The organism is Micromonospora noduli (assembly GCF_003264365.1).
Classification (GTDB): domain Bacteria; phylum Actinomycetota; class Actinomycetes; order Mycobacteriales; family Micromonosporaceae; genus Micromonospora; species Micromonospora noduli.
Map to the genome: position 1 here is coordinate 55,962 of NZ_PYAK01000011.1, position 113,117 is coordinate 169,078.

Below are 113,117 nucleotides of genomic sequence, written 5' to 3' on the forward strand. Positions count from 1 at the left end.
GGCGGTGGCGGCGTGCCGTTCGCCGATGCCGGCCAGCACCGGGCGCAGCAGGCCCTCCCAGGTGGCGACGACCCCGCTGGCGGCCAGGGCGTGCGCGATCGTCTCGCTGATCGCCGCCGCGTCCAGTCGCATGGCGGCCCGGGCCAAGCCACGGGCCGCCGGGCCGGCACGGCCGACCGGGATGGAGCCCCCGCCGTCACGGCCGGTCGCGTGGATCCGGGCGGGGGCGACGGTGCCGCTGCCGTTGGGCATCGGCTCCGGTGCCTGGCGGGCCCAGCGGGCCGCCTCGGCGGGGCTCACCCCCTCGGCGGTGAGCCGTCGCATGATCTCGAGACGGGCCAGATCGCTGGCTGTGTACCGGCGGTGGTGACCGGGGATGTGTTCGCTGGGCCCGAGCCCGTAGCGCTGGTGCCAGGTGCGGAGGGTCGTCACCGCGACCCCCAACCGACGTGCGACAGCGCCCGCGCTCAGCGCCTCATCGACCACCCGACCGCTCCGCCGTGTCATCCGCCGGCGATCCGGGCGGCGTCATGGCCGGGCCGGTTGCGCCCGACCGGGACTCCGCGGGGCGTAGCAGCCGGTTCACCACCCCGCCCAGCCAGGGCGCGTACGACCGGGGGTCGAGCTTCAACTCGGTCTCCAGCGCGGCGGGGTCGGCCCATCGCAGCTCGGCGACCTCGTCCGGGTCGGGCAGTAGCGGAGCGCCGGGCAGGAACTCGCCTCGCAGTACGTGGTCGTACTCGAACTCGACCCGACCGGTCGCCGGGTCCTCTGCGTAGTAGACGTAGATGCCGACCTCGGTCAGCTCGACCGGGCCCGCGCCCAACTCCTCGCTCAGCCGTCGGTTGGCCGCCTCGGCGAGCGACTCGCCGGGCTGGGGGTGGCCGCAGCAGGAGTTGGCCCAGCGCAGCGGGAACCGGGTCTTGACGCCGGCTCGGCGCTGGAGCAGCACCTGGCCGTCCGGGTCCACCAGCAACACCGAGAAGGCCCGGTGCAGCTGCCCGGGTGGTTGGTGCGCGGCCGCGACGGTCGTCTCGCCGTGGGCCGTGCCGGTCTCGTCGACGAGCTCGACGAGGTGCTTCTCACGACTGCTCATCGGCCTTCCCCGGTGATCCGGCCGGCGGCGAGCTTGCCGGAGATGAGCACCATCGGTACGCCGACGCCGGGTTGGGTCCCGGAGCCGACGAAGACCACGTTCGGCAGGTCGCGGTGCAGGTTGGACGGACGGAACGGCCCGGTCTGGAAGAGGGTGTGCGCGGCGGCGAACGGGGTGCCGGCGGCCATCCCCTGCTCCTCCCACTCGGCGGGGGTGATCGCCCGGAGCACCTCGACCCCGGCGCCGAAGCCGACGTAGCCGCGCTCCTCCAGGGTGCCGATCAGCTGGTCGGTGTAGCGCTGGGTCAGGTCGCCGCGCCACTCGAACGGCGCCCGGTGCAGGTTGGGCACCGGGGCGAGCACGTAGTAGGTGTGTCGGTCCGGCGGGGCCACCGCCGGGTCGGTCCGACTCGGGTTGGTCACCAGCAGCGACGGATCGGTCATCAGCTCACCCCGTCGGATGACCTCATCGAAGGTGCCCTTCCACGCGCGTCCGAAATGGATGTTGTGATGGGCGATCTTCGCATAGGCCTGCCGGGAGCCGACGTGCAGAACGACGCAGGACGGTGAGTAGGTGAGCCGACGCTGCGGCGCGGCGGGGAGCAGGTCCCGGTAGGCGACCGGCAGGTCGGGGTTGAGCACCACCACGTCCGCCGGCACCAGGTCGCCGTCGGCGGTGAGTACGCCGGTGGCGCGGCCGTTCACCGTCTCCACCCGGGTCACAGTGGTGTCGTACCGGATCTGCACGCCGTGCTTCTCGGCCGCGCCGGCCATCGCCCTGGAGACCGCGTGGATGCCGCCGCGTGGGAAGTAGACCCCGGCCACCGAGTCGAGGTACGCGATGACCGCGTAGATGGCCAGCGCGTCGTGCGGCGCGAGGCCGGCGTACATCGCCTGGAAGGAGAAGATCCGCTGGGTACGCGGGTCCCGGAAGAACTGGTTGATCTTCGTCTGGAGGCGCCGGAATGCCCCGCCGCTGAGCAGCTTGAGCAGGTTGCCGGTGATCAGGTCGGTCGGCGCGTCCAGGTTGCGCTCGATGAAGTCGGTGCGCTCCAACCGCCACAGCTCTCGCGCGTACTCGACGAACCGCAGGTAGCCGTCGGCCTCCCGGGGCCCGCAGACCCGGGAGATCTCGGCCGCCATCCGGGTGGTGTCGGTGAGCACGTCGAGGGTCGAGCCGTCCGGGTAGTACGCCCGGTAGGCGGGGTCGAGCGGGGTCAGGTCCAGCCAGTCGTGCAGCTCCTCGCCGACCGCGCCGAGCGCCTCGGCGATCAGGTCGGGCATGGTGAGCACTGTCGGGCCGGTGTCGAACTCGTAGCCGTCCACGCCGAGGCGCCCGGCCCGCCCGCCGGGCACCGGCTCGCGCTCCAGCACTGTCACCTGTCGCCCGCTGCCGGCCAGGTGCAGCGCGCAGGCGAGCCCGCCCAGCCCGGCCCCGACGACCACCACCCGGTCCGTCCGTCCTGTCACCGTCCGCACGTGACCACCTCCTTGCTCAAGTCGCTCATCAGGCCCGCCGGTTGGCAGCGGCGGTGGCCAGACCGGTCAACGCGGTCCGCGCCGTCTGGTCCACGGGTGCGGCGTCGAGCGCGGCCAGCGCGTCGCTGACCCGCTCGGCGATCATCTGCTCCACCCGGGTCACCGCGCCGGTCTCGGCGACCAGCCCGGCGAGCGTGTCGACCGATCCGTCGGCGGCCCGCTCCAACGCCGTGAGCTGGGCCGGCGTGGCCAGCTCACGGGCCAGCATGAGCAGCGTGGTCGGCTTGCCGGTGCGGAGGTCGTCCCCGGCCGGCTTGCCGGTGGCCGCCGGGTCGCCATAGACGCCGAGCAGGTCGTCGCGGAGCTGGAACGCTTCGCCGACGGCCAGGCCATAGCGGGTGTACGCGGAGACCAGCGGGTCGTCGGCGGGCACCCCGGCCAGGCAGGCGCCGAAGAGCAGCGGTCGCTGGACGGTGTAGCTGGCGGTCTTGTAGCGGGCCACCCGTAGTGCCCGGTCGACCGACCAGCTCGCCGGGTCGTTCTCGCCGAGCACGTCCAGATACTGCCCGGCGACCGTCTCGACCCGCATCTGGTCGTAGCAGCGGCGCACCTCGAAGAGGCGCGTCGCCGGCACCGAGGCGTGGGCCAGCAACTGGTCGGCCCAGACCATGCAGAGGTCGCCGATGAGCACGGCGACGGCCTCACCGAACCGGCCGGGATCACCTCGGTGGCCGGCGGCGACGTGCTGTTCGGCGAGCGCGACGTGCGCGGTGGGCCGGCCGCGGCGGGTGGTGGACGCGTCCATCACGTCGTCGTGCACCAGCGCGAAGGTGTGCAGCAGCTCCAGCGCGGCCAGCGCGGGCAGCACGGGTGGCAGCGCCGCGGTGCCTCCGACGGCCCCGCGCCACCCCCAGTAGGCGAACGTGGACCGGATCCGCTTGCCGCCGGTCAGGACGGCTTCCCGTGCGGTGGCGGCGAAGCTGCCCATCGACGTATCGATGTCGTTGAGGGTGTCGACCTCGGCGGTGAGGAAGGTGTCCAGGGTCTCGTCGACCGCCGTGACCAGATCGTGGGTATAAGCGGCCAGAACGGCGCGGACCGGATCGTCCCCGTCCCCCGGCCCTGTCGGCGCCACGCGGGTCACGTTGCCCGCAACTGCGTCGTTGGCCATGCGGCTGAGCGTACCCTAGGCTACGGGTTGCGTCGATTGGTGCGTCGATAAATGGAGGAGGGCCGGTGGAAACTGATCTCACCGCTGCCTATGACCGGTGCCGTGAGCTGCACAAACGCCACGGCCGCACCTACTATCTCGCCACCCGTCTGCTCCCCGCTTGGAAACGACGACATGTACACGCCCTCTACGGGTTCACGCGGTACGCGGACGAGATCGTCGACAGCACCGAGGATCTGCCGCCGGCCGAGCGGGCCGGTCTGCTGGACCGCTGGGCCAGCCAGTTCGTGGCCGGTCTGCACGGCGCGCCGGTCGACGACCCGCTGTTGCCGGCCGTGCTGCACACCATCGCCGTCTTCGATCTCGACCGGGACGACTTTGCGTCGTTTCTGAAGAGCATGGCGATGGACCTGACCGTCACCGCGTACCCGACCTACGACCACCTGCTCGACTACATGGAGGGCTCGGCGGCGGTCATCGGCACCATGATGCTGCCCATTCTGGGCAGCTCGGACCCGGTGGCGGCCCGGGAGCCGGCCCGGCAACTCGGCTTCGCCTTCCAGCTCACGAACTTCATCCGGGACGTCGCCGAGGACCTCGACCGGGGCCGCACCTACCTGCCGGACGAGGACATGGCGAAGTTCGGGGTCACCCGCGAGGAGTTGGCCGAGGCCCGCGCCCGGGGCCGCGTCACCCCCCGGATCCGCGAGCTGATCGAGTACGAGGTGACCCGCGCCCAGGCCCACTACGCCGCTGCCGCACCGGGCATCACCATGCTGGCACCCGCCTCGCAGGCCTGCATGCGCACCGCGTACGCGCTCTACGGCGGCATCCTCGACGAGGTGGCCGCGCAGGACTACGACGTCTTCGTCCGGCGGGCCCTGGTGCCGCAGCGGAGACGGATGGCGGTGGCCGCGCGGGCCCTGCTCACCTCGACCGGTACGCCGGTCGTCATCCCCGGGCCGACGATCCAGCCGGAGAGCCGGTGACCGCGAGCACGGCGATCGTGCTCCTCACCCGCGACCTGCGGGTGCACGACCACCCGGCGCTGGCCACCACCTGTGCGGCCTTCGACCAGGTGGTGCCGCTGTACGTGCTCGACCCGGCGCTGGCCGACCTCTCCGCCAACCGCACCCGCTTCCTGCACCAGGCCCTCGCCGACCTGCGCCACCAACTCCGTGAGCGTGGTGGCGACCTGGTGGTCCGGCACGGCGACCCGGTGGCCGAGACGATCCGGCTGGCCGACGAGGTCGGGGCCACCGCCGTCGCGCTCTCTGCCGACGTCAGCCACTACGCCGTCCGCCGGGAGCGGCGACTGCGCGCCGAGTGCGAGCGGCATCGGCTGCGCCTGCGACTGTTTCCCGGGTTGACAGTGGTCGAGCCGGGCGCGTTGCGGTCCGGTGGCAGCGGCGATCACTACCGGGTGTTCAGTCCGTACCACCGGGCCTGGGCGGCCAACCGGTGGCGCGAGGAGTTGGCCGCGCCGCGCCGGATCGCGCTGCCCGATCAGGTACGCGTGGGCCGGCTGCCGGCGCTGCCGGCCGGCGACTCGCCGGACGCGGCCATCGGCGGCGAACGGATCGCCCAGGCGCGGCTCACCGACTGGCTGCCCGACCTGACCCGGTACGGCGATCAGCACGACGACATGGCCGGCGACGACACCTCCCGGCTCAGCCCGTACCTGCGCTTCGGCTGCGTGTCGCCGCTGGCGGTGGCGAACCGCGCCGGGGACAGGTCCGGCCCGTTCGTCCGGCAGCTCTGCTGGCGGGACTTCTACTACCAGGTCACCGCCGCCTTCCCGGAGATCTCGACCGCGGCGTACCGGCGGGGTGCCACCGAGCAGTGGCGCTACGACGACGACGCGTTGACGGCCTGGACGGAGGGACGCACCGGGATGCCGATCGTCGACGCCGGAATGCGGCAGATGCTGGCGCAGGGGTGGATGCACAACCGGGCCCGGCTGATCACCGCCGGCTACCTGACCAAGCACCTCGGGCAGGACTGGCGGTCCGGGGTGGCGGTGTTCTTCCGCTGGCTGCTCGACGGGGACGTGGCGAACAACTCCGGCAACTGGCAGTGGGTCGCCGGCACCGGCAACGACACGAAGCCCTACCGGGGGTTCAACCCGGTCCGGCAGGCCGAACGGTACGACCCGGACGGCGACTACGTGCGCCGCTGGGTGCCGGAGTTGGCGACAGTGCAGGGCAGGGCCGTCCACCAACCGTGGAAACTGCCCGAGGCCCTGCGCCAGACGCTCGACTACCCACCGCCCCTCTCGGTACCGGGCACCGACCCCGTCTGGCTGCGCTGATCAGAGCACCGAGTGCAACGCCTCGACCAGCTCGTCCACCCGGTCGTGCTCGGCGAGGTGCGCCGTGGCGTACGCCAAGGTGTAGCCCCGCTCGGGGTCGGCCCACGCGCTGCTGCCGCCGATGCCACCCATGCCCCAACTGCCGTCCGGCTCCCACTGCATGCCCAGGGTCCAGTGGGCGTCGCGGTCCAGCACCAGGTCGGGCCCGTCGTACTGGACCCCTGTCGCCTCCGCCACCAGCTCCGGGCTGAACAGCCGAACCCCGTCCAGGACACCACCGGCAAGCAGGCCGGCGTAGAGCCGGGCCAGGCTGGACGCGGTGGCGTGCAGGTTGACAGCAGGCACCTCCGCGCCCCGCCACAGCGGGCTGTTCAGCACGGCCAGGTCCAGCCCACCGGTTGGGTTGCCCATCGCCCGCGCCCGCATCGAGCCGGGCTCACCGAGCGCCCGGGCCGGCCATCCCGGGTCGCCGTACCGAAGGTCCGCGCAGCGCAACTGGTCCGCCTCGGTCAACCCGAAGCCGAGGTCGAGCTGCCACCGGTCGGCGATCTCCTCGGCCAGGAAACGGCCCACCGACCGTCCGTCGGCGCGGCGGACCACCTCGCCCACCAGATGCCCGTACGTCCAGGCGTGTTCCCCGGCGACAGTGCCCGGCGACCACTCGGGGTCGGCGGCGGCCAGGTCGCCGGTGAGCAGCGTCCAGTCGGCGACCGCGGCGGCCGGTCGGGGCACCGGAAAGGCCGGCAGCCCGGCGGTGTGCGACAACACCTGACGCACTGTGGCGGGTGTGCGGAATTCCGGCCAGTACCGGTCCACAGGCGCGTCGAGATCGACAGTTTCCCTGTCGACGAGCAGCAACAGGCAGAGCGCGGCCACCGGCTTGCCGACCGAGTAGACGTTCACCAGCGTGTCCGGCAGCCACGGCTCGCCGCCCGGCCCGTGGCCGCTGCGGGAGCCGGCGGTGAGGTCCACGACCTGCTGCCCGTCGTACCAGATGGTCAGGGCTGCGCCGGTTTCCCGGCCGGAGGCGAGCAGGTCGTGGAAGCAGTCCCGGACCGGGGCGAAGCGTGCGTGCATCCGGCCACGGTAAGGCGTCCGGGCCGGTGCGCGTGCCGACTTTTCCGCCGACCCCGGTGGTTGGGGTGGTGTCGCTGGGGGATGCTGTTCGGTGTGGCGGAGCCGGAGCTGGTGGATGTGGTCGTGGTCGGGCTCGGGGTTGGCGGCGAGGAGGTGGCTGAGCGACTTGCCGAGGCCGGCCTGAACGTCGTCGGCGTCGAACGGGATCTCGTCGGCGGGGAGTGCCCGTACTGGGGCTGCATCCCGAGCAAGATGATGATCAGAGCCGCCAACGCTCTCGCCGAGGCTCGCCGGGTGGACGGGCTCGCCGGGACGGCGCAGGTCCAACCGGACTGGGCGCCGGTGGCGAAGCGGATCCGCGAGGAAGCCACCGACACCTGGGACGACACGGTCGCGGCGGAGCGGTTCGTCGGCAAGGGTGGCCGACTCGTGCGGGGCAGCGGCCGGCTCGACGGTCCGCGCCGGGTTCGCGTCGGCGACCAGGTGTTCGAGGCCCGACACGGGGTGGTGCTGGGCACCGGTACCCGACCGTCGGTGCCGCCGATCGACGGCCTGGCCGACACGCCGTACTGGACCAACCACCAGGCGATCGAGGTCGAGGAGCTGCCGGAGTCGCTGCTCGTGCTGGGTGGCGGCGCGATCGGCCTGGAGTTGGCGCAGGTCTTCGTCCGCTTCGGGGTCCGGGTCACAGTGGTCGAGGCGCTCGACCGGGTGCTGGCCATCGAGGAACCCGAGGCGTCCGAGGTCGCCGCGGCGGCGCTGCGCGCCGACGGCGTGGAGATCCACACCGGGGTACGCGCCGAACGGGTCGAGCACGACGGGACCAGGTTCACACTGCGCGGTGGCGGCGGCGCCGAGTTCACCGCCGACCGGCTGCTGGTGGTGACCGGGCGGAAGGCTCACCTCGCCGAGCTGGGCCTGGACACGATCGGTCTGGACGCCAGCCAGCGTTACCTCCCGGTCGACGACCGTCTGCACGTCACCGACCACGTCTGGGCGGTCGGCGACATCACCGGCGAGGGCGCCTTCACGCACATCGCCATGTACCAGGCGGGGATCGTGATCGCCGACATCCTGGCCCGCGCCCGGCAGGCGAAGGCGGGGGCGGACGCCAGCGGCACGTCCAGCGTGGTCGGCGGAGCGATGGGCGCGTCCAGCTCGCTGGCCGCCAGCGGATCGAGCGGATCGGCCGGCACCGTCCCGCGAGCCGACTACCGCGCGCTGCCCCGGGTGACCTTCACCGATCCCGAGATCGGCGCGGTCGGGCTCACCGAGCAGCAGGCCCGCGAACGCGGCATCAACGTGCAGGTGGGTTTCACCAAACTCGCCAGCTCGACCCGCGGCTGGATCCACCGGGTCGGCGACGACGGTTTCATCAAGCTCGTGGCGGACGCCGACCAGGGCGTGCTGATCGGCGCGACCTCGGCCGGCCCGGCCGGCGGTGAGGTGCTGTCCGCGCTGGTGGTGGCGGTGCACGCGGCGGTGCCCCTGAGTCAGCTCCGGCACATGATCTACGCGTATCCGACCTTTCACCGGGCCATCGAGACCGCCCTACGCGACCTGTCCTGACCCAGCCTCGACGCCCCGCACACCGCGCCTCGCGGTGTCCCCCGCGCGCGGTGGCTGGGCACGATCCACTCGCGTTTCAGGAAGTCGCGGTATCCGGGACACCGGGACACCGCGATATCAATGAAACCGAGTCGATCAGGCAGCCCGCCAGCAAGCGGCAGGCATTTTGCTGTTCATTTCTTTCACTCAGGTGACGTACGATTGCGACCGTGACCAAGCGGTTGACGGAAGTTGCCAAGAAGGCGGGCGTCAGCGAGGCCACCGTCAGCCGGGTGCTCAACGGCCGCGACGGGGTCTCCGAGGCGACCCGCACCGCCGTGCTGACGGCACTGGACGTGCTCGGTTACGAGCGGCCGACCAAGCTGCGCGGCGAACGCGCCCGGCTGGTCGGGCTGGTGCTGCCCGAGTTGCAGAACCCGATCTTCCCGGCGCTGGCCGAGGTGGTCACCGGCACTCTCGCCCAGCGCGGCTACACCCCGGCGCTCTGTGCCCGGACCATCGGCGGGGTCTCCGAAATGGACTACGTGGAGATGCTCCTCGACCACCAGGTCTCCGGGGTGATCTTCGCCGGTGGCTCGTACGCGCTCGCCGACGCCAAACACGACCACTACCGTCGGCTGACCGACCGTGGGCTTCCGGTCGTGCTGGTCAACGCCGGTGTGGACGAGTTGGGTTTCCCCCGGGTCTCCACCGACGACGCGGTGGCGGTGGAGCAGGCGTACGGGCACCTGCGCTCGCTCGGGCACGAACGGATAGGCATGGTGCTCGGCCCGGAGGGGCATGTGCCGTCGCGGCGCAAGCTCGACGCGATGGTCCAAGCCGCCGGCTGGGACGAGGGCGACGCCGAGTGCGTCGAGCGTTCCAGCTTCTCGATGGAGGGTGCGCGGGTCGCCGCGACGAAGCTGGTTGAGCGGGGCGTGACCGGCATCATCTGCGCCAGCGACGTGCTCGCGCTGGGCACGATCCGGGCGGCCCGCCGGCTGGGCCGTTCGGTGCCGGCCGACGTGTCGGTGGTGGGTTTCGACGACTCCGCCTTCATGACGTGCACCGATCCGCCCTTGACCACCGTGCGGCAGCCGATCGAGACGATGGGGCAGGCCGCAGTGGATCTGCTGGTCACCCAGATCGAAGGTGCCGGCGTCCTTCAGGACGAGCTGCTGTTCGAGCCGGAGTTGGTGGTGCGGGGTTCCACCGCACCCGCCCCCGGCCGCTAGACACCACACCGAACGACGCTTCGGCCGTCGACCGCCTCTCGCGGTCGGCGGCCGTTTTCGTCGTTGCTCGTCCCGGTCAGCATCGACCGGGCCGAATGACCGGCCATAAGGGATCAATAGCCGGCAAACCGGGCCGCTTTCAGCTCCTTGCCAACATCTGTCGTCATCACGTCGTGTCCTTTCGGAACAGGGTCGATACCTTGCCGAAATGAGTCGGCCTCGCTACAGTGACTCCACTCACACCTGGCTCCGACGCAGCTACTGGGCGTCAGGTCGTATCACCGCAGATCAGCGAAGGTCATTGGAGACACCCGTTCCCGAAGGGATGGACAGATGTCCGTACCGCAATACCGAAAGGCTGCGGCGGTTGCGCTCGTGGCCGGCCTGGGGCTCAGCCTCACGGCATGCTCCACGAAGAGCGACGACAAGGGCTCGAACGCCGGCGGCAAGGTCACCATCACTGTCGACTGCCAGCCGGTCGGCGCCCAGAAAGAGCTGTTGAAGAACTGGAACGACGACGTCGCCGAGTTCCAGAAGCAGAACCCGGACATCACCATCAAGAGCGTCAGCGTCGGCGAGCAGTGCAACAACCCGCCGGACTTCACCGCCCGCCTCGCCGGCGGCACCGTGACCGACGTCTTCTACGGGTACATGACGGATCTCCAGCAGGTGCTCGACTCCGGCCAGGCGATGGACATCAGTGAGCACGTCAACAAGGACACGATCCCCACCTGGGACAGCGTCGACCCGGCGCTCAAGGAGGTCTTCACCGACGGCGGCAAGCTCTACGCCGTTCCGGTGGATAACTACTCCATGGGCCTGCTCTACAACAAGGCCCTGTTCCAGCAGGCCGGGCTGGACGTGAACAACCCGCCGAAGACCTGGGCCGAGGTCCGGGCCGCCGCCAAGAAGATCTCTGCTCTCGGCAACGGCATCGCCGGCTACTCCGAGTACAGCGCCGGCAACACCGGCGGCTGGCACTTCACCTCCCTGCTCTACTCGCAGGGCGGCCGGGTGCTGACCGAGGACGGCAAGAAGGCCGACTTCAACAACGCCATGGGCAAGCAGGTCCTGCAGAACCTCAAGGACATGCGGTACGGCGACAACAGCATGGGCGCCCGTCAGCTGCTCCAGTGGGGCGACCTGCTGACGAACGCCGGCGCGGGCAAGGTCGGCATGTTCATCGGCGCGCCGGACGCCACCCAGGCGATCGTCAGCCAGTTCCAGGGCAAGTTCCAGGACTGGGCGATGGCCCCGCTGCCCGGCCAGGACGGCGCGGCGAAGGGGACGCTCGGTGGCGGCGAGGGCTACTTCTTCAAGAAGGACCTCAGTCCCGAGCAGGTCAAGGCCGGTCTGAAGTGGATCGCGTACCAGAAGCTCACCCCGGGCAAGGGCCAGTTCGACTACGCCCGGGCCAAGCCGCAGAACTACCCGGTGGGTCTGCCCCAGCCGCTGCTCTTCGCCAACGGCAGTGACGCGCAGAAGCAGGAGCTGGAGCTGCGTAAGGCGAACGCGAACGTCGACACGGCGAACTTCGCGCTCTTCGAGGCGACCCCGGTTCCGATCAAGGGTGAGCCGCGTAACGCCCAGGCCGTCTACGCGGTGCTCGACGCCGCGATGTCGGGTGTGCTGACCAACCCGAACTCGAACATCGACGCACTGCTCAAGACCGCCGAGGAGAAGGTCAACCAGCTCCTCGCCGCCGAGAGCTGACCGATCGTGTGGGGGTCGGGACGCCGACCCGACCCCCACGCCACTCGCACCACATCTCGACGTCACCGACTCACCCAGGAGTTGCCTTGGCGATCACCACCGTCCCGGAGACCCCCAGGAAACCGGGCCGCCCGCCGTCGCCGTACTCGGCGAGGCCACAGCGCACCAGCCTCGGCCGCAAGGTACGGGACAACCTCACCGGTCACGCGTTCCTGATCGGGGCGGTGCTCTGCTTCGTCGTCTTCTCCTGGTACCCGATGGTCCGCGGCATCATCATGAGCTTCCAGCGGACCCGGCGTGGCGAGACCACCTGGGTGGGTTGGGACAACTACTCCCGCATCATCGCCGACCCCAGCTTCTGGACGGCCTGGCAGAACACCTTCTACTTCACAGTCCTGGCGCTGGCCCTCGGGTACGTGGTGCCGTTCTTCGTGGCGATCCTGCTCAACGAGTTCCGCCACGCCAAGGGGTACCTGCGGATCCTGGTCTACCTACCGGTGATGCTGCCGCCGGCCTCCGCGCTGTTCCTCTTCAAGTTCTACGCGTACGACCCGAGCGAGGCCGGGCTCTTCAACGCGATCCTCAAGGCACTGCACCTGCCCACCTCGCAGTGGATGCAGTCGCCGGAGATGACGATGCCGGCCATGGTGCTCGCGTCGACTTGGATGAACATGGGCGGCGCAGTGCTGATCTACCTGGCGTCGTTGCAGAACATCCCTGGTGAGCTGTACGAGGCGGCGGAGCTCGACGGCGCCGGGATCTGGCGTCGGATCGTCCACGTGACGATCCCGCAGACCCGGTTGATCCTCGCGCTCCTGGCGATGTTGCAGATCGTCGCCACCATGCAGCTCTTCATCGAGCCCTTGATCCTGGCCAACGGCGCGGGCGCGGAGGACTCCGCGACCTCGGTGGCGTACCTCATCTACCAGCACGGGTTCTTCCAGAACGACCTCAACGGCGCCGCCGCCCTGGGCGTGATCATGCTCGTGGTGCTGGCCGGCTTCTCCGCCGTGTACGTGCGGCTGACTGCGAAACAGGACTAGGACGGCGAGGAATGGCACAGGATTCCGGAACCCGGACCCTCATCTCCCAATCCCAGCTCAGCCGGGGGCGTGGCCGGGTCATCTACTGGACGCTGCTGGTAGTGGTCGTGGCGGGGTTCACGCTCGTCTTCCTCGGACCGCTCTACTGGATGGTCACCGGCGCGCTCAAGTCCGGCCAGGAGATCGCGCAGACCCCACCGTCGCTGTTCCCGAAGGACCCGCAGCCGCAGAACTACATCGACGCGTGGAACAACCTGGCCCTCGCCAAGCTGCTCTTCAACACCTTCTACTACGCCATCGGCGCGGTGCTGTTCCAACTCGTCTTCGACACCGCCGCCGCGTACTCGCTGTCCAAGCTTCGACCGATCTTCGGCAACGTGATCCTCGCCCTGATGCTGGGGACGCTGATGATCCCGGCGATGGTCCTCATCGTCCCGCAGTACGTGACGGTGATCGACCTGCCGATCGTGCACATCAACCTGCTCGACTCACCGTTCGCGATCTGGCTGCCCCTGGTCGCCAACGCGTTCAACATCTTCCTGTTGAAGCGGTTCTTCGACTCGATCCCCGAGGAGCTGATGGCGGCCGCCCTGATGGACGGGGCGACGTCGCTGCGCACGCTCTGGTCAATCATCCTGCCGCTGTCGCGCCCCATCCTCGGCGTCGTCTCGATCTTCGCCGTGACGGCGGTCTGGAAGGACTTCCTCTGGCCGAAGCTGGTCATGCCGTCACCCGAGACCCGGACGGTCAGCGTCGGCATCTACGCCTTCGCCGGTGGCACACCGATGAACGTGGTGATCGCCGCGTCGGTCATCGCCGCGATCCCCACTGTCATCATCTTCCTGATCTTCCAGCGGAACATCATGTCCGGTCTGACCACGGGCAGCATCAAGGGCTAGTGACCACCGGTCCTCCCGCGCGGCGAACAACGACCGTTCGCCCGACACATAACCAGGTCCGGCGAACCCGCCGACGTACTGACGCAGAAAGCAGGTGCTCGTGTCCACAGCTGACAGAAGTCCGTGGTGGCGTGGAGCCGTGATCTACCAGGTGTATCCCCGGAGCTTCGCCGACGGTAACGGCGACGGCATCGGTGACATCGCCGGCATCCGGTCCCGGCTGAACCACCTGTCCGCACTCGGCGTCGACGCGATCTGGTTTAGCCCCTGGTACCCGTCCCCGATGGCGGACGCCGGCTACGACGTCTCCGACTACCGCGACATCGACCCGGTCTTCGGCACCCTCACCGAGGTCGAGGCGCTGATCGCTGAGGCGCACGCGCTGGGCATCCGGACCATCGTCGACGTGGTGCCCAACCACTGCTCCGACGCGCACCCCTGGTTCCAGGCGGCGCTCGCCGGCGGACCCGGCGCGCCCGAACGGGAACTGTTCTGGTTCCGGCCCGGCCGGGGTCCCAACGGCGACGAACGACCCACCGACTGGATCGGCGAGTTCGGCGGCGAGACCTGGACCCGCACCACCAACCCGGACGGCACCCCCGGCGACTGGTACCTGCACCTGTTCGCCCCCCAGCAGCCGGACTTCAACTGGGACCACCCCCGGGTGCGGGAGGAGTTCGAGGACATCCTGCGGTTCTGGTTCGACCGGGGCGTGGACGGCATCCGGATCGACTCGGCCGGGCTCCTGGTCAAGGACGGGACGCTGCCCGAGGTCCGCGAGGACCAGCCGCACCCGTTCCACGACCTCGACGGGGTGCACGAGATCTACCGGGGCTGGCGTCGGGTCGCCGACGAGTACGCCGACCGGGCGCTGATCGGTGAGGTGTGGCTGCCGGACCGGCAGCGGTTCGCCAACTACCTGCGCCCGGACGAGCTGCACGCCGCGTTCAACTTCGACTTCCTCGGCTGCGCCTGGGACGCCGCGGCGCTGCGGGAGAGCATCGACGGGACGCTGAGCGCGCACGCGCCGGTGAACGCGCCGGCCACCTGGGTGCTCTCGAACCACGACGTCACCCGGCACGTCACCCGCTACGGTCGCGCGGACACGCGGTTCAGCTTTGCCGCCAAACGCGAGGGCACCCCAACCGACCTGGAGCTGGGCACCCGCCGGGCCCGCGCCGCCGCGCTGCTCTCGCTGTCGCTGCCCGGTGCCGCCTACGTCTACCAGGGCGAGGAGCTGGGCCTCTACGAGGTCGAGGACATCCCGTACGCGATGCGGCAGGACCCCATGTGGGAGCGGTCCGGCCGGATCGACCCCGGTCGGGACGGCTGCCGCGTACCGCTGCCGTGGGCCGGGGACGAGCCGCCGTTCGAGTTCAGCCCCGAGGGTGCCGCGGCGCCCTGGCTGCCGCAGCCGGCCGACTGGAAGGACCGAACGGCCAGCGCGCAGACCGGCGACTCGGCTTCGATGCTGGAGCTGTACCGGGCGGCGATCCAGGCCCGAAAGGCCGACCCGGCGCTCGGTGACGGTGAGCTGACCTGGTTGCCCGCCCCGGACGGGGTGCTGGCGTTCAGCCGCGGCGGCGGCTTCACCTGCCTGGTCAACCTGTCCGCCGCGCCGGTGCCGATGCCAGCTCAGGGGGAGTTGCTGCTGGCCAGCGGGCCGCTCGACGACGGGTTGCTGCCATCCGACACAGCGGTCTGGCTGCGTACCGCCGAATCCACCGACGGGCCGCGCGGGGCGGACGGCCCGGCCTGACCTGACTCTGCTCGCCGTGGTGCCGGCGGCCCGTCCCGGCCGCCGGCACCACGCCAACCAGGAAGGGAGAACCGAGGGGGGACGCGCGACACCGCACCGACACGGGGGGATCTGGCCTGCCTGACGAAAGGGAGAGCGCAGCTCATGGCCAACCACACCACCGGCACCCCGCACCACCTTCGACACCCGGCCCGGGCAGGATTGGCCGCCATCGCCGCCACCCTGCTCGCCGCCACCTCGGTCACCGCCCTCGCGGTGACCGGCACCGCTACCCCGGCCTCGGCGGCGGGGTTGTCCCCCTTCGACATCCCCAACCGGGGTGCCACCGTTCCGTTCGTCGAGCAGGAGGCGGAGGAGACCGCCCACAACGGCACGAAGATCGGCCCGGACCGGCGCTACGGCACGCTGCCGTCCGAGGCGTCCGGCCGGGAGGCGGTCACCCTCGACGCCGTCGGCGAGTACGTCGAGTTCACCCTCACCGCCCCGGCCAACGCTGTCACCTTCCGCTACAGCCTGCCGGACAGCCCGGCCGGCACCGGCCGCGACGCCGCCATCGACCTGCGGGCCAACGGTGCGCTGCTGAAGTCGGTAGCGGTCACGTCGAAGTACGGCTGGTACTACGGCGGGTACCCGTTCAACAACAACCCGGGCGACACCAACCCGCACCACTTCTACGACGAGACCCGGGCGCTGTTCGGCAGCACCCAGCCGGCCGGCACGAAGATCCGGCTCCAGGTCTCCTCGACCGCGCAGTCGCCCACATTCACCATCGACCTGGCCGACTTCGAGCTGGTCGCCCCGGCAATCACGAAGCCCTCCGGTGTGCTCGACGTGGTCACCGACTTCGGCGCCGACCCGAGTGGCGCCACCGACTCGACGGCGAAGTTCCAGGCGGCGGTCGACGCCGGCAAGGCCCAGGGCCGGGCGGTCTGGATTCCGACCGGCACCTTCACGCTCTGGGACCACGTGGTGGTCGACGGGGTGACGCTGCGCGGCGCGGGGCCCTGGTACTCGGTGCTCGGCGGCCGGCACCCCACCGAGCGGAACCGGTCCGTCGGCATCTACGGCAAGTACGTCCCCGGTGGCGGCTACACCGGCCCGGTCCGCACACACGAGGCGAACGGGCCCAGCCGCAACGTCACGCTGCGGGACTTCGCCATCATCGGCGACATCCGGGAACGGGTCGACGACGACCAGGTCAACGCCCTGGGCGGGGCGATGACCAACTCGGTGGTGGACAACCTCTGGCTGGAGAACACCAAGGTCGGGGCGTGGATGGACGGCCCGATGGACAACTTCACCATCCGCAACAGCCGGATCCTGGACCAGACCGCTGACGGGGTGAACTTCCACACCGGCGTCACCAACTCGACGGTGACGAACACGTTCGTCCGCAACACCGGCGACGACGCGTTGGCGATGTGGGCGCAGAGCGTGCCGAACGTCAACAACTCCTTCACCCGCAACACCATCGGGGTGACCCTGCTGGCGAATCACCTGGTCAGCTACGGCGGCCGGGACATCAAGATCACCGACAACGTGACCGCCGACTCGCTGACAAACGGCGGTGGCATCCACGTCGCGAACCGTTACCCCGGCGTACAGGGCGCCACCGGAGTCCAGGGCACCTGGACGATCGCCCGGAACACGCTGATCCGTAACGGCAACTCGGACTACAACTGGAACTTCGGTGTGGGGGCGATCTGGTTCTCCGCGCTCAACGAGGCGTTCCAGAACCCCACCATCAACATCACCGACACCGACATCCTGGACAGCTCGTACGCGGCGCTGCACTGGATCGAGGGCCAGACCAACGGGATCAACCTCAACAACGTACGGATCGACGGCGCCGGCACGTACGCGCTCCAAGTGCAGGCGAACAGCCAGGTGTCGTTCACCAACGTGCGGGCCACCAACATCGCGCAGAGCAACCCGATGCACAACTGCGTCGGCGCCGGCTTCCAGATCACCCAGGGCTCCGGCAACTCCGGCTGGTACACCCCGACCCCGTACTGCGGCCCGTGGCCGAACCCCCAGTGGGGCGGCGGACCCACCTCGCCGCCGCCCACCACCCCGCCGCCCACCACCCCGCCCCCGACCACCCCGCCCCCGACCACCCCGCCCCCGACCAGTGGGAACCTGGCGCTGGGCCGGCCGACGACAGCGACCAGCACCAACCAGAACTACACGGGCGCAAACGTGGTGGACGGCAACGCGTCGACGTACTGGGAGAGCGCCAACAACGCCTTCCCGCAGTCGGTCACCATCGACCTGGGTGCCTCCCGGTCGGTCGACCGGGTGGCGCTCAAGCTGCCCAGCGGTTGGGAGCAACGCACCCAGACCCTGTCGGTGCTCGGCTCCACCGACGGCTCGTCGTACACCACACTGGCGTCGTCCGCCGGTCGGGTCTTCACCCCCGGTGCGGGCAACACCGTCTCGATCGGGCTGCCCTCCGGTGACCGCCGCTACGTCCGGGTCACCGTCACCGGCAACACCGGCTGGCCGGCCGCCCAACTCTCCGAGGTCGAGGTGTACGGCGGCACCCAGACCACCCCGCCGCCGACCACGCCACCGCCGACCACGCCGCCCCCGACCACCCCGCCGCCCAGCGGCAACCTGGCGGCCGGACGGTCGATCACCGAGACCAGCCACTCCGACGTGTACGCCGCCCCCAACGCGGTGGACGGCAACGCGAACACCTACTGGGAGAGCGCCAACAACGCGTTCCCACAGTCGTTGACTGTGGACCTGGGTGCCGACCGGTCGGTGTCCCGGGTCGTGCTGAAGCTCCCACCCTCATCGGCCTGGCAGACGCGTACGCAGACGCTGGCGGTGCTCGGCTCCACGAACGGCTCGACGTTCAGCACGCTGAAGGCGTCCGCCGGCTACAGCTTCAACCCGGCCAGCGGCAACACGGTCACCGTGACCTTCACGGCGACCACCCAGCGGTACCTGCGGCTGACCGTCACCGGCAACAGCGGCTGGCCAGCCGGTCAGCTCAGCGAGTTCGAGATCTACTCCAGCTAGGTCGGGTGCCCCCGCCCGGACCGGGCGGGGGCACCCGGTCCCGGCGCAACGCCGCGCCAGCCGTCCGACCCCGTCCCCAACCCGCACCGTCCCCCACCTGTCGCGGAACGACGGGCGTACCCCTGCACCCGTCACCGGGCAACGCACCAACACCCACCCCCGAAAGAGGTGTAGCGACCCCATGTCCAGGACCGGCACCAGACGAGGCACGCCGCCAACCGGCGCGCCCACCACCGTCCCCCGCACCGCCCGAACCGGCCACCGGCGGCTCCTCGCCGGCGCGCTCGCCGGGATGCTCCTCGCCACCGCCCCGGTCGTCACCCCCATGGCGAGCGCGGCACCGGCGGCCGACCCGTCCGCGGCCGCCGCCCGGGTGGCCATGCTCGCCGGGCTCTCCGCCACCATGACCGCCAGCAGCTACAACCAGAACTACGTGGCGGGCAACGCCAACGACGGCAACGCCTCGACCTACTGGGAGAGCGCCAACAACGCGTTCCCGCAGTGGATCCAGGCGGACCTGGGCGCCACCGTCAGCGTGGACCGGGTGGTGCTCAAGCTGCCGCCCGCTGCCGACTGGCAGACCCGTACCCAGACGCTGTCGATTCTCGGTTCGACCAACGGCTCGTCCTTCACCACACTGAAGGCGTCCGCCGGCTACACCTTCAACCCGAGCAGCGGCAACACCGCGACCGTCAGCTTCACCGCCGCCAGCACCCGCTACGTACGCGTGCAGGTCACCGGCAACACCGGCTGGCCGGCGGCGCAGCTCTCCGAGGTCGAGGTCTACGGCGCCACCGGCAGCACCGACACCCAGGCGCCCAGCGTCCCGGGCAACCTGGCCTACACCCAGCCGGCCAGCGGGCAGATCCGGCTCACCTGGTCGGCGTCCACCGACAACGTCGGGGTGACCGGCTACGACGTCTACGCCAACGGTGCGCTGCGCGGCAGCGTCAACGGCTCGACGCTCACGTACACCGACAGTCAGGCGGCCACCGCCACGGTGTCGTACTACGTGCGGGCCAAGGACGCGGCCGGCAACCAGTCGGCGAACAGCAACACGGTGACCCGCACCGGCACCGGCAACCCGCCCACCGGGAGCAACCTGGCGGTCGGTAAGCCGATCACCGCCTCCGGGTTCGTGCACACGTTCGTGGCCACCAACGCCAACGACAACAACGTGGCCACCTACTGGGAGGGCAACGGCAACCCGAGCACGCTGACCGTGCAGCTCGGCGCGAACGCCAGCCTCAGCCAGGTCGTCGTGAAACTCAACCCGGACTCGGCGTGGGGCGCGCGTACCCAGAACATCACGGTGCTCGGCCGGGACCAGGGCTCGTCGAGCTTCACCACCCTGGTCGGCGCGGCGAACTACACCTTCAACCCGGGCAGCGGCAACACGGTGACCATCCCGGTCTCCGGTGCGGCGGCCGACGTACGCCTCTCGATCGCCTCGAACACCGGCGCTCCGGCCGGTCAGGTGGCCGAGTTCCAGGTCTTCGGCACCCCGGCGCCGAACCCGGACCTGACCGTGACCGGCATGTCGTTCAGCCCGTCCGCACCCGTGGAGACCAGCACCATCACGCTCTCCGCGACGGTGCGTAACGCGGGCTCGTCGGCCTCCGGCGCGACCAACGTCAACTTCTACCTTGGCTCCACCCGGGTCGGCACCGCCTCGGTCGGCGGTCTCGCGGCCGGCGCCTCGACCACTGTCAGCGCCAGCATCGGCACCAGGGACTCGGGCAGCTACCCGCTCAGCGCCAAGGTCGACGAGTCGAACACCGTCGTCGAGCAGGACGACACCAACAACAGCTACACGAACCCCAGCCCACTGGTCGTCGCCGCGGTCGCCAGCTCCGACCTGGTCGCCTCGGCGGTCGCCTGGTCGCCGGGCAACCCGTCGGCGGGCAACACGGTGACCTTCTCCGTGTCCATCCGCAACGCCGGCAACCAGGCTTCCGCCTCGGGTGCGCACGGCATCACCCTGACCGTGCTCAACGAGTCCGGCACCGTGGTCCGTACCCTGACCGGCTCGTACTCCGGCGTGATCAACGCCGGCGCGACTGTCGGCCCGATCAGCCTGGGCACCTGGACCGCCGCGAACGGCAAGTACACAGTCCGGGTGGTGCTCGCCGTCGACGGCAACGAACTGCCGGTGAAGCAGGCCAACAACACGAGTGACCGGCCGCTCTTCGTGGGGCGCGGCGCCAACATGCCGTACGACATGTACGAGGCTGAGGACGGCGTGATCGGCGGCGGCGCCGCCGTCGTCGGACCGAACCGGGAGGTCGGCGACCTGGCCGGTGAGGCGTCCGGTCGGCGGGCGGTGACCCTCAACTCGAACGGCAGCTACGTCGAGTTCACCACTCGGGCCAGCACCAACACGCTGGTCACCCGCTTCTCCATCCCGGACGCCGCCGGCGGTGGCGGGATCAACTCGACGCTGAACGTCTACGTCAATGGCACGTTCCACAAGGCCATCGACCTGACGTCCCGCTACGCCTGGCTGTACGGCAACGAGACCAGCCCGGGCAACTCGCCGAGCGCGGGCGGTCCGCGGCACATCTACGACGAAGCCAACGTCATGCTCAACTCCACGGTTCCGGCCGGCAGCAAGATCCGCCTTCAGAAGGACCCGGCCAACACCACCACGTACGCCATCGACTTCATCAACACGGAGCAGGTGGCGCCGATCGCCAACCCGGACCCGGCGCGCTACACCACGCCGACCGGCTTCACCCACCAGGACGTGCAGAACGCCCTGGACCGGGTGCGGATGGACAGCACCGGCAACCTGATCGGGGTGTACCTGCCGGCCGGTAACTACTCCACCTCGTCGAAGTTCCAGGTGTACGGCAAGGCGGTCCAGGTGACCGGCGCCGGCCCCTGGTACACCAGGTTCAACGCGCCGTCGGGCCAGGACAACACCGACATCGGCTTCCGGGCCGAGAACTCGGCGGCCAACTCGTCGTTCAAGAACTTCGCGTACTTCGGCAACTACACCTCGCGGATCGACGGTCCGGGCAAGGTGTTCGACTTCTCCAACGTGTCGAACATCGTGATCGACAACATCTGGAACGAGCACATGGTGTGCCTCTACTGGGGCGCGAACACCGACTACATGACCATCAAGAACTCCCGGATCCGGAACATGTTCGCCGACGGCATCAACATGACCAACGGGAGCACCAACAACCTGGTCAGCAACAACGACGCCCGGGCCACCGGCGACGACAGCTTCGCGCTGTTCTCCGCCATCGACGCGGGCGGCGCCGACATGAAGGACAACGTCTACGAGAACCTGACCTCGACCCTGACCTGGCGGGCCGCCGGTGTCGCCGTGTACGGCGGCTACGGCAACACGTTCCGCAACATCTACATCGCGGACACGCTGGTCTACTCGGGCATCACCATCAGCTCGCTCGACTTCGGCTATCCGATGAACGGCTTCGGTGCCAGCCCGCCCACCCGGTTCGAGAACATCTCGATAGTGCGGGCCGGTGGGCATTTCTGGGGCTCGCAGACCTTCCCGGCGATCTGGGTCTTCTCCGCCTCGAAGGTGTTCCAGGGCATCCGGGTCAGCGACGTCGACATCATCGATCCGACGTACAGCGGCATCATGTTCCAGACCAACTACGTCGGCGGGCAGCCGCAGAACCCGATCACCGACACGGTCTTCACGAACATCTCCATCAGCGGCGCCCGGAAGAGCGGGGACGCCTACGACGCGAAGTCCGGCTTCGCCATCTGGGCGAACCCGATGCCGGAGGCCGGGCAGGGGCCGGCCGTCGGGTCGGTCACTTTCAACAACCTCCGGTTGAGCAACAACGCGGTGGACATCCAGAACCCCACGACAACCTTCACCATCAACCGCAACTGAGCTAGTCGGTAGCCGACGCCGTCGGGGGGTGTACCCCTCCCGGCGGCGTCGCGCCGTGTCGGCCCTCGCCCGCCGCGAACCGGGCCGCGCCCGCCGCCGCGTCCGTGACCAGCGAGTCCATCCCGTACGCCAACTCGATCGCCAGCGCCTCCGGCTCTCCTCGCCCCGCGCCGGCCAGCAGCGCCGCCCGGTCGTTGCGCAGGCAGGTCTGCGGGTGCCGGGCGATCGCCGCCGCCAACTCCTCGGCCGCGGCCCGCGCCTGGCCGGGTGGCACCAACCGATTGACCAACCCCATCGTGTACGCCTCGTCGGCCGGCACCGGGCGGCCGGTGAGGATCAGGTCCATGGCCCGACTCTCGCCGATCAACCGGGGCAGCCGGACGGTGCCACCGTCGATCAGCGGCACTCCCCAGCGGCGGCAGAACACCCCGAGTGTCGCGTCGGACTCGGCGACCCGGAGGTCACACCAGAGCGCCAGTTCGAGCCCGCCCGCCACCGCGTACCCGGAGATCGCCGCGATCACGGGTTTGCTGAGCGTCATCCGGGTCGGACCCATCGGGCCGTCCCCCTCCGGCTCGACCCGGTTGCCGCTCGGTGTGCCGATCGCCTTGAGGTCGGCGCCGGCGCAGAACGTGCCACCGGCACCCCAGAGCACGGCCACCGAAGAGTCCGGGTCGGCGTCGAAGGCCCGGAACGCGTCGGCCAGCGCCCGAGCCGTAGGACCATCCACGGCGTTCCGAACGTCCGCCCGGTCCAACACCACCGTGGTGACCGCCCCGACCCGCTCCACCCGCACACCCATCCCGCCAGCATGCCGGGCCCGCCCCACCCCCACAATCCCCGTCGATCTTGCACTTCCAGTTGCCGGTTCGCGGCTGTTGTCCGGGATTGTCGGAGCAGAAACTACAAGATCGGCGGCGTGAGTGGTGCGGCAGGTTTGTCGCGGCCGACCGGTTTGCGACGGCGATCGCCGGGAAGTCGGTACTCGTGCGAGCACTTTTGACGAAAGTTGAGCAGGACTCCCGGCTGGACCGCGCGGGTGACCGGTTGCAGAAGGTCGTCCTTGGGACGCTGCGTCCACGCCGGTTACGCGACCTGCTGCACGGGGTGACCCTCGGGCATCCGCTGCACCCGGCGATGGTGCAGGTGCCGGTCGGCGCATGGATCAGCGCCGCGGTGCTGGACCTCATGCCCGGGCAGCGCCGGCCCGCCACCGTGCTGGTCGGTCTGGGCACCGTCAGCGCACTGCCAGCGGCGGTCGCCGGTCTGAACGACTGGGCAGCACTCGCCCGAGACCAGCGCCGGGTCGGCCTGGTGCACGCCGCCGCCAACACCGTCGGCATGACGCTCTACGCCGGCTCGTTGGCCGCCCGGCTGTCCGGCCGCCACGGCATGGGTCGCGCCCTCGGCTTCCTCGGGCTCTCCACGGTGAGCCTTGGCGCGTACATCGGGGGTCACCTGGCGTACAAGCAGGGGGCGCAGGTCAACCAGAGCATCTCCGAGCTGCACCGGATGACCGATGGCTGGCACTCGCTGGCCGACATGGCCACGCTGCCGCAACGCACCCTGATCACCCGAGAGGTGGACGACGACATCTCGGTGATCCTCTACCGGCACGGTGACGAGGTGACCGTGATGTTGGAGCGCTGCCCGCACCAGAGCGGGCCGCTCGGCGAGGGTGAGGTGCAGGAGATCGACGGGCACGCCTGCGTGGTCTGCCCGTGGCACGGCAGCGCCTTCCGGCTCAACGGCGGTGAGGTCGTGCAGGGGCCGTCCGGCAACGACCAGCAGATCCTGCCCACCCGGATCCAGAACGGCGTGCTCCAGACCCGCCTGCCTTGACCCGCCAGCCTTGACCCGCCTGCCTTGACCCGCCTGCCTTGACCCGCCTGCCGTGACCCGCCTGCCGTGACAGGCCTGCCCTGACCGGCCTGCCCCGACTGCCTGCCCTGACCGGCCCATCCTGACCGGCCTGCGGTGCCTTCGGCGTCGCTGTTTGCCATCCCGCGTCGCTGTTTGCCATCCCGCGTCGCGCTGTGCCATCCCGGCGCAGATGCTCCGCACCTCGGAGGCAGTACGTCCTCGACGCTCATACCTGTGAGTCATTTTTATGACTCACAGGTATATCGCTCTCCGAGACATTGCCCCGGCCGCTCCCGTTAGGCGGCGTGACCAGACCGTCGCGGCCGCGAATCGGCGCGACCTGGAGGAACCGGTCCGGCATTCGATGGCCAGCCGAGTCGCCGGCCTGGCACCCGGCATGACCCTGCCTGAGTTTGCGGAGCCTCCGCAGGGCGGCGCAGAAAACAGGTCGTGCGGGCCCGCTCAGGTGCGTCGGTGTCGGCCGACCGGCGGACCGTCCGGTACGGAGTCGAGGCCGTGCCCGCCGTCGAACAGCCCGCCCTCACCACCAGCATCGGCCCAGCCGTCGTCACCACTCCAGCCCCCGGGGCCGGCGGTCGCCATTCCGCCGCCGGGGGGTGCCGTGCCGCCGGAGAGAGCCATCCCGCTGCCCGGGAACGCCGTGCTGCCAGGGAAAGCCATTCCGCTTCCGGCGGGTGCCGCCACACTGCTTGTTGGTGCTGCCCCGCTACCGGTAGGTGCCGCCCCACTGCCGGTGGATGTCATTCCGCCGCTGCGAGGTGCGAAGTCGTTCCCGCCCGGCGCCCCGCCGCCGTGCGGTGTCGCCGGCGCTTCGATGGCCGCCGCCGCCCGGCTGGCAGCCCAGGCGGCACCGCTCCCGGCCGCCCCACCACTGCCCCGCCGGCCCGCGCCGCTGCTGCCTTGGCCCGCGCCGCTGCTTCGGCCTGCGCCGTCGCTGCTTCGGCCTGCGCCGTCGCTGCTTCGGCCTGCGCCGTCGCTGCTTCGGCCTGCGCCGCCGCTTCGGCCCGCGCCTCCGCTGCTTCGGCCCGCGCCGCCCCGGGATGTGCGGGAGGGCGCCGCCAGTCGGGGAGCCGCCCCGGCGGTGGCTGGACGGCGGCGCAGCCCCAGGACCGCGCCGATCTGGGCGCCGACGATGCTCGCCACCGCCAGTACGGCGGAGACCGCCAGCGGACGGTTCACCCCATCGGCGGCACCGGCCCGGGCTGCACCGACCGTCATCGCTGGTGGTTGGCCCGCTGACTCCGTACCACTGGGTGGTGCCGGGGCCACCCGCGGCGGTGCGGCGCGCTCGGGCGCCGGCCGGGGCGCGGGTGGCTTCGGCGCTGCGGGCCGGTCGACGAGCCGACCGGTGGCGTGCCGCCGGGCCCCTTGGTCGGCGGCCTCGGTGGGCAGTCGGAGCAGTTGGCCGGGGCGGATCTGGTCCGGGTCGTCGAGCTTGTTCAGCTTGGCGAGCTGTCGGTAGTCCCCGAACTCGTCCAGGTACCGCTCGGCCACCTCTCCGAGGTAGTCGCCCCGTGCCACCCGGTACACCGGCGCGGCCGTGTCCGGTGTCGTCACGGCGCGGGTCGGCGCGGCCATGGTGGTGACGGCCGTTGCGCTCGGACTCGCGTACACCGGAGTTCCGTAGACCGCCGCGGCGCTGGCGGCGGCCGGGCTGGCCACCAGGATCAGCGCGACCGAGCCGACCAGCGCAGCGGCGGCCTTCTGCTGGCGGCCCATCCCGGGCAGTCTCGGCGCCGGCCGGCGCAGGGTCTGGGCACCCAACTCGACGAGGACGGAGAAGGCGAACGTGGCCCAGCCGAACCAACCGGCCACAGCCAACGCCCGCAGGAAGAGCTGACCGTCGTCCCGGCTGGTCAGCGCGGTGCCGACCTCGCTGATCGTGGGGAGGTGATCGGGCAGAGGGTTACCGGCGAAGGCGAGCAGCGCGATCGGCGCGCCGACCAGCAGCACCAGGAGCACGGCCAGCGCGCCGATGCCGGTGAGGATCCGTCCGGTCCGCCGTACGACGGACCCACCCGATACGGGCATGGCTGCCTTCCTTCCTACGGTGTTGCGGTGATGGCACGCGCGGTCGCCTCGCCGGTGACGGTGACCGTCTTCTCCTGGACGAACGGTCCGACCATCGAGCGGTGGTAGGTGATGGAGACGGTCACCCGGATCAGGGTTTCCCCGTCGACCTCGGGGAAGTTCACGGTGTGGCTGGCGGTGTCCACGTCGTCCAGGTAGTTGGCGACCGCATCGCGCGCCTCCGGCTCATTGATCCGCTTCGGCCCGCCCTCGATGGCGGTGGCCCGGTCGATGGCCTGACCGCCGGCCCGGGCCGCCTCGGCGGCCAGGTTCTGGGCGCGTTGCAGGGTGCGGAGCTGCCCGGCGGCGTCGAAGGAGAGGCCGATGATGGCCAGTACGCCGACCATCGTCACCGCGAGGAAGATGCTCACCCGGCCGTGCTCACCTGCCAGCGAGGGCCGGGCAGCCGACGTGGTGGCCGTCATTGCCGACTCCGGTAACGGTCAAGTGGGGAGGTGAACTGCGCGGAGATCAGCCGTTCACTCTCCATCCCGGGCAGGATGTCGAGGGTGATGTCCTTGAAGGACACGCGGCAGCTGATCGTCACCGTCACCGTGGCGTTCGTACCGACTGTGCTGCTGAAGGCTTTGTCGAAGCTCGACTCATTGCCGGGCGACTTGCCGGTGAATTCCGGGTCCAGGCCGTTGGCGCAGGCCAGGCCGTGCCAGTCCAGCTGTTTCTGGGCAGCCTCCCGCGCCTCTTCTTTGGCGACGTCGGAGTTCCGGGAGATCGAGGCGGCCCGGGCGGCGTCGTGCGCGGCCGCTTCGAGCGCCTCCGCGGCAACCGCGCTGCGCCCGACCACGCCGGCCAGCACCATCAGCGCGATGAAGGCGGGCGCGAGCACCGCCACCTCGATGGAGACCGAGCCCCGCTCGGCGGTACGGGTCATGGCGGGGTCACCCTCTCCACCGTTCCGTGGGCAGTCTGCTGTATTGCGAAGTCCACGCCCGGCACCACGGACAGGGACCGGCCGCTCACCGTGCAGGTCACGTCGGTCGTGGTGGTCACGCAGGTCGGACCGGACCTGTCCCAGCCCACCAGCCAACCGCCGGAGGCCCTCAGGAAGCGGGAGGTGCTGTCCACCCCGGCGCCGTCGCTCGCCTGGTACGTCCGCTGCGCGTTCACGCCACTCTGCGCGGCGTTCAGGGCGGTGGATCGGGCGAGGAAGACGGCCGCGACCTGGATCGAGGCGAAGAGCAGTACCAGGATCAGGGGCATCATCACCGCCAGTTCCACCGGGTTGGCACCCCGCTCGCGGTCGCCGGCCGCGAGGTGGCGCCGGGCGGCGGTGACCGCCCGGTGCCGCCTCGGGAACGCCTGTCGACTCATGCCGGCTACTACGGCTTCGTGTAATCCGGGATGCCGGTCATCCAGTTGTTGGCCTTGATCAGGGCCGCAGCGGTGACGGCCATGGCGACGGCGACCAGGCCGGCGATGATCACCGCGGTGGGCACCGGGCTGTCGCCGCGCTCACTGTCACGGTGCAGTTCGGCCAGGCGCGTCGTCACCACGACGTGCAGATAGCTGAGGATGGACATGGCGTTCTCCTTCAAGGGGGAGGGGTCAGACACGGGCGATGAACGGATAGAGGACGAACCCGAGCAGCACGAAGACGAGCAGCGCGCCCGGGATGTCGAGCTTGCTGGTCACCCCTTCGGCGCGGGCGAGGTTGTCGGTGCGGATCTGGTCGCGCAGCGAGTCGGCCCGGCTGCGCAGCGTCTCGTGCACCTGCGCGCCCTCGCTGCCGGAGGACCGCATGATCGCGCCGACGTCGCCCAACTCCGGAATGCCGATCTTGTCGGCGAGGTCGCGCAGTTCGTCCCAGGGCGCGTGCATCTGCATCTGGGCGATCCGCAGCGACTCCTGGAGCCGGTCGAACACCCAACCGTCGCAGACCGCCGCCGCCCGCTCCAGCGACTGCACCGGCCCGTGCGCCGCCGAGAGTTGCAACGCCACCAGGTCGAGGTAGGTGCAGACGGCCTGGCGGAACTCGTCGCGGGCGGCGTTGGCCCTGGTCAGCACGGCGCGGTGCGCCATCAGGCCGGCCAGCAGCGCCAGGCCGAGGCTGCCCAGCACCGGCACGACCAGGGGAAACGGGATGCCGAGCACCCACAGCACCACCCCGAGCACTGTCGGCGTGGCCAACCCGATCAGCGCGGAGAGCAGCACCGACAACGCGTACTGCTCGGAGGTCTGACCGATCAGGGCGAGCTGCATCTGCGGCGGCCGCAACCAGCGGGACATCCCGGTCAGCCAGTCAAGCCGCCGGGACGCGGCCGTGGCCACCTGGCCGGTGCCCGGCGGCTGATGCAGTCGGCGCAGCGCAGGCCCGAGCGCCGGTGTCGCCGGCACCAACTCCCGGACGACCAGGAACACACCCAGACCGATCCCGGCGCCACCGCAGACCGCGAGGGCAAACTGCCAGTTCACGATCATGGGAGCCGCCTTTCGTTCGCGACTGCGGGCCTCCGCCGCGCTGCGCTCCTCGCGCTCACGCGATCACCTCGCTGGGGTTGGGCGCCGGCAGGAACCGGGCCGGCCGTTGCGGCTGGCTCATCGACCGAACCCAGGCCAGCAGGCCGATGAAGGCGGCACCGAGGGCGGCCATCACCAGCTGACCCACCGGTGTGCCGTACGGCCTGATGTACTCGGTGTTGATCAGCCCGTACGCCAGGGTCGCCAGCGTCATCCCGGTGAGGAAGCGGACCGCGAACCGGGGCTGGGTGCGCTTGGCCTCGATCTCCCGACGGGTCGCCACCTCCGCGGACGCAGCGCCGGCGATCGAACCGAGCACGTCACCCAGCCGCTCACCCCGGTCCGACAGGTGCAGGATCAGCGCCGCGACCACCTGGTCGCAGACCGGGTCGGCGATCTCGTCGGCGAACGCCAGCAGCGCGGAACGGGCCATCCAGCCGGCCTGGAGACGGGCCGCGAGCAGCCGTACCTCGTCCTCGACGCCGGGTGGCACGCTGCCGATCGTGCCGATGATCGCCTGTTGGAGGCCCTGCCCGGTGCCGGAGACGTCCTTGAGTCGGCGGGTCCACTCGCCGACCGCCTCGATCCGGGCGATCGCCCGCTGTTCGGCCTTGCCCACCCCGAAGAGCCACGGGGTGCCGGGCACCGCCACCGCCACCAGCAGGCCCACCACCGGCAACCCGGTCAGCAGGAACGCCAACGCGCCGGCGGCCAGCGCGGCCACCAGCAGCGCCTGATAGGCCCGGTGCTCGGTCGGAGTGCTGCCCGGCCCGCGCCACAGTCGGCTCAGCCCCGGCCCGCTGCCCGGCCGCGGCCCGGGGGGTCGACGGGTGCCGACCAGCGCGACCACGGCCAGCAGCAGCCCGGCCACACAGGCGGCGCCGGAGACCACCGCGATCAGTTCCAGGCTGTCGAGCATCAGATCACCGCCGGGCCAGTCGGGTCTGCCGAGGCCGCCGCCAGGCACCGGCACCGGCCTCGACCCACCGGGTCAGCAGCCGCGCGTCGTAACCCACCCGCAGCAACTGGTCGCGGACCCGCTCCGGCAGGTGCCGGGGGACCGCACGACCGTCCGGGCCCGGCCCGAAGACAGTGGTGGTGGTGATCCGACCGGCCTCGCCGGCCCCGATCACCTCCTCCACATGCGAGACGAACCGGTGCTTCCGCCCGCCGATCGCCGTCTCGTCCTCGATGGTGACGTAGACGATCAGGTCGAGCGCGTTGCCGGCCATCCGACGAGCCTGGTCAACGGTCATCTCGCGGCCGTGCGCCAGGGCCAGCTCGACGATCCGTTCACCCACACCGGCCGCGGTACGGGCGTGGATGGTGCACATCGATCCCCGACTGGTGGTCATCGCCTGGAGCATCGGCACGATCTCCCGGGACCGAACCTCGCCCACGATGATCCGCAGGACCCCCATCCGCAGCGACAGTGGGATCAGGTCGGCGATGGTCACCTCACCGGCTGGGCGGCCGTCGAAGCCACGCTCGCCGTGACCCTCCCGGGCTTCGAAGCTCATCACCGCCCGGTGCCGCTCCCGGCGGCGGGCCGGGAGCAGCTCCCGACTCTCCTCCAGCAGCACGTACGGCTCGTCGGGCGGGATCTCGTTCATCAGCGCCCTGATGACAGTGGTCTTTCCGGCGCCAGCCAACCCGGCGACCATGATGTTCAGACCGGCGCGCATCGCCGCGCGGAGGAAGTCGCGCAGCAGCGGATCGATCATCTCGTCCAGGTCACCTCGGGCGCCCGCGAGGTCGTCGAGGCTCACGTCCAGGGTGTTGTGCTTGCGGATCACCGCGTACGGGCGGTGGCTGACCAGGAACACCGCTGCCAGCCGGCTGCCGTCGGGCAGTTGCAGGTCGAGGGTGGGCTTCACTGTCGAGAGGGACCGCTCGGTCGCGCCCGCCCGACGGGCCGCCGCCTGAAGGATCTCCACCAACTCGGCGTCGCTGTCGGCGATCGGCTCGGCCCAGTCCACCCCACCGCCGTGCCGGGTGATGCGTACCTGGTCGCAGCCGAGTATGTGCACCTCCTCGATGGTGTCGTCGACCAGCAGCGTCTGTAGCCGGCCGAGCCCGACCAGCTCGGCGGTCACCTGGTCGAGCAGCAGGCGTTCATCGCCGGCGGCCATCGGCGTGCCGGCCCGGCGCACCGAGTCCGCGTACGCGGCGACCACAGTGACGGCGAGTCGGGCCCGCTCGGTGTCCTCCTCGTCGACTGTGAACTCCCGGCCGCGCTGCCAGAGGGTGAGACGTTCGGTGAGTTCCCGGCGCAGCTCCCGGACCACCTGGAAGTCCATCCGGGCCCGGGGCGGCGACTCCGGCGGCGGGCTGGCCGCGGGCGTCGACTGCGGCTGCGGCCCGGACTGGTGGTGCCGGCCGTTCGGCACGGCCAGGGGCGGCGCGGTGGAGGTCACGGCCGGTGGCTGCTGGCGCGGATCGGTGGAGACCGGCTCAAACCGCATCCGGCACCCCCTGCTGCACGGGCCACGCCAACCGGGCCCGTCGCCGCTCCAGGAGCGCCCCGATCGGGACCTCCAGCGCGGCCGCCGCGCGCATCAGCGGCCGACCGGCCCGCACGGTCCCGCCCAGGGCGAGCACCCCGGCGGTACGCGGATCGTGCGGCAGCCGTGCGATGACCGGCAGTTTCAGGGCACGACTGATCTCGGCCCGCCCGTGCCCATCGCCGACCAGCAGCAGCCGCAGGGTGCCCGGGGGCACCCTGTGCTCGGCGAAGTCCCGTTCGATCGCGGTGACCACAGCGCGGGTGCCGGAGAGGTCCGGCAGGTTCGCCCGGGTCACCAACAGCACCACTGAGGCGGCCCGCAGCACCGGCCACGGAGGCCCGGTCACGTGCAGCCGACCACAGTCGACAAGGACGTCGTAGCCGGGGGTGCCGCGGTCGAGGGCGTCGAAGTAGTCGGCGAAGCGTTGCCAGAGCGGGGTGACGCTGCCGCTCTGGGCCGGGTCGACGAGGCCGGGCAGCAGCAGCCGTTCCCGGCGGGGGGCGTCCAGGTCGACCAACTGGGACCAGAACGCGGTCTCCAGGTTGCCGTCGCGCAACTCGCCGACGGCCAGCTCTCCGATGCCGCGCGGGCCGTCCAGCTGACCGCCGAGGTATCCGGCGAGGATCGAGCCGCCGGCCGGGTCACATTCGGCGACCACCAGCCGCCGGTGCCAGGCCAGCGCACAGGCCAGCGCCGAGGTGGTGACGCCGGGCGAACCCTTCGCGGACACCAGCGCGATGATCGCCATCCTCAGGCCGCCTCGGTGAGTACGACGGCGAGCCGTTCCTGTGCGGCGAGCGCCACCACCGCCGGCACATCACGTGTCGGTAGCGCCAGGTACAGGACCTTGTCGTCGTTGGCCGGGCTGACCATGTCGATGACGGTGGCCGCGAACCGGGTGCCGGCGGCGGCCGCGTCTGCGTCGGCATCGTTGTCCGGAGTGCTGACCAGCAGGACCTTGTCGCCGGGGTGCAGTTCGCGGGCCGGCACCTGGGCGGTCTTCAGGCCGAGCGCGATCTGCTGCTGTCCGGGGCCGAGCAGCGGGTCGTCGGTGATCTGTCCCAGGGTGAGCAGCGTGCCCGGAAGCAGGGCGACCGCAGCCCGTTTGCCGACCACTTCGTCGAGCCGTGCGGCGGGCACCGGGCGCAACCCCTGGCCGCCGGCGACCTGCACGGTGACCAGGTCGGCTGCGCTGATCTCCCGGCCCACCTCCACCGGTCGTGCCACCGCCAGATAGCTGCCGGTGGCCCGTACCGAGGTGACCGCGAAGGCCGCGCCCAGCCCGCCCAGCGCGATCAGGAGGACGGCGAGACCGAGCAGCCCGGGACGGACCCGGCGTTGGCGGACCACTGTGGGCGGGTTGACGGGAGCGTCCACCGACGGGGTCCCGTTGCGCGTCGCGAGGCTCATCTGGTGACCACCTGAAGTTCGTTGATCCTGATCTGCACGATGCCGCTTCTCCGGGTCTGCGGGATCACCCGCCTTGTGGCGTCGCTGTTGGTCCACCAGCTCACCGTCCAGTGCGTGGTGGCGGTGACGTCGTAGGTGTCTGCCTTCGGGTAGCCCTCGTCGTAGCCGCAGTCCGGGGAGGTGGCACCCGCCCGCGTGCCTGTGGCCTTGTACTCGGTGCCGGCGTCGTCGCAGGTGACCTTCTCGCCGTTGCCCATGTCCCAGACGATCCGGTCGACCTTCGCTTCGATGTAGACGGTCAAACCCCGGTCGGACTCGTCGGCGTATATCGGGCCGAAGTAGTTCCTTCCCGGCGTTGCCCACATCCACACGGGCAGGCCGACCAGGCCGGGGCCGATGTTCTTGCGGGGTGCCACCTTCAGCCGGGCGGGCAACAGACTGATCGACGCCAGGGCGCGACGGGCCAGCTCCTCCGGGTTGGGCGGCGCGCCGAAGCCGGCCGGCGGATCGGCCAACGACACCACGTCCTGGGCACCCAGGTCGCCGCCGTTGCAGGTTTGCAGGTACCACTGCTCACCCTCGGGGGGCTCGACCGGCCCCTCGGTCGGCTTGTAGTAGCACCCGTCGCCGTTGTTGAACCAGCCCAGGTCCTCGTCGTAGCAGGGGATGGTCCGCCCGTTCCACTGGCAGACGCCGCCACCGCCACCGCCGCCGTCGTCCCCGCCCCCACCGTTGTCCCCGCCGCCTCCAGGATCACCGGGGTTGCCGGGTTCGTCGTCCCAGACGCTGCAGTCGGGTTGGTCGGGTGGGCAGCCCGCTCCCGGGTCGGCCCGTAGGGCGGCGGTGGCCGGCGGGGCCGCACCGACTACCAGCAGGAGCGTGAGGGCGAGCCCGGCGAGCGCCCGTCGGGTTGTCGCGGCCCGGCTCAGCACGGCTGGTCCCGGTGCGTAGCGCCGTAGTTGATCAGCCAACGACCGTCGGGATAGCGGGTCGCGGTGGCGGTGGAGAGGTGTCTGCCGCCACCGCTGCCCGGGACCGAGCGCTTGTCCTTGGCGTAGACCAGCCGGTAGCCGGTCGTGTCCAGGCAGTCCTGGATCTCCACGGTTGCCGGCTTCGCGTCCAGGCTGACGGCGGTCACGGTCGGGTCGGACTTGAACGTCCCGGTACGCATAGCGCCGTGCTCCTTAGCCTCGCGAATGGACACCCGAACCCGGGTCAAAAGTGGATCACCGAGGAACCGGGACAGTTCCGGCGAACGCGGATCACTGCGTAGACCCGCCGTGCGCGAGGCCGCGAGATACCCGGAGTACGCGTCAAGTGCCGCCTTTTCGGCAGCGCGTCGTTCGACGTCGGAATCGGGTTGGGGTCCGTTGTCGCGGACTTCCGTCGGCCGTTCGACCGTTTCCCGTCCGCTGGCGCAGGCGGTGACCGGCATCGCCGCCACGCCCACCAGCAGGCAGATTGCCGCTCTTCTGAGCTGCCGTCCGCGCACCGTCGAGCCTCCTCGTGGTCGCCCGGGGCGGTGACGGTTCACCGCCGTCGGGCATGCGGAAGCGCGCCCGGATCAGCACATCCGGAGCCGTTCATTGCGCTTCTGCATTCACCGTTACGGATCTTCTACAAATTCGGGGTCCTGTGTCGTCCGATGGTGAAGGTGAGGCTTGCGTCACACCCAAGGGGCGAGCATAGGCTGACGCTCGCCGATGCAACAGAGGCAATTCAAGCGAACACTCAGCGTGATGACAGGTGGTGGTGGCGGGTGTCCAGACTGCTCCCCGGGCAATGGGCGAGGGAACTGTCGTTGTTGATGGGGCACCTTCGGGCCGGATGGGTCCACCGGAGTCTCGCCACCGGTCCCGGGAGTGGGACATCGCGGTCTCATCCCGGCATTCGGCCGGCATCGGCACCCTGTCGGCGGGCCGTCTCGTCCAACGGCGCGCCTGACTCGGAAGCGGTCGAAAGCGCCCGCGCAGGCTCCGGTCGGCAGGTCGCTTTCCGCGCCATCCGCTACACCACAGCGAGCGTTCAATCACGATCCGTGTTCACCATCGCGAGGGGGCAGCTGGCCGCAGTGGAGGCGACATGGCGCTGACCGGCCCCCCGGCGGCCATCCCCGGTCGGGAGGACCAACCCGATCGGAGCCCGGCACCCCCGCCGTCAGGTGATGCGACGGAACCCGTCCGCCGGGCAACGCCTGCTCCGCCGAGCGAACGACCGGCGGGCCTCGCCTCGGCGGTGACACGCACCCGGGTCTCGACAGTGTTAGCGATTCTCGCGATCAGCCCGCTGATGCGGTTGGCCGCGCTGCGCTACGCCGTACCCCCGGGTCTGCCCAGCCGGAGCGGCTGCGACGCCTGCGGCGCGCCGGTCGGCCTGACCCGCCCCTGGCCTGCGCTGGGCCCGGCAGCCCGGTGCGGTCACTGCCGCGCCCGGGTCGGCCAACCGCCGGCCACCGTCGAGCTGGCCGTGCTCGCGGCGGCGTTGCTGCTGGCGCTCGCCGGTCCGCCGGGCGGGGCGCTGCCGGCGCTGATCTGGTGGCTCGGCTGGACCATCCCGGCGATCCTCGTCGACCTGGCCGTGCACCGGTTGCCGGACCGGCTCACAGTGCCCGCGGCGGCCGGGACCTGGCTGCTGCTCGGCGTGGCCGCGCTCGACGCCGACCCGGGGCACTGGCTGCGAGCCGTCATCGGCGGCACCGGGCTGGCGCTCTTCTTCGCCAGCACCGCCCTGCTGCTCAGCCGCCGCGGCTTCGGACTGGGCGACGCCAAGCTGGCGCTCAGCGTCGGCGCGCTGCTCGGCTGGCACGGCTGGCCGGTGCTGCTGTTCGGCCTGGTGCTCACCTTCGGGCTCTCCGCCCTGGTGAGTCTGGGCCTGCTGGCCACCCGCCGTGCCAACTGGAGCACCCACCTGCCCTTCGGCCCGTTCCTGCTGCTCGGCACGACGGCCGCCCTCCTACTGGCGACCTGACCCGCCCGGCCCGAGCGGCGAGGGGCGTCGGTGGTCAGGGGCGGGAGCGGCTGGCCAGTTTGGGGACCGGGCTGTCGGGACGGTTGGCCCGACGGCGGAGGACCTCGCTGGTCGGGCGGGCCAGCAACGGGGTGACCACCACGGCCACCAGGGCACCGAACAGCACTCCCGCGATCACATCGTGCGGGTAGTGCACGCCCACGAAGACCCGGGAGAAGGCGCCGAGCGCGGCCAGGGGCAGCGCGATCAGGCCGAGTCGGCGGGAGAGCAGCAGCGTGGTGACCGCCAGCGCACCGGCGATGGTGGCGTGGTTGCTCGGGAACGACCAGTCGCCCGGCGGTGGGCAGGCGCCAGCGATGATCTCCCGACCGATCGTTCGGCAGGGGCGGTCCTGGTCCACCACGGTCTTGAAGAACTCGCTGCCCACGTACGCCAGGAGGGCCGGCACCGGCGAGATCAGGGCGAGCGCCCGGTCGTGCGGGCCGCCGGACCGGCGGCTCAGCGCGGCCATCACCAGCAGCGCGCCGAGCAGCAGGATCACCCCCTCGGTGGCGTGTCCGACGAACCACTGCACCGGCTCTGGGCTGCCGGCTGCGGCGTCGACGACGTCGCGGTACCACTCGGCGCTGATCTCCGGAACGTCCGTGCTGCCGTTGTTGACCATGCATCACCTCACTTCACGTTCATACCCTGTTCACCTTGGGCACACCCTAGGAACGCGCCAGAGGGCATCGCTGCTGTCGAAGGTCGGGCGGTCTGTCAGACCTTCGTCCAGGATTCGCACAGCCGCCTCTGGTTGGCTGTCGCAGGACGTCGACATCGACAGGAGGCCTCGTGCAGACCGGTTCGGCCACCGATCAACCGCAGTCCACCGCCGCTACGGCGGACGAGGAGACCTGGCGGATCCGGCGTACGGCGGCCGACGTGGACCGGCTCGGCGAAACCGAGTCGATCTTCGCGTTGGGCAACGGGTGGATCGGCTGGCGTGGGGTGCTCGACGAGGGTGCCCCGTGCGGGATGCCAGGCAGTTACGTCAGTGGCTTCCACGAGCGGCGCGAGCTGAGCTACCCCGAGGAGGGGTACGCGTTTCCGCCGGCCAGCGACACCGTCATCAGCGCACCGAACGCCGCGCTGATCCGACTCTGGGTCGACGACGAGCCGTTGGACCTCCGGACCGGGACGCTGCGCAGCCACGAACGGGTGCTCGACCTGCGTACCGGCGTGCTGCGCCGGGAGACCGAGTGGATTTCACCGGCCGGGCGGGGCGTACGCATTCGCAGCACCCGGTTGGTGTCCCTGCCGCGTCGTCCGGTGGCCGCCGTCCGGTACGAGGTCGAGCCGCTGGACGCCGCCGTCGAGCTGCGGGTCTGCTCGGACCTGCTGGCCAACGAGAAGGTGCCGGAGCGTTCGGACGACCCCCGGGCCGCCTCGGTGCCCACCGACCCGCTGACCGCCGAGACGTACCGTGCGACAGGCCTCGACGGGGTGTTGGTGCACCGCACCGAGCGCAGCCGTCAGCGCGTCGCGGTCGCTGTCAGTCACCTGCTGGAGGGGCCGGGCACTGTGACGACCAGCGGTGACTGCACCCCGGACCGGGTACGGCTGACCGTTGAGGGTCGCCTGCAGCCGGGGGAGGGGTTGCGGCTGACGAAGTTCGCCGCCTACGAGTGGGCGGCGGTCGACGCGACGCCCGCCGACGAGTTGGCCGCCCTGGTCGCCGCCGAGGCGGACGCGGCGCGCGCGGACGGCTTCGACGCCCTGCTCACCGACCAGCGCGCCGCCCTGGATGCGGCCTGGCAGGTCGCCGACGTGCAGCTCGACGGCGATCCGGAGCTTCAGCAGGCCGTTCGGTTCGCGATGTTCCACCTGATCCAGGCCGGTCGGCCGGACTCGGACCGCACCATCTCGGCCAAGGGGTTGACCGGCAACGGCTACGACGGGCACGTCCTCTGGGACACCGAGAGTTACGTCCTGCCGGTGCTCACCTACCTGGCCCCGGCGGTGGCCCGTTCGGCGTTGAGTTGGCGGCACGCCCACCTCCCGGAGGCGCGGGAGCGGGCCACCGAGCTGCGGTTGAGCGGCGCGACCTTCCCGTGGCGCACCATCGGCGGCCGGGAATGCTCCGGCTACTGGCCGGCGGGCACCGCTGCGCTGCACGTCAACGCCGACATCGCCGACGCGGTGCTGCGCTACCTGGCGGCAACGGACGACCAGCGGTTCCTGGCCGAGGCGGGGCTGGAACTGCTGGTGGAGACCGCCCGGCTCTGGCACGGCTTCGGCCACTGGTCGGACGAGGGCGACTTCCACCTGCACGGGGTGACCGGCCCGGACGAGTACGCCGCGCTGGTCGACGACAACGTGTTCACCAACCTGATGGCGAAGCGCAATCTGCGCGGCGCGGCGGACGCCGCCGAGGGACATCCCGAGCTGGCCGGCCGGCTCGGCGTGGACCGCGACGAGGTGGCCGGCTGGCGGGCCGCCGCCGACGCGATGGCCATCCCGTACGACCGCGAGCGCGGGGTGCACCAGCAGGCCGCCGGCTTCACCGAACAACCCGAGTGGGACTTCGCGAACACCGGTGAGGACGACTACCCGCTGCTGCTGCACTTCCCGTACCTGGAGCTGTACCGCAAGCAGGTGGTGAAGCAGGCCGACCTGGTGCTGGCCATGCAGCTCTGCCCCGGCGAGTTCACCGCCGACGAGAAGGCCCGCAACCTGGCCTACTACCAGGCCTGCACGGTCCGCGACTCGTCGCTGTCGGCGGCACCGCAGGCCGTGCTGGCCGCCGAGGTCGGGCACCTGGATCTGGCGTACGACCTGTTCGCCGAGTCTGTCCTTCAGGACCTGGCGGACTTGGGCGACAAGACCGCCGACGGGCTGCACCTGGCCTCGCTGGCCGGCGCGTGGCTGGCGCTGGTGCAGGGCTTCGGTGGGCTGCGCGACGACCGGGGGGTGCTCTCCTTCGACCCCCGGCTGCCGCGTCGGATCGACCGGTTGGCGTTCAGCCTGCGCTGGCGCGGCCACCGGCTGCGGGTCACGTTGACTCCGGCCGGGGCCCGCTACGAGCTGCCCGACGCCGCGCCCGATGCCGAGATCGAGCTGTGGCACCACGGCGAGTCGCTGCGGGTCACCGGCGCCGAGCCGGTCACCCGGCCGATGCCGCCGGTGCCCGACGCCGGCCCGGAGCCGCCCTCCCCGCCCGGCCGCCGCCCCACCCGCCGCTCAGCTGACTGAGCCGCCCCGACCGGCTCAGGCTGCCGCGGCTTCGGCTCAGGTCGGCGCGGGCTCTGGCTCAGGTCGGGGCGGGACCGCCGGCCATCCGCTCGCGGACGGCCTCCAGCGCCTCGAAGGCGTACGCCCAGTTGTGGCACTTGAAGCTGCGGAGACCGTCGATCGCTGTGTGACAGTCGGAGCAGCGCACCCCGGCGATGGCATCCGGGATCTCGGTGTTGACGTACTTGCGCTCGCCCAGGATGACCGTGGCGATCATGGCCTTGTCGTGCAGGCCGGAGAGCGCCGACGAGACGATGTCGTACCAGGTGACCCGCCGGCGGCACTTCGGGCAGTCGGGTTCGTCGCCGCTGACCCAGAGCGGGGCGCCGATGCTGCGCGCCGGCATGCCGAGCAGTTTCTCCAGCCGCCGGACGTCCGACTCGGGGGTGGTCCAGCGGTGTCGGCCGGGCAGTGATGCGGGCGAGTCGTACACGGCACGGAACAGGTCGTGGTCGACCTGCACGGTCTCGCGCTGAGCGGTCATCGGCGTCCCTCCTCGTTGAGTCGGTGCCCCCACCGTGGTCAGCAGTGACCATGGGCGCAGCCGGATCAACGACACGAGGGGTCAGCGGGTCATCGCCGCGGGTGTTAGACATCGAGTTCCGCGCCCGCCGCCGAAGGGATCCCGCATGACCGATCAGCCGGTACCTGACGTCACCACCAGACCCAACGTCGCCCGGATGTACGACTACTTCCTCGGGGGCAGCCACAACTTCCCGGCCGACCGGGCCGCCGCCGACCGGGTGCTGGAGATCTTCCCGGAGACCGGGGTCGCCGCTCAGACCAACCGGCACTTCCTGCGCCGAGCTGTCCGGTACGCCGCGGAGCAGGGCGTACGCCAGTTCCTGGACATCGGCGCCGGGCTGCCCACCCAGGACGCCGTGCACGAGGTGGTGCGGGCCGTGGCGCCCGACGCGCGGGTGGTCTACGTCGACTACGACGAGGTGGCCGTCGGGTACGCCCGGCAGTTGCTGACTGGCGTACCCGGCACCGCTGTCGTTCAGGGCGACCTGCGGCGGCCGGACGAGCTGCTGGCCCACCCGGACGTGCGGGCCACCGTCGACCTGGACCAACCGGTGGCGGTGCTGCTCCTCGCGGTGCTGCACTTCGTGCCGGACCAGGACGAGCCGTGGGCGGCGATCGCCCGGCTGCGCGACGCCACGGTGCCCGGCAGTCACCTGGTGCTGTCCCACCTGACATTGGACGGCATCTCGCCGGAGCTGGCCGAGCGCGGCCAGGCCGTCTACCGCAACAGCAGCGCACCGCTGGTGCCCCGCACGCGCGCCGAGACGGCACGCTTCTTCGCCGGGTACGACCTGGTGGAACCCGGCCTGGTCGCCACCACCCGGTGGCGACCGGACGGCGAGCCGGAGACCGTGGACGCCCACGGGTACGCGGGGGTCGGCGTCCGCCGCTGACAGCGCTTTCGCCTCCGGTGGCCGGCGTCGGGTGGTACGACGGACGCAGGGCGTGCGCCAGCGGGAGGAGCGCCGATGGCGAGCAGACCCGAACGGCTGCTGCGGGGCGGTGACTCGCCGCTGAGCGCCTCGTTCCTCGAGCTGTTCTTCGATCTGGCGTTCGTGCTCGCCCTCAGTCAGCTGGCCACCCACCTGCTGCACGACCTCACCCTGGCCGGTGCGCTGCGGACCGCCGTGCTGTTGACCGGAGTCTGGTGGATCTGGGTGCCCACCACCTGGTTCGCCGACTGGTACGACCCGGAGAGCCCGGCGGTGCGGTGGCTGTTGGTGGGTTCGGCGCTGGGCAGCCTGCTGACCGGGGTGGCGATCCCGCAGGCGCTGGACGGGCGGGGCCTGCTCTTCGCCGGCGCGTACGTCTCGGTGCACATCGCCCGGGGCGTGGTCACCGCCGTCGGGCTGCGAGGTCACCCGCGGCAGATCCGGACGCTGCGCATCCTCTGCTGGTTCAGCGTCTCCGCCGTGCCGTGGCTCGCCGGTGGGTTTCTGCCGCAGTGGCGGGTGCCGCTCTGGCTGCTCGCCCTCGCCCTCGACCTCACCGGTCCGCGACTCCGCTGGCCCACGCCGGGGATGGGCCGGACCAGGCGGGAGGAACTGCACCTGGCCGGTGAGCACTTCGCCGAGCGGTACCAGCAGATCATGATCATTGCGCTCGGCGAACTCGTTCTGGTCGCCGGCCTCTCGTACGCCGGCACCGACCTTCACTTCCCGCAGACTGTCGCGTTCCTGCTGGTCTTCGCCACCGCGGTGCTGATCGGTCTGCTCTACGTCACGCCCGCCGGCCAGCGCCTCGGCCCGGCCATCGAGCGCGCCGACCCGGCCCGGCTCGGCGTCATCACCGGATACCTGCACCTGGTGATGATCGCCGGGCTGGTGGTCACCGCCGTCGGGGCCGAACTGAGCATCGCCCACCCCACGGAGACCGGTGACACGACAGCGGTCCTGGTCATCCTGAGCGGCCCGACGCTGTTCCTCGTCGGGCGGATCCTCTTCTCGGCGGCGATCCACCGGCGACTCTCCTGGCCCCGGGTCGCCGCCCTGTTCGTGCTGGCCGCTGCGGCGGCCGTGCTGCGGCTGCCGCTGTTGGTGGTCAGCGCGGTCGCCACCGGGGTGGTGCTCGTGGTGGTCGTCCTGGACCACGCCGGCATTCGGTCCTACCGCCACCGAGCTGGCGCGTAGTCAATAAGCCTGACTAAAGTCAGGTATATGGACTCGGCTCTCATCGCCGCGGTGCGGCGGTTCAACCGGACGGTCACCCAACGGGTGGGTGCGCTCGACGACGAGTACATGGCCCAGGGACGCCCGCTGGGGCAGGCCCGGCTGCTCTGGGAGATCGGCCCCGCCGGTGCCGAGGTCGCCGCGCTGCGGGCCCGGCTCGGCCTGGACTCCGGATATCTCAGCCGACTCCTGCGCACCCTTGAGAACGACGGCCTCGTCGCTGTGGGACCAACCGACGAGACCGGCGGCGACGGGCGCGTCCGCATCGCCACCCTCACCGACGCCGGCCGGACCCAGTGGGCCGACCTGGACCAGCGGTCGGACGATCTGGCCGCCTCGATCCTCGAACCGCTCACCGAACACCGCCGCGAACGACTCGTCACCGCCATGGCCGAGGTCGAACGGCTGCTCATCGGCTCGATGGTCGTCATCGAGCCATGCCCGCCGGGCGACCCGCGAGCACGCGCGTGCCTGCGGGCCTACGCCCGCGACATCGCGCGACGATTCGACGACGGGTTCGACCCCGAACTGAGCAACCGGGTCCACGACGATGCGCTCGTCCCGCCCAACGGGGTGCTCCTGCTCGCCACCCTCAACAGCGAACCGATCGGCTGCGGCGCAGTCAAACTCCACACCGACGCGCCCGCCGAGATCAAACGCGTGTGGGTGGCCGACACCGTACGTGGGCTCGGCGTGGGGCGGCGGCTGCTGGGCGAGTTGGAACGGTACGCCGCCGAGCGCGGCGCGACCGCCGTCCGGCTGGACACCAACCGCAACCTCACCGAGGCGATCGCCCTGTACCGGGCGACCGGTTACCGGGAGATCGAGGCGTACAACACCGAGCGCTACGCCCACCACTGGTTCGAGAAGCAGCTGCGACGGTGACGGAACTTGGTCCGGTGCGGTCTCGGCTGGCTATCCAGGTGGCGACGGTGGCTCAGGTGGGCGTCCCCGCGTATGGCCGGCGTCCGAGATGGCGACCCCGGCCAGGACCACGGCGGCGGCGAGTGCAGCCACGATCGGCGGTACGAGGAGCATCAACGGCGTCAGGGCGGCCAGGGCGAGCAGCCCGATCGGCCGGTCCCGGGACACCCGGCTGAAGACCACGTACTCGAAGCGGGAGCGCCCGGCCAGGAACAGCGCCGGTCCGCCGAGGATGATCGCGATCCAGGCCGGTTCAGGATGCCCGGACGGATGGGCGATGACGAGTTCGGCGCCGACCGCTGCGACGACGACACCGGCCACCATGACCAGGTGGGCGTAGAACGCCGACAGTCCAAGGCGGGCTGGATCGCGGGAGTTGGCGATGGCTGACGCCGACAACTCCCCGGCACGGTAGATGTAGATGCGCCAGAGCAGCACCGTGGCGGCGATCGACACCAGGAACGCCGTGGTCCGGTCGGGTGCGAAGCCGCTGCCGCCGAGGGTCGACGCGGAGACCAGGATCATCTCGCCCAGCGCGATGATGAAGAACTGTCGGTGACGCTCGGCCAGGTGTTCGGCCGCGCTCGGCAACTCCGACGGCGGCGAGCGGCCCAGGCCGGGTGTCAGGTAGCGGAGTTTTCCCGCCAGATAGTCGATGGCCACCGCCAGCACCCACAGTGCCTCCCGAGTGGTGCCGTGCGCCAGTGCCCCTGCGATCCACGGCACAGCGGATGCGCAGAACCAGATGACCACCCGTAGGGCGCCGCGCTGCAGCTCGTGGCCCCGCAGTGCGATGAGAAGGCCGATGCTGCGACCGACCTGGACGGCGACGTACGCGCCCGCGAAGACCAGGCCCTGCGCCCCGAAGGCATCTGGTAGCGCGACGGCCATCAGCAGACTGCCGACCAGAGTCGCGATGACCAGCAGTTGAATCGTCGGCCGCTGCGGGTCGAACCGGTCCGGGACCGTCGCCGTGCTGCACCAGACCCACCACACCGCCAGCAGCAGCACCAGCGTGTGGAAGGTGCCACGCCAGGTGAGGTCCTGGCTGAGCACCCGCCCGAGCTGGGTGAGCACGTAGACGAACGCCAGATCGAAGAAGAGCTCCAGGAAGGTGGCCCGTTGCGGATCCCCGGGCTTCCGCAGCAGCTTGCCCGCACTACTCGTCGTCATCGGCTCGCCCGTCCTGTGGGGTTATGCGCGCTCTGCGGCATTCGTACCACGTGGCAGGGGTGAGTCAGCCGGGCTACTCGATGACGCTGAGGTGGTGCGCCGCGCTGGCGAACGACCGGATGAGTTCCGTCTCGCTGCCGGTACGCCAGATCAGCCCCCACCGACCCGGCGGGGCGTCGTGGATGGGCACGTAGGCGATGTCCGGCCGCGCGTAGTAGCGGGCGGCCTGGGCGTGCACGGGCGAGACGGCTTCACCAGTGACGAGGATCGGGATCATCTCCTGGAAGTTGGAGACCGACGGGCCGATCGGGATCAACTGTCCGCTGGGTGTGCGTACGGGCACCAGGATCTCCCGCCAGTAGTCCGGCCGGGCCCCGCCCATGACCGTCTCGTCCGCCAGGTCCTCGTAGGAGACCGATTTGCGGCCGGCCAGCCGGTGGGTTGCGCCGACGGCCAGCACGATGGGTTCGGTGTAGATCACCGGGCCGACGGTGAGGTCCGGCTCCTTGACGGGCAGCCACACGATCTGCACGTCGATGTCGCCGGCGCGCAGCCGACCGAAGGGATCGCCGAAGTCGACATGCCGGAGCTGCACTTCGCACTCAGGGTGGTCCTTCGCGAACGCGTCGAACAACTCGCGGAAATCGTGGAGGTTGACGGCGATCGACCCGACCCGCAGCACCCCGGTCTTGCCGCGGGCGGCGAGCCTGGCCCGGTCCATGCCCTCGTGCAGACCTCGGTACATGGGCTGAATGTCGTCGAAGAGCCGTTGCCCGATCGGTGTGAGCGTCACCTGTCTGTTGTTCCGCTCGAACAGCGCGGCGCCGATCCGACGTTCCTGCTTCTTGATCGCCTGGCTGACCCGGGCCTGGGTCACGTGCAGCCGTTCGGCGGTGCGGGTGAAGTGCAGTTCCTCCGCCAGGGTCAGAAAGATCTCGATGTCACGGAGTTCCATGTGCTGTTCCCGATCCACCCATTAGCGAAGGGTTATGGCAAGTTACCAGTTGTGATCTTGTAGCCCGGTGCCTCGCCGGGCAGGCTGATGGACGTCGTCGCCGAACAGCATCCGGCAGCCTGAACGAGGAGATCGTCGTGCGCAAGCTCGTGTATTACATCGCCACCACCCTGGACGGCTTCATCGCCGGTCCCGACGGCGCCGACCCCACCGGCCCCGGCGGGTTCTGGCCCGTCCCGGACGACTACCTGCACCACCTCGTGAGCGAATATCCGGAGACGCTCCCCGGTCCGGCCCGACAGGCGTTCGGCATCACCGACCAGGGCAGCCGGTTCGACACTGTGCTGGAAGGGCGCCACTCGTACGAGGTGGGCCTGAAGGCCGGCGTGACCGACGCGTACCCGCACCTGCGCCACCTGGTGTTCTCCCGCACGCTGGGCAGCAGCCCGGACCCGGCCGTCGAGGTCATCGGCCAAGACCCGATCGCCACGGTACGAGAGCTGAAGCGGCACGACGGCAAGGACGTCTGGGTGATCGGCGGCGGCGCACTGGCCGGTGCCCTCTACCCCGAGATCGACCAGCTGATCATCAAGCTTGCCCCGTTGACCATTGGCGCCGGCATCCCGCTCTTCGGCCGCGACGCCGTCTTCACACCACGCACCTGGCGCCTGACCGACCACACCGTTCTGGACAGTGGCGCTCTCTTCCTCACCTACACGCGCACACAGACCGGAAACGAGCCCGCATGAGCACGTCCCATGACACCGTCACGATCCGTCCCATCACCGGGCCGGACGAGATCGCCCTGTTCAACCGTCTGCCGTACACCATCAATCACGAGCTCGACGACGACCTTGCCGACAAGCGCCGCCGACCGGAGTGGATGTGGGTGGCAGTGCGCGGCGACCGACTGCTGGCAAGGGTCGCCTGGTGGGGCCGCAGCGGCGACGACACTCCGCTACTGCTGGACATCCTCGACATCGACGACACCGCCGAGGACCTGACCGAGGTGGCACAGGCGTTGTACGAGACGGCCGCGAAGCAGGTCCTGGCACCCGGCGCGGTCCCTCCCGAATACGGCCGCTTCATTCCGGCGGACTGGCGAGAGGACCCGGACGCGTACCGGGCGGTGCGACTGAGGATAGGCGTGCTGGAGAACACCGGCGCGCACCTGACTGTCGAACGGCTCCGCCTGGAGTGGAACCCGGCGGCAGGCGTACCGACGCCCGACCGACGCCTGGCCTTCCGCCCGGTCGGCGACACCGACGAGCTGATCGCGTTGATGACCCGCACCCTGGACGGGACCCTGGACGCGCACAGTCGTGGCGACCTGGCGCAGATGTCCCCGCACGAGGCCGCGGTCAAGCACTACGAACAGGAGTTCGCCACGTACTCCAGCCCTCGTGAGTGGTGGCGCATCGGCACGTTGGGCGAGGACGGCGAGCCCGTCGGGTTCGTCGTCCCGGCCCGCAACGCCTACCACCCGGTGATCGCCTACCTCGGCGTCGTCCCGGAGCACCGGGGTCGGGGGTATGTCGACGGCCTCCTCGCCGAGGGCACCCGGATCCTGGCCGAGGAGGACGTGCCACGCATCCGCGCCGCCACCGACCTGGGCAATGCCCCGATGGCGAACGCCTTCGCCCGGGCCGGCTACGTCAACTTCGAGCGCGCCATCAACATGGCCTGGTAGCCGCGGCGGCTACAGCCGTTCGAAGCTCTCCATGCCGGCGAGTTTCAGCACCTCGGTCCGGGTCGCCGGGCATTCCAGCCGGGTCTGGTCGTCGATCTGGCGGCCGGTCGGCACGGGACCCTGCTTCTCGTACCAGGAATAGAGGTTCACCGTAAGGTTGGCCATCGCGCCCGTCTCGGACCCGATCCCCTTCAGCGTCGGCAACTGGCCATCCAGGTAGGCACACACCTCCTCCGCCGACGCAGGGGCGGAGCCGTTGGTCGGAGCCGCACGGACTGGGTCGGTCGCGGCGTTGGTCACGGTGGGGGTGCCCGGCGCCGCGGCCCCGGTGGGCGAGGGCGCGTCGGCGTCGGTACACGCCGTCAGAGCCAGCACGAGGCAGAGGGCCGGCGCGAGCGTTCGGATCGTTCTCATCAAGCGTTTTCCTGACGTGGGTGCTGATTGTGGATGACCCGTGAACGGGCCGAAGCGGCTGGCTGGCCGTCGCTGAGCTGTGCGGGCGACGGCGGTCAGGCCGCCGCTGTCGCGGTGACGAGCCAGAGGCCGGCGGGCAGCCGGTGGCCGCCGCCGGGTCCACGAAACCGGTCAAGCAGCCGGACGGCCCCGGCTCGGGCTGAAGCCTGCCTGTCCGGTGCAGAAATTCGGTACGCGGCACCGGCGGGGCCGACCTCGATGAGCCATTCGGCTACCGCGTCGGCGTCGTCTGGAGCCTCCAGGGCGACATCGCACTCGCTGATCGTGACGGCGGTGAAGCCGGCGCTGGTGAGGACTCGGGCGAGGCGCGCGGGGTCGGCGAAGGAGTGTGGACCAGGCTCGTCACCTATCGGTAGCGGAGGCAGGGGCCCGAGGTGCGGTGCCGCGCCCAGCATCGCCGCGGACAGCCACGGGTTGACGCTTCCGTCGCGAAAAACTGTCGCCGCGAGGCGTCCGCCCGTTCGCAGCGATCGCCGGATCGTGGCGCAGCCGGCGACCGGATCCGCCAGCAGCATCAGGGTCATTCGTGAGAACGCCGCGTCGAATGGGCCACCCGGTAGGACATCGACAGTCTCGATGTCGGCCACGTGGAACTGGATGCCCGGGTACCGGTCCGGACGGAACCGTTGCCGGGCGGTGGTCACCATCGCCTCAGCGAGGTCGACACCCACGGCTGCGCCGGTCTCGCCGACGGCCGTGGCCAGCTCGGCGGTGGTGCCGCCGCAGCCGCAGCCCACGTCGAGGATCCGCTCGCCCGGCCGTGCGGCCAGTCGATCCATCGCCGGTGCGCCCAGCGGCCGACCGACCTCGTCCTGTCTGTCGGCGTGGCGAATCCAGCCAGTTGCTGCCCCCGCCCAGAAAGCAGCGTTGCGGGAACGCAGGCTGGCGGTGTCGGCCATCAGAACGGCATCTCGGTGCCGTCGACGCTCATCGAGCGGAAGTGGGCTGCCTTCGTCGGGTCGAAGCCGTCCTCCTGTGCCGCCAGGCCCGCAGCCCGGACCAGTCGCTCGGACTGGAACCGGCGGAACGCTGCTTCGTCCTGCCAGATGTTGATGATCCGCCAGCCGTCCTCGGTCGGCCCTGCGACATGGGCGACGAGGCCCAGCGGCCGGTCGGGGCCGAGGTGCCGTTCGACCTGCCGGTATTCCGCTTCGCTGACGCCGGGCATCTCCTGCAACACACCGAACGGCATGGCCGCCACCTCTCGATAGAGTTAAGCTCTATCGAATAGAGCACTACACTCGACGGGTGGTTGTCAAGAGGCGTTACGACTCTTCCCGCCGACAGGAGCAGGCTCGACAGACCCGGCGGGCAATCCTCGAAGCGGCTGGCCGGCTGTTCGTCGACCCCGGTTATGCGGCTACGCCGCTGACCGCTGTCGCAGTGGAGGCCGGCGTCGCTGTCCAGACCCTGTACGCGGTGTTCGGCAGCAAGCGGCAACTGCTGTCCCAACTGGTCGACGTCACCCTGGCCGGCGACGACGAACCGGTGGCTCTGCCGGACCGGCCCTTCGTCGCCGAGATCCGCGCGCTCGCCGACCCCCGCGCCAAGCTCGTGCGCTACGCCCAGCACCTGACCGAGGTGAACGCCCGGCAGGCCCAGGTGATGCTCGCGCTGGCCGGAGCCGCCACGGCCGACCCGGACGCCGCCGAGATCTGGCGCAAGAACATCGACGACCGTCGCCGCGGAATGGCCATGTTCGCCGCGGAACTCGTCGGCACGGGCGGCCTTCGCCCTGACCTGGACGTCGAGCAGGTGGCCGACATCCTCTGGTTGGCTCAGGACGTCCGCAACTTCGACTGGCTCGTTCGGCAACGCGGGTGGCGGCTGGAGCAGTACCAGCGCTGGTATGTGGACACCGTGAGTGGCGCCCTACTCGTCAGCACCGACTAGCGGATGGTCCGGTCCGCCGCCGCATCTCGAGAGAGCAGCGCTGATCGAGATGCGGCGGCTGGAACGCGTTGCCGGTGGGGCCATCGTTTTAACGGCCCGATCAGCCCTTCACCGCGCCCGCGGTGAGCCCCTCGGTCAGGAAGCGCTGCCCGAGGGCGTACATGATCACCACGGGGATGCTGACGAGCAGCGACGCCGCGGCGAGTTGTCCTTGCGGCACGACGTCTCCGGCGATCATCGATTGCATCCCCACCGGAAGCGTCTTGTACTCGTCCTTCGTGATGAACACGAAGGCGAAGAGGAACTCGTTCCAGGCGTTGGTCAGGGTGAAGAGCGCGACCGCCAGCAGCCCTGGCTTGGCCAGCGGCAGCACCACCCGGCCGAACGCCTGGATGCGGCTGCAACCGTCGACCAGCGCGGCCTCCTCCAACTCGATGGGGATCGACGAGAAGTACCCCACCAGCAGCCAGGTGGCGAACGGCAGCGTGAAGGTCGGGTACGTCACCACCAGGGACCACAACGAGTCGGTGAGCCGGGCGCCGATGAGCATCTGGTACAGCGGGATGAACAGCAGCGCGCCCGGCATCACGTAGGTGAGCAGCACCGTGACGGTGAAGCCCTGCGCCCCGCGGAACCGCAGCCGGGCCAGCGCGTACCCCGCAAGAGCGGCGCAGACCAGTGCCACAGCTGTCGACGCCGCGGACACCAGCAGGGTGTTGAGATACCAGCGACCGAACGGCTGGTTGTCGAACAGGGCGCCGAACTGCTCAAGCGTCCACGGCGTCGGCCACAGGTCGTCGGTACGCATGACGACCTGGCCCTCGGACTTGAAGGCCGTGACGGCGATCCAGTACAGCGGGCCCAGCACGAAGAAGAGCAGGCCGGCCAGCGCGGCCCAGGAACCCAGGCCCGACACCACCGAGGACGAACGGCGACCACCTCGGGACTGAAGGGTCGAGACCACCCGGCCGACCCCCGCCGCGATCAGCAGGATCACACCGAGGACCACCGCAGCCTTCCAGAAGATCTGCGGAGACGCCCAGGCCAGCAGGCCGGTGACCAGCGCGGCGACGACCCACGGCAGCGCCTTCCGCGCCGTCGCTGCCCACCGCCGTGCCCCGATCCACCGCGCTGTCCGACGTCGCCGGGGCAGTCTGATGTTGGTGTCCTGGCGCAACAACCGGACCAGCACGAACACCAGCCCGCCGATGATCGGCAGCATGACGAGCGTGACCGCCGCGCCCGCGCCGTACTGAAGCTGCAGGATGGCCTTCGAGTAGGCGATGAGCACGTACGGCGCTGTCACGTCGCCCGGGCCGCCCTGCGTCAGCAACCAGACCAGGTCGAAGTTGTTGAACGTCCAGATCGACGACAGGGTCACCGTCACGGTGATCACGTGGCGTAGTCCGGGCAGCGTCACGCTTCTGAACCGCTGCCACGCCGAGGCGCCGTCGATGGTCGCCGCCTCGTAGAGGTCCGCCGGGATGGCCTTCAACCCCGCGAGGAAACAGACGGTGAAGAACGGCACCCCCTTCCAGACGTTGACGAGGATCACCGAGGGCATGGCCAGCGACGGGTCGGACAGCCAGCCCGCGGGCCAGCTGTCGACCAGGTGGGCGCTGGCCAGCAGCGGCCCGATTCCGGTGGCGGTGAGCAGCGTGTTGACGCTGCCGAAGATCGGGTCGAGTAGCGCACGCCAGCTGAACGCCGTCACCACCGTCGGCACCACCCACGGCACCAGGAGCAGCCCGGCCAGCACGGCCCGCCCGCGGCGGCGATGGTGCAGCAGCAGGGCCGCGGCCAACCCCAGCACGACCTTGAAAACCTCGGCGTACGCGGTGAAGACGAACGAGTTCACCACGCCGGTGTGGAACTGGTCGTCGCCGACGAGCGCGAGGTAGTTGTCCAGGCCGACGAAGACGCTGTCCTGCCCGTGCCGTTCGGTGGTGCTGGTGATGATCGATCGGGCGATCGGCACGAGAACGAGCCCGCCGACCAGCACGGCCATCGGCGCCAGGAACAGTGCCGCGAGTCGCCAGTCACGACCCAGCCGCCGCTGGACCGCGGTGAGGGAGCCAGGTCCCGACGGCGGGGATTTCCTCGCCGTCGGGACCCGCGCAGGACGGACCGAGCTCACTGCGGCAGCCCCTGCTGGTTGAAGATCTGCACCATCTTCGCGTGGGCGGCCGTCACGGCCTGCGCCGGCGCCGTTCCCTGGACGACCTGCTGCATCATGTCGGTGAGGACGTAGGCCGACCCCACCGCCTGCTGGCCCGCGCTGGCCTTCTGCGGGAAGGCCAGGCCGTTCTTCGTGTTCAGCGGCAGCTTCAATTCGGTGATCTTGCGCAGCATGGGGAACGCCGGGTCGCCGCTGGTGAAGAACGGGTCGGCGTCCCAGACCTTCTCCCAGGCGGGCATCACCAGGCCGGGTGCTTCCTTCGCGACCCCGAGCAGCGCGGGCGCGCTGACCAGGTACTGGGCCAGGAGCTTGGCGAGCGCGGGGTTCTTGGCGCCCTTGAAGACGACGAAGCCCTGCGACTGGCCGAGCAGCAGCGGGTTGTCGGTCGCCGGTCCGATGCAGTCGGAGAACACGTGGGTGTTCGCGTGCACCGGGTTCTTCTTGGTCCTGGAGTCCGCGTAGACGCTGAACTGGTTGCGGGTGTAACCGAGGATCCCGGCGAGCCAGTTCTCGTTGTTGCTGGTGTCGGTCCAGCTGGCGATTCCCGGCGGCAACATCCGCTTGTACTTGGGGTTGGTGTAGATGTCGCCGAGGAAGGTCACCGCCTGCACCGTTTCCGGTGAGTTGAAGGTGACCTTCCGGCCGTCGTTCGCGGCGATCGACCCGCCGTAGGCGTTGATCAGCGCCTCGATCATTCCGTTGCCGTCACCGGACCGGTTCACCGTCATGCCCCAGCCGAAACGGCGCTTGGCCGGATCGGAGATCTCCAGGCACAGGTCCCGCAGCTCCTCCCAGCTGTAGATGTCCTTGGGGGTGATGCCCTTGTCCTGCATCCAGTCCTTGCGCAGGAACGACCCGATCCCGATGAAGTGGTACGGGATGGCGAACCACTTGCCGTCGAAGACGCAGAAGTTCTTGGCCTCGGCGCAGGGTTCGCCGTACTTGGCGGTCAGCGCCTTGACGACGTCCGTCACGTCCTCCAGGTCGCCCAGCGCCTGGAACTGCGCGACGAACCGCGAGTCGGTCATGAACGCCAGGTCACGGGCCACCCCGCCCTTGACCTCCGCGTCGATCTTGGCCACCACGTCACCGGCGTCGGCCTGGACCAGACTGTTCTCGATCTTCGTTCCGGTGGTGTCGGCGAACTTCCTGATCGAGCTGTCGAGGGCTTCGTTCGCCGTCGTCGAGTACAGCTTCTGCGACAGCATGCCCATCGAGGAGCCCTTCATCGCCGCCGCGGCGTCGATCAGCTCCTGCGGAACTTCCGCCTGCACCCTGGTGGGCGATTCGGAACCGTCCCCACACGCGGCCAGACCGGCCGCGCCGAGCACCCCCACCCCCATCCCCAGAAAGCCGCGCCGTGACCACCCCGACTTGTCCTCCATGGACACCCGCCTCCTTTTTCCTGCGCACGGCTGCACGCCGAAGGCCTAGCCGGCGAACACCGCGATGGTTGTGTTGCAGTTGGTTTCTGCCGGCGACCACCGAGGGACGCCCGTCGAGATCAGTGCCTTCGTGGGTTCCTGCGCTGGTGAGCGGGCCCGCCCGTCATCGTGGGACGTCCGCTCACGCGCGCTTCGTCGAAGCCACCCGAGACATGTCGGATGGCGCTCTCCGGGTAGCGCGACGAGGTGGGGCGATCGGCGACCGGGCCGAGGCAGCAGCGCTGGCGTTCCAGTTCGGTCGGGTCACAGGACCACCGCCGTTCGAGATTTCGAACTAGGTTCGATATACCGTATCGAGTGGTCGCGACGCTAGGGCAGTGCCATGAGCAATGTCAATGTTTCGATGTTGTTTCGACCGAAAGCGGGAGGGTGCCTACCGAGGTTGCGCCCGGTAACCCATTCGAGTCGACAGCACAGCCGCTCCCTCGCGAACCAGCCCGGTCCACTCCACCTGCACCTGAGGCGTCCAACGAATGATCGGTGCGGACAGACTCATCCCAGCGATGATGGTGCCGGTATGGTCCCGGATCCCCGCAGCGACACAGCGCATCGCGGTGTCCGACTCACCGATGTCGACAGCGACACCCTCCACCCGGACACGGTTCAGATGCTCACGAAGAAGATCCGGGTCGGTGATGCTGTCCGGCGTCATGCCCGGCAGAGGGCCCTTCAGCAGGACGGCGTCCAGGTCCGCCTGGCCGAGAGCCGACAGCAGTACCTTGCCGACGGCCGTGCAGTGAGCGGGCAGCCGCAGCCCGACCCCGGAAACCATCCGAACGGGGTGGGTGCTGTCGAACTTGACGAGATAGATGACATCGGCGCCGTCGAGCACCGCCACATGAACCGCCTCGTCGCACGCGGCGGCCATGTCCCGCGCGACGCCCTGCGCCTCGCGTACCAGATCAAGCCGGCCCGCGAACGCCGCGCCCAGCTGGAACAGCGGCATGCCGAGCCGATACTGCACAGGCTGACCCGGTATGGAGATCAGGTACGCGCGAGCCTCGAGCGTCACGAGCAACTCGTGGACAGTCGTGCGCGGCAGGTCGAGTCGCTCCATCACCTGGCGGGCCGACAGCTGGGGGCAGTCCAGGAACAGTTCGAGGACGTCGAGGGCGCGGATGACCGCCGGTACCACACGGGGCATGTCGATAGTCCCTTCGCAGTGCCGGACCCGTGTCAACGATCTTCACGCGGGCCAGCACCTGAAGAGGATATCTACGTCGGCTCCCGGCGCCAGGTGCCGAACTCGTCGTCGATGGGAGCCGTCTGGACGGCGCGGCGATCGGCAGCCGCTGCCATCTGTCCGGATCGCCGCCCGCCCGAAACATCTCGGACGGGCGGCGAAGGGCTCAGCTCTGGCTGACCAGGCCGGCGTCGACCACGTACTCTCCGCCGTGCACGGCCTGGAATTCGGCGCTGGCGACCAGCAGGGTCGGCTCGAACTGGTACGACCTCACGATGTCCGAGTCCGTGGCGTCGTCACCCACGTCTGCGACACTCCGGCCGTACGTGGCGGCTGCTTCCAGCCGGACCTCGTACAGCAGCTCGGTGCGGGCGGTGATCGACCAGGTTCCGTCCGGGTTGACGGTGGCCGAGCCACCGCCAATCGCCTGTCGCTGCGGACTCGACAGACTCACCTCCAACACGCCGTCCGGGCCACCGGCGATGGCCGGCTCATCCGCCTCGCGCTGCCCATCCCGGTCAAGGTCGTGCCACACACTGCCGCGGATGACGCACGTGCCCGAGATCGCCACCGTGACGGATTCGGTGTTGTTGTCGGTGTTCGTCTCGCGGCGTTGCGGGGTGATGCTCGTGGTGATGGGCACCCTGCTGCCCGGTGTCGCGCCGGCCACGACGAACGGCACGAACAGCCGGCTCGCCCGACCACCGGCCGCCAATTGCGGATACGAGCACGTGTAGCTCGTCGTGCTCACTGCCGTGCAGGTCCAGCCAGGGGCACCGACCGACGGGGTCGTTGTCCTGAGCCCCGCGGGCACCGCGACAGTGACGCTGATCGGGTCCGACGCTCCGGTGCCGTAGTTCCGGATGTCGATCTCGGCGGAGAAGGTCTCGCCCTCCGCCGGATTCAGCACGTCGGTCATCATCAGATCGACGACCAGATCGGGCTGGAGTCGCCCGGCCGCCACCGCGTCGGCCGGAGCAAGTGCCGCCGCGCCCCCGACGAGGGCGAGGGTGGCCAGCGAGGTGGAGAAGGTACGTCGGATCGAGCGGGAAAGGGAACGAGGGCGCATAGGTTCCTCACGTCGCGGGTGACGGCCCTCCCAGGACGGTGAAGGCCGGACTGGAGATCAAGATCTCCACTCATCCGGCGTCGTCGATCAGCCCGGCGTTACACAGAGCCGGTGTCAGTTGTGCCTGTCCCCTATGCTGCGCCAGGCAGTTGGTGTGAGCAGTCCATTTAGGGGGCGCGGAGCCGCATGGCCGACGAGATCAAGTACGAGTACAAGACCGTACGGCCAGTTCGCGGCACCGACGGCTGGGTCATCTCGAAGATGCAGAAGGATGGCTGGGAGCTCGTGCAACAAGCACCAGGCACGCTTCGCTCCACCGTCAACTTCCGTCGGCCAAAGAAGCCGCAGCCGTGGCTCCAGATCGGCGCGGCGGCCGCCGTCCTCGTGATCCTGGCCGTCGTCATCGGCGCCGCCTCGGCACTCGGCGGCGAAGACGAAAAGAAGCACGAGTCAGACAAGTCGACGGCTGCTGTGAGCGAGAAACCGTCTGCTACGCCGGCTCCGACCGCTGTCGAGTCGGCTGCCACTGAGGTGATCACGCCGCAGAACAATCCGGAGTTCGCCGCGCTGCTGAAGGCGGACGATTGCGACGACGCGAACGTGGCCTTCGCGACCAGGTACGAGGGCAAGACGGTCGCGTTCAACGGCTCGATCGTGAACATGGCACCGCACGGTGACTACGACACCCGCTACGACTTCCTCCTGGGCCCAGGCGACAAGGGCCCGAACACGACGACCGGCCCGGCCTTCAAGTACGAGGACGTCAACATCCTTGACCTGAAACTAACCGGCAAGCAGATCCCCGCCACCGTTGGCGTAGGCGACAAGTTCCGCTTCGTCGCCGAGATAGGCGAGTTCAAAACCGCCCAGTGCCTCTTCCTCCTCGACCCGGTCTCGACGGAAGTCCGGTAGTCAAGATGGGCCAGCCGCGTCACTACCGGACCAGTTTGCCCGGTGATCATCTAGGCGGACATGTCACGGCCGGACCTTGATCCGCCGAACTCCGGCTGCGTCGCAGCGTCGGTCCCGCAACCGGCGGCCGTCGAACCTGCGCCTCAGTCCTGGCCGACCTGGACGTTCACCCCCTGGTGGCGATGCAGATCTTCGGCACGCCCAGTTCTGGCCCCGATCACGGCAATAGCGGCCCCACAATGGGCCGCTGACCTGCATAAGAGTGGGCCGCCAGGGACCCGAACCCTGAATCCCTCTCGTGCTGCGGGGATCGGGCACTTGTGCCCGGGGATCTTGCCGAGGTGACTGGGACTGAGGCCATAGGAGCGTCCACTTCGCTGGCGGCAGCGATGCCGACGACAGCGCGTGCGGGCCGTGGGGCACCCGGTCGCCGGGCTCGCCCTCTGGTGTTGTCTTCGTGGCACCATGTTGCGCTATGGATCATCAGGGGCAGTTTCATCGTGCAGCGCTCGCGTTGGGCATCCCGGACGACGAGGTCAGCCGGTTCATCCAGCACCTCCGTTTGTCGATCCGGTTGAGCGGGGGATCCGGCGGTGTTCCGGTCGGGCAGTTCGGTGGGTTGCCCCGGCTGCCGGTGGGCATGGACTGGCCGTCCGACGGGGTCAGTCCGTTGCCGTTCATCTTCTCGGTCGACTGTGCGGCGCTGCCAAGAATCGACGGCTTCGGCCTGCCGGCAGACGGCTCGCTGCTGTTCTTCCTGGACCACGAGCAGGCCGCTGCCACCGGGGAGCGAAGGTTCGGGCGAGTCGTGTATGTGCCGGCCGGTACCGATACCGAGCTGGCGACAGGATCCACCGACGACGAGTTCGTCGGCGAGCAGTACGACGTCGGCGCCACGCTGCGCGCTGAGTTCCCCGATTGGTTCGGGAGGGACGACGAGGACGAGGAGGACGAGGACGACCTGTCGCCCTTCCAGCAGCAGTTGGCCCGTGACCTCGAGCGTGACCTGCCGCACCTTGACGAACTCTGTGCTCTGGTCGACAAACTCTGGCCGCCTGACAACGGGTACATCAGCGCCTATATCGGCGGGTATGCCGACGAGGAAGTAATCAAGAGTATTGCGGAGCAGACCCTCGCGTGGCGCGAGAAGACCGGCGAGATCGTCATCCCGGTCGCGAAATGGTATTCCCATGTGGAGAAGGAGACACGCCGGCTGACGAGTGAGTGGCTGTCGCTCGCCCGCTTTTCCGTAGACAACGAGCTTTATTACCGGAGCGACGGGAGTTTCGTGATCCGCCACGACGACCTGGCCGCTAGTCGGCTGGACGAGGCACTTTCCGTGGCTGAGTTGGTCCCATAGAACACCGGCGGCGGCTGTCCCCCGTCAAGTGAAGCTGATGTGCAACGGATCAAGTGAAGCCCGACATCGCCGGCAGCCCGGCCGCTGGCTTCACTCGGGTGGCTTCGCTGCTTCACCTGACTGCTCACGCCGGATGGCAGAAGGACGGCACCTTCCACTCCCTGCGCCACTTCTTCGCCACGACGTTTGATGCGCAACGGTGTCGAGCCCCAAGAGGTGCAGAAGGCGCTGAGGCACGCCAACCGGGAACCTTCCGCCGGCCAATATCCGATCTGAGTTGTGCCCCGGGTGTGCCGGATGATCTTCCGTTAGGGTTTCTGCAGCTCAGAGGGGTCTGTGGTGGGCCGCCAGGGACTCGAACCCTGAACCTATGGATTAAAAGTCCACAGCTCTGCCATTGAGCTAGCGGCCCGCGCGCTCAGGTTACCCGACGGTGAGCGGCGACGGCTCTCGGCTTCCGGCCCGCCGTCGATGGCTGCGGCCGGCCGGCTGCCCCCTCACGTGATCATCACTTGTCGGCGGCACGGTCGAGGGTGCGGGGCGCTGGGTCGGTGATCGGACGTGAACCAAGCGACCTCGCGCTGTGGTGCATGGGTGTGTGTCGGTGGGGAACCAGGACCGGCATGGGATCGAGCCGATTGCCTGCCGTGGCGGCCTCCGGGGAGGAGGCCGGGCGCGATGGCGTACGCCAACCGGGTGGCGAGGTGCACGCCTGGTTGCCCGGCCAGAATCAGACGGTCTGTGGCCTGGCACTGAGCCGGACCCGACTGCGTCGCTTCCCGCATGTGCGCTTCGACTACTCGGGTACCGACGTGCTCACTGAGGCGGACGCCGTGGGCTGGATCTGTCCACGCTGCCTGGCCGCCACCGCCGGTAGGCGGGGCAAGGAGAAGCACGGCTGGGTACGGGAGTCTCCTCGCCCTTGATCGACTCGGGATCCCGGAAGTCGGGGTGTTCTGCGCGCGCGGATGCCGCGACTTTCAGGAAGTCGAGTGGATCAAGCCGCGCGCGCCGCAGGCCCCCGCCGCGCTGGTGGGCGGTTGAGCTGCTGCTGGGCGGGTACGGGGTCGGGCATGCGGATCGTGGTGGTGGGGGCGAGCGGCAACGTCGGTACGGCGCTGCTGCGGCGGCTGCGCCGGGAGCGGGGCGTGGAGCTGGCCGGGGTCGTTCGACGGTTGCCCGGCCCGGATGCCGGCGAGCCGTACGACCAGGTGGAGTGGCACTCCTGCGACATCGGCGCGCCGAGCGCGACCGGGCAGCTTGCCGAGGTGTTCGCGGGTGCGGACGCCGTGGTGCACCTGGCCTGGCAGATCCAGCCCAGCCACGACCAGCGGGTGCTGCGCCGGACCAACGTCGAGGGCAGCCGGGCGGTGATCAACGCGGTGGTCCAGGCCGGTGTTCCGGCCCTGGTGTACGCCTCGTCGGTCGGCACCTACGCGCCCGGCCCGAAGGATCACCCGATCAGTGAGCGGTGGCCGGCCACCGGTGTGCCTGGTTCGTCGTACAGCGAGCACAAGGCGGAGGTGGAGGCGCTGCTGGACGGGGTTGAACGGGATCAACCGACGCTGCGGGTGGTGCGGATGCGACCCGGGTTGATCTTCCAGCGGGCCGCGGGTGCGGAGATCACGCGTTACTTCCTCGGCCCGTTGGCGCCGGTGCGGCTGCTGCGCTTCGGCCGGATCCCGCTGGTGCCGACGAACCGCCGGTTGCGGATGCAGGCGGTGCACGCCGATGACGTGGCCGACGCGTACGCCCGGGCGGTGTTGGGTGATGCGCGCGGTGCCTTCAACGTCGCCGCGGATCCGGTGCTCACTCCGGAGCTGGTGGCCCGGCACTTCCACGGTTGGACGGTGCCGGTCGCCGCGCCGGTGCTGCGGGTGGCGGCGGCGCTGACCTGGCGGGCGCGGCTGCAACCGGTCGACGTGGGCTGGGTGGAGCTGGGTCTGAACGCCCCGCTGATGTCCAGCGAGCGCGCGGAGACCGAGCTGGGTTGGCAGCCCAAGATCAGTGCGCTGACGGCGCTCAAGGAACTCTTCGCCGGGATGGCCGACGGCGACCACACGCCGAGCCCGCCGATGTCCGGCGCACGGGATCTGCCCGGCCGCCCCGCCGCCCTCCTCCGCGCCCGCCCCCCAGGCGAAGGAAACCCCTACTGACCCACCCCAGCTTGTTGATCAAGAGCTTTCGGTCAGGAAACACCGCCCCGATGACCGAAACCCCTTGATCACCGGCGCGGTCGCAAGCGGGGTGGGCAGGGGCGGGCGGGTTAGGAGAGCTTGGAGTTGGTCAGGGTGGGGTTGCGGGCGCCCAGGAAGAAGATGCCGGGGAAGCCGCGGGTCTCGAACTTGGCGCTGGGGTTGCGGCGCAGAGTCGAGTTTTCGATCCTCATCGTGCCGGTGCGGTTGTTGCTCACGAAGAAGACCGCGCCGCCACCCTCGTTGGCAGTGTTGTTCTCGATGATCGTGCCAGCGATCCGTACGGTGAACTCGTTGCCGTCGCAGTAGATCGCGCCGCCGCTGCCGCCGCCGGGCGTACCGGACTTGGCCGGGTTGGCACCGCTGCCGATCGCCTCGTTGTTCCTGAGCAGGCTGTTCAGCACCACCCACGACACGCCGATGCTGCTCAACGCCCCTCCGTTGGAGCAGGAACCGCCGTCGAAGGTGCTGCCCACCACGTACACCGGCTTGTTCTCGTACTGGCTCAGCACCCGGACGGCCGCGCCACCCAGGTCGGGGCCGGTGCGGTCGCAGCGGTTGCGGACGAAGCGCGAGTTGACGACCTTCAGCCGCCCGCCGCGTACGAAGATCGCCCCACCGCCGCCGCCCTCGGCCTTCTCACCGGTGGAGTTGCCGTCGGCGAAGGTGAGGTTCTGCACGATGAGCTGCGGGTGATCCTGGTTCTGGCAGTGGGAGGTGGTGAAGCCCTGGGCCTCGTCGCAGGTGTTCATGTAGAGGATGCGGCGCTGCCCCTGGCCGCTCAGCGTGACAGTGCCGCCGCCGTCCAGCACGATCTTCGGCCCGTTGGCGTTGCGGACCTTCGCGGTGGCGGCCATCTTGATCGTCACCGGGGCCGGTCCGCAGTTGAACGTGATGACACCGCCGGCCGCGACGGCCTTCACGACCGCCGCGGAGGTGCAGCTCGCCGGGGTGCCGGTGCCGATGGTCCGGGTCGGCTTCGAGGTGTCCACCGCCCGCGCCTCGGTCGGCACTGTGGCCCTGCCGTTCGGGTTGCCGGCGGCGAGCACCTTGTTGGCGGGCTTCGGGCTGGCGCTGGCCCCCGGGCCGCCGAGGCCGTCCCGCGCACCCGGCGCTTCGCTCTGACCGCCGGTCGGCAGCGCCGTCGGCGAGGCGGTCGAGCCGGCCTCGAAGGCGGGGGCCGGGTCGTTGGGCGCGCAGGCGGGCAGGGTCGCGGTGGCGACACCGAGGACGAGGAGAGCGGCAAGCGACGTCATGCGCACCCAGTGATGCTAGGAGCCGCGACGGCGTCGCGACGAATCCGCCGGGCCGGCTTAATGCACCGCTAAGCCACGCCCGCCGCCCGCCTGCTGCGGCGCGGTGGGGCCCCGGCGGCAAATCGGGCTCAGAAGTCGGCGAAGAGGTACGGCACCCGGCGGGGGAAGAGGCCGCGCAGCTCCGAGGCGGCGTCCACCGGCACCTCACCCAGACCGCGTAGCGGCAACTCGGCTGGGTCCAGCACCCCGTACGCGAGGGCGGAGAGCCCGGCGGCGGTGAGCGTGGCGGTCGGCGCGTGGCCGGTGGTGTCGTCGACCAACTCCAGCGCGCCGGTCGTGCCGTCGAGCAGGTGGGTGCCGGCCAACCAGCGGTCCCCGGTCAGCTCGATCCGCACCCGGCCCGGGCCGGCGGGCAGCCCGCTCAACGCGTCCAGCGACAGCAGTCGGGCCATCGGCGCGGACGAACCCGGCACGGCCGTACGGGCCTCGACGTGCACGTCCAGGTCGGTCAGCCACAGCTCGGGCAACTCGTCCGGCGGAACCTGAACGGTGACCCGCTCGATCTGGTCGACGTGCCGGGCGAAGAACTGCAACAGCAGCGCCCGCGCGAGCGGGTCGGTTACCAGCAGTTCGTTGCCGTGCAGCGTGCCGCCGTGCTCGTCGATCCGGTACGTCACCGCGCCGGTGATCTCCCCGCCGACCCGGGCGGTGAGCAGCCAGTACTCGTCACGGTCACGCATTCCGACCGCCCGGTAGTCCGGGAAGATCGCGAAGCCGTGTCGTTCCTGGAGGTTGCGCTCGGTGAACGCCCGCCACGCCGGATAGCCGGCGGCGACGCGTTCCCAGCCGACCTCGCCGGGCAGGTCCACCCGGAGCAGCGAACCCAGGTTGGCCGGAGTGAAGGTGACCCGGCGGGGCTTGGGCAGCCCGACGTAGCCGAACCGGGCGTAGAAGCTGGGCCGGAACGGATAGAGCGCGCTGAGCGGGTGGCCCTCGTCGCGCATCTCGTCGAGGAGTTGGTGCAGCAACGTCCGGACGTGCCCCTGCCGGCGGGCCAGCGGATGGGTCGCCACCCCGGCGACACCGGCCATCGGCAGCACCACCCCGCGCAGGTTCTGTCGCATCGGGATGGCCGAGACGGCGGCCAACGTGGTGCCGTCCTCCTCGGCGATCAGCGTCCGGTTGCCCTGGTTGTAGGGCAGGTAGTCGCGGAACTCCGCAGTCCGGGCAGCGCTGAGCGGCGAGGACTCGAAGGCGTACGCGGCCAGCGGGAAGCTGGTGGTGAGACGGTCGTCGTCGGTCACCCGGCGGATGGTCATTCGCCCATCTCAACCCGCCGCGCGGGTCGTAGCAACCGGATTGGCCCGATCCGCGGCCGGCACGGCGGTCAGCCGACCGGCAGGTGCCGAAGGTGGCGACGGCGGCGCAGGCGGACGCTGGCCACCGCGGCCACGCCCAGGGCCAGCAGGGCGGTGACGACGAGCCCGTGCAGCAGGCCGCGGGAGAGGTAGCCCTGGTCGGTGTTGTCGACTGTCCAGGTGGCGATCTCCCGGCTCGACCAGAACGGCGTCAACCTCGCCCCGGACCCGGCCGGGTCGATCAGCATCTGCACCGTCACCACTGTCAGCAGCAGCAGCGTGCCCTCCAACTCGCGGGGCAGCAGCGCACCGATCAGCATCCCGAAGGGCGCCGCCACCGCGACGGAACAGAGCAGCGCCGCCGCGAGGCCGCCGTACCGCAGGTCCGCGCCGTCGATAATCGGGAGGAGGAAGAAGGGTACGGAGATGACCAGCCCCACCGTCCACAGGCCGAGCATCCGACCGAGATAGAGATGGTGTGGACGGTAGCCGGCCAGCCGCAGCCTCGGCTCCAACTCGCGGGCCGCGGTAGTGGCGAACAGCGCGGCGGTGCTCACCGCCCACCCCACGCCGAGCAGCAGCGAGCGAACCGACTGCCCGAGGTAGGCGTCCCGCCGGATCAGGTAGAAGGTCAACGGCATCAACAACAACAGCAGGAGTACGCCCCGACGCCGCAGCAGCTCCCGCAGGGTCATCTCGGCGACGGTGACGAGCCGGTTCACGGGCGACCTCCCTGGATGCCGGGCGCGTGCCACCCGGTCTCGTGTGCCGGGGTCAGGTCGAGCACGATGTCCACCCGGTCGAGTTGGTTGAGCAGGTGGGTCACCACGACGATGGCCGTGCCGGCATCGCGCAACCTGCTGAGCTGGTCCCAGAAGTTGACGTACGTTCCCTGGTCGAAGCCCTGGTACGGCTCGTCGAGCAGCAGCACGTCGGGGGCGCTGAGCGTGGACATGGTCAGGTTGAGCTTCTGTCGGGTGCCGCCGGACAGGTGGCGGGCCTGCACATCGCCGCCCGCTTCCCAGCCGAGCTGCCGGGCCGCCGCCCGACCGGCGCGGCGGGCCGGGCCCCGGGCCACACCCTGACCGGCGCCGACCAGCACGAAGTGCTCGTCGGCGAGCAGGAAGTCGGCGGTGCCGCCGGACTGCGGGCAGTAGCCGAGCCGCCCGGAGACGGTCACCTCGCCGGCGTCCGGTGACATGAGTCCGGCGCAGATCCGCAGGAAGGTGCTCTTGCCGCAGCCGTTCGCGCCGACGACGGCCGCGATCTGTCCGGCCCGGACGGTCAGCGTGGCGTCGCGCAGCACGGTTCGTCGCCCGTACCTCTTGGTGATGCCCGCCGCGTGCAGTCGGACCGGCCCGGGGCGCGGTCCGGGCGCGGTGCCGATGCTCTCCACGACCGCGCCCGCGTACTGCTGGGGTGGGCCGAAGACGACCCAGGGGTCGCCGCCGCCCTCGCGTAGGTGCGTGGCGGCCTCGGCGACCACGTGCCGTGCGGCGTCCGCCGCGACCCGGCGCTGGTGCAGCTCGGCTGTGAGCGTACGCAGCCAATCGTCGGCGTTCACCGGGTGACCCCCTTCGTGACGATGTCGTTCACCGGCTGGACGAAGGTGAGCCAGGCGCTGCCGCCGGCGCGGAGCGCCGCGTGCCCGTCGTCGGTGAGCCGGTAGTACTTACGGGCCGGCCCAGCGTTGCCCTCCCGCCACTGCGCGGTCACCAGGCCGGTCTTCTGTAGGCGCAGCAGCACGGGATAGAGCGTGCCGCCCTGGATCGGCCCGACGCCCGCCGCGTCGAGCGCCTGGGCGAGCTGGTAGCCGTAGGACTCGCCTTTGGACAGCAGGGCCAGGACGCAGATGTCGAGCACCCCCCGCAGCCACTGCCCGCGCCGGTCGGAATCCACGCGAGGGACAGTAGCGGCGCAAGCTAGATGGCACAACCACCTACTGTGGCAGCGGAACCCGAACCAGTCGGTTCGGGTGAGCCGCCGAGTGAGTCGTACGGGTCAGCGGGCGACGACGTCGGAGACCACGACTGTGACGTTGTCCGGCGCGCCGGCGTGGTGGGCCAGCTTCACCAACTGCTCGCCGCACTGCTGGCGGTCGGCGTACATGCCCAGGGCCGCGGCGATGGCCTCGTCCTCGACGTAGTCGGAGAGCCCGTCGCTGCACAGCAGCAGCCGGTCACCGGGAACCACGGTGAGCACCCCGACCGCGGGTGGGGTGTCGGCGCCCTGCACGGCCCGGGTCACCAGGGACCGCTGCGGGTGGTGGCGGGCCTGCTCGGGAGAGAGGGTGCCCTGATCGACAAGCGCCTGCACGAACGTGTCGTCCCGGGTGAGCTGGGTCAGCTCCCCCTCGCGCAGCAGGTAGCAGCGGGAGTCGCCCACCTGCGCCAGCACCAGTGTCTCCCCGGCCAGCAGCGCCGCGGTGAGCGTCGTACCCATGCCGTCCCGGCTCGGGTCGACGGTGATGGCGGCGTGGATGCGCTGGTTGGCGGTGCTGACCACGGCACGCAGCGCGTCGGCGGCGCCGTCGGGGTCGGTGGGCGGAGCCAGCTCGTCCAGGATCCGGATCACGATCTCGCTCGCCACCTCGCCCGCAGGCAGCCCACCCATGCCGTCGGCGACGGCGATCAGGCGGTCACCGGCGAGGGCGGAGTCCTCGTTGTTGGTGCGCACCAAGCCGATGTCGTTGAGGATGACCGAGCGGAGGATCAGCGTCATGGGGTCAAGCTTGCCAAGAACAACCCGCATTCGTCTCTACGCCTCCTACCTAGGTCGAGAAATGATTGCGATTTTCGTCGACGGGGCCGACGGTCCGTGACCGATCGGCGGGGTCTCAGCGACGCGGATAGCGCAGGAGCAGGCTCGCGGCGACCTCCTCGTCACCCACTGCCGCGTAGCTGTGTGGCACGTCCGACACCCAGCGGAGGTGACCGCCGGCCGGAGCGGTCAGCGGTGCGTCGGTCGGCCCGGCGCGCAGCACCCCGGCGAACACGGTGACGTGCTCGGTGACCCCCGGCGCGTGGGCGGGGGAGAGCTGGGTGACGCCGGGCGCGACCCGCATCCGGTACAGCTCGTAGGTCGCGTCGGTGTCGGTGAACACCTCCAGCAGGGTGGCGGTGACCGCGGTGCCGTGCACGGTGGGCTCGGCCGCCGGTTCGGCCAGCAGGGCGGTGAACGGTACGCCGAGCTGCGCGGTGACCGCCCAGAGCGTCTCCAGAGTCGGGTTGCGGGTGCCGTGTTCCAGGCCGGAGAGGGTGGCCTTTCCGACACCGGCGAGCCGGGCGAGTGTGGACAGCGAGATCCCCTGCTCCTCGCGCAGGGCGCGGACCCGGCGCCCGACGACGGCGGGATCCACGTCGAGGCCCGGGCGGGCTGGTGGTGAGTGCGGCACCCGGCTATCGTGCTACACGCTTCCGTTCCGTAAACGGAACAGTCGGGAGGGTGGGGTGGCCGGACGCGTGCAACCGGTGCTGGCGGGGGTGGTGACGGCGCTGGTGGGCTTCGCCAGTTCGTTCACAGTCGTGCTGGCCGGGCTCCGAGCGGCGGGCGCGTCGGACGCACAGGCCGCCTCCGGCCTGCTCGCTCTCTGCGTGGCGAGTGGGTTCGTCGCCGTCTGGTTGGGCTGGCGGTACCGGATACCGATGAGCGCGGCCTGGTCCACTCCGGGCGCGGCGCTGCTGGTGGCGACCGGGCCGCCGCCGGGCGGATGGCCGGTAGCGGTGGGCGCCTTCCTCGTCTCCGGTGTGCTGATCGTCGCGGCCGGGTTGTTCCCGCCGCTCGGCCGTGCGGTGGCCGCCATCCCCAAGCCGGTGGCCGGCGCGATGCTCGCCGGGGTGCTGCTGCCGCTGTGCACCGCCCCGGTCCGCGCGCTGGTCGAGCTGCCGGTGGTGGCCGGATCGGTGGTGGTCGGTTGGCTGCTGCTGCACCGGTTCGCCCGCCGCTGGGCGGTGCCCGGTGCGCTGGTGGTGGCCGTGGCGGCGATCGCACTGACCGCACCGCCGACCGGCCTGACCGGTGCCGCGCTGATCCCGTCGGTCACGCTCACCGCACCGGCCTGGAACGCGTCCGCACTGGTCGGGTTGGCCCTGCCGCTGTTCCTGGTCACCATGGCCGCGCAGAACGTACCCGGCATGGCGGTGCTGGTCGGCTACGGCTACCGGCCGCCGTTCGGCGCCGCGCTGCGGACCACCGGCCTGGCCAGTCTGCTCGCCGCCCCGGCCGGCGGGCACGCGGTGAACCTCGCGGCGATCACCGCCGCGCTGGCCGCCGGCCCCGACGCGCACCCCGACCCGGAGCGCCGATGGATCGCCTCGGCCACCGCGGGCGCTGGGCTGGCCGTGCTCGGCCTGGGCGCCGGCGTGGCCACCACCCTGGTCGCGGTCGCCCCACCGATCCTCATCGAGGCGGTCGCCGGGCTGGCGCTACTGGGCGCCCTCGCCACCGCGCTCGCCTCGGCGGTGACCGACCCGGCGACCCGGGAGGCCGCCGTGGTCACCTTCGTGGTCACCGCGTCCGGGGTGACGCTGATCGGCGTGGGCGGCGCGTTCTGGGGCCTGGTCGCGGGCTGCCTGATGCTGCTGCTCTTCCATCGCCGCCAGCCCGCCGCGCCCGACCAGCCTGCCGCGCCCGACCAGCCTGCCGCGCCCGACCAGCCGGCCCCCGCCGCGCAGGGAAGATCCACTCGGGTTTCATGAAGTCGGGCGGTCCCGAGGCTCCGGATGCCCCGATTTCCGTGAACCCGAGTCGATCAGGAAGGTGGGGTCACTCCTCGGGCGGCAGGTCGGCCACCCCGACGGCAAGGAGGACCCGGCCGTCGGCCACCGACCCGATCCGGTCGGCCGGTACGTAGACCGCGCCGGTGCGGGTCAGGTCGGTCGAGACCTTCAGATAGCCGCTGTGCAGCAGCCGCGCCGCCAGATCGGCCGGGACGTCCGGCTCCTCGACCGCGGTCGCCTCGATCAGCTCGTCCAGGCTGCTGCCCGGGTCGGCGGTCGGTGTCTGGACGGTCACCGCGTTCGGGTCGCCCCGCTGGACGAGGTCCACGGTCCCGACCTCGGTGCCAGCTGAGTCGATCACCGGCATCCCGGTGGTGATCCGCGAGATGGTCGCCTGCTGCGCGTCCTGCTGGTCCATCCCGCTGCGGTTCCCAGGGCGGCGCGCCGCTAAACGCCGCCGCCTGCCCGACCGACGCTCAGCGGCCGCCGCAGCCTCGGTGTGGTCGGCACCTCGTCCCAGGGGCAGCGGCTCGGAGGCGACAGGTCCGGAGGCGCAGGTCCGGAGGAGGTGGGCGGGGAAGTGGGTCGGGCGGTGGGTCGGGCGGTGAGCCGCAAGGTGGTGGGTCGGGAGGTGACAGACCGGGAGGTGGCAGGTCCGCAGGCGATGGGCCGGGAGGCGATTGGGCCGGGAGGTGATGGCCCGGAGAGCGTTATGACTCTGAGGCATAAATATGCCTCAGAGTCATAACCGTCGGAAGCAGTACCGCCTCCACAGCCGGCGCAACCACAGCCGGCGCAACCACAGCCGGCGCAACGTGGCGGGCGACGGACCGCGACGCCAGCGGCACGCGGCACACGCCAGCGGCACACGCACACGCCACCGGCGCACGGCACACGCGCAGACGGCGTTCCGCCCGCTCAGCTGTTCGGGAGGGTCCAGCCGCCGGGCGGGCGGGGGGACAGCTCCCGCCAGGTGTCCGGGCCGTCGAGCAGCGCCCGGACGGTGTCCTCGGCCTCGTCCGCACTGCCGTACTCGTAGAAACGGGAGATGCCCTCGGCGCCGCCGGCCCGCTGCTCGACGTGCCACCGGTCGGCGTCCACCCGCAGGAAGACGTCCCGCCGGGCCAGCCGCCCCCACTTCCCGTTCCACCAGTGCTTTCGCTGCTCCATGGCGGGACTCTATCGAACACACGTACGAGAAGGTGCGGCCCCTGCGGGAATCCCACAGGGGCCGATGTGCATCCGTTCGGGTCAGCGCTGCGTCGGCGGCTCCGGGCGACGGCCCAGCACGTCGTCGAGCGCCCCACGCTGCTGGCCGGGGGTGGTGTGACCGGCGGAGACCAGGGCGTCCCGGATCTCGGTGAGCAGCTTGACCTCCTCGCTCGGTGCCGAGGGCGGCGGCTCCTCGCCCCGACGCCGCCGCTCGGCCAGCTTGTTCATCGGGAACACCACGAAGAAGTAGAGCACCGCCGCGGTGAGCAGGAAGGTGATCAGGGCGTTGATGAACCCCGCCCAGTCCATGTAGTTGTCCTTGGTGATCTCCCACCTCCCGGCCGACAGGCCAGTGCCCCCACCGAGTGCCTTGATGAGCGGTTCGAGGAACGACTTGGTGAGTTGTGTGACCACGCCGGTGAACGCGGCGCCGATCACGATGCCGACCGCCAGGTCGACGACGTTGCCGCGCATGATGAAGTCTTTGAAGCCCTTGAGCATTCGTACTCCCGAGGTGTCCGCTTTTCTGTCGGGCACAACCTATGCCCGTTCGGCGGGTTCCAGAAAAGCGCCGGCTTCGAGCGCCGCCCGGCCGGGATCGCCGGCCCGGATCGCCTCGACCAGCCGGGTGTGGTCGACGTAGCGCTCGGGGGTGAGCTCCCCGCCCATGGCCTGGGCGACAGTGCTGCGCAGGGCGGTGCCCACCGAGGCGTACAGCTCGGCGAGCATGGCGTTGTGCGCGGCGGCGACCACCGCCGTGTGCAGTGCCGCGTCGGCCTCGACGAACGCGTCGACCCGGCCGCCGTGCCAGGCGGCCTCGCGCTGGGCGAGCGCGTCGTCGAGCGCCGCCAGGTCCTCCGGGGTACGCCTCAACGCGGCGAGCCGGGCGGCCTCCACCTCGAAGGCGCGGCGTACCTCGATGACCTCGGTCATCCGGTCGTCGCCGAGTCGGCGGGCGACCACCGGTGCCAGTTCGTCGGTGGACACCACGTAGGTGCCGGAGCCCTGCCTGCACTCCAGCACCCCGGCGTGCACCAGGGCGCGGACCGCCTCGCGGACCGTGTTGCGCCCGACACCCAGCGCGGCGACCAGTTGTGGCTCGGTGGGGATGCGCCCGCCGACGGGCCATTCGCCGCCGAGGATCCGGGCGCGGAGTTGCTCGGTGGTCTGCCGGACGCGGTGGCCGCGGGGCGGCACGGTGGGCTGGCCGCGGGGCGGTGCCGGCGGGGCGGAGGGGAAATCAACCGACGGTGGCACTGGTTACATCACCGGTCCCAAATTCATCCCATGATTGTAGGTTAAGGGTCATGACCCCGCCACCAACCGCCGCTCCGGCACTGCCCGCCCCCGTCGCCGTCGACCCTCGCCCGACGCGGGACCCCGGCACCGGCCGGCGGACGCACCCGGCGACCGGTGGCGCGCTGGTGCTGGTCGGGATGCTGCTGGTCGCACTCAACCTGCGCGCCGTGGTGACGAGCCTCGGCGCACTGCTCGACGAGGTTCGCGACGGGCTGGGCCTCTCCGGTGTCACCGCCGGTCTGGTCACCACCCTGCCGACCATCGCGTTCGCCGGCCTCGGCGCGCTCACCCCGTGGCTGGTCCGCCGGGTGGCGCCGGCCCGGGTGCTGGTGGTCGCCATGTTCGCCCTCGCCGTGGGCCAGGTGCTCCGGGTAATCACCGACTCGGCCTTGATCTTCGTGCTCACCAGCGCGCTGGCGCTGTCCGGCATCGCGGTCGCCAACATCCTGCTGCCGATGCTGGTCAAGCAGCACTTCCCACACCGCACCGGCCTGGTCACCGGGGCGTACACGATGGCGTTGACAGTGGGCACGACGGTGGCCGCCGCCTCCGCGGTGCCGATCGCGCACGCCTTCGGGTCGTGGCGGGCCGGGCTCGGCGTCTGGGCCGCGATGGCCGCGGTGGCCGTACTCCCGTGGGTGCCGCTGGCGCTGCGGACCCGCGCCGCGGCGCGGCGGGCGACCCCGACGGCGGTCGTCGCCACGCCGGCGCGGGTCCGGCCGGCGCGGACCCGGCTCGGCTGGGCGATGGCCGTCTACTTCGGGGCGCAGTCGCTCAGCGGGTACGCGATCATGGGCTGGCTGGCCCAGCTGTTCCGCGACGCCGGTTACCAGCCGGAGTCGGCCGGGCTGCTGCTCGCCGGGGTGACCGCGCTCGGCGTGCCGATCGCGCTGCTGATGCCCACCCTGGCCGGTCGGCTGGGCACCCTGCGACCGCTGGTGCTCGGGCTGACCACCGCGTCGGCGCTGGCCTACCTGGGGTTGGCGCTCGCACCGCACGGTGCCGCGCTGCTCTGGGTCGCCCTGCTGGCGATCGGTCAGGGAGCGTTCCCGATGATCCTGACCGCCATCGGCCTACGCGCCCGCACCGCCGAGGGCACTGTCGCGCTCTCCGCGTTCGCGCAGAGCACCGGGTACGTGATCGCCGCCCTCGGCCCGCTGATGGTCGGCATCCTCTACGAGGCCACCGGCGGCTGGACCGCGCCGATCGGGTTCCTGCTGGGTGCCCTTGCCGTGCAGACGACGGCGGGCATGGCGATCGCTCGTCCCCGTTACGTCGAGGACGAGTGACGCACGCGGACGGTCAGGAGGAAGCCGGCGTCGATTCGCCGGCGACTGCCTCATCCACCGTCGGGTAGGTGTGCAGCACCTCGACCAGCCCGCTCACCTCAAGGATGCGCAGCACGCCGCGCTGCGGGGCGGCCAGCCGGACCACGCCGCCAGCCTCGTCGCAGCTGTTCTTGGCGCGGACGAAGACCGACAGACCGGTCGAGTCGCAGAACGAGACGTCCGCCAGGTCGAACACCAGCCGGTTGCGGCCCTTGTCGAGCAGGTCGGTGATCTGGTCCTGCAGCTGCGGTGCAGTGGCCATGTCCAGCTCGCCCGCGACCGCCACGACGACCACGTCGCCGCGTTGTTCCGTGTGCACCGTCAACGACATTCGCCAGACCTCCTGTTATCGGGGGAACGGTATCCCACGACCACGGTCGGAGGTAGAACGGGAGCCCTGATCCGGTGGCCATCATCATTCCGTTGCTACGGGGCAAGTAGTTGGTCAGGCCCCGGTGATAGAGTCCGCCCGGTCCAGGTCAAGGGGGTTCGAAATGGCGTTGAGCACCGAAGAAAGTGGTCGGTTCGCCGCGCTGCTGAGCGGGCAGGACGAACGGGTCACGACTCGGTGGACCGAGATCGTCACCAGTTCGTTGCGAGGCCGGCTGAGCCAGGCGGAGCTGCGCCGACAGGTTCAGGACCTGCATCGCGCCATCGTCTCCACGGGCGAACAGGGCATCATCGAGCTGTCCGCCGACAGCGCCGCCGAACTGCGCGCCGCGCTCTCCGAGCTGTCCCGTGGCCGGGCCCGGCAGGGCTTCTCCGCCACCGAGACCACTGTCAGCATCTTCGCGCTGAAGGACGTGCTGGCCGAGCTGGTGCAGGAGAGCGGCGGCCCGAACGCGCTGCAGGACTACGTCGCCTTCTCGAAGCTGGTCGACGAGATGGGCCTGTTCACCTTCGAGAGCTTCGTCCGCACCCGGGAGAGCCTGATCGCCGATCAGGCCGAGCAGTTGCTCGAGCTCTCCACGCCGGTGGTCAAGCTCTGGGAGGGCGTCGTCGCCGTCCCGCTGGTCGGCACCCTCGACTCGGCCCGGGCCCAGGTCGTCATGGAGCGGCTGCTGCAGACCCTTGTCGACACCAGCTCGCCGTACGCGATCATCGACATCACCGGCGTACCGGCGGTGGACACCCAGGTCGCCCAGCACATCCTGAAGACCGTGGTGGCCGCCCGGCTGATGGGCGCCGACTGCATCATCTCCGGCATCCGTCCGCAGATCGCGCAGACCATCGTCGCGCTCGGCATCGAGTTCGGCGACATCGCCACCAAGGCGAGCCTCGCCGACGCGCTGCGCCACGTGCTGCGGCTCAACGGGGTGGAGACCGCCCGCCGCCAGCCGCGCCGGGACGCCTGATGGAGAGGGTTCCGATCCTCAAGATCGGTGACATCCTGCTCGTCTCCATCCAGCTCGACATGTCCGACCAGACGGCGGTCCAGCTCCAGGAGGACCTGGCCGAGCGGATCGTCGCGACCGGCTGCCACGGCGTCATCATCGACATCACGGCACTGGACATCGTCGACTCCTTCGTCGGGCGGATGCTCTCCACCATCGCGTCGATCTCCAAGGTGCTGGACGCGGAAACGGTGGTGGTCGGGATGCGTCCGGCCGTCGCCATCACCCTTGTCGAACTCGGGCTGTCACTGAACGGCATCCGTACCGCGCTGAACGTGGAGCGCGGCATGGAGCTGATCGCGGCGGCCCACGCCGACGAGCTCGACTACCAGCTCGACGACGATCCGGACGCCGAGACGGCCACGCCGTGACCGCGGGCATCGACCTGGGCCAGCCACAGGCGCAGTCGGTCCGGAGCGATGAGGACGTGGTGCGCGTCCGGCAGTTGGTCCGCGCCGTGGCGGTGGCCAGCAAGCTGTCCCTCGTCGACCAGACCAAGGTGGTCACCGCGGCGAGCGAGTTGGCCCGCAACACCCTGGTGTACGGCGGTGGCGGTTCGGTCGAGGTGACGGTCGTGGAAAACGGCCGCCGCAAGGGCGTGCAGATCGTGTTCGCCGACTCCGGGCCGGGCATCGCGGACCTCGACCTGGCCATGACCGACGGCTACACCAGCGGTGGCGGCCTCGGCCTCGGGCTCAGCGGGTCGCGACGCCTGGTCGACGAGTTCCAGATCGAGACGTCAGTGGAGACCGGGACGCGGATCACGGTCACCAAGTGGTCCAGGTGAACGGCGACGCGGTCACCGACAGTGGCATCTGGTTCCGGGTGGAGGCCAGCAGCGCGGCGAGCGCCGTCCGGCGGGCCGCCGAACGCCTCGGCGCACAGGTGGAAATGGGCGAGGCACGCATCGCCGACCTGGCCATCGTCGCGGCCGAGCTGACCAGTAACCTGGTCAAACACGCCGACGAGGGCGTCCTGCTGCTCCGGCCGGTACGCCGCGCCGGGCAGGCCGGGGTGGAGTTGGTGGCCATCGACTCCGGGCCGGGCATGGCCGACCTGACCGTCTCGTCCCAGGACGGGCACTCCACCACCGGCACACTCGGCATTGGTCTGGGTGCCATCGTCCGGCAGGCCAGCTGGTTCGACGGATACTCGCTGCCCGGCCGGGGCACCGTCCTCGCCGTGCAGGTCTGGCCGGCCGAGGCGGCACGGCCGTCCTGGGCCGGCGCCCTCACCCGTCCGCTGACCGGCGAGACGATCAGCGGCGACGGCTACGCCGTGCGGGTCGTCGACGGGCGGCACCAGGTGCTGGTCAGTGACGGGTTGGGGCACGGCCCGTTGGCCGGGGCCGCCACCGACGCCGCGCTGGCCGCGTTCCGCGACGCCCCGGCCGGCCCACCGGCGATGGTGGTCGGTCACCTGCACCGGAGCATGTCGCACACCCGGGGCGCCGCGCTCGCCGTCGGCGAGCTGCTGCCGGAGGCCGGGGTGCTGCACTACGCCGGCCTGGGCAACATCGCCGGCATGGTCGTCGAGGGTGACGGCCGCCGTCGAGGGCTGGTGTCGCTGCCCGGCATCGCCGGCCACCAGCGGCCGACGATCCGAGAGTACGACTACCCGTTCGGTCCCGGCGCCCGGCTGGTGATGCACAGCGACGGGGTGGTCGACCGGTGGCGGATGACCGACTACCCGGGCCTGGCGGAGCGATCTCCGCTGGTCATGGCGGCGACCCTGCTCCGTGACGCGGGTGTGCGACGTGACGACGCCTGCGTACTGGTCGCGAGGTCGTGGGCATGATCGGGGAGCCGGCCGCGCTGCCGCTGCTCCAGATGGCACTGCGGGTCGAGCAGGACATCTTCGTGATCCGTCAGCGGGGGCGCGAGGTGGCCGCTGTGGTCGGCCTCGAACACCAGGACCAGGTGCGGATCGCCACCGCGCTCAGCGAGGTCGCCCGGGACCTGCTGCGGACGACCGGGGGAGCGGACGTCTCCTTCCACGTCGACGCGGGTGCCGACGGTCGGTTTCACCTGCGCGCCGACCTGGCCCCGGTGTCCCCGCTGCCCGACGATCGCTACGAACCGCAGTCCGGCGCGGTGTCCCGACTGGTCGACACACTGAGCGTGTTGACCGTCGAGGGGGTTACGGTCGTACGGATGTCCCGACGAGTCCCGGCCAACGCGCCGACGCCGACCCCGGAGCGGCTCGCCGAGTTCCGTACCGAACTCGGCCGCACCGCGCCGGGCAGTGCGCTGGACGAGTTGACAGTGCAGAACGGGCAGCTCATCTCTGCACTCGACGAGGTGCGCAGTCAGCGCGACGAGCTGGCCGTGCTGAACGAGGAGCTGGCCGAGACCAACCGCGGCGTGCTGGCGCTCTACAACCAGCTCACCGAGGAGTTGGAGGAGACCAACCGGGGCGTCGTGGCCCTCTACGCCGAGCTGGACGAGAAGTCGGCCCAGCTTCGCGCGGCGAGTGAGTCGAAGAGCCGGTTCCTGGCCAACGTGAGCCACGAGCTGCGCGCCCCGGTCACCGCGATCATCGGTCTGGGGCGGCTGCTCACCGACTCCGCCTCCGACCCGCTCACCGACGAGCAGGGCCGCCAGGTCGATCTGATCCGCTCCTCGGCGGCGGACCTGCTCAACCTGGTCAACGAACTCCTCGACCTGGCCAAGGCGGAGTCCGGCCGGATCGAGCCGGAGCTGGCCGAGGTCGACCTGCGGCCGGTCTTCGGTCAACTGCGCGGCACCCTGCGCGCGCTGGCCACCCGACCGGGGGTGGAGCTGGTCGTGGAGGAGCCCACCGGGCCGGCCCTGCTGCGCACCGACGAGGTGCTGCTCGGCCAGGTGCTGCGCAACCTGCTGCACAACGGGTTGAAGTTCACCGAGCGCGGCGAGGTGCGGCTGCGGGCCAACCAGAACGGCGACCGTTGGCAGTTCGAGGTCAGCGACACCGGGCCGGGCATCGCTCCCGAGCTGCACGACCGGATCTTCGAGGAGTTCTACCAGATCCCCGGAGCCACCCGGGTCGGCGGCACCGGCCTCGGTCTGCCGTACGCCCGGCGGTTGGTGACGCTGCTCGGCGGGACACTGGAGCTGGCCAGCGCGCCGGGCGAGGGCAGCACATTCACCGTCTCCCTACCCACCGGCGGGGCGTGACGGCGTGGACGCCATGCCGACAACCATCCTGGTGGTCGACGACAGTCGTACCAAGCGTTACCTGCTGGTCAGCTGGCTGACCCGGGCCGGGTTCACAGTGCTGGAGGCCGAGAACGGCGCCGATGCGTTGGCTCGGGTCGAGGTGGACCGGATCGATCTGGTGGTCCTTGACGTCCGGTTGCCCGACCTGAGCGGCTACGAGGTCTGCGAACAGATCAAGGCGCGGCACCCGGCGATGCCGGTGATCCACGTGTCGGCGCACGCTGTGGACGTGGCCGACCGCGCCCAGGGGCTGACCCGGGGCGCTGACGCGTACCTGACCGAGCCGATCGAGCCCGAGGAGCTGATCGCCACCACCCGGGCGGTGCTGCGCTACTACCAGGCCCGCCAGCGCGCTGAACTGCTCGCCGAGCGGCTGCTCGGGTTGGCCGACACGACCGTCGCGGTGCATGCGGCGCCGACGTTCGCGCGCCTGCTGGAGGCCGCTGCCGAGGGCGCCGCCCAGATCTTCAAGAGTCCGGCGGCGGTGATCGCCGAAACCTTCGACGGTGACTGCCTCGCGGGTGTCTGCGTCGGGCCCGGCGCGGTGGCCGCCGTGGTGCCGTGGGTCGTCGACGACAGCGGGGTGCCCACCGGTGCCACAGTCCGGGTGGAGACCCCGGCGAACTGGGCGCTCGTCGACTGGCCGGCGGACGACACTGTGACAGTCGCCGCCGCCCGACTGCGCGAGGACCGGGCCCCGCTGTACGTGGTGGTCCCGACCGCCACCCAGACCGCGCGGACCCCGGTGCTCAAGCAGCTGGCTCAGGCGGTGGCGGCGGCCGTGGAGGGGCAGCGCTCCTTCGACGAGGAGCACCGGATCGCTGTCACCCTCCAACGCAGCCTGCTCCCGCGTGGGCTGCCCACCGTGGCCGGCCTGGACCTCGCGGTGCGCTACGAGCCGGCCAGCGCGCGGACCGAGGTGGGCGGCGACTTCTACGAGCTGGTGATGCTCGACGGGCATCTGCTGCTCGCGATCGGGGACGTCGCCGGCCACTCGCTGCACGCGGCGACCGTGATGGCCGAGCTGCGGCACGCGGTGCGGGCGTACGCGGTCGAGGGCCACCAGCCCGGCGAGATCCTGCACCGGGTCAACGAGCTGATGCGGACGCTGCTGCCGAACGAGGTGGCGACGCTCTGCGTACTGCTGATGCACCCGCCGACCGGACACGTCCGGTTGGCCAGTGCCGGGCACCTTCCGCCGCTGATGATCATGGACGGCAAGGTCGAGTTCGTGCAGCACTCCGCGCCGCTGCTCGGCATCCGCGCCCCGCGCCCTGCCGATCTGGAGTTCGTGGTCCCGGCCGGGGCCACGCTGGTCTTCTACACCGACGGCCTGATCGAGCGACGGGACGCCTCCATCGACGAGGGGCTGGCCGCGCTGGCCGGGGTCGCCGCGACTGTCGACGGTGACCTGGACCAGTTCTGCGCCCGACTGCTGGTGGAACTGGCTCCACCGGAGATCCAGGACGACGTCGCCGTGGTCGTCCTGCGGCGTCGCTGATCTGTCAGCTCTCCTCAGCTCACTGAGCGGGCGTACGCGGCGGGGGACACCCCGGCCACGGCTGTGAAGTCACGGACCAGGTGGGCCTGGTCGCTGTAGCCGAGGTCGGCGGCGAGGTCAGCCCAGCTCAGCGGGCCACCGGCGGCCTGTTCGACCGCCTCCTGGAGCCGGTAGCGGCGGATCACCCACTTCGGCCCGACCCCCACGTACTCCAGGAAGAGCCGCTGCAACCGGCGGACCGGAACGTCGTGCCGCGCGGCGAAGTCGTCGACGCGCAGCACCGTCCGGTCGGTACGGATCGCCTCGGCCAGGCGGACGGCCTCCTCGGCCGTCGGGTCCGGCTCCGACTGCCAGGAGGTGAGGAGGGTGTCCAGCGCCCGGCAGCGCTCGTCGTCGCTGGTCGCCGAGGTGGGTGCTCCCGGGAACGTGCCCTCGCCCACCGGGGCGTCCGGGGGGGTCAGCCGGCCGGCGGGCAACGGCACCCTGCGGCCGGTCAGCTCACTGACCGCACGCCGCCAGAACGGGTGGAAGCCGCCGGGGCGGAACTGCACCCCGGACACCCGGCCGGTGCCGCTGAGCGTGATCCGGAACAGGTCGCGGCCCACCCCGGCCACCTCGCCGGACTCGGGCCCGTCGTCGTCCCGCCGGAACACCACGTTGACCGCCGGGTGCGGCACGACCCGTTGCTCGAACGGCGCGCTCAACACCCAGTCGATCAACCAGTAGTGCTCGACCCACTGGCGCAGCGATTCCGCCGGCAGGTGTCGACGGAAGCGCACCTCGCGCAGCAGACGCCCGGGGTCGAGAATTCCCCGGCTGTCGCCACGCGGTCGCTGTCGCATTTGTTCAAGACCACCCTCATACGCTGGCCCTATGTCCACTCAGACTAGCGAGCTGCTGGCGGCCGCCGCGCCGCGAACCGTCGATGTCGTACGGGGTATCTCCGACGACCAACTGGACCTGCCCACGCCGTGCCAGGACTACCTGGTCCGTGATCTGCTCAACCACCTCTTCCAGGTGGTGGTCAACTTTCAGGACCTGGCCGAGAAACGACAGGTGGAGTGGGCCGAGAAGCCCGACCACCTGGGCGACGGCTGGCGGGACCGCTTCGAGGTGGAGACCGGTCGGTTGATCGCCGCCTGGTCGGACCCGTCCAGCGTGGAGGGCATGTCACCGCGTATGCCCATGCCGCAGTCCGCCATTGGCGGTATGGCCCTGCTGGACCTGACAGTGCACGGCTGGGATCTCGCGGTCGCCACCGGCCAGCCGTACCACCCGGCCCCGGAGGCGGTGGCCGAACTGCACACGCTGGTGGAGCAGTTGGGCCCCACCGCCCGCAAGATGGGCGTCTTCGCCGACCCACTGCCCGCCCCCACTCCAACCCCCGACCTGGCCCCCGACCTGGCCCACCTGCTGACCCAGACCGGCCGCACCCCCACCTGGCCCCAAACCCCCTAACCCCACCCCCACCCCCCACCCCCACCCCGGCCCTCGCTGATCAAGAGGTTTGCGTCAGGTTCCGGCGTGCCGGTGACGCAAACTTCTTGATCAACCGAATCGAGACGGGGGCGGGGATGGGAGTGGATGGGAGTGGGGTGGGGTGTTGACCTGGAACCGCCCATGCCGTACGTGGCCAGCACACTCTTCGCCAAGGTCGTGATGGCGCTGCTGGTCGCCGACGTCGGTCGGGCCCAGTCGTACCTGATCGCCCAGCGGGCCGCGCACACCGCACGGCTGCGTGAGCTGACGGTGGTCAAGGCCGACCCGGCCGCCACCCTCAGCGACGTGTTCGGGGCGGCGAGAGGCACGGCCGGCCGCGCTCACCTGGCGGGAACTGTTCAGCGTGGCGCCCGCATGACCACAGGGGCGCCGACGAGACTCGACCGAGCTGAACTCATCGCCGGCCACGTACGCAACAGATGCGGGGCTAATGCGCCGACGTTCAGCAAACAGTCGGCGGACCGGCGAACCGGACCCACAGCAGTGTTCGCGCAGCCAAGAATGGCGAGAGTCGTCTACTCAAGGTCATTGCTGATGCGTTCAGCGCAGCGACCCATGCCCCTGAGGCGGCAAGAATGTCAACCACTTAGTCTGCGTCGTGACTTTTTGGCGGTCGGGCACCGATGCGAAGATAGTCAGACCGGCACCCGACCGCGCTATTGTCAGAGGAATCGCTAAGCGGAATTCAGGCTGCTGCCTGAAGCGCGTTAATTAGCAGGATCCCAGCCGAGGACTAAGCCCGAAGCCCGGCTTCCAATCTGCTTTCTGGGAATAGCTGAGAGTCCAGCACGGACCATCCGGCCCGGCTGTCATCACGATCTTCACCCGGATGGACCGCCCGCCACAGTCGTTGAACGGGTAGGCCACCGTTATGTAGCCGTCGGGACCCGGTCCCCATTTAGTCAAGCAGGTGGAGATGTCGCTTGCTGATGCACTTGAGGGAATAGCGAGAATTCCAAGTGCCACGGCGGCAATTACCGCCGCACTCCTGCCGCGCTGCTTCATTTTCGCCCCTGTCCTAGATGAAGCGGTGGTTATTGATTCCAATCATCAATCACGCTTATTGAGAATCCATGGACTAAGCGCTAACCAGCTGGCGAGTTGACCCTATCAGGGGGTCCACCTTGGAACAAGGCCCGTTGATCGTTGCCACGAGCATTGGCGAACTTGGCTGTGTCGGCGTGGGGGCGGGGCCTAGCTATTACTTATCGGGTAACTGCTGGTCCTGGCGTTAGTGAGACCGTGTGGGCGGTGGTTGCGTCGGCACGCTCGCCGCTCGGTGGCCCCTGCTCGCGGCGGGCCGGCGATGCCCGACCCGTGGGCGGGCAGCCCGACCTTCGCGGCGCTGCTCGCCGTCCTGAGTCGATGTAACACCGCTGGTGGCGGGGCCGCTGTGTGCAACGGAGGCCCGGACGATCGGGTCTCCGATGTCAGACCGGACGGTCCTGGCACGGAAACCCGTGGGAGTTTGCCAGATGCACAGTCAACCGGGCCCTGTCCCGCCGGTGTTCGTCGACGGCACCGGGCGTCGCCGACGGCTGACCGTCATCGCGGGCACCGCCATGGGCCTTGGCCTGCTCACCAGCCTCGTCCTGATCGCCGCGGGGCTCTTCCTGGACACGTCGGTGCCGCTGCCCGGCTGGTCGGACGACTCCCGGGGGACGCGCCCGGTGGAGGCCGGCGTGGACGGGGTCAACCCGCCCCGGGTGGGCGAGTCGCCGTCGCCGTCGCCGGCGGCCCGTACGTCGGCGCCGCTGCCGCGCACCACCCGGACCAGCGACCGATCCCCGACCACGACCGCCACGGCCACTCCGACGCCGTCCGCCACCGACCAACCGGGCCGTGGTGACGAGCGCCGCAGGACCGCCAAGCCGAGCAGGTCGCCCGGTAAGCCGCAGTGATGATGGCGAGACACGTCGCCCGGCGAGACCCTCGTGCGCACTGGCTGCTGCTCCTGCTCGGGCTGCTCCTGCTGCTGGCGGCGCTCACCGTCAACGGACTGCTGAGTGGTCTCGCGGGCGGCTCGGGAAACGCCACCGCGCGGCCCGCGTCGGATGTGCCGGCCGCCGTCAGCTCGGGTGGCCCGGTGCTACGGCTGGATCGCACGGAACCGGTCAGCCGGGCATTGCCGGACCGCACCATCGCGCTGACCTTCGACGACGGGCCGGACCCGCGCTGGACGCCACAGGTTCTCGACGTGCTACGTCGGCACGGCGCGCACGCCACCTTCTTCGTGGTGGGCGCCCGGGTCAACGAGCACCCCGAACTGGTCCGGCGGATCCTCGCCGAGGGGCACGAGGTCGGGTCGCACACGTTCACCCACGCCGACCTCGCCGAGGTGTCGCCGTGGCGGCGTGACCTCGAACTGTCGCTGACCCGCAAGGCTGTCGCATCGGCCACCGGCCGGGAAGTGACCCTGCTCCGGCCGCCGTTCTCCTCGGTGCCGACGGCGCTGACCGGGTCCGAGTACGCCGCGTTGCGCGCCGCCGCCGGTGCTGGGCATGTCGCGGTGCTCACCGACCTGGACACCAAGGACTGGCAGCGCCCCGGCACCGACCAGATCGTGCGGTCCGCCACCCCGAAGCGGGGCAAGGGGGCTGTGGTGTTGATGCACGACGGCGGCGGTGACCGGGCGCAGACCCTCGCCGCGCTGGACCGCCTGCTGCCCGCGCTCGGCGATCAGGGCTACCGGTTCACCACCGTCTCCGCCGGCATCGACGCCTCACCGTCGATGGTTCCGGCGGGCACCGGTACCCGACTGAGCGGCACCGCACTGCGCTGGACCCAGACCGGTGCCCGCTGGTCCGCCGAGGTGATGAACTTCCTGCTCGCCACCGCACTCGTGCTCGGGGTGGCGCGTCTGGCCGTGCAGGTGTTCTGCGCCCAGCGGCACGTGCGCCGGGTCCGCCGGCCCCGCCGGGACCGTCCCGAGGTGCGGGTACCGGTGTCGGTGATCGTGCCCGCGTACAACGAGGCGGCGAACATCGCCGCCACTGTTCGGTCCCTGCTGGCCAGCGCGTACCCGGCGTTGGAGGTGATCGTCGTGGACGACGGGTCGGACGACGGCACCGCCGACATCGTGGAGCGGATGCGACTGCGCGGGGTGCGCGTGATCCGGCAGGCCAACGCCGGCAAGCCGGCGGCGCTGAACACGGGCATCAGGGCGGCCCGGGCGAACCTTCTGGTGCTGGTCGACGGTGACACCGTCTTCCAGCCGGACACAGTGCACCGCCTGGTGCAGGGCTTCGCCGACCCGTCGGTGGGCGCGATCAGCGGCAACACCAAGGTCGCCAACCGGCGTCGGCTGCTCGGTCGGTGGCAGCACCTGGAGTACGTGATCGGCTTCAACCTCGACCGACGGATGTACGACGTGCTGGAGTGCATGCCGACCATTCCCGGCGCGATCGGCGCGTTCCGCCGCGAGGTGCTGCTGCGGGTGGGAGGGGTGCCGTCGGACACGCTGGCCGAGGACACGGACCTCACCATGAAGGTGCTCCGGGCCGGCTGGCGGGTCGTCTACGAGGAGTCGGCCATCGCCTGGACCGAGGCCCCGTCGTCGTTGCGCCAGCTCTGGCGGCAGCGCTACCGCTGGTGCTACGGCACCATGCAGGCGATGTGGAAGCACCGGCACGCGCTGCGCGAGTCGGGTGCCGGAGGCAAACTGGGGCGGCGCGGCCTGCCGTACCTCACGGTGTTCCAGATCGTGTTGCCGCTCACCGCGCCGGCGGTCGACGTGTTCGCCGTGTACGGCCTGCTCTTCCTGCCCTGGTCGACCCTCGCCCTGGCCTGGGCGGGACTACTGCTGCTCCAGGCGGCCACCGCCGCGTACGCGCTGCGACTGGACCGGGAGCGGTACGGCCCACTGTGGGCGCTGCCGTTCCAGCAACTGGTCTACCGGCAGCTCATGTACCTGGTGGTGGTGCAGTCGGTGGTCACCGCGTTGATCGGCAACCGGCTGCGCTGGCAGCGGATGGTGCGGACCGGCGAGGCGGCAGCGTTGGTAGGGGCCGGCCGCGGCTGACGCCACCTCGATGCGGCGTCAGCCGTCCGCCGGTCAGGTCGGGGTGTGGAAGAGGCCGGCCGACCAGGAGATCAGCAGGCCGACGGCGGCCGAGCAGCAGCAGACGAGCAGGGCGGCGGCCACGATCGCGAGGATCATCCAGGCGGACGCGCGCCGGGCCGCACCCGGCGGCGCGCCGGCCTCCGCCCCGTCCTCGTTCTCGTCCTCGTCGGTCATGACCGCCCCCCGATCGCCGTCAGGCGTGGCCGATGCGGTCCAGGATCCAGGCGTTGATGAACGCCTCCTCGCGCCAGGAGTCGTAGCGACCGCTCGGACCGCCGTGCCCGGCACCCATCTCGGTCTTCAGCAGGTAGTCGCCGCCCGGGGCGACCGCCCGCAGCCGGGCGATCCACTTCGCCGGCTCCGAGTAGAGCACCCGGGTGTCGTTGAGGCTGGTCACCGCGAGGATCGCGGGATAGTCCACGGCGGCCACGTTCTCGTACGGCGTGTAGGACTTCATGTACGCGTACACCTCGGGGTCTTCGAGAGGGTTGCCCCACTCCTCCCACTCGGTGACGGTCAGCGGCAGCGACGGGTCGAGGATCGACGTGAGCGCGTCCACGAACGGCACCTGTGCCACGATCCCGGTGAACGCGTCAGGTGCCAGGTTGGCCACAGCGCCCATCAGCAGGCCACCGGCCGAGGCGCCCCGGGCGACCAACCGGTCGCTGGCCGTCCAGCCGGCCTTGACGAGGTGCCGGGCGCACGCCACGAAGTCGGTGAAGGTGTTTTTCTTGGCCAGCAGTTTGCCCTGGTCGTACCACCGTCGGCCCAGCTCACCGCCGCCCCGGATGTGCGCCACCGCGAAGACCACGCCCCGGTCCAGCAGGGAAAGGCGGGCCACCGAGAACCACGGGTCCATGCTGGCCTCGTACGAGCCGTAGCCGTACAGCTCGCAGGGCGCCGAGCCGTCCCGGGGGGTGCCGACGCGGCAGACCAGTGAGATCGGCACCCGGGTGCCGTCGTCGGCGAGCGCCCAGTCGCGGTGCTGCTCGTACTCGGCCGGGTCGTACGGTCGCCCGTCCGGCCCGGGCAGCACCGGCTTCTGCTTGAGCAGCACCATCTGCCGGGTGACCAGGTCGTAGTCGTACACCGAGTCGGGGGTGATCAGCGACGAGTAACGCAGCCGGACCTGGCCGGTGCGGTACTCCGGGTTGGCGTCCAACCCGACGCTGTACAGCGGCTCGGGGAAGTCGATGTCGTGCCCGTCGTCACTGCCCACCGGCAGCACCCGCAGCCCGGTGAGCCCGTCGGTGCGCAGCGACACCACCAGGTGGTTGGCGAAGGCGTCGACGGCCTCCAGTCGGGTGCCGGGAGTGTGCTCGATCAGCGGCACCCAGTCGCCCGGTACGTCCGCCGAGGTGAACGCCAGCGCGAAGTCCTCAGCGCCGTCGTTGTGCAGGATCAGGAAACGGTGGCCGTGGTGCTCCACGGTGTATTCGACGCCCTGTCGGCGGGGGGCGATCACGGCCGGCGCGCCGGTCGGGTTGCCGGCGGGGATCACCAGCACCTCGCTGGTCACCTTGCTGTGCACGTCGATGAGGATGAACTTCTCCGACCGGGTCAGCTCCACCCCCACCCAGAACCGCTCGTCGTCCTCCTGGTGGACCACCACGTCGTCGGCGGCGGCGGAGCCGATGGTGTGCCGCCAGACCCGGTTCGGCCGCCAGGCGTCGTCCACAGTCACGTAGAACAGCACCGAGGCGTCGGTCGACCAGGCGGTGCCGTAGAACGTGTCCGGCACCTCGTCCGGGAGCAGCTCGCCGGTGGTCAGGTCCTTCACCCGCAGGGTGAAGCGCTCGTCACCGGAGAAGTCGGTGGAGTAGGCCAGCCAGCGACCGTCCGGGCTGACGTCGAACGCGCCGAGCGAGAAGAAGTCGTGCCCCTCGGCCAGCAGGTTGCCGTCGAGAAGCACCTCCTCGCCGTCGAGCGGGGCGCCGTCCGCGCTGACCGGCGGGTCGGTCTCACCGTCGCGGACCGCCCGGCGACACTGCACTCCGTACTGTTGCCCCTCGACCGTCCGGGTGTAGTACCAGTGCCCGCCCTTGCGGGTCGGAACGGACAGGTCGGTTTCCTGGGTGCGTCGGCGAGTCTCCTCGAACAGGTCGGCGCGCAGGTCGGCCAGGTGTGCCGTACGCGCGTCGGTGTACTCGTTCTCGGCGGTCAGGTAGGCGATCGTCTCCGGGTCGTCCTTGGCGGCGAGCCAGGCGTACTCGTCGACGACTGTGTCGCCGTGGTGGGTGCGCTCGCTGGGCACCCGCTTCGCCGCGGGCGGGGCAGTCTCGGTGGTCACGGCGGCCACGTTACCGGCCGGCAGGCGCAGCGCGCCGGACCAGCGGCATCCCGATACTCGCCACCACGGCTTTCGAACACATGTACGATGGCCGGCATGGCGGCAGCAGCGAGTTCCCTCGGCCGGTCCGGAGCCCTTGAGATCACCCGGCGGTTGGCGGCGATCTGCGGTCCGCCGTTCTCCCGGCTGGCCGGGCCGGCCGACGAGGTGGCGGGGCGACCGGCGCGTTGGGTGGCCGTCCCGGGCGGCCCGCACGCCGCCGCCGAGGTGCTGCGGCTGGCCGCCGTGCACGATCTGACGGTGGTGCCCCGGGGTGCGGGCACGAAGATCGACTGGGGGGCTGCGCCCGTTCAGGTTGACATCCTGCTCGACACCGGCCGGCTGGCCGGCATCGGTCACGAGCCGGTCGACTCGCTGGTCACCGACGTGGGGGCCGGCACTCCACTGCGGGCGGTTCAGGCCACCCTGGAGCGCACCGGGCAGCGGCTGGCGATGGACGCCCCCTCGCCCGGCGCGACAGTGGGCGGTGTGCTGGCCGCCGGCGAGGCCGGCCCGCTGCGCCACCGCCACGGCAGCCCCTGCGACCAACTGCTCGGTGTGCGTTACCTCGCCGCCGACGGCGAACTGATCAGCGTCGGCGGTGGCGCGCCCGGGCTCGACCTGGCCCGCCTGCTCTGCGGCTCCCAGGGCGCGCTCGGCGTGTTGGTGTCGGCGAGCCTGCGGGTGCAGCCGGTGCCGGCGAGCAGGCTCTGGGTGTCCCGCCCGGTGTGGACGCCGTTGGAGGTGCACGACCTGGTCCGGACGATCCTCGCCGCTCGGTTGGAGCCGTCGGCCATCGAGCTGGACCTGCCCGGAGGCACCCCCCGCCCCCGTACGCCGTACCCGCCCGGTCATCCGGCGGCCACCGCCCGGGAGCGTCATCCGTCGATGTCCGGCCGGGCCGGTGCCCCGTCCCGGGCCGGCAGCCTGGTGGTGCTGCTGGAGGGCGGCCCCGCCGACGTCACCGAGCGTGCCGAGCGGCTGGTCGGCCTGCTGCACGGGGAGGCGACGATCGCCCACTCCGCGCCGACGTGGTGGCGCCGCTACCCGTTCGCGCCCGGTGACACGGCGCTGCGCCTGGAGGTGCCGATCGGCGACCTGCACGCCGCCGTCTACGCCCTACGCGACGCGGCCGGCGCGCCGGTGCCGGTGCGCGGGTCCGCCGGGCTGGGCGTGGTGCACGCGGCACTGCCCGGGGCGCTGGCAGCCGATCGGGTGGCGTCCATCCTGGCCGCCGTCCGAGGGGTGCTGTTGGCCCGGCAGGGCCGCTGCGTGGTGGTGTCCGCTCCGGCGGCGGTCCGCCAGGCGGTCGACCTCTGGGGTGAGCTGGCGGGCCTGGCCCAGTTGCGGGCCGCGAAGCGGCACCTGGATCCGGAGCACCGGCTCGCGCCCGGGCGGCTCCCCGGCGGCCTGTGAGGCCTGACCGGCGTATGAGCCTTCGGCGCGGCCGGGTGAGCCCGTCGGCCGGTGCGGCCCGGCCGGGATTAGTCCAGCCACCACCGGTGCATGTCCAGCAGCGGCGGGGTGAAGCGGGCCACCAGCACCAGCAGGCCTCCGACCGCGCCGGCCAGCAGCAGTGACCGGGTCGCCCGGGGCAGGGCCTCGCGCTCCCTGGCGACCAGCGCCACCGCGACGATCGCCAACGGCAGCGCGAGTACCGCACCCGTCAGGTAGAGCACCCCGACCACGGCATAGAGCCAGAGGAACGGGTTCAGCCCACTCATCCCGAACGGGAGGATGTCCTTCGGGTCGTACGCGCCGGTCAACATCTCGGCCGGGCCGACGCCGGCGCTCGTCATCCGACCGACGTAGAGCAGCAGCACGGTGAGGAAGGCGCCGATGGTCGCGAACTGCGCGACGATCAGGGCCCGGACCGCCGGCCGGGAGTACGACGTGACCTGCGCGGCGCTCGTCATGGCCGTCAATCTACCGAGCGGGCCCGAGATTCGGGGGCCGCGCCGCGGTCAGGTCGCGTCGTTGCGGAGCACAAGGACGGCGATGTCGTCCCGGGGTGGCTCGACCGAGAAGTTGATCGCCGCGGCGCGCAGCCGGGCGGCCACCACGTCGGCCGAATATCCGGCCAGGGGCGCGGCGGCGTCCCGCAGTCGGTCGGTGCCGAACAGCTCCCGGCCACGCCGCCGCTCGGTGACGCCATCGGTGTAGAAGATCAGCGAATCGCCCGGCGCGAGCGTGATCTTCGCCGTCGGTGAGGTGATCGTGTCGAGCAGGCCGAGCGCGGTGCCGCCGGTGCCGACGAACCCGGCGCCGCCCGCCGCGGCCAGCAGCACCGGCCGGTCGTGCCCGGCGAGGTGCAGCGAGACGTCCAACTTGTCACCCTCGCCCTGCCCGACCGCTGCCAGCGCCAGCGTGCAGTAGCGACCGCTACCGCGCTCGACAAGTGTCTCGTTGAGTCGCGCCAGCGCCTCCGGTAACGGTTTGCCGTCGCCGACCAGCACCCGGATGACGTCCCGGACCAGCCCGGTCACCGCGGCGGCCTGGACACCCTTGCCCGAGACGTCACCGATCACCACCAGCCAGCGCCCGTCGGGCAGCGGCACCACGTCGTAGAAGTCGCCGCCCACCTCGGCGTCGTCGCCGGTCGGGACGTACTCGGCGGCGAAACCGATCCCGTCCACCAGCGGGAGCACCGGCGGCAGCAGAGACTGCTGGAGCGTCTGCGCCACCCGACGGCGTTCGGCGTGGATGCGGGCGTTCTCGATGGCCAGCGCGGCCCGTCGGGCCACGTCCTCCAACACGGCCACCTCGTCCGGGTCGTGTCGGTGCCGCTGGTGCCGCCCCACCGCCAGGGTCCCGAGCCGCTGCCCGCGGGCGATCAGCGGGACGGCGAAACCCTCCATCGGCCCGCCCAGGGGGATCTGCGCCGCGCTGCGGGACGCCTCGCGGAGGCGGGCCTGGATCGAGTCCGGCCCGGTCTCCGCCAGCACCTTGTGCAACTGCGGAAGCATTGACTCGTCGGCGTGGCTGGCCGCCGCCAGCCGGAGCCGACCCCACTCGTCGGTGGTGTGCACAGCGCACCACTGGCCGAGTCGCGGCACCACCAACTGCGGCACCAGCGCCATGGTCAGGTCGACGTCCAACGACTGGGCCAGCAGTTCGCTCGCCTCGGCCAGGAACGTCAGCCACACCTGCCGGCGGACGTCGGCCCGGCGCAGCCGGTCGTTCTCCAGGTGCAGCGACAGCCGCTCGGCGGTGAGCACCGCCAACGGTTGGGCGTACGCCGAGGGCGCGGCGTCCAACTCCAACTCCCCGGCGTACGGGCGGTGCACCGTCAGTGGCACCCGGAGCAGGTCGATGCCGGGGCGGGGCGGCCGACCGAAGCGGGCCAGCACCTGACTGCCCTGCCCGTCGCCACGGTCCAGACGGATCGTGCCGCCGGCTGCGCCCACCATCTCGGCGACCCGGCTGAGCAGGCTGGTGGCGAAGTCGGGCAACGGGTCGTCCCCGTACAGGTCGGGGGCGGTCTGCATGAGTTCGCTCATCGCGCTGGCGCTCGGCGCGGACCCGTCGGCGCTCGTCCGAGGGCCGGCGTTGGCCGGTGTCGATTCGCCGATGGTCCCGCTGGAGGGCTGGTCGGCGCCGGGGCGGTCCAGCCGGAACCAGACGCCCTTCCCGGTGGGCAGGTACGTGGTGCCCCAGCGGCTGGCGAAGTGGTCGACCAGCAACAGGCCCCGGCCCCGCACGGAGACCTCGTTGATCTCGGTGGAGTCGTTGCGGTCGCCGACGGTCAGCTCGTCGCCGGAACCGGGGGCGAAGTCGGAGACGGTGACGGTCAGCCCGATCTCGTCCGCGACGACCTCGATGTCCAGTTCGGTGCGGGCGTGCTCGACGGCGTTGGTGGTCAGCTCGGTGGTGAGCAGCAGCGCCTCGTTGGCCAGCTCGTCCAGGTGTGACTCGGTCAACACCGAGCGGACCACGGCGCGGGCGGCGGCCGGCGTACGGCGGTCGGCGGGCAGCCGCACACGCCGGACGGCCCCGTCCCGGGCCCCGGCCGTCGCGGGCCCCGCCTCGGCTGACACCCCCGTATCCTCCACCGTCCCCCTGCCGGGTGCCAAGCCGATCACCGATCGCGGGCTGTCGCGTCGGTCAGCGGCACCGGCGGCAGGGAGCGGGTTGACGCGTCGAAACGACCGGTCCGGGAGCCCGGCGAGGTTTGCGACGCGCCGTGCCGGCTCGACGCCGATCGGGCGGGTCTACGGGGCGATCGATGCCACCTGGCGGGTCGCGCACCCTGGCACCACGGCGCGCGCGGGCACAATATGGGGTGCCGGTGTGTCCGCACGGACCGGCGCCCCCGAGTTGAGCGAGGAATGATGACCACGTCGAAGCAGTCGGTGGCGGATCCGTCCGCGTCCGACCACGAGGCGCTCCTCGGTGAGTTGGCCGAGGCACTGCGACGGATCGGGCGCGGCGACCTGAAGGTTCGGCTTCCCCGCCGAGCCGGCGCGGCCGGCGAGGTGGCGGACGCGTTCAACGAGGTGGTCTCGCTCCAGGAGCGGCAGTACCTGGACCTGCGACGGATCAGCCGGATCGTCGGTCGCGACGGCCGGCTCACCGAGCGGCTCGACGACGAGGGGCTGGACGGCTCCTGGGCGGAGGGGCAGCGGGCGATCAACTCGCTGATCGACGACCTGGGTCGACCGACCACCGAGATCGCCCGGGTGATCGTGGCCGTCGCCGACGGTGACCTGTCCCAGCACATGGCGTTGGAGATCGACGGTCGGCCGCTGCGCGGTGAGTACCTGCGCATCGGGCGCACAGTGAACACGATGGTGGACCAGCTGTCGTCGTTCGCCGACGAGGTGACCCGGGTGGCCCGTGAGGTGGGCACCGAGGGCAAGTTGGGTGGCCAGGCCGACGTGCGGGGCGTCGCCGGCACCTGGAAGGACCTCACCGACTCGGTGAACACCATGGCGTCGAACCTGACCGGCCAGGTGCGGTCGATCTCGCAGGTGGCGACGGCGGTGGCCAAGGGCGACCTGTCGCAGAAGATCACTGTCGGCGCGCGTGGCGAGGTGGCCGAGCTGGCCGCGACGATGAACTACCTCACCGACACGCTGCGGCTCTTCGCCGAGCAGGTGACCCGGGTGGCCCGTGAGGTGGGCACCGAGGGCAAGTTGGGCGGCCAGGCCGAGGTGCCGAACGTGGCCGGCACCTGGAAGGACCTGACCGACAGCGTCAACTCGATGGCGTCGAACCTGACCGCCCAGGTCCGTAACATCGCGCAGGTCTCCACGGCGGTCGCGCGCGGCGACCTGTCACAGAAGATCACTGTGGCGGCGCAGGGCGAGATCCTGGAGCTGAAGGACACCGTCAACACGATGGTGGACCAGCTGTCGTCGTTCGCCGACGAGGTGACCCGGGTGGCCCGTGAGGTGGGCATCGAGGGCAAGTTGGGCGGTCAGGCCCAGGTGCGCGGCGTCTCCGGCACCTGGCGGGACCTCACCGAGAACGTCAACCAGTTGGCCGGCAACCTGACCAGCCAGGTCCGCAACATCTCCCAGGTCTCCACCGCAGTGGCGAAGGGCGACCTGTCGCAGAAGATCACGGTGGACGCCCAGGGCGAGATCCTGGAGCTGAAGAACACCGTCAACACCATGGTCGACCAGCTGTCGTCGTTCGCCGACGAGGTGACCCGGGTGGCCCGTGAGGTGGGCACCGAGGGCAACCTGGGCGGTCAGGCGCAGGTGAAGGGGGTTTCCGGCACCTGGCGGGACCTGACCGACAACGTGAACTCGATGGCGTCGAACCTGACCAGCCAGGTCCGCAACATCGCCTCGGTGACCACCGCCGTGGCGAAGGGTGACCTGTCGCAGAAGATCACGGTGGATGCGCGGGGCGAGATCCTGGAGCTGAAGTCGACTGTCAACACGATGGTCGACCAGCTGTCGTCGTTCGCCGACGAGGTGACCCGGGTCGCGCGTGAGGTGGGCACCGAGGGCAAGTTGGGCGGTCAGGCGCAGGTGCGTGGGGTCGCCGGCACCTGGCGGGACCTGACCGACAACGTGAACTCGATGGCGTCGAACCTGACCGCCCAGGTCCGCAACATCGCCCAGGTCTCCACGGCGGTGGCCAAGGGTGATCTGTCGCAGAAGATCACGGTGGATGCGCGGGGTGAGATCCTTGAGCTGAAGTCGACTGTCAACACGATGGTCGACCAGCTGTCGTCGTTCGCCGACGAGGTGACCCGGGTGGCCCGTGAGGTGGGCACCGAGGGCAAGCTCGGCGGTCAGGCGCAGGTGAAGGGGGTTTCCGGCACCTGGCGGGACCTGACCGACAACGTGAACTCGATGGCGTCGAACTTGACCAGCCAGGTCCGCAACATCGCCTCGGTGACCACCGCCGTGGCCAAGGGTGACCTGTCGCAGAAGATCACCGTGGACGCCCAGGGCGAGATCCTGGAGCTGAAGTCGACTGTCAACACCATGGTCGACCAGCTGTCGTCGTTCGCCGACGAGGTGACCCGGGTGGCCCGCGAGGTCGGTATCGAGGGCAAGCTCGGCGGTCAGGCGCAGGTGAAGGGTGTTTCCGGCACCTGGCGCGACCTCACCGAGAACGTCAACCAGCTCGCCTCGACGCTGACCACGCAGTTGCGGGCCATCGCCCAGGTGTCCACGTCGGTGACCCGCGGCGACCTGACCCAGCGGATCGCGGTCAAGGCGCAGGGCGAGGTCGCCGAGCTGAAGGACAACATCAACCAGATGATCGTCACCCTCCGGGAGACGACCAAGAAGAACGCCGAGCAGGGCTGGCTGGACTCCAACCTCGCCCGGATCGGCGGCCTGTTGCAGGGCCAGCGCGACCTCGGCGAGGTCTGCCGCATGATCATGACCGAGGTGACTCCGCTGGTCGACGCCCAGCTCGGCGCCTTCTTCTTGGCCGACGACGCCGACGGCAGCATGCGGCTCCGGCTGACCTCCTCGTACGGGTACGTGGCGCGGGGGCACGACGTCACCTTCGGGCCGGGTGAGGGGCTGGTCGGGCAGACCGCGCTCTCCCGTCGCACGATCCGGGTCAGCGCCTCCCCGAACAGCCGGCTCACCCTGCGCTCCGGCCTGGCCGAGACACCCCCGTCCGACCTGGTGGTGCTCCCGGTCCTGTTCGAGGGCGAGCTGCTCGGGGTGATCGAGTTCGCCAGCGTGTCGGCCTTCTCCGAGCTGCACCTGTCGTTCCTGGAGCGGTTGGTGCTGACCATCGGCATCGCTGTCAACACCATCCAGGCCAACCGGCGTACGGAGGAGCTGCTGGCCCAGTCGCAGCGGCTGGCGCACGAGATGCAGGAGCAGTCGGCGGAGTTGCAGCGCACCAACGCCGAGCTGGAGGAGAAGGCCACTCTGCTGTCCGAGCAGAAGGGCAACATCGAGACGAAGAACCGGGAGATCGAGCTGGCCCGGCTGGGCCTGGAGGAGAAGGCGCAGCAGCTGACCCGGGCGTCGGCGTACAAGTCGGAGTTCCTGGCCAACATGAGCCACGAGCTGCGGACCCCGCTGAACTCGTTGCTGCTGCTGGCCCGTCTGCTGGCCGAGAACTCGGAGCAGAACCTCAGCCCGAAGCAGATCGAGTTCGCCCGGACCATCCACGGGTCCGGCTCCGACCTGCTGCGTCTGATCGACGACATCCTCGACCTGTCCAAGATCGAGGCGGGTCGGATGGACGTCGAGCCGACCGAGATCCGCTTCACCGAGCTACGCGGCTACGTCGAGCAGGCGTTCGCGCCGCAGGCCGAGGAGAAGAACCTGGACTTCCAGGTACGGGTGAGCAAGGATCTGCCGCCGGCGTTGGTGACCGACGCGCAGCGGTTGCAGCAGATCCTGCGCAACCTGCTGTCGAACGCGGTGAAGTTCACCGACAACGGTGCGGTGACGCTGCGGATCGCCCCGGCCGCGGAGAACGCGGTCTTCGACGTGCCGGCGCTGACGAACGCCCAGCAGGTGATCGCGTTCACCGTGATCGACACCGGGATCGGCATCTCCGACGACAAGCTGTCGATCATCTTCGAGGCGTTCCAGCAGGCCGACGGCACCACCAGTCGCCGGTACGGGGGCACCGGCCTGGGCCTGTCGATCAGCCGCGATCTGGCCCGACTGATCGGCGGCACCATCACCGTCTCGTCCGCGCCCGGTCAGGGCTCGACCTTCACCCTGTTCGTGCCGCAGGTGCTGGCCCCGGACGCAGTGGTCGCACCGCAGGCTCCGTCGCCGCAGCGCGCCGGGCTGCCGTCGTCGCTGCTGATGCCGCCGCTGGAACTGCTGCCGGAACGGCCGGAGGCACCGGCCACCCGTCAACTGGACGGCGCCACGGTGCTGATCGTGGACGACGACGTCCGCAACGTCTTCGCCTTGACCAGTGCGTTGGAGCTGCACGGGATGACCGTGCTGTACTCGGACAACGGGGCGGACGGTGTCCGTCTGCTGGCCGAGCATCCGGAGGTGGACATCGTGCTGATGGACGCCATGATGCCTGACCAGGACGGTTACGAGACCACCCGCCAGATTCGCCGCAACCATCGGTTCGCCGACCTTCCGGTGGTCTTCCTGACCGCGAAGGCGATGCCGGGTGACCGTGAGTCGGCGCTTGCTGCCGGGGGCAGCGACTACATCACCAAGCCGGTCGACCTGGACGACCTGATCGAACTGATGTCGTCCTGGATCAACGGCAGCCGGACCGAGGAGACTTCGTGACCCAGATGGCCAAAGCGCTGCTCGTGGACGACCGCCGGCAGAACCTGACGGCCCTGGAGGCGATCCTTCAGGGCCTGCCGGTCCAGTCCGTGGCGGTGGAGAGCGGTGAGGCGGCGCTCAAGCAGTTGCTGGTGGACGACTTCGCGGTGATCCTGTTGGACGCGCAGATGCCGGACATGGACGGCTTCGAGACGGCGAGCCACATCAAGCGCCGCGAGCGGACGCGGCACGTGCCGATCATCTTCCTCACCGCCGCCGACCGGGACGCCCAGCTCGCCCTTCGGGGTTACCAGGTGGGCGCTGTTGACTACCTCACCAAGCCGTTCGACCCGTGGGTGCTCCGGGCGAAGGTGTCGGTCTTCGTCGAGCTGTGGGTGAAGACCCGGCAGCTCGCCACCCAGTCGGATCTGGTCCGGGAGCGCGACACGCAGTGGCGGCGGCTCACCGACGCGGTCGACGAGGCGACCGCCCAGCTCCGCTCGGACGACCCGGAGGTCCGCGACCGGGCGGTACGGCTGCTCGAACAGGCCCGCTGGGGCAACACCGCCTGACGCGGCGGGGCGGCTCAGCCGGTGGGCTGGTCGTTGCGGATCATCAGGGCGCTGCGCAGGCCGGTGATGTCCAGTACGCGGATCAGGAAGTCGCCCACGTGCGTCAGCATCAGCAGGCTCTGCGCGTGGCTGGCCTTGCGGCTGAGCACGACCAGGGTGCCCAGGCCCTGCGAGTCGCAGAAGGTGACGCCGCCGAGGTCGAGCACGATCTTCGGCGGGGGGTCGGCCAGCACCTCGTTGACGACCGTGGAGAGCTGGGCCGCCGTGAGCATGTCGATCTCACCGGCCAGGCGCAAGACTGCTTCGTCGCCCGTCCGGTGTAGCGTGATGGACAGTTCGGCACGATCCACCCGGTCAGCCTAGCGCGATCCGACCGACCTGGCCTGTCGAGGCCGCGAGCCGTCGCCGTCCAGGCCACGAGGCCCACCGTGTCGGCGCTGCCGACCGGCGCGGGTCACAGGTGAGCCGGGTAACCCCACCGCGGGGTGGCTGCTGGTTGACCGTCCGGCGCTGTCACAATGGCGGCATCGTGACCGACATCTTTCCCGCCGGATCCGGCCGCTACCCAGCCGACGCGCCGGCCTCCGAGGCCCTGTTCGACCGCGCCCGCGCCATCGTGCCGGGCGGGGTGAACTCCCCTGTGCGCGCCTTCCAGGCGGTCGGCGGCACCCCGCGTTTCATGGTCCGTGGCGAGGGCCCGTGGCTGTACGACGCCGACGGTCGCCGCTACGTCGACCTGGTCTGCTCCTGGGGTCCGCTGATCCTCGGGCACGCGCATCCCGAGGTGGTGGCCGCCGTGCAGGCCGCCGCCGCCAAGGGCACCAGCTTCGGCACCCCCACGCCGGGTGAGGTGGAGCTGGCCGCCGAGCTGGTCGACCGGACCCCGATGGAGCAGGTCCGCCTGGTCAACTCCGGCACCGAGGCGACCATGTCGGCGATCCGGCTGGCCCGCGGCTTCACCGGCCGCTCGAAGATCGTCAAGTTCGCCGGCTGCTACCACGGCCACGTGGACGCGCTGCTCGCCTCCGCCGGCTCCGGCGTGGCCACCCTGGGCCTGCCCGACTCGCCCGGTGTGACCGGCGCGGCGGCCAGCGAGACGATAGTGCTTCCGTACAACGACATCCGGGCCGTCGAGGAGGCGTTCGCCGCCGAGGGCCAGCACATCGCCGCGGTGATCACCGAGGCCGCTGCCGGCAACATGGGCGTGGTGGCCCCCCGCGACGGCTTCAACCAGCAGCTCGCCCGGATCGCGCACGCACACGGTGCCCTGCTCGTGGTGGACGAGGTGATGACCGGGTTCCGGGTCTCCCGGGCCGGGTGGCACGGCCTCGACGCCTCCGACGCCGACCTGTGGACGTACGGCAAGGTCATGGGTGGCGGCCTGCCCGCCGCGGCGTTCGGCGGGCGCGCGGACATCATGGCGCGGCTCGCGCCGGCCGGCCCGGTCTACCAGGCCGGCACCCTCTCCGGTAACCCGCTCGCCTGCGCCGCCGGCCTGGCGACCCTGCGGCTCGCCGACGATGCGCTGTACCAGCGCCTCGATCAGACGGCCGCCGTCGTGGGCAAGCTGGCATCCGACGCGTTGGCCGCCGCCGGGGTCCCGCACCGACTTTCGTACGCGGGCAGCATGTTCTCGGTCTTCTTCACCGACGCCGACGTGGTCGACTACGACAGCGCGCGCACGCAGCAGGTGCCGGCGTTCAAGGCGTTCTTCCACGCGATGCTCGCCGCCGGCGTCTACCTGCCGCCGAGCGCGTTCGAGTCGTGGTTCGTGTCGGCGGCGTTGGACGACGCCGCTCTGGAACACATCGCCGACGCGCTGCCCACGGCGGCGAACGCGGCGGCAGCGGCCGGTCACGGGGGTTGAGCGTGAGCGCGAGGAGTGAGCCGGGTTTGCGAGCCCCGCAGTCGCGAACAGAGGGAGCGCAGCCTTGAGCAAGACGGTGGTCCACGTGCTTCGGCACGGCGAGGTGTACAACCCCGACCAGATCCTCTACGGCCGGCTGCCCGGTTTCCGGCTGTCCGAGCTGGGTGTGCAGATGGCCAAGGCCGCCGCGCAGGGCCTGGCCGAGCGGGAGATCGTGCACGTGGTGGCCAGCCCGCTGGAGCGCGCCCAGCAGACCGCCGAGCCGATCGCCGCCCAGTTCGGGCTGCCGGTCGGGGTGGACGAGCGGCTGATCGAGAGCGCTAACTGGTTCGAGGGCAAGAAGGTCTCCCCGGGTGACGGGTCGTTCCGCGACCCGCGCAACTGGTGGGTGCTGCGCGACCCGGTGACCCCGTCCTGGGGTGAGGCGTACCGGGTGATCGCCGAGCGGATGTTCGCCGCCGTGCACGCCGCCCGGGTCGCCGCCGAGGGACGCGAGGCGGTGCTGGTGTCGCACCAGCTCCCGATCTGGACGCTGCGCCGTTACGTCGAGCGCAAGCGGCTCTGGCACGACCCGCGCAAGCGGCAGTGCGGGCTGGCCAGCCTCACCTCGTTCCACTTCGACGGCGCGAAGGTGGCGGGCATCGGCTACAGCGAGCCGGCCGCGCACCTGATCGCTCTCTCCGCGACCGCCCGGACGGCCAAGGGGGCCTGATGAACGCCCGGAGGTGGACCGCCGGTCTGCTCGCCACCGTCGCCGCGATGGCGCTGGTCGGCTGCACGTCGTCGAAGGCGCAGGAGAAGACCTGCACGACCACCACCGACGGGATCTTCGAGTGCGCACCGGACCAGCGCTCCGCGCCCCCGAAGGTCGCCGGTGAGCTGCTGCTCGGCGGCAGCTACGACGTCAGCGAGGCGCGCGGTCAGGTCGTGGTGGTCAACTTCTGGGGTTCCTGGTGCGCGCCCTGCCGCGCCGAGGCGGACGACCTGGAAGCCGTCTACCAGGCCACCAAGGGCTCCGGGGTGAACTTCCTCGGCATCAACGTCCAGGATTCGCGGGACAAGGCCAAGGCGTTCGAGAAGGGCCGGGTCACCTATCCGAGCCTGTTCGACCCGTCCAGCAAGACGGCACTCGCGCTGGACATCCCGCCGAACAGCGTGCCGGCGACGGTGGTGCTCGACCGGGACGGCCGGATCGCGGCGGTGATCCGGGCCGCCGTCAAGCAGGAGGGCCTGCAACCGATCGTCGAACGGGTCGCCGCCGAGAAGCCGGCCCCGAACTGATGGGCGAGACCTTCCGGGAGTTGGCCCTCAGCGGGCCGCTGCTGCTCGCCATCGGCGCGGCGGCGCTCGCCGGCCTGGTCAGCTTCCTCTCCCCGTGCGTGCTTCCGCTCGTCCCCGGTTACCTGTCGTACGTGACCGGTCTGGCCGGCGCCGACCTGGAGGGCCGGCGGCCGGAGGCCGATCCCGCGCCGGCCAGCGGGGGTGTCGCGGTCAAGGAGCGGGTCGCGCGGGTCGGCGCGGTCAAGGGTCGGGTGCTCGCCGGGACGCTGCTCTTCATCGGCGGGTTCACAGTCGTCTTCGTGGCCACAGCGATCCTCTTCGCCAGCATCGGCCGGGTGTTCTTCGACTACGAGCGCGAGTTGCAGATCGGCGTCGGCGTGCTGATCATCGTGGCGGGGTTGAGCTACCTCGGGATGATCCCGGCCCTGCAACGGGAGTTCCGGATCTCCCGGTTGCCGTCGGCCGGGCTGCTCGGCGCACCGGTCTTCGGGGCGGTCTTCGCGCTCAGTTGGGTGCCCTGCACCGGCCCCACGCTCGGCGCGGTGATGGGCATGGCCACCGCCAGCGGCCAGAGCGACCGAGCCGTGGTGCTCGCCGTGGCGTACTGCCTCGGGTTGGGGATACCGTTCGTCGTCTTCGGGCTGGGCTTCGAACGCCTGCTCGGGGTCTTCCGCGCCGTCCGGCGCAACAGCCGCTGGGTCACCCGGGTCGGCGGCGCCCTGCTCATCCTGATCGGTCTGGCCCTGGTCACCGGCGGATGGCAGAGCTTCGTGATCTGGCTGCAGACCACCGTCGGGGTGGGCGAGGTGAGCATCTGATGACGGTCGTCGACGACCGACCGGAGACCGCGGCGCCCGCGCCACGCCGCCGGCCGAACCGGCTGCTGGCCCTGCTGCGCAATTCGTGGCGGCAGCTCACCAGCATGCGTACGGCGCTGATCCTGCTCTTCCTGCTCGCGATCGCCGCCATCCCCGGCTCGGTGCTGCCACAGCGCGGGATCAGCCCGGAAAAGGTCAACGAGTATTTCGTCGACCACCCGGACTGGGCCCCCCGACTGGACCGGATCGGCGCGTTCGAGGTCTTCGGGTCGGTCTGGTTCTCCGCGATCTACCTGCTGCTGTTCACCTCCCTGATCGGCTGCATCACGCCCCGGCTGCGCGACCACGTCCGCACGCTGCGGTCCCGGCCGCCGGCCGCGCCGAAGCGGATGGCCCGGCTGCCGCAGCACACAGTCCTGCCCGCCCCGCCCGGTGGGGCGGCGGCGATCGCGGAGGCGCTGCGCAAGCGCCGCTGGCGCGTCGAGGTGCGCGGCGACGAGGTCTCCGCCGAGAAGGGCTACCTCAAGGAGACCGGCAACCTGCTGTTCCACACCTCGCTGATCGCGGTGCTGATCGGGGTGGCGCTCGGCTCCTGGTACGGCTGGAGCGGCAACCGGCTGCTGGTGGCCGGCGCGGACAACGCGTTCTGCAACACCCGCCAGCAGTACGCCGAGGCGAAGCTCGGCCCCCAGGTGAGCAGCGCCGACCTGCCCCGCTTCTGCCTGCGGCTGGACGACTTCGAGGCCCGGTTCCTTGCCTCCGGCCAGCCGGAGTTCTTCAACGCCACGGTCACCGTCGACGGCCCGGACGAGCCGACCCGTAGCGCCGACTTCTCGGTGAACGCGCCGCTGCGCCTGAACGACGCGAGCGTCTACCTGCTCGGCCACGGGTACGCCCCGGTGATCCGCTACACCGACCGGTTCGGCAACAGCCAGATCAGTGACGAGCCGTTCCTGACCACCGGCGACATGGGCCTGACCAGCGAGGGGCTGGCGGCCTTCCCGGACGCGAACGTCGACCCGGCGACCGGCCAGCGCGCACCGGATCAGCAGATGGCTTTCACCGGCATCTACCTGCCCACCGCGCCCGAGCAGGCGCCGTTCGTCCGCTCGGAGTACCCGACCGAGCGCAACCCCGCGCTGAACCTGGTCGCCTACCGGGGCAACCTCGGCCTGGACGCCGGCATCCCCGGCTCGGTCTACCAACTCGACCAGCGGCAGGTGCGAGCCGGCAAGGTCAAGGAGGTCGGCACCAAACTGCTCCGCAAGGGCGAGACCTGGAAGCTGGACGACGGCACGACAGTCGAGTTCCTGGGCACGGAGCGGTACGTCACCCTCTCCATCCGGCACGATCCCGGCTCGACGATGCTGCTGGTCAGCTGCGGCGTCCTGCTGGTCGGGCTGATGGGTTCGCTGTTCGGGAAGCGCCGCCGGGTGTTCTTCCGGGTGGTGCCGGCCGACCCCGGGGAAGGATCTCCGACGAGCGGTAGTAGCTTGATGGAGGTCGGTGGGTTGCCGCGTACCGACTATCCAGGGTTCGCCGACGAGTTCACCCAGCTGGTCGCCGCCGTCAGCGGTGCCGAACGGGCTGGTGATGGCGCTGACTCCGCTGAGCGGGCCGGCGTGCGAGAAGGAGCCGAGTGATGTCCGCACTCTCCGACAATCTGGTGACCTTCGCGATCCTGGCGTACCTGGTCGCGATGATCGGCCACGCCGTCGAGTACGCGCTGGGCAACGTGCGTACCCGGGTCGCCACGGCGGCTCCGGTGCGCGAGTTGGTCGGTGCCGGCGGCGGTGTCGTCCCGACGCCGCCCGCGCCGGTCCCGTCGCCGCCCACTGTCGACCGTTCCGCAGGGCGGGCCCGGCTGGCGGGCCTCTTCGGGGTGGGGGCCACCGCGGTCGCCGCCGTGCTGCACCTGGCGGCGCTGGTCACCCGTGGGCTCGCCGCGGACCGGATGCCCTGGGGCAACATGTACGAGTTCGTGCTCACGGTGACGTTCATCGGGGTGGCCGCCTGGTTGGTGGTGCTCTGGAAGCGACAGTCGCTGCGCAAGCTCGGGCTGTTCCTCACCCTGGTGATGGTGCTGCTGGTCGCCACCGCCGAGCTGGTGCTGTACGTGCCGATCGTGCCGCTGGTGCCGGCGCTGAACTCGTACTGGTTCATCATCCACGTCTCGACGATCGTCTTCGCGTCCGGCATCTTCCTGCTCGGCGTGGTGCCGGCGGTCGGCTTCCTGATGCGCAACGGGTACGAGCAGGGCAAGCGGAGCTTCCCGTACACCCTGGCCAAGCGGCTGCCCGGCGCGGCCGGCCTGGAGCGGCTGACGTTCGCGCTGCACGCCTTCGCGTTCCCGATCTTCACCTTCGCGGTGATCGCCGGTGCCATCTGGGCCGAGGCGGCCTGGGGCCGGCCGTGGGGCTGGGACCCGAAGGAGACCTGGGCGTTCATCTCCTGGGTGGTGTACGCCGGCTACCTGCACGCTCGCGCGACGCCCAGCGTGAAGCGCAACGTGGCCACCTGGATCGCGGTGCTCGGCTTCCTCACCATGCTGATGAACCTGTTCGGCGTGAACATCTTCTTCACCGGCCTGCACTCGTACGGTGGGCTGGACTGACCTGTTCGATGACGCGCGGGCCGGCCACGGAATCGTCCGTGACCGGCCCGCATTGTTCTCCGTGCCTCGGTCAGCTCACAGTGACCGGGGCGATGTCGTTGCTCGGGTCGTCGTCCACCCGGGGGTAGCGCTGAAACGGCTGGACCTCGCCGGGAGCCCCCGACAGGCTGTCGATCCGCAGGTCGAACCCGACCGCGTGAGTGGTGCCGGCGGGGAAGACCGACCCCGGTCCGTTGCAGTACCAGGTTGCCGGGACAGTCTCGGGCTCCTCCTCGTCACCGCTCAACCAGCAACCCGGCGGGGTGGCCAGCACGGTGACCCCGGCGGGTGGGGTGAAGAGGAAGGCCCCGACGCTCTCGCCAGAGATGCTGCCGTCTGGCACGCCCGGACCTGTGTTGCGCAGGCCGACGGTGACCCGCACGGTGTCACCGACGGCACCGGTGACGGCCGCGCCCGTCGCGACGATGTCGAAGGCGCCGTGCACCCCGCGCAGGTAGGTCTGGCCGTCGGCCCGGCTCGCCTCGACCGGGAGCACGTCGAGCGCAGTGCCCACCGGCCGTAGCCGCAGCGCCCGGTCGGCGTCGCGGCTCTTGAGCTTCACGCCGCTCGGGAGCGGCCCGGCACTGGCCAGCGGCTCTACGACCTGGGTGATCCGCTTGCTGCCGAGCGTCGCCGGGCCGACAGTGGTGCCGAGCCCACCCCGCAGCTCGTGGCGTTGGCCGGGCGCGAACGTGCCCCGCACTGTGCAGACCACCACTGTGGCGAGCGACTGGTTGGTGCCGTACCGGCAGTTGCGGTAGCTGGTCGGCACGAGGCCCACCGGGAAGCGCATGGTGAGCCGCAGATCCACCGCCGGGTGGTCGCCGGCGTTGACCACTGACACCGGTACGGCGAGGTTGTCGCCCACCTCGACGCCGGTCAGGTGCTCGTCGACCAGGTCGAGCAGGTCGGGCCCGGACCGCACGGTGACCGTCGCCTGCTGGGCGTACGCCTCGGTCTGCTCGCCGAGCGCCGTGTAGTCGAGGGTGCCGGTCGCGCCGTCGACCGCGCCGGGAGCGGGTCGGAACACCACCGGGATGGTGCCGGTGAGCGTGCCGAACTCCTCGATGGCTGTCGGCGGCATCGGGCAGGTCACCGAGGTGCCCTGGGTGACGCAGTAGTCGGGGAAGCCGGCGGTGGCTACCCCGGCCAGGCCGGTCAGGTCGATGGTCACCCGGGGCTGGCTGGCGCCGGTGCTGTTCAGGGTCAGCGGCACAGTGCGGCCGGGAGCGCCGGGGCCGCCAACAGTGACGTCACCCAGCCAGCCGTCGACCCAACCGGGATCGTCCTGAGCCGCGGCCGGGCCAGCCGCCACGGCGACCCCTGCGGTGCCCACGACCAGCGCGGTCAGGCCGCGCAAGAGCCTGCCACGCGCAACGTGCACAGATCTCATGGATCTCCTTGAAGAGGGATGAGCCGATCGGAAGAAGCCGGGCTCGCAGCACCCCGACCCGATCGGCATCCATGATCTTAGAGATCACCTGTGACAGTTTTCGATCACGATTTCGGCCTTGATCCACTCGGCTTTCAGGAAGTCGGGATGTCGTGCGGCCCGGGACGCCGCGACTCCCTGAAACCCGAGTGGATCTCTCGGTGGCGGCTGTCGAGCCGGGCGGTCAGGCGGGGGGTCGCTGCTCGCGTTACCGCGATATGCGCGTCACGGCATGACACAGTGTCAGGCGCTCGCTACCGTGCGGCGGATGGGTCGCCTGACCCGACAATCGCGGCGGAAGGTGGGGCGCAGTGACCACAGTGGTGTCCACGGCGGCGCTTATTCGGGAGCAGCTCCGGCGGTCCCGGCTCGCGGCCGGGCTGACTCAGGAGGAGTACGGCAAACGCGCGCACTACTCGCCGTCGATGGTGTCGGCCGTCGAGCTGGGGCAGACGGCGCCCAACGAGGCGTACCTGATCCGGGCCGACGAGGTGCTCGACACCGGCGGCCTGCTGGTCTCGCTGCGCGAGCTGGGCCGGCGCGACGGCGAGCCGGTCTGGTTCCGCCCGTGGCTGGAGGTCGAACGGGTCGCCACCCAGCTGCGCTGCTTCGGCGCGACGATGATTCCGGGGCTGTTGCAGACCGCCGACTACGCCCGGGCGGTGTTCCGGCTCGACCTGGGGCTCACCGCCGACCGGGTGGAGGAGTTGGTGGCGGCCCGGCTGGAGCGGCAGACGATCCTCGACCGGGAGCACCCGCCGCAGCTCACCGCCGTGATCGACGAGGCCGCGTTGCAGCGCTTCGCGGAGGGCTGCGCCGAGGTGCTGGCCGAGCAGTTGCGGCATCTGGTGGCGTGCGCCCGCCGCCCGCACATCAGGGTGCACGTGCTGCCGCAGGGCGTGGGCCTGCACGCCGGTCTCTTCGGGCCGTTCATCCTCGGCCGCACCGCCGACGGCAGCTGGCTCGGCTTCCTCGACAACCAGACCGGTGGCACCGCAGTGGACGACATCTTCGAGGTGGCGACCCTGCTCGGAAGGTGGGAGAGTCTGCGCAGTGACGCGCTGCCCCGGCAGCAGTCGATCGACCTGCTCGAGGAGATCGTGAAGCCATGGATCTGACCGGAGCCCGCTGGCGCAAGTCCACCCGGAGCGGCAACGACGCCGGCGCGTGCGTCGAGGTCGCCGACAACCTGCCCGGCCGGGTGCACGTCCGCGATTCCAAGGACCGCGACGGCGACCTGCTGACCTTCACCCCCGCCGCGTGGCGGGCCTTCGTCGAGCTGGCCCGCGCCCGCTGACCGCGCGCTGAACCGGGCAACCGCAGGCTGCACCGTCATCCGGCACGGGTCGCCCGGCAACCGCCACCTCGGCGAAATGGCGTCGATCGGGTCCACGACTCGCCACCGGCTCATGCCTGCGCAGCAACTGGGGTCAGCCGCCGAACCAGCCGGGCACGTCGAGTCGGAACCAGTTGGCCGAGGCCATCGTGCCGAGGTCGTCTTCCATAGCGGTGACCCGTTCTGGGCCGAGCGTGTCCGCCCACTGTGCACGCAGCCGGTCGAAGATCTCGGCTGAGCGGCGTAGCCCGTCGGCGCCGCGCGGGGTCACCCGGACCAGCCGGCGTCGGGCGTCGGAGGGGTCGTCGACCCGCTCCAGGTAGCCGACGGCCACCAACCGGTCGACGGTCTTGCCGGCGGCCTGTTTGGAGATGCCCAGCCGCTGGCCCAGCTCGGTGGCGGTGGTGCCGTCCGCCCCAACGGCCTGGAGCACGAACCCGTGCAGCGGTCGCAGCTCCGGATGCCCCTCCCGGGCCAGCTCGGCGTGCAGGTCGTCGATCAGCGTCCGGAAGCCGGCCAGGAGCAGCAGCGGTAGCGCGAAGCCTGGGCGCGCGGGATCAGCGGTTGCCATGTTCGACAACCACGTTTACTATTTCGTCAACCACGTTGACCATCTTACGTCCCCCGATCCAAGCTTCGGAAAGTAGGCAGCCATGCCCGTCTTCACCGCCCACACCGCTGAGACCGCACCCGCCGCCGCCCGTCGGTCCATCGAGGGAGTGCGCGGCCGGTTCGGCTGGCTGCCCACCCCGGTGGCGCTGATGGCCGATTCGCCGCAGTTGCTCACCGGCTTCCTCACCGCCAGCACCGGCTTCGAGCAGACCGACCTCGCCCCGCTGGACCGGGAGGTGGTCATCCTGACGGTCTCCACCAGTCACGAATGCCATTTCTGCGTTGCCCTGCACACCGGCAAGCTCACCCGACTCGGCGCGACCCCCGAGCTGATCACCGCCCTGCGTGCCGGCTCGGTGCTGCCCGACCCGCGCCTGGAGGCGCTGCGCCGCTTCACGCTGGCCGTGCTCGACCACCGGGGCGCAGTGCCGGAGGACGAGCTGGAGGACTTCCTGGCCGCCGGCTACCAGCCCCGGCACGCGCTGGACGTGGTGCTCGGGGTCGGCGCGTACACCATGTCCACCTTCGCCAACCGGCTCACCCGGGCACCGCTCGACCCGCCGCTGGCCGCCCACGCCTGGACGCCCGCCGCCGCCTGACCGGGGGCGCCGGACAGCCGCTGTTCAGGACGCCCCGAGGAAGTCCCGCAGCAGGGCGAGCATCTCGTCGGGGCGCTCCTCGTACAGCCAGTGCCCGCAGTCCTCGATCACCTCGCCGCGGACCGTGTCGGCGTACCGGCGAACCTGCTCGGCGACCTGCCCGCCGAGGCTGGCCGCCGCCCCGACAGCCAGCACCGGCATCGTCAGCTTCGTGCCCCGGTACGCCGCGTTGTCCGCGATGTCCTGCTCGAACGCCCGGAAGTAGGCGAAGCTGGCCCGCAGATGCGCTGGGTCGCGCAGATGGCTGGCGAACTCCTCGACGTCGGGCGCGGCGATGCTGCCCTTGCGCACCATCAGCGCGTCGGTGAACTTGTCCACCCAGAGCGACTCCCGTCCGTTGACCAGCGCCTCCGGCAGCCCGTTGCCGAGGGAGAAGTAGCCGAAGTTCCACACCCCGGGCCCGGCCGAGGTGAGCGCGGGGAACGTGTAGATGCTCTCGTCGGGGATCGGCGCCTCGCTGAGCACCAGCCGACTCACCCGCTGCGGATGGGCGGCGGCGTACGCGTACGCCACCATGGTCCCCAGGTCGTGCCCGACCAGCCGGAGGTCACCGACCAGGCCAAGCTGATCGAGTAGTCCGTGCAGGTCGGCGGCGACCGTCTTCTTGTCGTACCCGCCGTCCGGGGCGTCACTGCCCCCGAAGCCGCGCAGGTCGGGTGCGACCACGTCGAAGGAGCGCCCCAACTCGGGCAGCAGGTGCCGCCACATGTACCAACACTGCGGATACCCGTGCAGCAGCACCAGTGGCGGGCCGGCACCCCCACGGACGTAGTTCATGCTGATCTGGCCGACCCGAGCCCGTTGCTCGGTGAACCCCGCCGGAACCCGTTCCGCGCCCATCGCCGCCTCCGCCCGCCGCCCCGCCCTCTGCCGCCCGCCCGGCTACCCGCTCAAGCGCCCGCCATGCCCCGAGGTGCGGCCCATGAGCGGTGATCCACTCGCTTTCCTTGAAGTCGCGGTGTCCGGCGGCCTGGGACACCGCGGTTTCCTGAAAGCCGAGTCGATCTAGACGCGCCGTCCGCTGCCCGCTGCCCGCCGCCCGGGTGGCCGTCGCGGACAGGGGGCGATCGCGAGCGTCACAGCACCCGGCTTGGGCCGTGCGGGAGCCGGTGCGGGAGACTGGGCGACATGGCGGCTCGTGGCTTCCCGTACACCGATCTCAAGGACTTCATCGCGGCGCTGGAGCGCGCGGGGGAGTTGCGCCGGATCGACGTCCCGGTCGATCCGACTCTGGAGATCAGCGAGGTGGTCACCCGCACGGTGCGGGCCGGCGGCCCGGCGCTGCTCTTCGAGCGTCCGACCCGGGGCGAGATGCCGGTGGCGATCAACCTGTTCGGCACCGAGAAGCGGATGGCGATGGCCCTCGGCGTCGACTCGCTGGACGAGGTCGGTGCCCGGATCGGCGCGATGATCAAGCCGGAGCTGCCGGTCGGCTGGTCGGGCATCCGGGAGGGCCTCGGCAAGGTCATGCAGCTCAAGTCGCTGCCGCCGCGCAAGGTGAAGACCGCCCCCTGCCAGGAGGTCGTCTACCGGGGTGAGGACGTCGACCTCAACCGGCTGCCGGGGTTGCAGGTCTGGCCCGACGACGGCGGGATCTTCCACAACTACGGGCTGACCCACACCAAGCACCCGGAGACCGGCAAGCGCAACCTCGGCCTGTACCGACTCCAGCAGCACGGCCGCAACACCCTGGGCATGCACTGGCAGATCCACAAGGACTCGACGGCGCACCACGCGGTCGCCGAGCGGCTCGGGCAGCGCCTGCCGGTCGCGGTCGCGATCGGCTGCGACCCGGTCGTCTCGTACGCGGCCAGCGCGCCGCTGCCCAGCGACATCGACGAGTACCTGTTCGCCGGGTTCCTGCGCGGCGAGCGGGTGGAGATGGTCGACTGCCTCACAGTGCCGTTGCAGGTGCCGGCGAACGCGCAGATCGTGCTGGAGGGCTACCTGGAGCCGGGTGAGCGGCTGCCCGAGGGGCCGTTCGGCGACCACACCGGCTTCTACACGCCGGTCGAGCCGTTCCCCGTGCTGCACATCGAGGCGATGACCATGCAGCGCAAGCCGGTCTACCACTCGATCGTCACCTCGAAGCCGCCGCAGGAGGACCACGGCCTCGGCAAGGCCACCGAGCGGATCTTCCAGCCGCTGCTCAAGCTGATGATCCCGGACATCGTCGACTACGACCTGCCGGCCGCCGGCGTCTTCCACAACTGCGCGATCGTCTCGATCCGCAAGCGCTACCCGAAGCACGCGCAGAAGGTGATGAACGCGATCTGGGGCGCGCACCTGATGTCACTGACCAAGCTGATCGTGATCGTCGACGAGGACTGCGACGTGCACGACTACAACGAGGTCGCCTTCCGGGCCTTCGGCAACGTCGACTACGCCCGCGACCTGCTGCTCACCGAGGGTCCGGTGGACCACCTCGACCACTCGTCGTACCAGCAGTTCTGGGGCGGTAAGGCTGGAGTCGACGCGACCCGCAAGCTGCCCACCGAGGGTTACACCCGCGGTTGGCCGGAGGAAATGAGCATGAGCCCGGAAGTCACGGCCCTGGTCGACAAGCGCTGGAAGGAGTACGGGATCTGATGGCCGTCATCGACGCACCGACGGCGAAGCCGGGCCGGACCAAGTCCTTCCTGAAGCTCGTCGCCGTCGAGCACTCCGTCTTCGCGCTGCCGTTCGCGTTCCTCTCCGCGCTGGCCGCGATGCAGGGTTCCGGCGGGCGGGTACGGTGGCTCGACCTGCTGCTGATCACTGTTGCGATGGTCGGGGCGCGGACGTTCGCGATGGCCGCCAACCGGATCCTCGACCGCAAGATCGACGCGCGGAACCCGCGTACCGCCGGTCGGGAACTGGTCACCGGAGCGGTGAGCGTGCGGACGGCCTGGACCGGCGCGGCCGTCGCACTTGTGGTCTTCCTCGTCGCCGCCGCCCTGCTCAACCCGCTCTGCCTGGTGCTCGCGCCGCTCGCCGTGGTGCCGTTGGTCGTCTACCCCTACGCCAAGCGGTTCACCAACTGGCCGCACGCCATCCTCGGGATCGCCCAGGCGGTCGGCCCGGTCGGCGCCTGGCTGGCGGTCACCGGCACCCTGGACGGCTCCGGACCGGCCTGGCTGCTCGGCGCGGCAGTGGGGCTGTGGATCGGCGGCTTCGACCTGATCTACGCCTGCCAGGACTCCGAGATCGACAGGGAGATCGGCGTGCACAGCGTGCCCGCCCGGTACGGTCGGCGCTTCGCGCTGCACGCCTCCACCGTCGCGCACGTGGTGACCTTCGCCCTGTTCATCTGGTTCGGTGCGCTGATCGGTCTCGGTTGGCTCTGGTGGATCGGGCTGGCGCTGACCGCTGTGGCGTTCGCCTACCAGCACCTGGTGGTCACCCCGACCGACCTCAGCAAGGTCAACCGGGCGTTCTTCACCGCAAACGGGTTCGTCGGCATCGCGCTGTTCCTCTTCGCCCTGCTCGACCTGGTGATCCGGCTCGGCCTACGGCCCTGAGGCTGGGTGGTCCGGCTCGGCCTACGGCCCTGAGGCTGGGTGGTCCGGCTCGGCCTACGGCCCTGAGGCTGGCGGGGTGGTGCTGACCGGGTAGCGGGCGCTCTCGAAGGTCCAGTCGATGGTCCCGCGCACGGCGTTCGCGATCCCGTCGAGATGGTCGGCGACCGCCTCGTCCAACGCCGGGCCGAACGACGGCACCGCGGCGCGCAACGCGACGAAGCGCCGCATCGCCTCCCGCCAGTGCTCGGCCGCCCGTTCGACCGCCTCCGCCTCCGGCACGCCCAGTTCGGCCTCGATGGCGAGGACCAGGTTGTGCCCGCCGGCGGTCACCCGGTCCCGTTCCAGCGAGGCCAGGTCGTTGTACCAGGAGAGCAGGTCGTTGCCGGTGCGAGCGATCTGACGCAGCAGCGGGTGGTGGTAGACCGGGTCGGGCAGTGGCCGGCCGCTGACGAACTCCACAAGCGGGTACGACACCTCCGCCGCCGAGGTCGACCGACGCAGCTCGACGTACTCGTCCACGCCGGGACGGCGGCCGGCCTCCTTGTTGACGGCCTCCTGCCAGGTGCCGTCGAGGTGTCGGGCCACCGCGTCGGCGAAACGGTGCCGCCACCGGGCCGGCATCCGGCGGCGCGGCTCCCGCCAGGCCAGCACCAGCAGTCGCCGCAGCGGGCCGGTCAGCCCGGTCTGCCGCAGCCGGGTGCCGTCGTGCAGCAGTGCCACTGTGCCGTTGCGCAGCGCCCGGATCTGCTCCGGCGTCAACCGACTCGGCCCGTCGCAGGCGTCGTCCACCAGGAAGAACCAGGTGAACAGTGCGGCCAGCGCCCGCAGGTCGGCTTCGGTCGCCGCCGGGTAGAGCCGCGCGGCGTACCGGGCGAAGGCGCCCCGGGACAGCCGGTGCAGCGCGGCGTCGTCCAGTGGAAGGCCCAGCTCGGGCAGCAGACCGAGCAGCCAGTCCTGCACACGATCGGCGTGTGGTGGTGGAAGCCGGGGCGGGATCGGACATTCGCCACGCAGCGCCCGGAGGATCTCGCCGGTCGTCACCGATGCCTCCTCCTCGAGATGGTTCCGGTGCGAATCGCCAGCGGCAGCATGTCAGGTCGGTGGGATGCGCAGGTACCCCGTCCGACATGTCGGACTGGACCAACCCCGGGGGTGCCCACCAGCGGACCAGCCGGACCAGGCAGGCTGGGGGCATGCGGGAACCATGGGTGGTCGGGGTCTCCGGTGCCTCCGGTACGCCGTACGCGGCGGCCGTGATCGGCGGACTGCTCGACGCGGGCGAGCCGGTGGACCTGATCGTGTCCCGGGCGGCACGACTCACAGTGCTCGACGAGACCGGCCGACCCTTCCGTGACGGGCACTGGGCCGAGGACCTCGCCGCCTGGCTGGACCGCGACCTGACCACGGCGGATGTGCGGCACTGGCCGGCCGGCGACCTGGCCGCGGGGCCGAGCAGCGGCTCCTACCGGGTACGCGGGATGGCGGTGGTCCCGGCCAGCACGGCCGCCTGCGCGGGCATCGCGATCGGGCTCTCCAAGGACCTGTTGCAGCGTGCCGCCGAGGTCAACCTCAAGGAACGCCGTCCCGTGGTGCTGGTCCCCCGGGAGACACCGGTGACCCGCAGCCACCTGGAGCACCTCATCGCCCTGCACGACGCGGGCGCGGTGGTGCTGCCGGCCAGCCCCGGCTTCTACGGTGCCGGCGCGGCGGCCAGCGCGCAGCAGTTGGTCGACTTCGTGGCCGGCAAGGTGCTGGACGCGCTCGGCGTCCCGCACACTCTGTTCCGGCGATGGTCCGGCCAGCTTGGCGCAGCCCGAAGCTGAGCCGTCCCGCTCATGCTGAGTCGTCCGCTCGCGCTGGGCACCGTTGTGCTGCTCAGAACGAGCGGTGCTGCCGCCCGGCTGTTGGCCGAAGCGGGACGCGGACCGGACTGGTGTCCGGTCCGCGTGGCGTTGTCCGCACCAGTTCAGTACATGCCGGCGTTGGCCGGACCCGGCCCCGTGGATGCCGCCGGCCCCACGTTGCGTGGTTTACCGACCTCATCCACCTCGTCCAGCATGCCCTCCCCCTCAAGCAGGGCTCGCACCTCGGATTCCCGAAACCGGCGATGCCCGCCTGGAGTCCGGATGCTTCCTATCCGGCCGGCCGCCGCCCATCTCGTCACAGTTTTCGGGTCTACCCGAAACAGCGCGGCGACCTCACCCGGTGTCAGCAGGCGATCTCCAGTGTCCACAGCCCCCTCCTCGCGTCGACGAAGCCCCCGGCTGAACACACTGCCCCCGGCTGGTGCGTAGCCCAGAGCCGTCATGAGGGACGTATGGCAATTACAGCACCAGGGACATGGCCTGTCCGCCCAAACGCGAAAAATGCACTGAGTGGGGAGTTAGTAATGTTACTGGTGCTACCTCTGCCCTGACCGGCGGTTTATGAACAGTGACTCACCGCTCAGTCCAACGGGTGCCGAAGGCCGCACGTTACGTGTGAACGGTTAAGGTCACTCTCTGTGGATGCCATCGACCTGAGCCTCGTCGACCTGCTGCGCGGCAACGCCCGCCTCTCGTACGCCGAGTTGGCCCGACAGGTGGGCCTCTCGGCCCCGGCCGTGCACGAGCGGGTCGGCAAGCTGGAGAGCAGCGGCGTGGTCCGGGGCTACCGCGCGGACGTGGCCCCGGAGTCGATCGGGCTGGGTGTCACCGCGTTGATCGGCATCGTCGAGGACTCCGGCGCCGACAGCGACGACATGCTCGAGTCGCTGCGGGTGCTGCCCGAGATCGAGTCGTGCTACTTCATGGCCGGCGTGGAGTCGTTCCTGCTCAAGGCGCGGGTCGGCACGATCGCCGAGCTGGAGCAGCTGATCGTGCGGTTGAACCGGACTCCGGGGGTGGCCTCCACCCGTACCGCCATCGCGCTCTCCACCAAGTGGGAGAACCGACCCCAGCCGGTCGGCCCGCCCGCGGCCTGACCGCCGCGTACCCCTGGTGTCGCACCGGCGGCCGGCGGTAGCGTGCGCCGATGACCCAGCCGGCGCGTCCCGTGGCCGTGGTGACCGGCGCTGCCGGCGGCCTGGGCCGCGCCATCGCCACCGCGCTGCACACCGACGGTTGGTCGGTGCTGCTCACCGACCTCGACCCGGTGGCGGTGCAGAGCGCCGCGGCGCCGCTCGGCGGCTGGTCGGCCGCCCTGGACGTCCGGGACGAGGACGCCTGCGCCGCCATCGCGGCGACCGCCGCAGGCCGGGGCGACCTTGCCCTCTGGGTCAACAACGCCGGCATCCTGGTCACCGGGGCGTCGTGGGAGCACGACGCCGCGACCCGCCGTCGGGTGCTCGACGTGAACACCCACGGCGCCATGAACGGCACCCTCGCCGCGCTGACCGTGATGCGCGGGCAGGGCCACGGCCACGTGCTCAACGTCGTCTCGTTGGCCGGGCTGGTCGCCGCGCCGGGCGAGACGGTGTACGCGGCCAGCAAGCACGCCCTGCTGGCGTTCAGCCTCGGCACCCTTTCCGACCTGCGGATGGCCGGGTACCGGCGGGTGCACGTCTCCTGCCTCTGCCCGGACGGCATCTGGACCCCGATGCTGCACGACCGGCTGGACGACCCGGGGGCGGTGGCCTCGTTCACCGGATCGATGCTGACCGCGCAGCAGGTGGCGGCCCGGGCGGTCCGGCTGGCCCGCCGGCCACGTCCAGTGGTCAGCCTGCCCCGCTGGCGGGGAGCGCAGGTGCGCCTGTTGGACGCCCTGCCCAGGTTGGCCGTCGCACTCACCCCGCTCGTCCGAGCCGCCGGCCGCGCCGGTCAGCGCCGCCAACGCCGCAGGTCAACGCCGCCGGACCGGCGCTGACCACGGCTGGCCCGCTTGCTAGGTTTCCGAGCGTGACTCATCTCGACCGGTGCGACGAATCCAGCCGAACCTGGGTGACCGAGGCGATCGCCGCCGTCGAGGCAGACGCGAACCGGTCCGCCGACACCCACCTGCTGCCGTTCCCGCTGCCCCGGAAATGGGGGATCGACCTCTACCTGAAGGACGAGTCGTCACACCCCACCGGCTCGCTGAAGCACCGGCTGGCCCGCTCACTGTTCCTCTACGGGCTCTGCAACGGCTGGATCGGGCCGCGCACCACTATCGTCGAGGCGTCGTCGGGTTCCACGGCGGTCTCCGAGGCGTACTTCGCCCGCATGCTGGGCCTGCCGTTCATCGCCGTGATGCCCGCCTCCACCTCGCCCGAGAAGATCACGCAGATCGAGTTCCAGGGCGGCCGGTGCCACCTGGTGGACGACCCGGCGAGCGTGGTGGTCGAGGCCCGCTGGCTCGCCGAGGACTCCGGCGGGCACTTCATGGACCAGTTCACCTACGCCGAGCGGGCGACCGACTGGCGGGGCAACAACAACATCGCCGAGTCGATCTACGCGCAGTTGGAGCTGGAGCGGCACCCGATCCCCGCCTGGGTCGTGGTGGGCGCCGGCACCGGGGGCACGAGCGCGACCATCGGCCGGTACGCCCGGTACCGCCGGCTCGCCACCAAGCTCTGCGTCGTCGACCCGGAGAACTCGGCGTTCTACCCGGCCTGGCTGGCCGCCGACTGGTCGGTACGCACCGGGAAGGGCTCCCGCATCGAGGGGATCGGCCGGCCCACCGTGGAGGCGTCGTTCCTGCCCTCGGTGGTGGACCGGATGGTCCAGGTGCCGGACGCGGCGTCCCTGGCCGCCATGCGCGCCGGATCGGCGCTGCTCGGCCGCCGGGTGGGCGGGTCCACCGGCACCAATCTGTGGGGCGCGTTCGGCCTGATCGCCGAGATGCTCGCCGAGCGTCGGACCGGCTCGGTGGTCACCCTGATCTGCGACCCGGGCGACCGGTACGCCGACACGTACTACGCCGACGACTGGGTGGCCGCACAGGGCCTCGACCTCACCCCGCACCTGGCCACCATCGACCGCTTCCTGGCCAGCGGAGCCTGGCCCGCCTGAACCGGTCAGCGGGTCCGGGTCCGTCTGAGGCCGATCGACCGGCCCTGACCCGCCGGTGTGCTGATCAGCGCGGGTCGATCCGTTCGGCCAGCCCCGGGTAACGCACCACGTAGCCGCTGTCGTCCAGATCGATGTCGGCCGTGAAGGTGCCGCTGGCGAAGCGCACCCGACCCGGCCCGAGCCCGGTGTAGATCTGCTCGGCCGGCACCACCTCCAGGCCGGGCAGCAGCACCCAGGCAACGGTGATCCGGTGTGCCACATCGGCCGGCTCGGCCGCCATCCGAAGCCGGTGCACCGGCAGGGTGTTGAACAGCGGCGAACCGCTCAGGTCGACGTCGAGCGCATCGGCCAGCCGGTCCGGGTCGTCCGTACCCGGCAGACCGGCCCGGCGATGACCGGCCGCGACCAGGGCCGCGTCCAGGTTGCCCTGCTCGGCGGTGGTCACCCGCCAGCGGCCGGCGGCCCGCTCCAGGGTCACCCGGCGCAGCCAGCCGAGACCCTCGGCCTCGACCTCAACCCGGGTGGTGGCCCAGTCCGGCGTGGTGGTCAGTTGGTAGCGGGCGGTCCACGGGATCGGGTCCACGGCGAGCAGAGTGCCCCGGGCCGCCAACCCGTTGCCGTC

General features: G+C 70.7%; 105 protein-coding genes, 1 tRNA gene and 1 pseudogene (2 of these 107 cut by a window edge). 52 read left to right on the top strand and 55 right to left on the bottom strand.

Annotated elements, in window-relative coordinates; all coding sequences use genetic code 11:
* The 4 genes in view from GUI43_RS11530 to GUI43_RS11545 are tightly spaced (at most 28 nt apart) and all read right to left on the bottom strand, a layout consistent with a single transcriptional unit that may run on beyond the window.
* On the bottom strand, positions 1-486 hold the 5' portion of the coding sequence (locus tag GUI43_RS11530; RefSeq protein ID WP_112698817.1) for a MerR family transcriptional regulator. It extends 465 nt beyond the left edge of the window; only the first 486 of its 951 coding nucleotides appear in the window; its start codon is at positions 484-486; its stop codon lies beyond the left edge, outside the window.
* A complete protein-coding gene (gene idi, locus GUI43_RS11535; protein ID WP_112698774.1) occupies positions 476-1,096 on the bottom strand; it encodes an isopentenyl-diphosphate Delta-isomerase in 621 nt (206 codons plus the stop codon). The genes GUI43_RS11530 and idi overlap by 11 nt, the downstream gene beginning before the upstream one ends.
* The gene (crtI, locus tag GUI43_RS11540; RefSeq protein ID WP_091395988.1) at positions 1,093-2,574 is read right to left on the bottom strand and encodes a phytoene desaturase family protein; all 1,482 of its coding nucleotides are present in this window, start codon (positions 2,572-2,574) and stop codon (positions 1,093-1,095) included. Before crtI ends, idi begins: the two co-directional genes overlap by 4 nt.
* Before the next feature lie 28 nt (positions 2,575-2,602).
* A complete protein-coding gene (locus GUI43_RS11545) occupies positions 2,603-3,745 on the bottom strand; it encodes a polyprenyl synthetase family protein (RefSeq protein ID WP_112698775.1) in 1,143 nt (380 codons plus the stop codon).
* Between the two features lie 65 nt (positions 3,746-3,810).
* Between GUI43_RS11545 and GUI43_RS11550 the strand changes: the two genes are divergently transcribed.
* Together GUI43_RS11550 and GUI43_RS11555 are read left to right on the top strand one after the other, a co-directional pair.
* Entirely contained in the window at positions 3,811-4,734 is a 924-nt protein-coding gene (locus tag GUI43_RS11550) for a phytoene/squalene synthase family protein (RefSeq protein WP_112698776.1), read from the top strand.
* Complete coding sequence (locus tag GUI43_RS11555; RefSeq protein WP_112698777.1) at positions 4,731-6,056, top strand: cryptochrome/photolyase family protein; 1,326 nt, start codon at positions 4,731-4,733, stop codon at positions 6,054-6,056. Before GUI43_RS11550 ends, GUI43_RS11555 begins: the two co-directional genes overlap by 4 nt.
* On the opposite strand, the gene GUI43_RS11560 is transcribed toward GUI43_RS11555, so the two are convergent.
* Entirely contained in the window at positions 6,057-7,133 is a 1,077-nt protein-coding gene (locus GUI43_RS11560; protein ID WP_112698778.1) for a serine hydrolase domain-containing protein, read from the bottom strand.
* An 81-nt stretch (positions 7,134-7,214) separates the two neighbouring features.
* Between GUI43_RS11560 and GUI43_RS11565 the strand changes: the two genes are divergently transcribed.
* From GUI43_RS11565 to GUI43_RS11600, 8 genes are all read left to right on the top strand, one after another.
* On the top strand, positions 7,215-8,702 hold the full coding sequence (locus GUI43_RS11565; protein WP_170158716.1) for a dihydrolipoyl dehydrogenase family protein: 1,488 nt from the start codon (positions 7,215-7,217) through the stop codon (positions 8,700-8,702).
* 209 nt (positions 8,703-8,911) lie between these two features.
* Positions 8,912-9,916, top strand: coding sequence for a LacI family DNA-binding transcriptional regulator (locus tag GUI43_RS11570; protein WP_112602161.1), 1,005 nt, complete (start codon positions 8,912-8,914; stop codon positions 9,914-9,916).
* Between the two features lie 333 nt (positions 9,917-10,249).
* Entirely contained in the window at positions 10,250-11,629 is a 1,380-nt protein-coding gene (locus GUI43_RS11575; protein WP_112698779.1) for an ABC transporter substrate-binding protein, read from the top strand.
* A gap of 86 nt (positions 11,630-11,715) precedes the next feature.
* Positions 11,716-12,672 (top strand): carbohydrate ABC transporter permease, encoded by a 957-nt coding sequence (locus GUI43_RS11580; protein ID WP_112586243.1) that lies wholly within the window; start codon positions 11,716-11,718, stop codon positions 12,670-12,672.
* A gap of 11 nt (positions 12,673-12,683) precedes the next feature.
* Positions 12,684-13,571 carry a carbohydrate ABC transporter permease gene (locus tag GUI43_RS11585; protein ID WP_112586245.1) on the top strand — a complete coding sequence of 296 codons (888 nt, stop codon included), beginning with the start codon at positions 12,684-12,686 and terminating at the stop codon, positions 13,569-13,571.
* Positions 13,572-13,710: 139 nt separating this feature from the next.
* Positions 13,711-15,330 carry a glycoside hydrolase family 13 protein gene (locus GUI43_RS11590; protein ID WP_244220415.1) on the top strand — a complete coding sequence of 540 codons (1,620 nt, stop codon included), beginning with the start codon at positions 13,711-13,713 and terminating at the stop codon, positions 15,328-15,330.
* A 144-nt stretch (positions 15,331-15,474) separates the two neighbouring features.
* A complete protein-coding gene (locus GUI43_RS11595; RefSeq protein ID WP_112698780.1) occupies positions 15,475-18,357 on the top strand; it encodes a galactose-binding domain-containing protein in 2,883 nt (960 codons plus the stop codon).
* 181 nt (positions 18,358-18,538) lie between these two features.
* A complete protein-coding gene (locus GUI43_RS11600; RefSeq protein WP_112698781.1) occupies positions 18,539-22,234 on the top strand; it encodes a galactose-binding domain-containing protein in 3,696 nt (1,231 codons plus the stop codon).
* Position 22,235: 1 nt separating this feature from the next.
* Here GUI43_RS11600 and GUI43_RS11605 read toward each other — a convergent pair whose 3' ends face one another.
* Positions 22,236-23,036 (bottom strand): crotonase/enoyl-CoA hydratase family protein, encoded by an 801-nt coding sequence (locus tag GUI43_RS11605; RefSeq protein ID WP_112586251.1) that lies wholly within the window; start codon positions 23,034-23,036, stop codon positions 22,236-22,238.
* Positions 23,037-23,221: 185 nt separating this feature from the next.
* Between GUI43_RS11605 and GUI43_RS11610 the strand changes: the two genes are divergently transcribed.
* Positions 23,222-24,076 carry a Rieske (2Fe-2S) protein gene (locus tag GUI43_RS11610; RefSeq protein WP_112586253.1) on the top strand — a complete coding sequence of 285 codons (855 nt, stop codon included), beginning with the start codon at positions 23,222-23,224 and terminating at the stop codon, positions 24,074-24,076.
* Positions 24,077-25,165: 1,089 nt separating this feature from the next.
* On the opposite strand, the pseudogene GUI43_RS11620 reads toward GUI43_RS11610, so the two are convergent.
* The 12 genes and pseudogenes from GUI43_RS11620 to GUI43_RS11675 form a co-directional block, all read right to left on the bottom strand.
* A pseudogene (locus tag GUI43_RS11620) lies at positions 25,166-26,149 on the bottom strand (LysM peptidoglycan-binding domain-containing protein); the annotation flags it as partial.
* Positions 26,150-26,163: 14 nt separating this feature from the next.
* Entirely contained in the window at positions 26,164-26,613 is a 450-nt protein-coding gene (locus tag GUI43_RS11625) for a pilus assembly protein TadG-related protein (RefSeq protein WP_112698782.1), read from the bottom strand.
* Positions 26,610-27,077 carry a TadE/TadG family type IV pilus assembly protein gene (locus tag GUI43_RS11630; protein WP_112586257.1) on the bottom strand — a complete coding sequence of 156 codons (468 nt, stop codon included), beginning with the start codon at positions 27,075-27,077 and terminating at the stop codon, positions 26,610-26,612. The genes GUI43_RS11625 and GUI43_RS11630 overlap by 4 nt, the downstream gene beginning before the upstream one ends.
* Complete coding sequence (locus GUI43_RS11635; protein WP_112698783.1) at positions 27,074-27,517, bottom strand: TadE family protein; 444 nt, start codon at positions 27,515-27,517, stop codon at positions 27,074-27,076. The genes GUI43_RS11630 and GUI43_RS11635 overlap by 4 nt, the downstream gene beginning before the upstream one ends.
* An 8-nt stretch (positions 27,518-27,525) precedes the next feature.
* Positions 27,526-27,726 carry a hypothetical protein gene (locus GUI43_RS11640; protein ID WP_112698784.1) on the bottom strand — a complete coding sequence of 67 codons (201 nt, stop codon included), beginning with the start codon at positions 27,724-27,726 and terminating at the stop codon, positions 27,526-27,528.
* A 25-nt stretch (positions 27,727-27,751) separates the two neighbouring features.
* Positions 27,752-28,624, bottom strand: coding sequence for a type II secretion system F family protein (locus GUI43_RS11645; RefSeq protein WP_112586263.1), 873 nt, complete (start codon positions 28,622-28,624; stop codon positions 27,752-27,754).
* Positions 28,625-28,679: 55 nt separating this feature from the next.
* Positions 28,680-29,582 carry a type II secretion system F family protein gene (locus GUI43_RS11650; protein WP_112603335.1) on the bottom strand — a complete coding sequence of 301 codons (903 nt, stop codon included), beginning with the start codon at positions 29,580-29,582 and terminating at the stop codon, positions 28,680-28,682.
* A 4-nt stretch (positions 29,583-29,586) separates the two neighbouring features.
* On the bottom strand, positions 29,587-31,128 hold the full coding sequence (locus tag GUI43_RS11655; protein ID WP_112586265.1) for a TadA family conjugal transfer-associated ATPase: 1,542 nt from the start codon (positions 31,126-31,128) through the stop codon (positions 29,587-29,589).
* Positions 31,118-31,918 carry a CpaE/TadZ family protein gene (locus GUI43_RS11660; protein WP_112586267.1) on the bottom strand — a complete coding sequence of 267 codons (801 nt, stop codon included), beginning with the start codon at positions 31,916-31,918 and terminating at the stop codon, positions 31,118-31,120. The genes GUI43_RS11655 and GUI43_RS11660 overlap by 11 nt, the downstream gene beginning before the upstream one ends.
* A gap of 2 nt (positions 31,919-31,920) precedes the next feature.
* Entirely contained in the window at positions 31,921-32,580 is a 660-nt protein-coding gene (locus GUI43_RS11665; RefSeq protein ID WP_112698785.1) for an SAF domain-containing protein, read from the bottom strand.
* Positions 32,577-33,512 carry a hypothetical protein gene (locus tag GUI43_RS11670; protein ID WP_112586271.1) on the bottom strand — a complete coding sequence of 312 codons (936 nt, stop codon included), beginning with the start codon at positions 33,510-33,512 and terminating at the stop codon, positions 32,577-32,579. The genes GUI43_RS11665 and GUI43_RS11670 overlap by 4 nt, the downstream gene beginning before the upstream one ends.
* Positions 33,506-34,072, bottom strand: coding sequence for a hypothetical protein (locus GUI43_RS11675; protein ID WP_112603309.1), 567 nt, complete (start codon positions 34,070-34,072; stop codon positions 33,506-33,508). Before GUI43_RS11675 ends, GUI43_RS11670 begins: the two co-directional genes overlap by 7 nt.
* A gap of 797 nt (positions 34,073-34,869) precedes the next feature.
* Between GUI43_RS11675 and GUI43_RS11680 the strand changes: the two genes are divergently transcribed.
* Complete coding sequence (locus GUI43_RS11680) at positions 34,870-35,547, top strand: prepilin peptidase (RefSeq protein ID WP_249037722.1); 678 nt, start codon at positions 34,870-34,872, stop codon at positions 35,545-35,547.
* A gap of 34 nt (positions 35,548-35,581) precedes the next feature.
* On the opposite strand, the gene GUI43_RS11685 is transcribed toward GUI43_RS11680, so the two are convergent.
* Positions 35,582-36,211 carry a phosphatase PAP2 family protein gene (locus GUI43_RS11685; protein WP_112586278.1) on the bottom strand — a complete coding sequence of 210 codons (630 nt, stop codon included), beginning with the start codon at positions 36,209-36,211 and terminating at the stop codon, positions 35,582-35,584.
* Positions 36,212-36,381: 170 nt separating this feature from the next.
* On the opposite strand from GUI43_RS11685, the gene GUI43_RS11690 reads away from it, so the two are divergent.
* Positions 36,382-38,781 carry a glycoside hydrolase family 65 protein gene (locus GUI43_RS11690; protein WP_112698787.1) on the top strand — a complete coding sequence of 800 codons (2,400 nt, stop codon included), beginning with the start codon at positions 36,382-36,384 and terminating at the stop codon, positions 38,779-38,781.
* A 58-nt stretch (positions 38,782-38,839) separates the two neighbouring features.
* Here GUI43_RS11690 and GUI43_RS11695 read toward each other — a convergent pair whose 3' ends face one another.
* Positions 38,840-39,304 (bottom strand): DUF8243 domain-containing protein, encoded by a 465-nt coding sequence (locus tag GUI43_RS11695; protein ID WP_112586282.1) that lies wholly within the window; start codon positions 39,302-39,304, stop codon positions 38,840-38,842.
* A gap of 145 nt (positions 39,305-39,449) precedes the next feature.
* On the opposite strand from GUI43_RS11695, the gene GUI43_RS11700 reads away from it, so the two are divergent.
* The 3 genes from GUI43_RS11700 to GUI43_RS11710 all read left to right on the top strand — a co-directional run bounded on the left by GUI43_RS11700 (position 39,450) and on the right by GUI43_RS11710 (position 42,398).
* Complete coding sequence (locus tag GUI43_RS11700; RefSeq protein WP_112698788.1) at positions 39,450-40,238, top strand: SAM-dependent methyltransferase; 789 nt, start codon at positions 39,450-39,452, stop codon at positions 40,236-40,238.
* Between the two features lie 75 nt (positions 40,239-40,313).
* The gene (locus GUI43_RS11705; protein WP_112698789.1) at positions 40,314-41,474 is read left to right on the top strand and encodes a low temperature requirement protein A; all 1,161 of its coding nucleotides are present in this window, start codon (positions 40,314-40,316) and stop codon (positions 41,472-41,474) included.
* Positions 41,475-41,501: 27 nt separating this feature from the next.
* On the top strand, positions 41,502-42,398 hold the full coding sequence (locus GUI43_RS11710) for a helix-turn-helix domain-containing GNAT family N-acetyltransferase (RefSeq protein ID WP_112698790.1): 897 nt from the start codon (positions 41,502-41,504) through the stop codon (positions 42,396-42,398).
* Between the two features lie 30 nt (positions 42,399-42,428).
* Here the strand turns inward: GUI43_RS11710 and GUI43_RS11715 are convergent, their stop codons facing one another.
* Complete coding sequence (locus GUI43_RS11715; protein WP_112586291.1) at positions 42,429-43,610, bottom strand: low temperature requirement protein A; 1,182 nt, start codon at positions 43,608-43,610, stop codon at positions 42,429-42,431.
* Between the two features lie 73 nt (positions 43,611-43,683).
* Complete coding sequence (locus tag GUI43_RS11720; protein WP_112698819.1) at positions 43,684-44,565, bottom strand: LysR family transcriptional regulator; 882 nt, start codon at positions 44,563-44,565, stop codon at positions 43,684-43,686.
* A 137-nt stretch (positions 44,566-44,702) separates the two neighbouring features.
* On the opposite strand from GUI43_RS11720, the gene GUI43_RS11725 reads away from it, so the two are divergent.
* On the top strand, positions 44,703-45,314 hold the full coding sequence (locus GUI43_RS11725; RefSeq protein WP_112586295.1) for a dihydrofolate reductase family protein: 612 nt from the start codon (positions 44,703-44,705) through the stop codon (positions 45,312-45,314).
* Complete coding sequence (locus GUI43_RS11730; RefSeq protein WP_112698791.1) at positions 45,311-46,255, top strand: GNAT family N-acetyltransferase; 945 nt, start codon at positions 45,311-45,313, stop codon at positions 46,253-46,255. Before GUI43_RS11725 ends, GUI43_RS11730 begins: the two co-directional genes overlap by 4 nt.
* Before the next feature lie 9 nt (positions 46,256-46,264).
* Here the strand turns inward: GUI43_RS11730 and GUI43_RS11735 are convergent, their stop codons facing one another.
* The 3 genes from GUI43_RS11735 to GUI43_RS11745 all read right to left on the bottom strand — a co-directional run bounded on the left by GUI43_RS11735 (position 46,265) and on the right by GUI43_RS11745 (position 47,921).
* Complete coding sequence (locus tag GUI43_RS11735; protein ID WP_146758853.1) at positions 46,265-46,669, bottom strand: hypothetical protein; 405 nt, start codon at positions 46,667-46,669, stop codon at positions 46,265-46,267.
* Between the two features lie 95 nt (positions 46,670-46,764).
* The gene (locus tag GUI43_RS11740) at positions 46,765-47,628 is read right to left on the bottom strand and encodes a methyltransferase domain-containing protein (RefSeq protein ID WP_112586301.1); all 864 of its coding nucleotides are present in this window, start codon (positions 47,626-47,628) and stop codon (positions 46,765-46,767) included.
* Positions 47,628-47,921, bottom strand: a complete 294-nt coding sequence (locus tag GUI43_RS11745; protein ID WP_112586303.1) for a hypothetical protein — start codon at positions 47,919-47,921, stop codon at positions 47,628-47,630. Before GUI43_RS11745 ends, GUI43_RS11740 begins: the two co-directional genes overlap by 1 nt.
* A 56-nt stretch (positions 47,922-47,977) precedes the next feature.
* On the opposite strand from GUI43_RS11745, the gene GUI43_RS11750 reads away from it, so the two are divergent.
* Positions 47,978-48,622, top strand: coding sequence for a TetR/AcrR family transcriptional regulator (locus tag GUI43_RS11750; RefSeq protein ID WP_225855398.1), 645 nt, complete (start codon positions 47,978-47,980; stop codon positions 48,620-48,622).
* A 100-nt stretch (positions 48,623-48,722) separates the two neighbouring features.
* Here the strand turns inward: GUI43_RS11750 and GUI43_RS11755 are convergent, their stop codons facing one another.
* The 4 genes from GUI43_RS11755 to GUI43_RS11770 all read right to left on the bottom strand — a co-directional run bounded on the left by GUI43_RS11755 (position 48,723) and on the right by GUI43_RS11770 (position 54,498).
* Positions 48,723-50,630, bottom strand: a complete 1,908-nt coding sequence (locus tag GUI43_RS11755) for an ABC transporter permease (protein WP_249037719.1) — start codon at positions 50,628-50,630, stop codon at positions 48,723-48,725.
* Between the two features lie 125 nt (positions 50,631-50,755).
* The gene (locus GUI43_RS11760) at positions 50,756-52,186 is read right to left on the bottom strand and encodes an extracellular solute-binding protein (protein WP_112698820.1); all 1,431 of its coding nucleotides are present in this window, start codon (positions 52,184-52,186) and stop codon (positions 50,756-50,758) included.
* Positions 52,187-52,619: 433 nt separating this feature from the next.
* Entirely contained in the window at positions 52,620-53,390 is a 771-nt protein-coding gene (locus tag GUI43_RS11765; RefSeq protein WP_112586309.1) for an IclR family transcriptional regulator, read from the bottom strand.
* Between the two features lie 205 nt (positions 53,391-53,595).
* Complete coding sequence (locus GUI43_RS11770) at positions 53,596-54,498, bottom strand: SdrD B-like domain-containing protein (protein WP_112603291.1); 903 nt, start codon at positions 54,496-54,498, stop codon at positions 53,596-53,598.
* Between the two features lie 186 nt (positions 54,499-54,684).
* Between GUI43_RS11770 and GUI43_RS11775 the strand changes: the two genes are divergently transcribed.
* Both GUI43_RS11775 and GUI43_RS11780 read left to right on the top strand, forming a co-directional pair.
* The gene (locus tag GUI43_RS11775; protein ID WP_112698793.1) at positions 54,685-55,410 is read left to right on the top strand and encodes a DUF4839 domain-containing protein; all 726 of its coding nucleotides are present in this window, start codon (positions 54,685-54,687) and stop codon (positions 55,408-55,410) included.
* A 475-nt stretch (positions 55,411-55,885) separates the two neighbouring features.
* The gene (locus GUI43_RS11780; RefSeq protein ID WP_112698794.1) at positions 55,886-56,770 is read left to right on the top strand and encodes a DUF1963 domain-containing protein; all 885 of its coding nucleotides are present in this window, start codon (positions 55,886-55,888) and stop codon (positions 56,768-56,770) included.
* Between the two features lie 337 nt (positions 56,771-57,107).
* Here GUI43_RS11780 and GUI43_RS11790 read toward each other — a convergent pair.
* A tRNA-Lys gene (locus tag GUI43_RS11790) sits at positions 57,108-57,182 on the bottom strand.
* A 211-nt stretch (positions 57,183-57,393) separates the two neighbouring features.
* Here GUI43_RS11790 and GUI43_RS11795 point away from each other — a divergent pair.
* Positions 57,394-57,696 carry a hypothetical protein gene (locus GUI43_RS11795; protein ID WP_112586319.1) on the top strand — a complete coding sequence of 101 codons (303 nt, stop codon included), beginning with the start codon at positions 57,394-57,396 and terminating at the stop codon, positions 57,694-57,696.
* Positions 57,697-57,843: 147 nt separating this feature from the next.
* A complete protein-coding gene (locus GUI43_RS11800; RefSeq protein WP_112698795.1) occupies positions 57,844-58,926 on the top strand; it encodes an NAD-dependent epimerase/dehydratase family protein in 1,083 nt (360 codons plus the stop codon).
* A gap of 110 nt (positions 58,927-59,036) precedes the next feature.
* On the opposite strand, the gene GUI43_RS11805 is transcribed toward GUI43_RS11800, so the two are convergent.
* The 7 genes from GUI43_RS11805 to GUI43_RS11835 all read right to left on the bottom strand — a co-directional run bounded on the left by GUI43_RS11805 (position 59,037) and on the right by GUI43_RS11835 (position 64,973).
* A complete protein-coding gene (locus tag GUI43_RS11805) occupies positions 59,037-60,221 on the bottom strand; it encodes a hypothetical protein (RefSeq protein WP_112698796.1) in 1,185 nt (394 codons plus the stop codon).
* A gap of 128 nt (positions 60,222-60,349) precedes the next feature.
* Positions 60,350-61,540 (bottom strand): GNAT family N-acetyltransferase, encoded by a 1,191-nt coding sequence (locus GUI43_RS11810; RefSeq protein ID WP_112698797.1) that lies wholly within the window; start codon positions 61,538-61,540, stop codon positions 60,350-60,352.
* 68 nt (positions 61,541-61,608) lie between these two features.
* On the bottom strand, positions 61,609-62,301 hold the full coding sequence (locus tag GUI43_RS11815; protein ID WP_112586327.1) for a hypothetical protein: 693 nt from the start codon (positions 62,299-62,301) through the stop codon (positions 61,609-61,611).
* Entirely contained in the window at positions 62,298-63,143 is an 846-nt protein-coding gene (locus GUI43_RS11820; RefSeq protein WP_112698798.1) for an ABC transporter ATP-binding protein, read from the bottom strand. Before GUI43_RS11820 ends, GUI43_RS11815 begins: the two co-directional genes overlap by 4 nt.
* Positions 63,140-63,478 (bottom strand): PadR family transcriptional regulator, encoded by a 339-nt coding sequence (locus tag GUI43_RS11825; protein WP_112586330.1) that lies wholly within the window; start codon positions 63,476-63,478, stop codon positions 63,140-63,142. The genes GUI43_RS11820 and GUI43_RS11825 overlap by 4 nt, the downstream gene beginning before the upstream one ends.
* Before the next feature lie 102 nt (positions 63,479-63,580).
* Complete coding sequence (locus GUI43_RS11830) at positions 63,581-64,300, bottom strand: PP2C family protein-serine/threonine phosphatase (protein ID WP_112586332.1); 720 nt, start codon at positions 64,298-64,300, stop codon at positions 63,581-63,583.
* A 115-nt stretch (positions 64,301-64,415) separates the two neighbouring features.
* Entirely contained in the window at positions 64,416-64,973 is a 558-nt protein-coding gene (locus GUI43_RS11835; protein ID WP_249037720.1) for an XRE family transcriptional regulator, read from the bottom strand.
* 55 nt (positions 64,974-65,028) lie between these two features.
* On the opposite strand from GUI43_RS11835, the gene GUI43_RS11840 reads away from it, so the two are divergent.
* Positions 65,029-66,276: a benzoate/H(+) symporter BenE family transporter gene (locus GUI43_RS11840; RefSeq protein ID WP_112698800.1), complete on the top strand. Its 1,248-nt coding sequence runs from the start codon at positions 65,029-65,031 to the stop codon at positions 66,274-66,276.
* Positions 66,277-66,343: 67 nt separating this feature from the next.
* Here the strand turns inward: GUI43_RS11840 and GUI43_RS11845 are convergent, their stop codons facing one another.
* From GUI43_RS11845 to GUI43_RS11865, 4 genes are all read right to left on the bottom strand, one after another.
* Positions 66,344-66,715, bottom strand: coding sequence for a hypothetical protein (locus GUI43_RS11845; RefSeq protein ID WP_112698801.1), 372 nt, complete (start codon positions 66,713-66,715; stop codon positions 66,344-66,346).
* Between the two features lie 500 nt (positions 66,716-67,215).
* Entirely contained in the window at positions 67,216-67,467 is a 252-nt protein-coding gene (locus GUI43_RS11855; RefSeq protein WP_030486188.1) for a hypothetical protein, read from the bottom strand.
* 81 nt (positions 67,468-67,548) lie between these two features.
* Positions 67,549-68,010: a large conductance mechanosensitive channel protein MscL gene (mscL, locus tag GUI43_RS11860; RefSeq protein WP_112603247.1), complete on the bottom strand. Its 462-nt coding sequence runs from the start codon at positions 68,008-68,010 to the stop codon at positions 67,549-67,551.
* A 39-nt stretch (positions 68,011-68,049) separates the two neighbouring features.
* Positions 68,050-68,706, bottom strand: a complete 657-nt coding sequence (locus tag GUI43_RS11865) for a FadR/GntR family transcriptional regulator (RefSeq protein WP_112698802.1) — start codon at positions 68,704-68,706, stop codon at positions 68,050-68,052.
* Between the two features lie 110 nt (positions 68,707-68,816).
* On the opposite strand from GUI43_RS11865, the gene GUI43_RS11870 reads away from it, so the two are divergent.
* Entirely contained in the window at positions 68,817-70,097 is a 1,281-nt protein-coding gene (locus tag GUI43_RS11870; protein WP_112698803.1) for an MFS transporter, read from the top strand.
* Positions 70,098-70,110: 13 nt separating this feature from the next.
* On the opposite strand, the gene GUI43_RS11875 is transcribed toward GUI43_RS11870, so the two are convergent.
* Complete coding sequence (locus GUI43_RS11875) at positions 70,111-70,467, bottom strand: STAS domain-containing protein (protein ID WP_091395791.1); 357 nt, start codon at positions 70,465-70,467, stop codon at positions 70,111-70,113.
* A 163-nt stretch (positions 70,468-70,630) separates the two neighbouring features.
* Here GUI43_RS11875 and GUI43_RS11880 point away from each other — a divergent pair, with 163 nt between their 5' ends.
* From GUI43_RS11880 to GUI43_RS11905, 6 genes are read left to right on the top strand one after another with little or no spacing between them, the layout of a single operon-like run.
* Positions 70,631-71,491, top strand: a complete 861-nt coding sequence (locus GUI43_RS11880; protein ID WP_112698804.1) for an STAS domain-containing protein — start codon at positions 70,631-70,633, stop codon at positions 71,489-71,491.
* Positions 71,491-71,901 carry an STAS domain-containing protein gene (locus GUI43_RS11885; protein ID WP_112586344.1) on the top strand — a complete coding sequence of 137 codons (411 nt, stop codon included), beginning with the start codon at positions 71,491-71,493 and terminating at the stop codon, positions 71,899-71,901. Before GUI43_RS11880 ends, GUI43_RS11885 begins: the two co-directional genes overlap by 1 nt.
* Positions 71,898-72,317: an anti-sigma regulatory factor gene (locus GUI43_RS11890; RefSeq protein WP_112698805.1), complete on the top strand. Its 420-nt coding sequence runs from the start codon at positions 71,898-71,900 to the stop codon at positions 72,315-72,317. Before GUI43_RS11885 ends, GUI43_RS11890 begins: the two co-directional genes overlap by 4 nt.
* The gene (locus tag GUI43_RS11895) at positions 72,314-73,327 is read left to right on the top strand and encodes a SpoIIE family protein phosphatase (protein ID WP_112603327.1); all 1,014 of its coding nucleotides are present in this window, start codon (positions 72,314-72,316) and stop codon (positions 73,325-73,327) included. The genes GUI43_RS11890 and GUI43_RS11895 overlap by 4 nt, the downstream gene beginning before the upstream one ends.
* Entirely contained in the window at positions 73,324-74,685 is a 1,362-nt protein-coding gene (locus GUI43_RS11900) for a sensor histidine kinase (protein ID WP_112698821.1), read from the top strand. Before GUI43_RS11895 ends, GUI43_RS11900 begins: the two co-directional genes overlap by 4 nt.
* A gap of 13 nt (positions 74,686-74,698) precedes the next feature.
* Positions 74,699-76,228 carry a SpoIIE family protein phosphatase gene (locus GUI43_RS11905; protein ID WP_181549336.1) on the top strand — a complete coding sequence of 510 codons (1,530 nt, stop codon included), beginning with the start codon at positions 74,699-74,701 and terminating at the stop codon, positions 76,226-76,228.
* 14 nt (positions 76,229-76,242) lie between these two features.
* Here the strand turns inward: GUI43_RS11905 and GUI43_RS11910 are convergent, their stop codons facing one another.
* Positions 76,243-77,070 (bottom strand): helix-turn-helix domain-containing protein, encoded by an 828-nt coding sequence (locus tag GUI43_RS11910; RefSeq protein WP_112698806.1) that lies wholly within the window; start codon positions 77,068-77,070, stop codon positions 76,243-76,245.
* A 31-nt stretch (positions 77,071-77,101) separates the two neighbouring features.
* On the opposite strand from GUI43_RS11910, the gene GUI43_RS11915 reads away from it, so the two are divergent.
* Complete coding sequence (locus GUI43_RS11915) at positions 77,102-77,686, top strand: TIGR03086 family metal-binding protein (protein WP_112698807.1); 585 nt, start codon at positions 77,102-77,104, stop codon at positions 77,684-77,686.
* 753 nt (positions 77,687-78,439) lie between these two features.
* On the opposite strand, the gene GUI43_RS35215 is transcribed toward GUI43_RS11915, so the two are convergent.
* Positions 78,440-78,733, bottom strand: a complete 294-nt coding sequence (locus GUI43_RS35215) for an alpha-amylase inhibitor (RefSeq protein WP_494516173.1) — start codon at positions 78,731-78,733, stop codon at positions 78,440-78,442.
* A 470-nt stretch (positions 78,734-79,203) separates the two neighbouring features.
* Here GUI43_RS35215 and GUI43_RS11925 point away from each other — a divergent pair, with 470 nt between their 5' ends.
* The gene (locus GUI43_RS11925; RefSeq protein WP_112698808.1) at positions 79,204-79,629 is read left to right on the top strand and encodes a hypothetical protein; all 426 of its coding nucleotides are present in this window, start codon (positions 79,204-79,206) and stop codon (positions 79,627-79,629) included.
* On the top strand, positions 79,629-81,749 hold the full coding sequence (locus GUI43_RS11930) for a bifunctional polysaccharide deacetylase/glycosyltransferase family 2 protein (RefSeq protein ID WP_244220418.1): 2,121 nt from the start codon (positions 79,629-79,631) through the stop codon (positions 81,747-81,749). The genes GUI43_RS11925 and GUI43_RS11930 overlap by 1 nt, the downstream gene beginning before the upstream one ends.
* Positions 81,750-81,782: 33 nt before the next feature.
* Here GUI43_RS11930 and GUI43_RS11935 read toward each other — a convergent pair whose 3' ends face one another.
* Both GUI43_RS11935 and GUI43_RS11940 read right to left on the bottom strand, forming a co-directional pair.
* Complete coding sequence (locus tag GUI43_RS11935) at positions 81,783-81,965, bottom strand: hypothetical protein (protein ID WP_112586358.1); 183 nt, start codon at positions 81,963-81,965, stop codon at positions 81,783-81,785.
* 19 nt (positions 81,966-81,984) lie between these two features.
* A complete protein-coding gene (locus GUI43_RS11940; RefSeq protein ID WP_112698822.1) occupies positions 81,985-84,081 on the bottom strand; it encodes a S9 family peptidase in 2,097 nt (698 codons plus the stop codon).
* Between the two features lie 96 nt (positions 84,082-84,177).
* Between GUI43_RS11940 and GUI43_RS11945 the strand changes: the two genes are divergently transcribed.
* Positions 84,178-85,536, top strand: coding sequence for an FAD-binding oxidoreductase (locus GUI43_RS11945; protein WP_112586462.1), 1,359 nt, complete (start codon positions 84,178-84,180; stop codon positions 85,534-85,536).
* Positions 85,537-85,604: 68 nt separating this feature from the next.
* Here GUI43_RS11945 and GUI43_RS11950 read toward each other — a convergent pair whose 3' ends face one another.
* Positions 85,605-86,036: a hypothetical protein gene (locus tag GUI43_RS11950; RefSeq protein ID WP_112586360.1), complete on the bottom strand. Its 432-nt coding sequence runs from the start codon at positions 86,034-86,036 to the stop codon at positions 85,605-85,607.
* A gap of 48 nt (positions 86,037-86,084) precedes the next feature.
* The gene (locus tag GUI43_RS11955) at positions 86,085-88,157 is read right to left on the bottom strand and encodes a SpoIIE family protein phosphatase (RefSeq protein WP_112586466.1); all 2,073 of its coding nucleotides are present in this window, start codon (positions 88,155-88,157) and stop codon (positions 86,085-86,087) included.
* Positions 88,158-88,451: 294 nt separating this feature from the next.
* Between GUI43_RS11955 and GUI43_RS11960 the strand changes: the two genes are divergently transcribed.
* Both GUI43_RS11960 and GUI43_RS11965 read left to right on the top strand, forming a co-directional pair.
* Positions 88,452-92,819: a HAMP domain-containing protein gene (locus GUI43_RS11960; RefSeq protein WP_112586464.1), complete on the top strand. Its 4,368-nt coding sequence runs from the start codon at positions 88,452-88,454 to the stop codon at positions 92,817-92,819.
* The gene (locus GUI43_RS11965) at positions 92,816-93,370 is read left to right on the top strand and encodes a response regulator (protein WP_091395745.1); all 555 of its coding nucleotides are present in this window, start codon (positions 92,816-92,818) and stop codon (positions 93,368-93,370) included. Before GUI43_RS11960 ends, GUI43_RS11965 begins: the two co-directional genes overlap by 4 nt.
* A 14-nt stretch (positions 93,371-93,384) precedes the next feature.
* Here GUI43_RS11965 and GUI43_RS11970 read toward each other — a convergent pair whose 3' ends face one another.
* Entirely contained in the window at positions 93,385-93,720 is a 336-nt protein-coding gene (locus tag GUI43_RS11970; protein WP_088951070.1) for an STAS domain-containing protein, read from the bottom strand.
* A 179-nt stretch (positions 93,721-93,899) separates the two neighbouring features.
* Between GUI43_RS11970 and hemL the strand changes: the two genes are divergently transcribed.
* From hemL to ccsB, 6 genes are all read left to right on the top strand, one after another.
* Positions 93,900-95,237 carry a glutamate-1-semialdehyde 2,1-aminomutase gene (gene hemL, locus GUI43_RS11975; protein WP_112698810.1) on the top strand — a complete coding sequence of 446 codons (1,338 nt, stop codon included), beginning with the start codon at positions 93,900-93,902 and terminating at the stop codon, positions 95,235-95,237.
* 64 nt (positions 95,238-95,301) lie between these two features.
* Positions 95,302-95,949 (top strand): histidine phosphatase family protein, encoded by a 648-nt coding sequence (locus GUI43_RS11980; protein ID WP_091395739.1) that lies wholly within the window; start codon positions 95,302-95,304, stop codon positions 95,947-95,949.
* A complete protein-coding gene (locus tag GUI43_RS11985) occupies positions 95,949-96,518 on the top strand; it encodes a TlpA family protein disulfide reductase (protein WP_112586364.1) in 570 nt (189 codons plus the stop codon). Before GUI43_RS11980 ends, GUI43_RS11985 begins: the two co-directional genes overlap by 1 nt.
* The gene (locus GUI43_RS11990; RefSeq protein ID WP_112586366.1) at positions 96,518-97,336 is read left to right on the top strand and encodes a cytochrome c biogenesis CcdA family protein; all 819 of its coding nucleotides are present in this window, start codon (positions 96,518-96,520) and stop codon (positions 97,334-97,336) included. Before GUI43_RS11985 ends, GUI43_RS11990 begins: the two co-directional genes overlap by 1 nt.
* Positions 97,336-98,979 (top strand): cytochrome c biogenesis protein ResB, encoded by a 1,644-nt coding sequence (gene resB, locus GUI43_RS11995; protein ID WP_112603227.1) that lies wholly within the window; start codon positions 97,336-97,338, stop codon positions 98,977-98,979. Before GUI43_RS11990 ends, resB begins: the two co-directional genes overlap by 1 nt.
* Positions 98,979-99,950, top strand: a complete 972-nt coding sequence (gene ccsB / locus GUI43_RS12000; RefSeq protein ID WP_112586370.1) for a c-type cytochrome biogenesis protein CcsB — start codon at positions 98,979-98,981, stop codon at positions 99,948-99,950. Before resB ends, ccsB begins: the two co-directional genes overlap by 1 nt.
* 70 nt (positions 99,951-100,020) lie before the next feature.
* On the opposite strand, the gene GUI43_RS12005 is transcribed toward ccsB, so the two are convergent.
* The gene (locus GUI43_RS12005) at positions 100,021-101,382 is read right to left on the bottom strand and encodes a hypothetical protein (protein ID WP_146765894.1); all 1,362 of its coding nucleotides are present in this window, start codon (positions 101,380-101,382) and stop codon (positions 100,021-100,023) included.
* A gap of 350 nt (positions 101,383-101,732) precedes the next feature.
* Here GUI43_RS12005 and GUI43_RS12010 point away from each other — a divergent pair, with 350 nt between their 5' ends.
* A complete protein-coding gene (locus tag GUI43_RS12010) occupies positions 101,733-102,539 on the top strand; it encodes a helix-turn-helix domain-containing protein (protein WP_112586374.1) in 807 nt (268 codons plus the stop codon).
* A complete protein-coding gene (locus GUI43_RS12015) occupies positions 102,530-102,718 on the top strand; it encodes a DUF397 domain-containing protein (RefSeq protein WP_112586376.1) in 189 nt (62 codons plus the stop codon). The genes GUI43_RS12010 and GUI43_RS12015 overlap by 10 nt, the downstream gene beginning before the upstream one ends.
* A 133-nt stretch (positions 102,719-102,851) precedes the next feature.
* On the opposite strand, the gene GUI43_RS12020 is transcribed toward GUI43_RS12015, so the two are convergent.
* Positions 102,852-103,328 (bottom strand): MarR family winged helix-turn-helix transcriptional regulator, encoded by a 477-nt coding sequence (locus GUI43_RS12020; RefSeq protein ID WP_112586377.1) that lies wholly within the window; start codon positions 103,326-103,328, stop codon positions 102,852-102,854.
* Between the two features lie 82 nt (positions 103,329-103,410).
* On the opposite strand from GUI43_RS12020, the gene GUI43_RS12025 reads away from it, so the two are divergent.
* Entirely contained in the window at positions 103,411-103,968 is a 558-nt protein-coding gene (locus tag GUI43_RS12025; protein WP_112603219.1) for a carboxymuconolactone decarboxylase family protein, read from the top strand.
* A 24-nt stretch (positions 103,969-103,992) separates the two neighbouring features.
* Here the strand turns inward: GUI43_RS12025 and GUI43_RS12030 are convergent, their stop codons facing one another.
* The gene (locus tag GUI43_RS12030; protein WP_112586381.1) at positions 103,993-104,868 is read right to left on the bottom strand and encodes an alpha/beta fold hydrolase; all 876 of its coding nucleotides are present in this window, start codon (positions 104,866-104,868) and stop codon (positions 103,993-103,995) included.
* A 288-nt stretch (positions 104,869-105,156) separates the two neighbouring features.
* Here GUI43_RS12030 and GUI43_RS12035 point away from each other — a divergent pair, with 288 nt between their 5' ends.
* Both GUI43_RS12035 and mqnP read left to right on the top strand, forming a co-directional pair.
* The gene (locus GUI43_RS12035; RefSeq protein ID WP_112586383.1) at positions 105,157-106,617 is read left to right on the top strand and encodes a menaquinone biosynthesis decarboxylase; all 1,461 of its coding nucleotides are present in this window, start codon (positions 105,157-105,159) and stop codon (positions 106,615-106,617) included.
* Complete coding sequence (gene mqnP / locus GUI43_RS12040; RefSeq protein ID WP_112698812.1) at positions 106,617-107,528, top strand: menaquinone biosynthesis prenyltransferase MqnP; 912 nt, start codon at positions 106,617-106,619, stop codon at positions 107,526-107,528. Before GUI43_RS12035 ends, mqnP begins: the two co-directional genes overlap by 1 nt.
* A gap of 54 nt (positions 107,529-107,582) precedes the next feature.
* Here mqnP and GUI43_RS12045 read toward each other — a convergent pair whose 3' ends face one another.
* The gene (locus GUI43_RS12045) at positions 107,583-108,569 is read right to left on the bottom strand and encodes a terpene synthase family protein (protein ID WP_112698813.1); all 987 of its coding nucleotides are present in this window, start codon (positions 108,567-108,569) and stop codon (positions 107,583-107,585) included.
* A 152-nt stretch (positions 108,570-108,721) separates the two neighbouring features.
* Here GUI43_RS12045 and GUI43_RS12050 point away from each other — a divergent pair, with 152 nt between their 5' ends.
* Entirely contained in the window at positions 108,722-109,351 is a 630-nt protein-coding gene (locus tag GUI43_RS12050) for a UbiX family flavin prenyltransferase (RefSeq protein ID WP_091395700.1), read from the top strand.
* A 143-nt stretch (positions 109,352-109,494) separates the two neighbouring features.
* On the opposite strand, the gene GUI43_RS12055 is transcribed toward GUI43_RS12050, so the two are convergent.
* Positions 109,495-109,761: a BldC family transcriptional regulator gene (locus GUI43_RS12055; RefSeq protein WP_007454516.1), complete on the bottom strand. Its 267-nt coding sequence runs from the start codon at positions 109,759-109,761 to the stop codon at positions 109,495-109,497.
* Positions 109,762-110,031: 270 nt separating this feature from the next.
* Between GUI43_RS12055 and GUI43_RS12060 the strand changes: the two genes are divergently transcribed.
* From GUI43_RS12060 to cds1, 3 genes are read left to right on the top strand one after another with little or no spacing between them, the layout of a single operon-like run.
* On the top strand, positions 110,032-110,490 hold the full coding sequence (locus tag GUI43_RS12060) for an Lrp/AsnC family transcriptional regulator (RefSeq protein ID WP_091395696.1): 459 nt from the start codon (positions 110,032-110,034) through the stop codon (positions 110,488-110,490).
* Between the two features lie 50 nt (positions 110,491-110,540).
* Positions 110,541-111,371, top strand: a complete 831-nt coding sequence (locus tag GUI43_RS12065; protein ID WP_112698814.1) for an SDR family NAD(P)-dependent oxidoreductase — start codon at positions 110,541-110,543, stop codon at positions 111,369-111,371.
* Between the two features lie 32 nt (positions 111,372-111,403).
* Positions 111,404-112,495, top strand: coding sequence for an L-cysteine desulfhydrase Cds1 (gene cds1 / locus GUI43_RS12070; protein WP_112698815.1), 1,092 nt, complete (start codon positions 111,404-111,406; stop codon positions 112,493-112,495).
* Between the two features lie 64 nt (positions 112,496-112,559).
* Here the strand turns inward: cds1 and GUI43_RS12075 are convergent, their stop codons facing one another.
* Positions 112,560-113,117 carry the 3' portion of a putative glycolipid-binding domain-containing protein gene (locus GUI43_RS12075; protein ID WP_244220419.1) on the bottom strand. Its footprint extends 72 nt past the window's final position, so 558 of the gene's 630 nt are visible here — the last part of the coding sequence; the start codon falls outside the window, past its right edge — the gene reads right to left on this strand; it ends in the stop codon at positions 112,560-112,562.

Bases quoted from the DNA above. Each gene is read 5' to 3' on its own strand.
- GUI43_RS11930 (WP_244220418.1), top strand. From the start codon at position 79,629: ATGATGGCGAGACACGTCGCCCGGCGAGACCCTCGTGCGCACTGGCTG.
- GUI43_RS11695 (WP_112586282.1), bottom strand. From the start codon at position 39,304: ATGACCGCTCAGCGCGAGACCGTGCAGGTCGACCACGACCTGTTCCGT.
- GUI43_RS11740 (WP_112586301.1), bottom strand. From the start codon at position 47,628: ATGGCCGACACCGCCAGCCTGCGTTCCCGCAACGCTGCTTTCTGGGCG.
- GUI43_RS11910 (WP_112698806.1), bottom strand. From the start codon at position 77,070: ATGCGACAGCGACCGCGTGGCGACAGCCGGGGAATTCTCGACCCCGGG.
- GUI43_RS11665 (WP_112698785.1), bottom strand. From the start codon at position 32,580: ATGAGCCTCGCGACGCGCAACGGGACCCCGTCGGTGGACGCTCCCGTC.
- GUI43_RS11925 (WP_112698808.1), top strand. From the start codon at position 79,204: ATGCACAGTCAACCGGGCCCTGTCCCGCCGGTGTTCGTCGACGGCACC.
- GUI43_RS11565 (WP_170158716.1), top strand. From the start codon at position 7,215: ATGCTGTTCGGTGTGGCGGAGCCGGAGCTGGTGGATGTGGTCGTGGTC.
- GUI43_RS12025 (WP_112603219.1), top strand. From the start codon at position 103,411: ATGCCCGTCTTCACCGCCCACACCGCTGAGACCGCACCCGCCGCCGCC.
- GUI43_RS11650 (WP_112603335.1), bottom strand. From the start codon at position 29,582: ATGCTCGACAGCCTGGAACTGATCGCGGTGGTCTCCGGCGCCGCCTGT.
- GUI43_RS11775 (WP_112698793.1), top strand. From the start codon at position 54,685: ATGGCCGACGAGATCAAGTACGAGTACAAGACCGTACGGCCAGTTCGC.
- GUI43_RS11625 (WP_112698782.1), bottom strand. From the start codon at position 26,613: ATGACGGCCACCACGTCGGCTGCCCGGCCCTCGCTGGCAGGTGAGCAC.
- GUI43_RS11605 (WP_112586251.1), bottom strand. From the start codon at position 23,036: ATGGGTGTGCGGGTGGAGCGGGTCGGGGCGGTCACCACGGTGGTGTTG.
- GUI43_RS11595 (WP_112698780.1), top strand. From the start codon at position 15,475: ATGGCCAACCACACCACCGGCACCCCGCACCACCTTCGACACCCGGCC.
- GUI43_RS12065 (WP_112698814.1), top strand. From the start codon at position 110,541: ATGACCCAGCCGGCGCGTCCCGTGGCCGTGGTGACCGGCGCTGCCGGC.
- GUI43_RS12030 (WP_112586381.1), bottom strand. From the start codon at position 104,868: ATGGGCGCGGAACGGGTTCCGGCGGGGTTCACCGAGCAACGGGCTCGG.
- mscL (WP_112603247.1), bottom strand. From the start codon at position 68,010: ATGCTCAAGGGCTTCAAAGACTTCATCATGCGCGGCAACGTCGTCGAC.
- GUI43_RS11985 (WP_112586364.1), top strand. From the start codon at position 95,949: ATGAACGCCCGGAGGTGGACCGCCGGTCTGCTCGCCACCGTCGCCGCG.
- GUI43_RS11950 (WP_112586360.1), bottom strand. From the start codon at position 86,036: ATGACGAGCGCCGCGCAGGTCACGTCGTACTCCCGGCCGGCGGTCCGG.
- GUI43_RS11765 (WP_112586309.1), bottom strand. From the start codon at position 53,390: ATGCCCCGTGTGGTACCGGCGGTCATCCGCGCCCTCGACGTCCTCGAA.
- GUI43_RS11875 (WP_091395791.1), bottom strand. From the start codon at position 70,467: ATGTCGTTGACGGTGCACACGGAACAACGCGGCGACGTGGTCGTCGTG.
- GUI43_RS11680 (WP_249037722.1), top strand. From the start codon at position 34,870: ATGCGGTTGGCCGCGCTGCGCTACGCCGTACCCCCGGGTCTGCCCAGC.
- GUI43_RS11760 (WP_112698820.1), bottom strand. From the start codon at position 52,186: ATGGAGGACAAGTCGGGGTGGTCACGGCGCGGCTTTCTGGGGATGGGG.
- GUI43_RS11685 (WP_112586278.1), bottom strand. From the start codon at position 36,211: ATGGTCAACAACGGCAGCACGGACGTTCCGGAGATCAGCGCCGAGTGG.
- GUI43_RS11700 (WP_112698788.1), top strand. From the start codon at position 39,450: ATGACCGATCAGCCGGTACCTGACGTCACCACCAGACCCAACGTCGCC.
- GUI43_RS11705 (WP_112698789.1), top strand. From the start codon at position 40,314: ATGGCGAGCAGACCCGAACGGCTGCTGCGGGGCGGTGACTCGCCGCTG.
- GUI43_RS12020 (WP_112586377.1), bottom strand. From the start codon at position 103,328: ATGGCAACCGCTGATCCCGCGCGCCCAGGCTTCGCGCTACCGCTGCTG.
- GUI43_RS11720 (WP_112698819.1), bottom strand. From the start codon at position 44,565: ATGGAACTCCGTGACATCGAGATCTTTCTGACCCTGGCGGAGGAACTG.
- GUI43_RS11715 (WP_112586291.1), bottom strand. From the start codon at position 43,610: ATGACGACGAGTAGTGCGGGCAAGCTGCTGCGGAAGCCCGGGGATCCG.
- GUI43_RS11730 (WP_112698791.1), top strand. From the start codon at position 45,311: ATGAGCACGTCCCATGACACCGTCACGATCCGTCCCATCACCGGGCCG.
- GUI43_RS11845 (WP_112698801.1), bottom strand. From the start codon at position 66,715: ATGGACCAGCAGGACGCGCAGCAGGCGACCATCTCGCGGATCACCACC.
- GUI43_RS11745 (WP_112586303.1), bottom strand. From the start codon at position 47,921: ATGCCGTTCGGTGTGTTGCAGGAGATGCCCGGCGTCAGCGAAGCGGAA.
- GUI43_RS11660 (WP_112586267.1), bottom strand. From the start codon at position 31,918: ATGGCGATCATCGCGCTGGTGTCCGCGAAGGGTTCGCCCGGCGTCACC.
- GUI43_RS11810 (WP_112698797.1), bottom strand. From the start codon at position 61,540: ATGACCATCCGCCGGGTGACCGACGACGACCGTCTCACCACCAGCTTC.
- GUI43_RS11640 (WP_112698784.1), bottom strand. From the start codon at position 27,726: ATGTCCATCCTCAGCTATCTGCACGTCGTGGTGACGACGCGCCTGGCC.
- GUI43_RS11795 (WP_112586319.1), top strand. From the start codon at position 57,394: ATGGGATCGAGCCGATTGCCTGCCGTGGCGGCCTCCGGGGAGGAGGCC.
- GUI43_RS11935 (WP_112586358.1), bottom strand. From the start codon at position 81,965: ATGACCGACGAGGACGAGAACGAGGACGGGGCGGAGGCCGGCGCGCCG.
- GUI43_RS11735 (WP_146758853.1), bottom strand. From the start codon at position 46,669: ATGAGAACGATCCGAACGCTCGCGCCGGCCCTCTGCCTCGTGCTGGCT.
- GUI43_RS11945 (WP_112586462.1), top strand. From the start codon at position 84,178: ATGGCGGCAGCAGCGAGTTCCCTCGGCCGGTCCGGAGCCCTTGAGATC.
- GUI43_RS11900 (WP_112698821.1), top strand. From the start codon at position 73,324: ATGATCGGGGAGCCGGCCGCGCTGCCGCTGCTCCAGATGGCACTGCGG.
- GUI43_RS11585 (WP_112586245.1), top strand. From the start codon at position 12,684: ATGGCACAGGATTCCGGAACCCGGACCCTCATCTCCCAATCCCAGCTC.
- GUI43_RS12015 (WP_112586376.1), top strand. From the start codon at position 102,530: ATGGATCTGACCGGAGCCCGCTGGCGCAAGTCCACCCGGAGCGGCAAC.
- GUI43_RS11960 (WP_112586464.1), top strand. From the start codon at position 88,452: ATGACCACGTCGAAGCAGTCGGTGGCGGATCCGTCCGCGTCCGACCAC.
- mqnP (WP_112698812.1), top strand. From the start codon at position 106,617: ATGGCCGTCATCGACGCACCGACGGCGAAGCCGGGCCGGACCAAGTCC.
- GUI43_RS11600 (WP_112698781.1), top strand. From the start codon at position 18,539: ATGTCCAGGACCGGCACCAGACGAGGCACGCCGCCAACCGGCGCGCCC.
- GUI43_RS11870 (WP_112698803.1), top strand. From the start codon at position 68,817: ATGACCCCGCCACCAACCGCCGCTCCGGCACTGCCCGCCCCCGTCGCC.
- resB (WP_112603227.1), top strand. From the start codon at position 97,336: ATGACGGTCGTCGACGACCGACCGGAGACCGCGGCGCCCGCGCCACGC.
- GUI43_RS11915 (WP_112698807.1), top strand. From the start codon at position 77,102: ATGTCCACTCAGACTAGCGAGCTGCTGGCGGCCGCCGCGCCGCGAACC.
- GUI43_RS11885 (WP_112586344.1), top strand. From the start codon at position 71,491: ATGGAGAGGGTTCCGATCCTCAAGATCGGTGACATCCTGCTCGTCTCC.
- GUI43_RS11630 (WP_112586257.1), bottom strand. From the start codon at position 27,077: ATGACCCGTACCGCCGAGCGGGGCTCGGTCTCCATCGAGGTGGCGGTG.
- GUI43_RS11655 (WP_112586265.1), bottom strand. From the start codon at position 31,128: ATGCGGTTTGAGCCGGTCTCCACCGATCCGCGCCAGCAGCCACCGGCC.
- idi (WP_112698774.1), bottom strand. From the start codon at position 1,096: ATGAGCAGTCGTGAGAAGCACCTCGTCGAGCTCGTCGACGAGACCGGC.
- GUI43_RS11990 (WP_112586366.1), top strand. From the start codon at position 96,518: ATGGGCGAGACCTTCCGGGAGTTGGCCCTCAGCGGGCCGCTGCTGCTC.
- GUI43_RS11905 (WP_181549336.1), top strand. From the start codon at position 74,699: ATGCCGACAACCATCCTGGTGGTCGACGACAGTCGTACCAAGCGTTAC.
- GUI43_RS11805 (WP_112698796.1), bottom strand. From the start codon at position 60,221: ATGACGTCGCTTGCCGCTCTCCTCGTCCTCGGTGTCGCCACCGCGACC.
- GUI43_RS11830 (WP_112586332.1), bottom strand. From the start codon at position 64,300: ATGACGCTGATCCTCCGCTCGGTCATCCTCAACGACATCGGCTTGGTG.
- GUI43_RS11800 (WP_112698795.1), top strand. From the start codon at position 57,844: ATGCGGATCGTGGTGGTGGGGGCGAGCGGCAACGTCGGTACGGCGCTG.
- GUI43_RS11880 (WP_112698804.1), top strand. From the start codon at position 70,631: ATGGCGTTGAGCACCGAAGAAAGTGGTCGGTTCGCCGCGCTGCTGAGC.
- GUI43_RS11575 (WP_112698779.1), top strand. From the start codon at position 10,250: ATGTCCGTACCGCAATACCGAAAGGCTGCGGCGGTTGCGCTCGTGGCC.
- GUI43_RS12050 (WP_091395700.1), top strand. From the start codon at position 108,722: ATGCGGGAACCATGGGTGGTCGGGGTCTCCGGTGCCTCCGGTACGCCG.
- GUI43_RS11560 (WP_112698778.1), bottom strand. From the start codon at position 7,133: ATGCACGCACGCTTCGCCCCGGTCCGGGACTGCTTCCACGACCTGCTC.
- ccsB (WP_112586370.1), top strand. From the start codon at position 98,979: ATGTCCGCACTCTCCGACAATCTGGTGACCTTCGCGATCCTGGCGTAC.
- GUI43_RS12005 (WP_146765894.1), bottom strand. From the start codon at position 101,382: ATGAGATCTGTGCACGTTGCGCGTGGCAGGCTCTTGCGCGGCCTGACC.
- GUI43_RS11780 (WP_112698794.1), top strand. From the start codon at position 55,886: ATGGATCATCAGGGGCAGTTTCATCGTGCAGCGCTCGCGTTGGGCATC.
- GUI43_RS11710 (WP_112698790.1), top strand. From the start codon at position 41,502: ATGGACTCGGCTCTCATCGCCGCGGTGCGGCGGTTCAACCGGACGGTC.
- GUI43_RS12035 (WP_112586383.1), top strand. From the start codon at position 105,157: ATGGCGGCTCGTGGCTTCCCGTACACCGATCTCAAGGACTTCATCGCG.
- GUI43_RS11770 (WP_112603291.1), bottom strand. From the start codon at position 54,498: ATGCGCCCTCGTTCCCTTTCCCGCTCGATCCGACGTACCTTCTCCACC.
- GUI43_RS11855 (WP_030486188.1), bottom strand. From the start codon at position 67,467: ATGGAGCAGCGAAAGCACTGGTGGAACGGGAAGTGGGGGCGGCTGGCC.
- GUI43_RS11545 (WP_112698775.1), bottom strand. From the start codon at position 3,745: ATGGCCAACGACGCAGTTGCGGGCAACGTGACCCGCGTGGCGCCGACA.
- GUI43_RS11645 (WP_112586263.1), bottom strand. From the start codon at position 28,624: ATGATCGTGAACTGGCAGTTTGCCCTCGCGGTCTGCGGTGGCGCCGGG.
- GUI43_RS35215 (WP_494516173.1), bottom strand. From the start codon at position 78,733: ATGAAGCAGCGCGGCAGGAGTGCGGCGGTAATTGCCGCCGTGGCACTT.
- GUI43_RS11755 (WP_249037719.1), bottom strand. From the start codon at position 50,630: ATGGCCGTGCTGGTCGGCGGGCTCGTTCTCGTGCCGATCGCCCGATCG.
- GUI43_RS11635 (WP_112698783.1), bottom strand. From the start codon at position 27,517: ATGAGTCGACAGGCGTTCCCGAGGCGGCACCGGGCGGTCACCGCCGCC.